This window comes from Micromonospora sp. NPDC048894, from assembly GCF_040649765.1.
Classification (GTDB): Bacteria; Actinomycetota; Actinomycetes; order Mycobacteriales; family Micromonosporaceae; genus Micromonospora; species Micromonospora antibiotica.
Genome location: NZ_JBEZFY010000007.1, coordinates 113341 through 226040, shown reverse-complemented (window position 1 = coordinate 226040; position 112700 = coordinate 113341). Strand labels below are relative to the sequence as shown.

General features: G+C 73.3%; 111 protein-coding genes and 1 pseudogene (2 of these 112 only partly in view). 70 read left to right on the top strand and 42 right to left on the bottom strand.

Annotation, left to right across the window (positions count from 1 at the left end; genetic code table 11):
• A protein-coding gene (locus AB0C22_RS17930; protein ID WP_357535945.1) for a phospholipase D-like domain-containing protein crosses the window boundary here: on the bottom strand, positions 1–861 show its 5' portion. Its footprint begins 729 nt before the window's first position; 861 of the gene's 1590 nt are visible here — the first part of the coding sequence; its start codon is at positions 859–861; the stop codon falls past the left edge of the window.
• 135 nt (positions 862–996) lie between these two features.
• On the opposite strand from AB0C22_RS17930, the gene AB0C22_RS17925 reads away from it, so the two are divergent.
• Complete coding sequence (locus AB0C22_RS17925) at positions 997–1125, top strand: hypothetical protein (protein ID WP_255597954.1); 129 nt, start codon at positions 997–999, stop codon at positions 1123–1125.
• A 181-nt stretch (positions 1126–1306) separates the two neighbouring features.
• On the opposite strand, the gene AB0C22_RS17920 is transcribed toward AB0C22_RS17925, so the two are convergent.
• Positions 1307–2293 carry a pirin family protein gene (locus tag AB0C22_RS17920; RefSeq protein ID WP_357025267.1) on the bottom strand — a complete coding sequence of 329 codons (987 nt, stop codon included), beginning with the start codon at positions 2291–2293 and terminating at the stop codon, positions 1307–1309.
• Between the two features lie 11 nt (positions 2294–2304).
• Entirely contained in the window at positions 2305–2787 is a 483-nt protein-coding gene (locus AB0C22_RS17915; protein ID WP_219469446.1) for a MarR family transcriptional regulator, read from the bottom strand.
• 114 nt (positions 2788–2901) lie between these two features.
• Here AB0C22_RS17915 and AB0C22_RS17910 point away from each other — a divergent pair, with 114 nt between their 5' ends.
• Complete coding sequence (locus AB0C22_RS17910; protein ID WP_357535943.1) at positions 2902–3450, top strand: GNAT family N-acetyltransferase; 549 nt, start codon at positions 2902–2904, stop codon at positions 3448–3450.
• Between the two features lie 416 nt (positions 3451–3866).
• Entirely contained in the window at positions 3867–4463 is a 597-nt protein-coding gene (locus tag AB0C22_RS17905; protein WP_219469451.1) for a DUF1684 domain-containing protein, read from the top strand.
• A 50-nt stretch (positions 4464–4513) separates the two neighbouring features.
• Here the strand turns inward: AB0C22_RS17905 and AB0C22_RS17900 are convergent, their stop codons facing one another.
• From AB0C22_RS17900 to AB0C22_RS17890, 3 genes are read right to left on the bottom strand one after another with little or no spacing between them, the layout of a single operon-like run.
• Complete coding sequence (locus AB0C22_RS17900; protein WP_357535941.1) at positions 4514–4768, bottom strand: flavin reductase; 255 nt, start codon at positions 4766–4768, stop codon at positions 4514–4516.
• Positions 4765–5046 (bottom strand): hypothetical protein, encoded by a 282-nt coding sequence (locus AB0C22_RS17895; RefSeq protein WP_357535939.1) that lies wholly within the window; start codon positions 5044–5046, stop codon positions 4765–4767. Before AB0C22_RS17895 ends, AB0C22_RS17900 begins: the two co-directional genes overlap by 4 nt.
• Positions 5043–5279, bottom strand: coding sequence for a hypothetical protein (locus AB0C22_RS17890; protein WP_357535937.1), 237 nt, complete (start codon positions 5277–5279; stop codon positions 5043–5045). The genes AB0C22_RS17895 and AB0C22_RS17890 overlap by 4 nt, the downstream gene beginning before the upstream one ends.
• 215 nt (positions 5280–5494) lie before the next feature.
• On the opposite strand from AB0C22_RS17890, the gene AB0C22_RS17885 reads away from it, so the two are divergent.
• Positions 5495–6262 (top strand): DUF5753 domain-containing protein, encoded by a 768-nt coding sequence (locus AB0C22_RS17885; protein WP_219469454.1) that lies wholly within the window; start codon positions 5495–5497, stop codon positions 6260–6262.
• Positions 6253–6444, top strand: coding sequence for a DUF397 domain-containing protein (locus AB0C22_RS17880; RefSeq protein WP_219469457.1), 192 nt, complete (start codon positions 6253–6255; stop codon positions 6442–6444). Before AB0C22_RS17885 ends, AB0C22_RS17880 begins: the two co-directional genes overlap by 10 nt.
• 263 nt (positions 6445–6707) lie before the next feature.
• Here AB0C22_RS17880 and AB0C22_RS17875 read toward each other — a convergent pair whose 3' ends face one another.
• Entirely contained in the window at positions 6708–7295 is a 588-nt protein-coding gene (locus AB0C22_RS17875; protein WP_219469462.1) for a general stress protein, read from the bottom strand.
• A gap of 277 nt (positions 7296–7572) precedes the next feature.
• Here AB0C22_RS17875 and AB0C22_RS17870 point away from each other — a divergent pair, with 277 nt between their 5' ends.
• Genes AB0C22_RS17870 through AB0C22_RS17860 form a run of 3 tightly spaced genes read left to right on the top strand, consistent with a single transcriptional unit; the run spans position 7573 to position 10784 of the window.
• Positions 7573–9420 carry a glycoside hydrolase family 15 protein gene (locus AB0C22_RS17870; protein WP_357535934.1) on the top strand — a complete coding sequence of 616 codons (1848 nt, stop codon included), beginning with the start codon at positions 7573–7575 and terminating at the stop codon, positions 9418–9420.
• 41 nt (positions 9421–9461) lie between these two features.
• Complete coding sequence (locus tag AB0C22_RS17865) at positions 9462–10241, top strand: SDR family oxidoreductase (RefSeq protein WP_219469468.1); 780 nt, start codon at positions 9462–9464, stop codon at positions 10239–10241.
• Positions 10242–10283: 42 nt separating this feature from the next.
• A complete protein-coding gene (locus tag AB0C22_RS17860; protein WP_219469471.1) occupies positions 10284–10784 on the top strand; it encodes a metallophosphoesterase in 501 nt (166 codons plus the stop codon).
• A gap of 2 nt (positions 10785–10786) precedes the next feature.
• Here AB0C22_RS17860 and AB0C22_RS17855 read toward each other — a convergent pair whose 3' ends face one another.
• The gene (locus AB0C22_RS17855; protein WP_208569384.1) at positions 10787–11002 is read right to left on the bottom strand and encodes a DUF3072 domain-containing protein; all 216 of its coding nucleotides are present in this window, start codon (positions 11000–11002) and stop codon (positions 10787–10789) included.
• A gap of 94 nt (positions 11003–11096) precedes the next feature.
• Between AB0C22_RS17855 and AB0C22_RS17850 the strand changes: the two genes are divergently transcribed.
• Positions 11097–12035 (top strand): FAD-dependent oxidoreductase, encoded by a 939-nt coding sequence (locus AB0C22_RS17850; protein ID WP_357536111.1) that lies wholly within the window; start codon positions 11097–11099, stop codon positions 12033–12035.
• A 19-nt stretch (positions 12036–12054) separates the two neighbouring features.
• Here the strand turns inward: AB0C22_RS17850 and AB0C22_RS17845 are convergent, their stop codons facing one another.
• Together AB0C22_RS17845 and AB0C22_RS17840 are read right to left on the bottom strand one after the other, a co-directional pair.
• Complete coding sequence (locus AB0C22_RS17845) at positions 12055–13350, bottom strand: cation:proton antiporter (RefSeq protein WP_219469474.1); 1296 nt, start codon at positions 13348–13350, stop codon at positions 12055–12057.
• A 233-nt stretch (positions 13351–13583) separates the two neighbouring features.
• Entirely contained in the window at positions 13584–15704 is a 2121-nt protein-coding gene (locus AB0C22_RS17840; RefSeq protein ID WP_357535931.1) for a SpoIIE family protein phosphatase, read from the bottom strand.
• Positions 15705–15902: 198 nt separating this feature from the next.
• Between AB0C22_RS17840 and AB0C22_RS17835 the strand changes: the two genes are divergently transcribed.
• A complete protein-coding gene (locus AB0C22_RS17835) occupies positions 15903–16778 on the top strand; it encodes a hypothetical protein (protein WP_208569387.1) in 876 nt (291 codons plus the stop codon).
• 85 nt (positions 16779–16863) lie between these two features.
• Here AB0C22_RS17835 and AB0C22_RS17830 read toward each other — a convergent pair whose 3' ends face one another.
• A complete protein-coding gene (locus AB0C22_RS17830; RefSeq protein ID WP_357535929.1) occupies positions 16864–17229 on the bottom strand; it encodes a DUF6401 family natural product biosynthesis protein in 366 nt (121 codons plus the stop codon).
• 277 nt (positions 17230–17506) lie between these two features.
• A complete protein-coding gene (locus AB0C22_RS17825; RefSeq protein ID WP_357535927.1) occupies positions 17507–18454 on the bottom strand; it encodes a hypothetical protein in 948 nt (315 codons plus the stop codon).
• A 270-nt stretch (positions 18455–18724) separates the two neighbouring features.
• Between AB0C22_RS17825 and AB0C22_RS17820 the strand changes: the two genes are divergently transcribed.
• Positions 18725–19558, top strand: a complete 834-nt coding sequence (locus AB0C22_RS17820) for a hypothetical protein (protein ID WP_219469485.1) — start codon at positions 18725–18727, stop codon at positions 19556–19558.
• 23 nt (positions 19559–19581) lie between these two features.
• Here AB0C22_RS17820 and AB0C22_RS17815 read toward each other — a convergent pair whose 3' ends face one another.
• A complete protein-coding gene (locus AB0C22_RS17815) occupies positions 19582–19794 on the bottom strand; it encodes a hypothetical protein (RefSeq protein WP_219469489.1) in 213 nt (70 codons plus the stop codon).
• Positions 19795–19955: 161 nt separating this feature from the next.
• On the opposite strand from AB0C22_RS17815, the gene AB0C22_RS17810 reads away from it, so the two are divergent.
• Complete coding sequence (locus AB0C22_RS17810) at positions 19956–21272, top strand: MFS transporter (protein ID WP_357535924.1); 1317 nt, start codon at positions 19956–19958, stop codon at positions 21270–21272.
• A 13-nt stretch (positions 21273–21285) separates the two neighbouring features.
• Here AB0C22_RS17810 and AB0C22_RS17805 read toward each other — a convergent pair whose 3' ends face one another.
• From AB0C22_RS17805 to AB0C22_RS17790, 4 genes are all read right to left on the bottom strand, one after another.
• On the bottom strand, positions 21286–21549 hold the full coding sequence (locus AB0C22_RS17805) for a hypothetical protein (RefSeq protein WP_219469496.1): 264 nt from the start codon (positions 21547–21549) through the stop codon (positions 21286–21288).
• A 136-nt stretch (positions 21550–21685) separates the two neighbouring features.
• Positions 21686–22147 carry an SRPBCC family protein gene (locus AB0C22_RS17800; RefSeq protein WP_219469499.1) on the bottom strand — a complete coding sequence of 154 codons (462 nt, stop codon included), beginning with the start codon at positions 22145–22147 and terminating at the stop codon, positions 21686–21688.
• Between the two features lie 52 nt (positions 22148–22199).
• Positions 22200–22616, bottom strand: a complete 417-nt coding sequence (locus tag AB0C22_RS17795) for a DUF2795 domain-containing protein (RefSeq protein WP_219469502.1) — start codon at positions 22614–22616, stop codon at positions 22200–22202.
• 63 nt (positions 22617–22679) lie between these two features.
• Positions 22680–23663, bottom strand: a complete 984-nt coding sequence (locus AB0C22_RS17790; RefSeq protein ID WP_219469504.1) for a YihY/virulence factor BrkB family protein — start codon at positions 23661–23663, stop codon at positions 22680–22682.
• 164 nt (positions 23664–23827) lie between these two features.
• Between AB0C22_RS17790 and AB0C22_RS17785 the strand changes: the two genes are divergently transcribed.
• Positions 23828–24229: a ChaB family protein gene (locus AB0C22_RS17785; protein ID WP_208569397.1), complete on the top strand. Its 402-nt coding sequence runs from the start codon at positions 23828–23830 to the stop codon at positions 24227–24229.
• 51 nt (positions 24230–24280) lie between these two features.
• Here AB0C22_RS17785 and AB0C22_RS17780 read toward each other — a convergent pair whose 3' ends face one another.
• Positions 24281–25714 carry an aldehyde dehydrogenase family protein gene (locus tag AB0C22_RS17780; RefSeq protein ID WP_357535921.1) on the bottom strand — a complete coding sequence of 478 codons (1434 nt, stop codon included), beginning with the start codon at positions 25712–25714 and terminating at the stop codon, positions 24281–24283.
• 70 nt (positions 25715–25784) lie between these two features.
• On the opposite strand from AB0C22_RS17780, the gene AB0C22_RS17775 reads away from it, so the two are divergent.
• Entirely contained in the window at positions 25785–27398 is a 1614-nt protein-coding gene (locus AB0C22_RS17775) for an NAD(P)/FAD-dependent oxidoreductase (protein ID WP_219469510.1), read from the top strand.
• 57 nt (positions 27399–27455) lie between these two features.
• Here AB0C22_RS17775 and AB0C22_RS17770 read toward each other — a convergent pair whose 3' ends face one another.
• Both AB0C22_RS17770 and AB0C22_RS17765 read right to left on the bottom strand, forming a co-directional pair.
• The gene (locus AB0C22_RS17770; protein WP_208569400.1) at positions 27456–28223 is read right to left on the bottom strand and encodes a polyprenol monophosphomannose synthase; all 768 of its coding nucleotides are present in this window, start codon (positions 28221–28223) and stop codon (positions 27456–27458) included.
• 90 nt (positions 28224–28313) lie between these two features.
• Positions 28314–28772, bottom strand: a complete 459-nt coding sequence (locus tag AB0C22_RS17765) for an SRPBCC family protein (RefSeq protein WP_208569401.1) — start codon at positions 28770–28772, stop codon at positions 28314–28316.
• Between the two features lie 140 nt (positions 28773–28912).
• Between AB0C22_RS17765 and AB0C22_RS17760 the strand changes: the two genes are divergently transcribed.
• The 8 genes and pseudogenes from AB0C22_RS17760 (at position 28913) to AB0C22_RS17725 (ending at position 38030) form a co-directional block, all read left to right on the top strand.
• Positions 28913–30685 carry an HAD-IIIA family hydrolase gene (locus AB0C22_RS17760; RefSeq protein ID WP_357535918.1) on the top strand — a complete coding sequence of 591 codons (1773 nt, stop codon included), beginning with the start codon at positions 28913–28915 and terminating at the stop codon, positions 30683–30685.
• Entirely contained in the window at positions 30682–31656 is a 975-nt protein-coding gene (locus tag AB0C22_RS17755; protein WP_357535916.1) for a glycosyltransferase, read from the top strand. The genes AB0C22_RS17760 and AB0C22_RS17755 overlap by 4 nt, the downstream gene beginning before the upstream one ends.
• Positions 31641–32858: a glycosyltransferase gene (locus AB0C22_RS17750; RefSeq protein ID WP_208569404.1), complete on the top strand. Its 1218-nt coding sequence runs from the start codon at positions 31641–31643 to the stop codon at positions 32856–32858. Before AB0C22_RS17755 ends, AB0C22_RS17750 begins: the two co-directional genes overlap by 16 nt.
• Positions 32859–32926: 68 nt before the next feature.
• Positions 32927–33466, top strand: a pseudogene (locus AB0C22_RS17745) (SIS domain-containing protein); the annotation flags it as partial.
• Between the two features lie 362 nt (positions 33467–33828).
• On the top strand, positions 33829–35337 hold the full coding sequence (locus AB0C22_RS17740) for a PfkB family carbohydrate kinase (RefSeq protein ID WP_357535914.1): 1509 nt from the start codon (positions 33829–33831) through the stop codon (positions 35335–35337).
• The gene (locus tag AB0C22_RS17735) at positions 35334–36035 is read left to right on the top strand and encodes an SDR family oxidoreductase (RefSeq protein ID WP_219469516.1); all 702 of its coding nucleotides are present in this window, start codon (positions 35334–35336) and stop codon (positions 36033–36035) included. Before AB0C22_RS17740 ends, AB0C22_RS17735 begins: the two co-directional genes overlap by 4 nt.
• Positions 36032–37045: a glycosyltransferase family 9 protein gene (locus AB0C22_RS17730; RefSeq protein WP_219469518.1), complete on the top strand. Its 1014-nt coding sequence runs from the start codon at positions 36032–36034 to the stop codon at positions 37043–37045. Before AB0C22_RS17735 ends, AB0C22_RS17730 begins: the two co-directional genes overlap by 4 nt.
• Before the next feature lies 1 nt (position 37046).
• Complete coding sequence (locus AB0C22_RS17725) at positions 37047–38030, top strand: DNA topoisomerase IB (protein ID WP_357535911.1); 984 nt, start codon at positions 37047–37049, stop codon at positions 38028–38030.
• A gap of 193 nt (positions 38031–38223) precedes the next feature.
• Here AB0C22_RS17725 and AB0C22_RS17720 read toward each other — a convergent pair whose 3' ends face one another.
• The 5 genes from AB0C22_RS17720 to AB0C22_RS17700 all read right to left on the bottom strand — a co-directional run bounded on the left by AB0C22_RS17720 (position 38224) and on the right by AB0C22_RS17700 (position 43061).
• Positions 38224–39258 (bottom strand): helix-turn-helix domain-containing protein, encoded by a 1035-nt coding sequence (locus AB0C22_RS17720; RefSeq protein WP_357535909.1) that lies wholly within the window; start codon positions 39256–39258, stop codon positions 38224–38226.
• A gap of 261 nt (positions 39259–39519) precedes the next feature.
• Complete coding sequence (locus AB0C22_RS17715) at positions 39520–40023, bottom strand: hypothetical protein (RefSeq protein ID WP_357535907.1); 504 nt, start codon at positions 40021–40023, stop codon at positions 39520–39522.
• Between the two features lie 63 nt (positions 40024–40086).
• Entirely contained in the window at positions 40087–41718 is a 1632-nt protein-coding gene (locus tag AB0C22_RS17710; protein ID WP_357535905.1) for an ATP-dependent DNA helicase RecQ, read from the bottom strand.
• A 188-nt stretch (positions 41719–41906) separates the two neighbouring features.
• Entirely contained in the window at positions 41907–42857 is a 951-nt protein-coding gene (locus AB0C22_RS17705; protein WP_219469544.1) for a TIGR03557 family F420-dependent LLM class oxidoreductase, read from the bottom strand.
• Positions 42858–42935: 78 nt separating this feature from the next.
• A complete protein-coding gene (locus AB0C22_RS17700) occupies positions 42936–43061 on the bottom strand; it encodes a hypothetical protein (RefSeq protein WP_255470159.1) in 126 nt (41 codons plus the stop codon).
• Positions 43062–43200: 139 nt separating this feature from the next.
• Here AB0C22_RS17700 and AB0C22_RS17695 point away from each other — a divergent pair, with 139 nt between their 5' ends.
• Positions 43201–44688 (top strand): glycoside hydrolase family 3 protein, encoded by a 1488-nt coding sequence (locus AB0C22_RS17695; RefSeq protein ID WP_357535902.1) that lies wholly within the window; start codon positions 43201–43203, stop codon positions 44686–44688.
• A gap of 173 nt (positions 44689–44861) precedes the next feature.
• Here AB0C22_RS17695 and AB0C22_RS17690 read toward each other — a convergent pair whose 3' ends face one another.
• Complete coding sequence (locus AB0C22_RS17690; protein WP_357535900.1) at positions 44862–46088, bottom strand: cysteine desulfurase-like protein; 1227 nt, start codon at positions 46086–46088, stop codon at positions 44862–44864.
• 81 nt (positions 46089–46169) lie between these two features.
• On the opposite strand from AB0C22_RS17690, the gene AB0C22_RS17685 reads away from it, so the two are divergent.
• The 7 genes from AB0C22_RS17685 to AB0C22_RS17655 all read left to right on the top strand — a co-directional run bounded on the left by AB0C22_RS17685 (position 46170) and on the right by AB0C22_RS17655 (position 50629).
• A complete protein-coding gene (locus tag AB0C22_RS17685; protein WP_208569415.1) occupies positions 46170–46532 on the top strand; it encodes a hypothetical protein in 363 nt (120 codons plus the stop codon).
• Between the two features lie 59 nt (positions 46533–46591).
• Entirely contained in the window at positions 46592–47413 is an 822-nt protein-coding gene (locus AB0C22_RS17680) for a DUF1206 domain-containing protein (RefSeq protein WP_208569416.1), read from the top strand.
• Positions 47414–47493: 80 nt separating this feature from the next.
• Entirely contained in the window at positions 47494–48732 is a 1239-nt protein-coding gene (locus AB0C22_RS17675) for a mechanosensitive ion channel domain-containing protein (RefSeq protein ID WP_219469554.1), read from the top strand.
• A gap of 272 nt (positions 48733–49004) precedes the next feature.
• Positions 49005–49439, top strand: a complete 435-nt coding sequence (locus AB0C22_RS17670) for a phage holin family protein (protein ID WP_208569418.1) — start codon at positions 49005–49007, stop codon at positions 49437–49439.
• Positions 49436–49795 carry a DUF3618 domain-containing protein gene (locus tag AB0C22_RS17665; protein WP_219469557.1) on the top strand — a complete coding sequence of 120 codons (360 nt, stop codon included), beginning with the start codon at positions 49436–49438 and terminating at the stop codon, positions 49793–49795. Before AB0C22_RS17670 ends, AB0C22_RS17665 begins: the two co-directional genes overlap by 4 nt.
• Complete coding sequence (locus tag AB0C22_RS17660; RefSeq protein ID WP_208569420.1) at positions 49792–50064, top strand: DUF4235 domain-containing protein; 273 nt, start codon at positions 49792–49794, stop codon at positions 50062–50064. The genes AB0C22_RS17665 and AB0C22_RS17660 overlap by 4 nt, the downstream gene beginning before the upstream one ends.
• 361 nt (positions 50065–50425) lie before the next feature.
• Positions 50426–50629 carry a cold-shock protein gene (locus AB0C22_RS17655; protein ID WP_067306996.1) on the top strand — a complete coding sequence of 68 codons (204 nt, stop codon included), beginning with the start codon at positions 50426–50428 and terminating at the stop codon, positions 50627–50629.
• Positions 50630–50739: 110 nt separating this feature from the next.
• On the opposite strand, the gene AB0C22_RS17650 is transcribed toward AB0C22_RS17655, so the two are convergent.
• Both AB0C22_RS17650 and AB0C22_RS17645 read right to left on the bottom strand, forming a co-directional pair.
• On the bottom strand, positions 50740–50934 hold the full coding sequence (locus tag AB0C22_RS17650) for a hypothetical protein (protein WP_219469560.1): 195 nt from the start codon (positions 50932–50934) through the stop codon (positions 50740–50742).
• Positions 50935–51019: 85 nt separating this feature from the next.
• Entirely contained in the window at positions 51020–52003 is a 984-nt protein-coding gene (locus tag AB0C22_RS17645) for an aldo/keto reductase (RefSeq protein ID WP_219469563.1), read from the bottom strand.
• 85 nt (positions 52004–52088) lie between these two features.
• On the opposite strand from AB0C22_RS17645, the gene AB0C22_RS17640 reads away from it, so the two are divergent.
• Both AB0C22_RS17640 and AB0C22_RS17635 read left to right on the top strand, forming a co-directional pair.
• Complete coding sequence (locus AB0C22_RS17640) at positions 52089–52883, top strand: trans-aconitate 2-methyltransferase (RefSeq protein WP_219469566.1); 795 nt, start codon at positions 52089–52091, stop codon at positions 52881–52883.
• Positions 52880–53899, top strand: a complete 1020-nt coding sequence (locus AB0C22_RS17635) for an adenosine deaminase (RefSeq protein ID WP_219469569.1) — start codon at positions 52880–52882, stop codon at positions 53897–53899. The genes AB0C22_RS17640 and AB0C22_RS17635 overlap by 4 nt, the downstream gene beginning before the upstream one ends.
• 243 nt (positions 53900–54142) lie before the next feature.
• Here the strand turns inward: AB0C22_RS17635 and AB0C22_RS17630 are convergent, their stop codons facing one another.
• Both AB0C22_RS17630 and AB0C22_RS17625 read right to left on the bottom strand, forming a co-directional pair.
• Positions 54143–55543, bottom strand: coding sequence for a HAMP domain-containing sensor histidine kinase (locus tag AB0C22_RS17630; RefSeq protein ID WP_208569425.1), 1401 nt, complete (start codon positions 55541–55543; stop codon positions 54143–54145).
• Between the two features lie 29 nt (positions 55544–55572).
• Positions 55573–56262, bottom strand: coding sequence for a response regulator transcription factor (locus AB0C22_RS17625; RefSeq protein ID WP_204961325.1), 690 nt, complete (start codon positions 56260–56262; stop codon positions 55573–55575).
• 73 nt (positions 56263–56335) lie between these two features.
• Between AB0C22_RS17625 and AB0C22_RS17620 the strand changes: the two genes are divergently transcribed.
• Positions 56336–57259 (top strand): ADP-ribosylglycohydrolase family protein, encoded by a 924-nt coding sequence (locus AB0C22_RS17620; RefSeq protein ID WP_357535897.1) that lies wholly within the window; start codon positions 56336–56338, stop codon positions 57257–57259.
• A 134-nt stretch (positions 57260–57393) separates the two neighbouring features.
• Here the strand turns inward: AB0C22_RS17620 and AB0C22_RS17615 are convergent, their stop codons facing one another.
• Positions 57394–58317 (bottom strand): DUF1775 domain-containing protein, encoded by a 924-nt coding sequence (locus AB0C22_RS17615; protein ID WP_219469575.1) that lies wholly within the window; start codon positions 58315–58317, stop codon positions 57394–57396.
• Positions 58318–58528: 211 nt separating this feature from the next.
• Between AB0C22_RS17615 and thrS the strand changes: the two genes are divergently transcribed.
• From thrS to AB0C22_RS17595, 4 genes are all read left to right on the top strand, one after another.
• Complete coding sequence (thrS, locus tag AB0C22_RS17610) at positions 58529–60532, top strand: threonine--tRNA ligase (RefSeq protein WP_219469577.1); 2004 nt, start codon at positions 58529–58531, stop codon at positions 60530–60532.
• Between the two features lie 130 nt (positions 60533–60662).
• Positions 60663–61175 (top strand): HIT domain-containing protein, encoded by a 513-nt coding sequence (locus tag AB0C22_RS17605; RefSeq protein WP_357536109.1) that lies wholly within the window; start codon positions 60663–60665, stop codon positions 61173–61175.
• A 206-nt stretch (positions 61176–61381) separates the two neighbouring features.
• Entirely contained in the window at positions 61382–62020 is a 639-nt protein-coding gene (locus AB0C22_RS17600; RefSeq protein ID WP_357535894.1) for a hypothetical protein, read from the top strand.
• A gap of 290 nt (positions 62021–62310) precedes the next feature.
• The gene (locus tag AB0C22_RS17595) at positions 62311–63369 is read left to right on the top strand and encodes an aldo/keto reductase (RefSeq protein WP_357535892.1); all 1059 of its coding nucleotides are present in this window, start codon (positions 62311–62313) and stop codon (positions 63367–63369) included.
• Between the two features lie 195 nt (positions 63370–63564).
• On the opposite strand, the gene AB0C22_RS17590 is transcribed toward AB0C22_RS17595, so the two are convergent.
• Complete coding sequence (locus AB0C22_RS17590) at positions 63565–65691, bottom strand: elongation factor G-like protein EF-G2 (RefSeq protein ID WP_219469586.1); 2127 nt, start codon at positions 65689–65691, stop codon at positions 63565–63567.
• 250 nt (positions 65692–65941) lie between these two features.
• On the opposite strand from AB0C22_RS17590, the gene pgsA reads away from it, so the two are divergent.
• The 8 genes from pgsA (at position 65942) to AB0C22_RS17550 (ending at position 72612) form a co-directional block, all read left to right on the top strand.
• Entirely contained in the window at positions 65942–66562 is a 621-nt protein-coding gene (pgsA, locus tag AB0C22_RS17585) for a phosphatidylinositol phosphate synthase (RefSeq protein WP_219469589.1), read from the top strand.
• Positions 66559–67500: a phosphatidylinositol mannoside acyltransferase gene (locus AB0C22_RS17580; protein ID WP_357535889.1), complete on the top strand. Its 942-nt coding sequence runs from the start codon at positions 66559–66561 to the stop codon at positions 67498–67500. Before pgsA ends, AB0C22_RS17580 begins: the two co-directional genes overlap by 4 nt.
• 15 nt (positions 67501–67515) lie before the next feature.
• Complete coding sequence (locus AB0C22_RS17575; RefSeq protein ID WP_208569434.1) at positions 67516–68685, top strand: glycosyltransferase family 4 protein; 1170 nt, start codon at positions 67516–67518, stop codon at positions 68683–68685.
• 8 nt (positions 68686–68693) lie between these two features.
• The gene (locus AB0C22_RS17570) at positions 68694–69197 is read left to right on the top strand and encodes a hypothetical protein (protein WP_208569492.1); all 504 of its coding nucleotides are present in this window, start codon (positions 68694–68696) and stop codon (positions 69195–69197) included.
• Between the two features lie 268 nt (positions 69198–69465).
• Positions 69466–70383: a pyridoxal 5'-phosphate synthase lyase subunit PdxS gene (pdxS, locus tag AB0C22_RS17565; protein WP_208569435.1), complete on the top strand. Its 918-nt coding sequence runs from the start codon at positions 69466–69468 to the stop codon at positions 70381–70383.
• Positions 70384–70426: 43 nt separating this feature from the next.
• On the top strand, positions 70427–71032 hold the full coding sequence (gene pdxT / locus AB0C22_RS17560) for a pyridoxal 5'-phosphate synthase glutaminase subunit PdxT (RefSeq protein ID WP_357535887.1): 606 nt from the start codon (positions 70427–70429) through the stop codon (positions 71030–71032).
• A gap of 207 nt (positions 71033–71239) precedes the next feature.
• Positions 71240–71992 (top strand): YebC/PmpR family DNA-binding transcriptional regulator, encoded by a 753-nt coding sequence (locus AB0C22_RS17555; protein WP_208569437.1) that lies wholly within the window; start codon positions 71240–71242, stop codon positions 71990–71992.
• Positions 71993–71997: 5 nt separating this feature from the next.
• Complete coding sequence (locus AB0C22_RS17550; protein ID WP_307799648.1) at positions 71998–72612, top strand: DUF402 domain-containing protein; 615 nt, start codon at positions 71998–72000, stop codon at positions 72610–72612.
• Positions 72613–72700: 88 nt separating this feature from the next.
• Here AB0C22_RS17550 and AB0C22_RS17545 read toward each other — a convergent pair whose 3' ends face one another.
• The 3 genes from AB0C22_RS17545 to AB0C22_RS17535 all read right to left on the bottom strand — a co-directional run bounded on the left by AB0C22_RS17545 (position 72701) and on the right by AB0C22_RS17535 (position 74695).
• Entirely contained in the window at positions 72701–73648 is a 948-nt protein-coding gene (locus tag AB0C22_RS17545; protein ID WP_219469598.1) for a permease prefix domain 1-containing protein, read from the bottom strand.
• Entirely contained in the window at positions 73645–73986 is a 342-nt protein-coding gene (locus AB0C22_RS17540; protein ID WP_219469601.1) for a PadR family transcriptional regulator, read from the bottom strand. The genes AB0C22_RS17545 and AB0C22_RS17540 overlap by 4 nt, the downstream gene beginning before the upstream one ends.
• Positions 73987–74104: 118 nt before the next feature.
• On the bottom strand, positions 74105–74695 hold the full coding sequence (locus tag AB0C22_RS17535; protein ID WP_357535884.1) for a hypothetical protein: 591 nt from the start codon (positions 74693–74695) through the stop codon (positions 74105–74107).
• Positions 74696–74839: 144 nt separating this feature from the next.
• Here AB0C22_RS17535 and AB0C22_RS17530 point away from each other — a divergent pair, with 144 nt between their 5' ends.
• Entirely contained in the window at positions 74840–76354 is a 1515-nt protein-coding gene (locus tag AB0C22_RS17530; RefSeq protein ID WP_357535882.1) for a protein kinase, read from the top strand.
• On the opposite strand, the gene AB0C22_RS17525 is transcribed toward AB0C22_RS17530, so the two are convergent.
• Both AB0C22_RS17525 and AB0C22_RS17520 read right to left on the bottom strand, forming a co-directional pair.
• Complete coding sequence (locus AB0C22_RS17525; protein ID WP_357535880.1) at positions 76351–76899, bottom strand: hypothetical protein; 549 nt, start codon at positions 76897–76899, stop codon at positions 76351–76353. The two genes, AB0C22_RS17530 and AB0C22_RS17525, sit on opposite strands and share 4 nt — an antisense overlap.
• Positions 76892–77431: an RNA polymerase sigma factor gene (locus AB0C22_RS17520; protein ID WP_208569443.1), complete on the bottom strand. Its 540-nt coding sequence runs from the start codon at positions 77429–77431 to the stop codon at positions 76892–76894. Before AB0C22_RS17520 ends, AB0C22_RS17525 begins: the two co-directional genes overlap by 8 nt.
• Before the next feature lie 199 nt (positions 77432–77630).
• On the opposite strand from AB0C22_RS17520, the gene AB0C22_RS17515 reads away from it, so the two are divergent.
• The 4 genes from AB0C22_RS17515 (at position 77631) to dnaE (ending at position 85186) form a co-directional block, all read left to right on the top strand.
• On the top strand, positions 77631–78284 hold the full coding sequence (locus tag AB0C22_RS17515) for a TetR family transcriptional regulator (RefSeq protein WP_357535878.1): 654 nt from the start codon (positions 77631–77633) through the stop codon (positions 78282–78284).
• An 11-nt stretch (positions 78285–78295) separates the two neighbouring features.
• On the top strand, positions 78296–79879 hold the full coding sequence (locus AB0C22_RS17510) for an MDR family MFS transporter (RefSeq protein ID WP_357535876.1): 1584 nt from the start codon (positions 78296–78298) through the stop codon (positions 79877–79879).
• 259 nt (positions 79880–80138) lie between these two features.
• Entirely contained in the window at positions 80139–81413 is a 1275-nt protein-coding gene (locus tag AB0C22_RS17505) for a hypothetical protein (RefSeq protein WP_357535874.1), read from the top strand.
• Positions 81414–81655: 242 nt separating this feature from the next.
• Positions 81656–85186, top strand: coding sequence for a DNA polymerase III subunit alpha (dnaE, locus tag AB0C22_RS17500; protein WP_219469609.1), 3531 nt, complete (start codon positions 81656–81658; stop codon positions 85184–85186).
• A gap of 161 nt (positions 85187–85347) precedes the next feature.
• Here the strand turns inward: dnaE and AB0C22_RS17495 are convergent, their stop codons facing one another.
• Entirely contained in the window at positions 85348–86208 is an 861-nt protein-coding gene (locus tag AB0C22_RS17495; protein WP_219469612.1) for an SPFH domain-containing protein, read from the bottom strand.
• A 56-nt stretch (positions 86209–86264) separates the two neighbouring features.
• A complete protein-coding gene (locus tag AB0C22_RS17490; protein ID WP_357535872.1) occupies positions 86265–86432 on the bottom strand; it encodes a hypothetical protein in 168 nt (55 codons plus the stop codon).
• A gap of 54 nt (positions 86433–86486) precedes the next feature.
• Between AB0C22_RS17490 and AB0C22_RS17485 the strand changes: the two genes are divergently transcribed.
• The 12 genes from AB0C22_RS17485 to AB0C22_RS17430 all read left to right on the top strand — a co-directional run bounded on the left by AB0C22_RS17485 (position 86487) and on the right by AB0C22_RS17430 (position 100119).
• On the top strand, positions 86487–87524 hold the full coding sequence (locus tag AB0C22_RS17485) for an aminotransferase class V-fold PLP-dependent enzyme (protein WP_219469616.1): 1038 nt from the start codon (positions 86487–86489) through the stop codon (positions 87522–87524).
• A 90-nt stretch (positions 87525–87614) separates the two neighbouring features.
• On the top strand, positions 87615–88238 hold the full coding sequence (locus tag AB0C22_RS17480) for a transcriptional regulator (RefSeq protein ID WP_308291082.1): 624 nt from the start codon (positions 87615–87617) through the stop codon (positions 88236–88238).
• A 155-nt stretch (positions 88239–88393) separates the two neighbouring features.
• Positions 88394–89959, top strand: coding sequence for an MFS transporter (locus AB0C22_RS17475; protein WP_208569451.1), 1566 nt, complete (start codon positions 88394–88396; stop codon positions 89957–89959).
• A gap of 11 nt (positions 89960–89970) precedes the next feature.
• Positions 89971–90579, top strand: a complete 609-nt coding sequence (locus AB0C22_RS17470) for a TetR/AcrR family transcriptional regulator (protein ID WP_219469622.1) — start codon at positions 89971–89973, stop codon at positions 90577–90579.
• A gap of 97 nt (positions 90580–90676) precedes the next feature.
• Positions 90677–91204 carry a crossover junction endodeoxyribonuclease RuvC gene (gene ruvC / locus AB0C22_RS17465; RefSeq protein ID WP_218108214.1) on the top strand — a complete coding sequence of 176 codons (528 nt, stop codon included), beginning with the start codon at positions 90677–90679 and terminating at the stop codon, positions 91202–91204.
• Positions 91201–91803, top strand: coding sequence for a Holliday junction branch migration protein RuvA (ruvA, locus tag AB0C22_RS17460; protein WP_208569454.1), 603 nt, complete (start codon positions 91201–91203; stop codon positions 91801–91803). Before ruvC ends, ruvA begins: the two co-directional genes overlap by 4 nt.
• A 34-nt stretch (positions 91804–91837) precedes the next feature.
• On the top strand, positions 91838–92902 hold the full coding sequence (ruvB, locus tag AB0C22_RS17455) for a Holliday junction branch migration DNA helicase RuvB (protein WP_219469625.1): 1065 nt from the start codon (positions 91838–91840) through the stop codon (positions 92900–92902).
• A 138-nt stretch (positions 92903–93040) separates the two neighbouring features.
• Positions 93041–93388: a preprotein translocase subunit YajC gene (gene yajC, locus AB0C22_RS17450; RefSeq protein WP_208569456.1), complete on the top strand. Its 348-nt coding sequence runs from the start codon at positions 93041–93043 to the stop codon at positions 93386–93388.
• Positions 93389–93614: 226 nt separating this feature from the next.
• Positions 93615–95543 carry a protein translocase subunit SecD gene (gene secD, locus AB0C22_RS17445; RefSeq protein WP_219469627.1) on the top strand — a complete coding sequence of 643 codons (1929 nt, stop codon included), beginning with the start codon at positions 93615–93617 and terminating at the stop codon, positions 95541–95543.
• 1 nt (position 95544) lies between these two features.
• On the top strand, positions 95545–96744 hold the full coding sequence (gene secF, locus AB0C22_RS17440; protein ID WP_219469630.1) for a protein translocase subunit SecF: 1200 nt from the start codon (positions 95545–95547) through the stop codon (positions 96742–96744).
• Between the two features lie 99 nt (positions 96745–96843).
• A complete protein-coding gene (locus AB0C22_RS17435; protein ID WP_208569459.1) occupies positions 96844–97410 on the top strand; it encodes an adenine phosphoribosyltransferase in 567 nt (188 codons plus the stop codon).
• 276 nt (positions 97411–97686) lie between these two features.
• Positions 97687–100119, top strand: a complete 2433-nt coding sequence (locus AB0C22_RS17430; RefSeq protein ID WP_219470869.1) for a bifunctional (p)ppGpp synthetase/guanosine-3',5'-bis(diphosphate) 3'-pyrophosphohydrolase — start codon at positions 97687–97689, stop codon at positions 100117–100119.
• 141 nt (positions 100120–100260) lie between these two features.
• On the opposite strand, the gene AB0C22_RS17425 is transcribed toward AB0C22_RS17430, so the two are convergent.
• Entirely contained in the window at positions 100261–101103 is an 843-nt protein-coding gene (locus tag AB0C22_RS17425; protein ID WP_219469632.1) for a peptidylprolyl isomerase, read from the bottom strand.
• 61 nt (positions 101104–101164) lie between these two features.
• The gene (locus AB0C22_RS17420; RefSeq protein ID WP_208569461.1) at positions 101165–102049 is read right to left on the bottom strand and encodes a peptidylprolyl isomerase; all 885 of its coding nucleotides are present in this window, start codon (positions 102047–102049) and stop codon (positions 101165–101167) included.
• Positions 102050–102308: 259 nt separating this feature from the next.
• Between AB0C22_RS17420 and AB0C22_RS17415 the strand changes: the two genes are divergently transcribed.
• From AB0C22_RS17415 to AB0C22_RS17380, 8 genes are all read left to right on the top strand, one after another.
• Positions 102309–103028 (top strand): MBL fold metallo-hydrolase, encoded by a 720-nt coding sequence (locus tag AB0C22_RS17415; protein WP_208569462.1) that lies wholly within the window; start codon positions 102309–102311, stop codon positions 103026–103028.
• 70 nt (positions 103029–103098) lie between these two features.
• Positions 103099–104421 carry a histidine--tRNA ligase gene (gene hisS / locus AB0C22_RS17410; RefSeq protein ID WP_357535866.1) on the top strand — a complete coding sequence of 441 codons (1323 nt, stop codon included), beginning with the start codon at positions 103099–103101 and terminating at the stop codon, positions 104419–104421.
• A gap of 73 nt (positions 104422–104494) precedes the next feature.
• Positions 104495–105430 carry an acyl-ACP desaturase gene (locus AB0C22_RS17405; RefSeq protein WP_208569464.1) on the top strand — a complete coding sequence of 312 codons (936 nt, stop codon included), beginning with the start codon at positions 104495–104497 and terminating at the stop codon, positions 105428–105430.
• A gap of 1034 nt (positions 105431–106464) precedes the next feature.
• Positions 106465–107517 (top strand): S1 family peptidase, encoded by a 1053-nt coding sequence (locus AB0C22_RS17400; RefSeq protein WP_219469638.1) that lies wholly within the window; start codon positions 106465–106467, stop codon positions 107515–107517.
• 193 nt (positions 107518–107710) lie between these two features.
• The gene (gene aspS, locus AB0C22_RS17395) at positions 107711–109513 is read left to right on the top strand and encodes an aspartate--tRNA ligase (protein WP_219469641.1); all 1803 of its coding nucleotides are present in this window, start codon (positions 107711–107713) and stop codon (positions 109511–109513) included.
• A gap of 129 nt (positions 109514–109642) precedes the next feature.
• Positions 109643–110455 (top strand): sugar nucleotide-binding protein, encoded by an 813-nt coding sequence (locus tag AB0C22_RS17390; RefSeq protein ID WP_357535863.1) that lies wholly within the window; start codon positions 109643–109645, stop codon positions 110453–110455.
• A 103-nt stretch (positions 110456–110558) separates the two neighbouring features.
• Positions 110559–111155, top strand: a complete 597-nt coding sequence (locus tag AB0C22_RS17385; RefSeq protein ID WP_219469647.1) for a helix-turn-helix domain-containing protein — start codon at positions 110559–110561, stop codon at positions 111153–111155.
• The gene (locus AB0C22_RS17380; RefSeq protein ID WP_357535861.1) at positions 111155–112588 is read left to right on the top strand and encodes an MFS transporter; all 1434 of its coding nucleotides are present in this window, start codon (positions 111155–111157) and stop codon (positions 112586–112588) included. Before AB0C22_RS17385 ends, AB0C22_RS17380 begins: the two co-directional genes overlap by 1 nt.
• Here AB0C22_RS17380 and AB0C22_RS17375 read toward each other — a convergent pair.
• A protein-coding gene (locus AB0C22_RS17375; RefSeq protein WP_357535859.1) for a GNAT family N-acetyltransferase crosses the window boundary here: on the bottom strand, positions 112559–112700 show its 3' portion. The gene runs 602 nt beyond the window's last position; 142 of the gene's 744 nt are visible here — the last part of the coding sequence; its start codon lies beyond the right edge, outside the window; its stop codon occupies positions 112559–112561. The two genes, AB0C22_RS17380 and AB0C22_RS17375, sit on opposite strands and share 30 nt — an antisense overlap.

Sequence of the window (112700 nt, the reverse complement as noted above, 5' to 3'; positions counted from 1 at the left end):
GCGTACCGCCTTGGTGTAGCCGCGGGCCACCGTGCGCTCGCCGTCCGGCGCGAACGCGTAGCGGGGGCGGACCGCAGGATAGGTACGCAGCACCTGGATGCGGTGCGGCCCGCAGGGCGGCTGGTCGGCCGGCTGGGCGGGCAACGGATCGGGGCGGAGGTCGGAGCCGCGCAGCCGGTCCCGCAGGTAGGCCAGCGGGTTCTCCGAGTCCAACGGCATCGGATCGGTCCACCGCTCGCGGAACGTGGTGTCCAACGCACCGACCACCGGCCCCCGGACGGCGAGCTGCACGTCGTGCCAGGGCGGGCGCGGGCCGTACCGGGGTGACATGGCCAACGGCTGCGGGTCGCCGTGGTGGTCGGCGTCGTCGCGGCGGCTGTGGCACAGGTCGATCCCGCCGGCGAAGGCGACGTCCCGTTCCGGCGCGTCGGGGTGGCGCAGCACCACCAGCTTCTGGTGGTGCGACCCGCCCCGCCTCACCCGCTGGTCGAGCAGCACCTCACCGCCGGCGGCGTTGACCGTCTCGCTCAGGTTCCGGTTCTCCGCCTCGCTGTAGGACAGCGCGTCGAGGTGGGAGCGCCAGAGCAGCCCCTTGACCACCACGCCACGTTGGGCGGCCTGCGCGAAGAGTTGGGCCACCGTCGGGCCGTCCGGGCGCATCCGTTCGTCCGGGTCGCCCCGCCAGTCGGTGAAGAAGAGGTGGTCACCCGCGCCGAGGGCCTCCACCGCGCTGACCAGGTGGTCGAAGTACGCCGCACCGTGAATCAGTGGCTCGGCGAGGTTTCCGGTCGTCCAGACGGGTATCCCCGACACCGGGTTGGCGCGTTCCTCAGCGGTCAGGAACCAGTCCTCGATCGCCACGCTCCACCTCCCGAGGTCGACGACGTCCTCACGGTAGGACCCCCGCCGCGAATGCGCATTCCGGGTAGCACGACAGACGCCCGGACGGTGGCCTACCGCACCCCGTAGAGCCGCGAACGCCGAGGAGGCACCGCAATGCCCGCCGAGACGACGAATTCCGCGACCGAGGACCGTACGCAGGCGGTCGAGAGCGAACGCGGCGCGATCCTGGCGGTGCTGCTCATGGTGATTCTCGGGGTGGCCGGGATCTTCGCGGTCTCCTGACGGCCGCCACCCACCTGCCACCACCGCCCGCCCCGGTCCACCGGAACGGACACCGGGAAAAGGACACCTCGGCGCACGAGGGCCTCCCCTTCGCGCCGGTCACCGCGCCCGAAACGGGCGTCCCGGGATGTCCCGGGACGCCCGTGGACGGGTCACCGGCTTCAGACCGGCGTACGCCCGGTCAGGGGCGGTCGCCCTGGCCGCCGGTGTGCGGCAGCCGCTGGGCGGGCACGACGCCCAGCTTGCCGGCCTGGAAGTCCTCGAAGGCCTGCATCAGCTCGGCGCGGGTGTTCATCACGAACGGCCCGTAGTGCGCCACCGGCTCCCGGATGGGCTTTCCGCCCATGATGTAGAGGTCCAGGCCCGGGGTGTTGCCGTCCTGCTTGCCGGCGGCGGTCACCCGCAGCGCGTCGCCCGGACCGTGCACGGCCAACTGGCCGCCCTGCAACGGTCGCCGGTCGGTGCCGACCGTGCCGCGACCGGAGAGCGCGTAGACCAGCGCGTTGAAGTCGGCCCGCCAGGGCAGGTCCAACTCGGCACCGGGCTCCAGCGTGACGTGGGCGATGGTGATCGGCGTGTGGGTCGACCCCGGCCCCTGGTGCCCGGCGATCTCACCGGCGATGATCCGGATCAGCGCGCCGCCGTCCGGCGTGGTCAGCAGGGCCGCCTCCCGACCCCGGATGTCCTGGTAGCGCGGCGGCATCATCTTGGCCACCCGGGGCAGGTTGACCCAGAGCTGGAGGCCGTGGAAGAGGCCACCGCTGGCGACCAGGTGCTCCGGTGGGGCCTCGATGTGGAGCAGGCCGCTGCCGGCGGTCATCCACTGGGTGTCGCCGTCGGTGATGGTGCCGCCGCCACCCTGCGAGTCCTGGTGGTCCATGATCCCGTCGATCATGTAGGTGACCGTCTCGAAGCCCCGGTGCGGGTGCCACGGGGTGCCCTTCGGCTCGCCCGGCGCGTAGTCCACCTCGCCCATCTGGTCGAGGTGGATGAACGGGTCGAGATCCTGCATCGGCACCCCGGCGAAGGCCCGGCGGACCGGGAAACCCTCACCCTCGTAGCCGCTCGGGGCGGTGGTCAGCCGGCGGACCGGCCGGTAGCTGGTGGTCTCGTCGAGCCGGGGCAGGCGGGGCAGGACGAGGACGTCGTCGACGGTGATCGCGGGCATCTCGGCTCTCCTCAGGTGTCGCGGTGGGTGGACGACGCGTCCCGGTCGGCGCGCAGCCGCCGGCCGAGCCGATCGAAGACCCGGGTCAGGGTGGTGACCTCGGCGTCGTCGAGGTCGTCCATCAAATGCCGGCGGACCGAGGCGAGGTGCCCCGGCGCGGCCTCGCGCAGGGTCAGCAACCCGGCGGCGGTGAGCACCGCCTCACTGCCCCGACGGTCCCCGGGGCAGGACTGCCTGGAGACCAGGCCCCGCCGCTGCATGGTGGAGATCTGGTAGGTGAGCCGGCTGGGGGAGAAGACCAGCCGGCCGGCCAGCTCACCCATCCGGAGCCGCTGGCCCGGCGCCTCGGAGAGCAGGACCAGCACGTGGTAGTCGGCGAAGCTCAGCTCCCCGTCGGCACGCAGGTCGTCCTCCAGCTGGGTGAACAGCCGCTGGCTGGCCTCGATGTAGGCACGCCAGCAAGCCATCCGCTCGCTGTCCAGGCTCTCCGTCATGCCCGAACAGTAGCACTCCTTCAAATTTAAACAAGCTCTCTAATGTGCCTGTGAGCAGCGAGACACTTCTCCTTGACGGGAGGAAATTCAGGATTTGAAAGGAAAGGGTGGCCGGTGAGCTGGCAGACTGCCCCGGTGGAACCCGTACAGATCACCGCACCCGGCCTGGTGCTGCGTCCCTGGCGGGCGGCGGACGCGCCGGCCGTGTTGGCCGCCCTCGTCGACCCCGACATCGTCCGGTGGAACGGGCAGGGGGTGACCGACCTGGCGCAGGCCGCCGCGTGGATCACCCGGCGGTCCGACCGCAGCGACGGCAGCCACGTCTCCGTCGCGGTCACCGACGCCACCGACGGGACGCTGCTCGGCGCGGTCTCCGTGCACCAGATCCGGGACGGCAACGCCGCCGTCGGCTACTGGACCGCCGGGCCGGCGCGCGGACGCGGGGTCGCCTCCGGCGCGCTGCGGGCGCTCACCGGCTGGGCCTTCACCCACCTCGACCTGCACCGGATCGAACTGTGCCACGCGGTCGACAACCCCGCCTCCTGCCGGGTCGCCACCCGTGCCGGCTACCGCTGGGAGGGCACGCTGCGTGAGTCGCACCGCTACGGCGACGGCCACCGGCACGACGAACACCTGCACGCCCGCCTCGCCACCGACGACTGACCCGCTCCGCTCCCGCTCACCCGTCGCGGCCCTGCCCTGTCCCGGGTGATCAAGAGCTTTGCGTCACCGTTGAGCCCGATTTCCGCCTCAAACTTCTTGATCACCGCCGCTCGGCGTGGTGTCCCGGTGGAGCGTCCCGTGATCAAGAGGTTTGCGTCATCGATGAGCTCGATTTCCGCCTCAAACTTCTTGATCACCGCCCCTTCGGCGCGGTGTCCCGGCGGTGTCCCCGGTGATCAAGAGGTTTGCGTCATCGTTCAGCCCGATACTGACGCGAACCTCTTGATCACCGGGGACGGCGGCTCGGGGGAGGGCGCGGGGGTTCGGGGGAGAGCGGCTCAGGGTGGGGGAGGGGAGAGCGGCTGGGGTGGCGGGAGAGGGGTGGGTCGGGTTCGGCGGGTGGTTAGGGTCGGTGGGTGGACGATCTCGACGTGCTCGACTGGCGGGAACGCACCGCCGCGCTCTACCTGTCCGACACCGACCTGGCCGGCTTCCGGGCCGCCCGGGACGAGTTGTTCCGCAGCCACCCGGCCAGCCCGCTGCCGGCCGCCGACCGGGCCGCTTTCCCCGGGCTGGGCTGGTTCCCGGCGGATCCGGCGGCGGTGGTCGAGGCCCCGCTGCGTCCCGCCTCCGGCACCGAGACCATCGACACCGGTGGCCCCGACGGGGTGGTGCGCTACCGGCGGGTGGCGGTCGCCGAGACCCCGTGGGGGCCGCTGACCCTGTGGTGGATCGAGGCGTACGGCGGTGGGCTGTTCGTGCCGGTCCGCGACGGCACCAGCGGCCGGGAGACGTACGGCGGCGGTCGGTACCTCACCGACACGGTCAAGGGCACCTTCGGGCGGGGACTCACCGTGCTCCCCGGGCACCGGGTCCGCCTCGACGCCAACTATCTCTACAACCCCAGCTGCGCGTACGACGACACCTGGGCCTGCCCGCTGGCACCCCCGGAGAACCGGGTCAAGGTGCCGATTCGGGCCGGTGAACTGGTCTATCCTCGCCGCGACCGCTGACCCTGCCACGTCCCCGCCCCACCCACCTCGCCGCTCGGAGAGAGGTGAGGTCAGCGGCCGGCCTGGTATGTCCAGGTCAGGAAGCGGTCGGTGGCGTCCACGGGCCTGCCGCCGTCGAGCTGCGTGAGATGGTCTTCGGCTTCCTCCTTGAGCGTCGACAGCAGGGTCAGCAGGCCCGGCCGGTCGTCGGCGTACGCCGCGAGGAGCGCGAGTTTCGCTTCCCCGCAGGGCCACGGGTGGGCGTCGATCCGGCAGAGCCAGGTGGGTGGTAGCGGCGTGTGCCGGCCGGGAAGCAGCTCGGTCACGCCACCACGACCTTTCCCGGGATCGGCCTGCGCGGAGCCGGTCGACGGGGGCCGGGCTCCAGACGTGTCGCTCCGGCCGGCATCAGGAACAGGGTCCGCCGCCGGACCGCGTCGCCGGCTGCGTCCAGCTCGTAGGCGTCTATCCACAACCAACAGTCGTACGTGTGCCGGTCGGTGAGCACCCGGATGACCCGTACCGTGATCGGCCGGATGAACTGCACGCTCGCGGCGCGCGTCAGGTGGAGCACGTCACCGGGGCGGATCGTGTGCGGGGTCACCGGGCCAGCTCCCGTTCCAGCCGGGGGGCCCGGCGGTGGCAGTGGGCCCGGCGGTGGCAGTGGGCCCGGCGGTGGCAGGGGGCGGCGTTCCCCAGCCGGCCGGGGCCCCGCCACGGTGGGATGAACGGCCCGATCGGGCCGGGCACCGACGGGCGTGCCGGTGGTGGGTCGTCGTCAGGCTTGCGGTGCGGCTCGGGCGGCGGTGGGCTGTCGGGCTCCGGCGTGTCCGGCACGGTGTTCCCCCTTGGTAGCGGTGGATGGAACGGGGGCCGCCTCCTGCCCCTCCACAGGAGACGGCCCCCGCAGCAGGCGCGGCCGGCGGATCTCCCCTCCGACCGGCGGCGCCGCTCTGGGCTCCACCTTGCCGAGGGTTGTGGCGCGAACACACCGCGTAGCAATATGGAGGCAGACGTTCAGAACGTTCGGTCGGAACGGGGGAGGGAGCGGGATGAATCTGGCAGTCAAGGAGGCCATGGCGCAGACCGGGGAGACCGCCGAGAGCCTGGCAGCTCAGGTCGGGGTCGACCCGAAAACCGCAGCCAGGTGGGCACGCCACGGCAGCATCCCGCAGACCCGGCATCGCGCCAAGGTCGCGGCGGTCCTGGGCCGCGACGTCCTGGACCTCTGGCCGGACGCGCTGAAGCGCCACGAGCCGGTCTGGTTCCGACGATGGGCGGACATCGAGCGCGAAGCGGTCGAGCTGCGATGGTTCGAACTCGCGTGGGTGCCGGGGCTCCTGCAAACGGAGGCGTACGCGCGGGCGACGCTGGCGCTGGCTACACCCACCCCCGAAGAGGTCGACGAACTGGTGACGGCACGGATGCAGCGGCAGGCGATCCTCCACCGGCCGCAGCCTCCGCTCGTCGTCGCGGTGATCGATGAAGCGGTCCTCCGGCGGCGCGCAGGCCGCGACGGCAAGCTGATGCGCGAGCAGTGCGAACACCTCGCGGCCTGCGCCGAACTGCCGTGCGTGCAGGTGCACGTCGTACCGCTCGACACGCCCATCTACCTGGGCATGGGCGGTCCGTTCATCCTGGCCGAGCTGCCGGACGGTGCGCGGATGGCGCACCAGGACGGTCCGGCCAGCGCACACGTCACCGACGACGCGGCAGAGATCGCTAGCCTTGAACGTAGGTGGGCTCGCATAGTCGGCGAGGCCCTACCCCGGTCGCAGTCTCTCGACCTCATCAGGAAAGCGGTGGCAGCATGGACCTGACCGGCGCGCGGTGGCGCAAGAGCACGAAGAGCGGGGACAACGGCGGCGCGTGCGTCGAGGTCGCCGACAACCTGCCCGGCGTCGTCCTGGTGCGGGACACGAAGGACCGTGACGGCGGGACGCTGGCGTTCGCGCCGGGCGCGTGGCGGGGGTTCGTGGACTTCGCGAGGACGTCCCGCTAGTCAGACAACATTCAAGGCCCCGATCGGCCGGGGCCTTTTCGTCCTGATCGTCACCTCCGGTTCGCCGTCGCCGTCGCCGTGGCCGTGGCCGTGGCCGTCGCCGTGGCCGTGGCCGTGGCCGTGGCCGTGGCCGTGGCCGTCGACCGGAGCGGCGGGTGCTCCCCGGGCCTGTCGTGGTCGGGCCGCCCGCCCCGGTCAGGGGCCGACGACGCGACCGCCGCCCCGGCGCTGGGCGCGTCGGGGCGGCGGCTGGGTCGGACGGGTCAGCGGGCGGTGGCCCCGGTCGGGGTCAGGTGCATCCGGCCGAGCATCTGCCGCGCCTGGTCGGCCAAGCCGGCGTCCACGGTCACCGCGTACTGGCCGGCGCGCAGCGAACTGGCCGAGGTGAAGTCGCGCTGGCCGCCGGACATGGCGTGCGCCACCGCGCCGAACACGGCACCCCAGATCGCGCCGATCACCAGGCCGACCAGGATCACCGCGAGCCAGTTGCCGACCGTGAAGATGCCGAACAACAGGCCGATGAACAGCCCGAACCACGCGCCGGTGCCGGCACCCAGCAGGGCGGCGCGTCCCGTGGTGAGCCGGCCGAGCACCGTCTCCACCAGGGTGAGGTTGGTCCCTACGATCGCGCTGTGCTCCACCGGGAACCGGTTGTCCGCCAGGTAGTCCACCACCCGTTGCGCGGACGGATAGTCCGGGTACGCGCCGATCGTCACCGCCGGCGCTCCGGCTTGCGGGCCGTGCCCGTCCCCCGGGGGCGTCGCCGGCCGGCCGGCCGGACCGGACGGGAGGTTGTCGCCGCCCGGCATCCCGGGTCGCCAAGTGGCGGTCGGGTTCGCTGCTCTGGTCATGGCATCCTCCTTCGTCAACGACCGGCGTTCCCGCCGGCCCGCCGAGGTAACGCCGGCAGCTCCGGCAATCCGGGCCCGCCGGGCGGCGTCGGTCGGTCCGGCGAGCCGGGCCACCGGGGTGACGCCGGCAGACCGGGGCAGCCAGGGCTGCCGGGCTGCCGGGGTGCGGGGCTGCCGGGGCTGGCGGGGTGCGGGGCTGCCGGGGCGACGTCCACGGGTCGGACAGAAGACGGTGTGGTCGAGGAATGCGCTCCGGGGTGCCCGGGTAACCCGGCCCGTGGACAGCGGACGGATCAGCGAGCACGGGTTCCTTGCCGACGGTCGCAGCGCCGCGCTGGTGGACCGGCACGGCTCGGTCAACTGGTGGTGCCCTGCCCGGTTCGACAGCCCGTCGGTCTTCGGGCGGCTCCTCGACGACCGGGCCGGGCACTGGTCGATCGCCCCGGAGGGCGACGACGTGCGGGTGTCGCGCTCCTATCTGGACGACTCGCTGGTGCTGCGTACCGTATTCCACACCGGCACCGGGTCGGTGGCCGTCACCGACGCGTTGGCGCTGGAACCGGACGCACGCGGGCACGACATCGGCCTGCGCTCGCCCCGGGTGCTCGCCCGGCTGGTCGAGGGGATCTCCGGCGAGGTGCCGGTACGCGTCGAGTTCGCTCCCCGGTTCGAGTACGGCCGGGTCACCGCGTACCTGACCCACGCCGCCGGGGTGATCGACGCGCGGGCCGGCGCGTGCCGGCTCAGCCTGCGCTCCGACGTGCCGTTGGCCTGCCGCCGTGGCGACGCCGTCGGCCGGGCGACCGTCCGGGCCGGGGACACCCTGCGGTTCACCCTCGGGTACGCCCCGACCTACGGCGGCGGCGAGCCGGCCCTGCCCGCCGCCGACCGGGTGGTGGCCGACGCGGTGGCCGGCTGGCGCTCCTGGGCCGACCTGCACGACTACCAGGGTCTCTACCGCGACCAGGTACGCCTCAGCGCGATGGTGGTGCAGGGCATGACCTACCAGCCCAGTGGCGCGATCGTCGCGGCGGCCACCACCTCGCTGCCCGAACAGCTGGGTGGCGACCGCAACTACGACTACCGCTACGTCTGGGTCCGCGACTTCAGCCTCACCCTCCAGGCGCTGTGGCGGTCGGCCTGCCCCGACGAGGCCGACCGGCAGTTCTCCTGGGTGGCGCGGGCGATGGGTCGCATCGACGACGGCCGGGTGCCGATCATGTACGGCGTGGAGGGCGAGCGGGACCTCACCGAACACTCCCTCGACCACCTGCGCGGCTACGCCGACAGCCGGCCGGTGCTCGTCGGCAACGACGCGTGGAAGCAACGGCAGAACGACGTGCTCGGCGAGATCCTCGACGCCGCCTGGCTGATGCGGCACTACCTGGACCCGATGTCGCCGGACGTACGGCACCTGCTGCGGGCCCTGGCCGACCAGGCGGTCCGGGCCTGGCACCTGCCGGACTCCGGCATGTGGGAGTCCCGCGACGCCGAACGGCACTACGTGTCGTCGAAGGTCCAGTGCTGGACGGCGTTGGACCGGGCGGTGCGCTTCGGTCCTCGCCTCGGCGACCCGGCCGACATCGGGCGGTGGGCGCGGGCCCGCGACGAGGTCCGCGCGGCGGTGCTGCGGCGGGGGTGGAACGACCGGCTCGGCGCGTACACCGGGGCCTTCGACTCCGACCGGTTGGACGCCTCGGTGCTGCTCATGCCGCTTGTCGGGTTCCTGCCCGCCGCCGACCCGAGGATGCGCTCCACCATCGACGTGGTGGAGCGGCGGCTGTCGCGCAACGGGCTGCTGCGCCGCTGGGACGGCGACCCGGCCGGTTTCGTCATCTGCTCGTTCTGGCTGGCCGGTTGCCTGGCCCTGGCCGGCGAGCAGGAGCGGGCCACCCGGCTGTTCGAGCAACTCGCCGGCCGGGTCAACGACCTCGGCCTCTACGCCGAGCAGATCGACCAGGCCACCGGCGAGCAGGTGGGCAACTTCCCGCAGGCCTTCTCGCACATCGGCCTGATCAACGCGGCCGGCTTGCTCACCGACGTCGCCGAACGACGACGCGACCTCGCCACGGACCGGCCGCATTTCGTGACGACCGGCACCGACATCGTGCCGACGTCGACCTGAGCCGTGCCGACCGGTACGGGACCGACGGAGGGAACACGCTGATGAGTGGACGACTGACCGGCCGCACCGCCCTGATCACCGGCTCGGACTCGGGCATCGGGCAGGCCACCGCGATCGAGTTCGGTCGGGAGGGCGCCGACGTGGTGGTGCACTACCTGCACGACCACGCCGGCGCGGACCACACCCGGGCCGAGATCGAGAAGGCCGGCCGGCGGGCGGTGGTCGTGCAGGGCGACATCAGCGTCGAGCACCAGGTCGAGGCGATGTTCGACGAGGCGCTGACGGCGTTCGGCACGGTGGACGTGCTGATGAACGACGCCGGGGTGGACGCCTCCGGCATCGGCGTGGCCGACCTGGACACCGAAACCTGGGACCGGTGCATCCGTACCAACCTGTACGGGATGTTCTTCTGCTGCCGGCGGTTCGTCCGGCACCGCCGCGACCAGGGCGGCGGCGGGAAGATCATCAACATCACCTCGATCCACCAGGAGGTCGCCCGGGCCGGCGGGGCGGACTACGACGCCAGCAAGGGCGGCATGCTCGAACTGGCCAAGAGCCTCGCCCTGGAGGTCGCCCCGATGCGGATGAACGTCAACAACATCGGACCCGGGATGGTGCTCACCCCGTTCAACCAGGAGGCCATCGACGACCCGAAGTACCTGGCGGAGCAGGTGCAGAGCATCCCGTGGAAGCGGGCCGCCGAGCCGGTCGAGATCGCCCGGCTGGCCGTCTTCCTCGCCAGCGACGACGCCGACTACGTGACCGGGTCGACGTACTTCATGGACGGCGGCCTGATGCAGAATCAGGGCCAGGGCGCCTGAGCCGGCCGGCCGCGCCCGGCCCCCGCCCGGAAGGTCCGCCTGATGCGGCTGCTCATGATCGCCGACACCCACCTGCCCCGCCGCGCCCGGGACCTGCCCGACGAGGTCTGGGCGGCGGTGGACGCCGCCGACGTGGTGCTGCACGCCGGGGACTGGGTCGAGGTGGGACTGCTCGACCGGCTGGTCGGCCGGGCCCGTCGGCTGGTCGGCGTGTACGGCAACAACGACGGCCCCGACCTGCGGGCCCGGCTGCCCGAGGTGGCCGAGGTGGAGCTGGCCGGGCTGCGGGTGGCCGTGGTGCACGAGACCGGGCCGAAGACCGGCCGGGAACAGCGATGCGCGGCCCGGTTCCCCGATCGGGACCTGCTCGTCTTCGGCCACTCGCACATCCCGTGGGACAGCGTCGCACCGGGCGGCCTGCGGTTGCTCAACCCCGGCTCGCCCACCGACCGGCGGTCCCAGCCGTACGCCACGTACCTGACCGCCGAGGTGGTGGCGGGGCAACTCGACCGGGTCGTGCTGCACCGCCTGCCACCCCGTTGAGGTCACCGGCCCCGGCCGGTCTCCTCCTGCAACTCGTCGATCCGCTGGGACGCCTCCGCCTTCGTCAGGTCGTCCGGCACCTCCTCGCCGGCCTCCCGGGCCAGGGTGTGCAGGTACGACTCCTGGGCGGCGGTCGGCGGTTCGTCGCCGGTCACCCACTCCTGCGGATCCTTGATCGCCCCACGCGGGTCGGGCTGCTGGTCGTTGCGGTCGGTCATCAGGTTCACCTCTCCTCGAACAGCCGTGCCAATACCCCGCCGGTCGCCCGGTCATGCCGGTCGCGGCGCATACGATCACCGGGTGGACGCGGATGTGATCGTGGTGGGTGCCGGCATCTCCGGGGTGGCGTGCGCCGCAGAACTGGTGCGGGCGGGCGTGCCGGTGCAGATCCGGGAACGCGGTCGGGTGGCCGGGGGCCGGATGGCCAGCCGACGCTTCGACGGCCGCCCCGCCGACCTGGGTGCGGCGTACCTGACCGCCGACGACCCGGACTTCGTCGAGGTGGTCGGGCGCTGGCAGGCCGCCGGGCTGGTGCGGGAGTGGACCGACACCTTCGTCGCGTACGGCCCGGACGGCCGGCGGGAGGTGCCCGGACCGGTCCGCTGGGCCGCCCCGCGCGGCCTGCGTTCCCTGGTCGAGGAGCTGGCCCGGGAGTTGCCGGTGACCGTGGACCGGTTCGTGTCGGGCGTCGCACCGGGCCCGGTGGTGGACGGGGAGTCCGCCGCCGCCGTGGCGCTGTGCACCCCGGGTCCGCAGGCCGCCCTGCTGCTCGACCCGGCGCTGACCGGGGTCACCGGGGCCGCCGTACGGCAGGGGTGGTCGCCGGTGCTCGCGGCGGTGCTGCGCTTCCCCGGCCGGCGGTGGGCCGACTTCCGGGGCGCGTTCGTCAACGGGCACCCGGTGCTCGCCCTGGTCTGCGACGACGGCGACCGGCGCGGCGACGCCGCCCCGGTGCTGGTCGCCCACACCACGCCGGAGTTCGCCGCCGGGCGCCTGGCCCAGCCCGGGGCGGCCGGCCCGGCGATCGAGGAGGCCGTCCGCGACCTGCTCGGCCTGCCGGACCCGGCCGAACTGGTCCACGTGCACCGCTGGACGTATGCCCGGCCGGTCGAGCCGGACCCCGACGGGACGTTCTTCCTGGACGACGACCTGGTCGGGCTGGCCGGGGACGCTTTCGGCAAGCCCCGGGTGCAGAGCGCCTGGCGCTCCGGCCGGGACCTGGGCCGGGAGTTGGCCCGCCGACTGACCTGACCGGCCACCCGGCCACCGGTCAACCCCGCGCGCCGTCCAGGGCCGGCTCGTCGCGTCGACCCTGCTCCGACGGGTCGCCGGTGCGTTCACCGGCCCGGTCCAGCAACTGCATGACCGGGGTCGCGGCCATCCCGTGCACCACCACCGACACGACCACCACCAGGCCGACCGTCGCCCAGATCAGGTCCGCCTGGGCGAAGTCCGCCTTGGTGGTGGCGTACGCCAGGTAGTAGAACGAGCCGACGCCCCGGATGCCGAACGACGAGATCACCCAGTGCTCGGCCGGCCGACCCGGTGCGCCGCGCAGCGACAGCCACCCCACCAGCGGCCTGATGACGAACACCAGGGCCAGCCCGACCGTCGCCGCCTGCCAGGTGAGCGGGGCGAGCAGACCGGTGATCACCGCGCCACCGAAGAGCAGCAGCAGCAGGACGGTCAACAGCCGCTCGGTCTGCTCGGCGAAGTCGTGCAGCACGGCGTGGAACTCGTGGGTCCGCTCGGCGGCCCGGATCGCCCGCGCGGCGACGAAGACGGCCAGGAACCCGTACCCGCCGACCACCTCCACCAGCCCGTACGCCAGGAAGGTGGCGGCCAGCGCGAGGAACCCCTCGGCGTGCCGGGCCAGCCGCAACTCGCTCGGGGCGCGGAAGAAGAGCTTGCCGAGCAGCCAGCCGATCAGCAGGCCACCGCCGACGCCGACGGCCAGCTTGTAGAGCACGTCGACGGCGAACCACTCGGCGAACCAGCCCGACGGGGCCAGCCCGACGCTGGCGATCGCGATGGCCGCGTAGACGAACGGGAACGCCAGGCCGTCGTTGAGGCCCGCCTCGGAGGTCAGCGCGAAGCGCACCTCGTCCTCGGAGTCCTCGGCGTCGGTGGGTTCGCCGACCTGGACGTCCGAGGCGAGCACCGGGTCGGTCGGGGCCAGGGCCGCACCGAGCAGCAGCGCGGCGGCCGGCACCAGACCCGCCCACCACCAGCCGAGCAGCGCCACCGCCGCGATGCAGATCGGCATCGCGATCGCCAGCAACCGCCAGGTCGACGACCAGCGTTTCCAGCTCAACGGTCGGTCGATCTTCAACCCGGCGCCCATCAGCGCCACGATCACGCCGATCTCGGTCAGGTGGGTGGCGACCTGCGGGTAGCGCAGCGGGTCCGGGGAGGGCAGGCCGATGGGCAGCGCGAAAACCAGCATCCCGAGGCCGAGGAACGCTATCGGCATGGACAGCGGGCGGCGCTCCAGCAGTCGGGGGAGCACCCCGGCCAGCAGGGCTCCCGCGCCCACCAGCGCGAACTCGACATCGACCAGTTCCACCCCGACCACCTCTCACCCCCGGCCACGGATGTGGGCGGGGGTGGGACTGTGCCCCGTCGATGGCCGGGCTAAGCCTGGGTGTCCGGCTTGTCTCCGGACCCGTACCCAGGTAGGCAAGATCGCGCTATTTCCAGGTTGTAGTGGTCTACGACCGCTTGAAACCGCCCCGTGGCGAGGCCACTACAACATGGTTCGAGCGCGACCTTGAAGCGTGGCCCCGGCGGGACTCCCGGTCAGGTCGGGGGCAGGAGGATCTCGAACCAGACGGTCGAGCCCCGCACCGTCGGGTCGGTGCCCCAGGCGTCGGAGAGCTGTTCGATCAACCCGAGGCCCCGGCCCCGGCTGCTCAGCGTGTCGGTCTGGGCCCGGGTCACCGTGCCTCGGGTGCCCGAGTCGGCCACCGACACCAGCAGGCGCTCGGGGCTGAGGTCGATCTCCACCCGGGCGGCGGTGCCGGCGTGCAGCAACGCGTTGGTGGTCAGCTCGCTGGTGCACAGCACCGCCGCGCCGATCACCGCGTCGGGCACCTGCCACTCGCCCAGTTGTGCCGTCATCCAGTGGCGTACCCGGCTGGGTGCGGTCGGCTCGGCGGGCATCTCCATCCCGGCGGAGCGGCTCGGCTTGAGCGCGTGCTCCACCGCGAGCACCGCCACGTCGTCCTCGGTGGCGCCGGGGACCGCGCCGGTGGCGACGGCGCAGAGCGCCCGGGGGTCACCGCTGGCCGCCCCGGCCACCGCCGCCGCCAACCCGGCCAGGCCGGCGGTGAGGCTCTGCCGTCGCCGCTCGACCACCCCGTCGCTGTAGAGCAGCAGGGTGTCGCCGGGGGCGAGCGGCACGGTGGCGGTCGGGGGTCGGCAGCCCAACCCGAGGGGTGCGCCGGTCGGCAGTTCGACGAAGGTGGCGGTGGCGACGCCGTCCGGCCCGCCGCGCCGGATCAGCGGCGGGGGGTGCCCGGCGCTGGCCAGGGTGATCTCACTCCGGTCGGCGTCGACCACCCCGAAGACCACGGTGACGAAGAGTTCGTGGGTGCCCGTCTCGGTGCCCAGGCTCGCCACCAGCCGGTCCAGCCCGGCCAGGACAGCGTCCGGTCGCGGGTCGGTCAGCGCCAGCGCCCGCAGCGCCGCCCGGACCTGCCCCATCCGGGCCGCCGCTTGCACGTCGTGCCCGGCGACGTCGCCGAGCACCACACCCAGGTCGCCGGAGGGCAGCAGGAACGCGTCGTAGAAGTCACCACCGGCGGCGTTGCCGTCGACACCCGGGTCGTAGCGGGCGGCGATGCGCAGCCGGGGCAGGGCCGGTAACTGCTCCGGGAGCATGCTGCGTTGCAGCAGTTGCGCCGTGCCGTGCTGGGTCTCGAACCGGCGGGCCCGCTCCGCCGCCTGGCCGACCAGCTCGGCCGAGGCGGCCAGCAGTGCCCGTTCCGCCGCCGACCAGCCGTGCGGGGTCTGGTAGCCCACGGCGATCCCGCCCCGGATCACCGACGAGCGCAGCGGCAGTGCGGCCAGCGAGCGAATCTTCTGGTCGTGCCGGTCGACGGCGGTGTCCCGCAGCGGCTGGCCGTCCCCGGCGAAGAAGGGCACCCCGCTGTGTGCACCGACCACCACCGGCGCGGTGGTGTCGGCCGGGACCGGCCGCCACAGCGGGGGCAGCCGCTCGTCGGCCTCGTCGAGCAGTTCGCCCCGGATCCGGCGGACCAGCCGCCAGGCCGGGCCGTCGTCGACCGCGAAGGAGACCTGGTCGGCGTCGAAGGAGTGCAGCGCGTAGCGCAACGTCACCCGGGCCACGTCGTCCAGGGTGAGGGTGCCCGACAGTGCCGCGGCGAAGTCGGACAGGCTCTGCAACTGCTGGGTGAGCTGGCTGGTCTGGGCGGCGACGGTGAGCACGCCGACGATCCGTCCGGTGCTGTCGCGCACCGGGGAGTGCCCCCGGGTGAAGACCGCGTGTTCGCCGGTGGCGTGCTGGTGGACCGGGAGCACCGACTCCTTCTGCAGGAACGACTCCCCGTGCCGGTAGGCCCGCTCGATCACCTCACCGACGCCGGGGGCGTGCCACAGGTCGGCGTACACCTCGGGGGCCGGCCGGCCCAGCGCGCCGGGGTGCCGGTCGCCGATCACCTCGGCGTACGCCTGGTTGTAGAGCAGCACGAAGTCGTCGCCGTAGTGCAGCGCCATCGGTACGGGGGAGGACAGGATCACGTCGACCAGCACGCGGACCGTCACGTCCCAGCCCTGTTGCGGGCCCAGCGGGGTGTCGGCCCACGGGTGGGCCCGCACGGCAGCCACCGCCGGTGAGACCCCGTCCGGTCCCGGTACGGGGGCTGGTGACGTCGGGACCCGCCCGACCGTGCCTGGCATGTCCGCAGCCTATCCGGCGGCGTCCCGGGGCGAACCGATCGTGCCCCGTGCCGCCTGCCCGACGCCGCTGCCGGAGATGTTCGTGCAGGTCAGGGGCCTTTCTAAAGACATGTCGGAAAAATCCGTACGGATTCTGCGGCGTGCTGGTGCGACGGACGGGTAACCGGGCGGCGCAGTCCATTGGACAGGAGGGACATCATGCCGGAAACCCTTGCGGTCAGGCAGGTCGACATCGGTAGCGCCTTGACCGACATGTGGCGGTCGGTGCTGCTCTTTGTGCCGAGGGCCATCGCGTTCATCGTCATCCTCGTGGTGGGCTGGCTCATCGCCCGCGCGGTACTCAAGATCGTGGACGCGGCGCTGGAACGGGTGGGCTTCGACCGGGCGGTCGAACGGGGCGGGATCAGACGGGCGCTGGAACGCACCAAGTACGACGCCAGTGACATCCTGGCCCGACTGGCGTACTACGCGGTGCTGCTGTTCACCCTGCAGTTCGCCTTCGGGGTGTGGGGGCCCAACGCGATCAGCGACCTCATCCGGGGGGTGGTGGCCTGGCTGCCACGGGCGTTCATCGCGATCGTCATCGTGGTGGTGGCCGCCGCTATCGCCAACGCCGTCCGGGACCTGGTCTCCGGTGCGCTCGGCGGCCTGTCGTACGGCAAGGTGCTCGCCGACCTGGTGGCGGTCTTCATCCTGGCGCTGGGCGTCATCGCCGCGCTGAACCAGGTCGGTATCGCCACCACGGTCACCACGCCGGTCCTGATCGCGGTGCTCGCCACCGTGGCCGGCATCCTGATCGTCGGCGTCGGCGGTGGTCTGGTGAAGCCGATGCAGTCCCGCTGGGACGGCTGGCTGGACCGGGCGGCCGAGGAGTCGCGGGCGGTCCAGGAGCACCGGCGGGCCCGCGCGGCCGGGCAGGGCGACATGAGCCGGCAGATGGCCGACCGGGGCGGCGAGCGGACGCAGACCATGCCGCGCGTCGACGAGGCCCGGACGATGGCCGGTGGCCGGGGCACCTACCAGTCGGGTCAGTCCGGCGACGAGACCCAGCAGTTCGGTCGTCCGGGCAGCTGAGTCGGCACGTACCACCGGGAGGGTGTCCGCGCGACGCGGACGCCCTCCCGTTCGCGCTGCGCCGGGCCGTCCCCGCCGCGGTCGGTCAGGCCGGGTCGAGGTGCCGGGGGTCGAGGGTGCGGGCCAGGGCGCAGACCGCGAGCAGCCGGGTCAGCACCCAGTCCGGCGCGGCGAAGTCGGCCGCGCCGACGGGCAGCAGGCCGTGCGCGCCGGCGGTGTCCCGGATCCCCTCGGCATAGCCGGCCAGGGCCGCCGGGGTGAGCGGCCGGCGGTCACCGTCGAGGCTGTCCCGGACGGCTGCGGCGTGCTGGTCGACCAGCGCCAGCAGGCCCGGCCGGGCCCGCGCGGCGGCGAGGCCGGGAGCACCGACCGAGGCGGTGAGCAGGGCCAGCCGGGAGCGTGCCGCGCGCACGGCGGTCCCGGTCGCTCCCTGGGGGTACGGCACTCGCATGAGGACCGAGGTTAGCCACCGGCTGACCGGGGCGGGGTCGGCCGCCCGGCCGGTCCCGGCGCACCCTTGCGGCCGGCCGGCCTCCGCCACGCGGACCGACCCGGTCCCCGGCGGGCAGAGGGAACACCGCGCTCACCGGCCACCTGCGCGGCCGGGACGGGCGGCAACGGGACGACCCGGACACCCGATCCGGGTCCCCCGGCCCGTCCCAGGGCTGGCCCGGGGCGTGTCCCAGGGCTGGCCCCGGGCCCGTCCCAGGCTGGCCCGGGGCCGCGCCTCAGGGGGTCAGCGAGCCGAGCAGGACGGTGCCGGCGCAGGGCAGTTGCCCGACGTTGCCGACGGTCAGGAGGTACTGCCGTTGGCTGGTGCCGTCCGGGTTGATCCGCTGCGCGTACCGGCTCCGGGTCACCTCCAACTGGCAGGCGGTGCCGCCGCCGGCACCCGTCGGGGACGCCCCGGGCAGGTAGACCGCGCTCAGCGGGTTGGCGTTGGTCCAGGTCCAGCTGGCCGAGGCGCCGACGGCCAGGGTGCCGGTCGACCAGGAGGCCGCCGGGCTGGTCTGGGCGAGCTGGAACTGCCCGGAGCAGGTGATCGTGCCGATGTTGCGCAGCACGAAGTAGAACTTCCGGACCCCGTCGGGCTCCTGCCGGTACCAGGTGCGGGTGATCTCCAGCTGGCAGGCGGCCGTCGCGGTCGCCCCGGTCGGCGTCAGCCCCAGCAGGTACGACACCGTCGGCGCGATCTGCTCCACCCAGCCGTAGTTGCCGCTCGCCCCGGGGGCCAACGCCCCGGTCGACCAGTCGTGGGTCGGGGTCAGCCAGGACAGCAGGACGGTGGCCCCACAGCTGGTCGTACCGCTGTTGCGGATCACGAAGTGGAAGCGCCGCTCGCCGCTGGGCTGCCGGGAGTACCAGCTGCGGGTCACCTCGAACTCGCACGGGGTCGTGGAGTTCGCCCCGGTCGGGGAGAAGCCCACCTGGTAGGCGGCGTTGAGCGGGTTGGCGTTGTTCCACACCCAGCCCTGGGTGGCGCCGGCGGCGACCGGGCCGGTGGACCACGACGCCTGCTGCGCGGCGCTGCGGGTGGTGGCCCGGTCGCGGGCGTCCCGTTCAGCGCCGGCCGGGGCGGCCGGGGCGGCCGGGGCGGCCGGGGCGGGCGTCGGGGCGAGCAGCACGGCTGCCAGCAGGCTCAGCAACCAGGTCCACACCGTCGGTCGTCTCGTCACGGTCGGTGCTCCTCAGCGGTCGGGTCGGCGGTGGTCCGGGTGCCGCCGGTGGGCGCACGGTGGTCCGGTTGCCCGGGAGCGGCAGTCGACCTGCGTCGGTCGCTGCCCGGGGCGGCAGCCGACGTGGCTGGTCGTGGTGCCGGGTGCGGCTGGGGACAAGGTCGCACAGGGACGGCCGGCGCGGTGGGGCCGATATCCGACAGCGCGGTAGCGCCCCGTGGCGCCCCGACGTCGCTACAGTCCAGATCCCGCCTGGAAGGAATCCCACCGATGGCAATGTCCCGAACCGGCCGCCGGTGGTGCGGCGCGCACCTCGCCGCCCTCCTCGCGGTGACCCTCGTCGCACCGCTGCCGTACCCCGGCGCGGCGGTCGCCGGCACCGGACTCGGCGACGGCGACGTGCTGGTCGCCCGCACCGCGCAGGACTACGTCTACCGCACCTACCAGCGGCGCTGGTCGGTGGTCGCCGTCCAGCCCGGCGCGACCGCCGACTGGGACCTGACCCTGCGCGACGCCGCCGGCACCACCCTGGCCACCAGCTGGTACGGCGTCGGGCGCACCGACTTCGTGGTGGTCGACTCCACGGCCGGGCACCGGCCGTTCGGCGCGTACACGGCCGCCGTGAGCGCGTACACGGCCGGCCCGTACTGGGTGCAGCAGCGCACGGACACCACCACGATCACCCTGCCGCCGGTGACCCACTCCGGCACCACCGGAGCGGCCGACCCCGACCTGACCTTCTCCAGCCTGGTCGACCACGACGTGATCACCGTCGCCGACCTCTACCTGACGGCGGGGGAGTCGTTCTGGGCGAACACCACGACCGCCGCGTCGTCGCTGCTGCTGGCGGAGAGCGACCCGGCCGACCCGGCGACCTTCGCCCAGGGCCGGGCCACCGTGGCCGCCCGGCAGCACACCCAGGTCCTCGACGGCTGCACGCTCTATACCGCCCAGCGCACCGGCTGGCACGCCCTGGTCCAGCTCGGCGACCGGGCACCCAGCACGCACGTCCCGACCCAGGGGACCGGGTACGCCCTGCACCGGGTCGACCCGGCCCGTCCGCTCAGCTGCCCGCAGCGGGAGTTCCCCGGCCCGACCCCCTGATCAGCGGTACGGCCGGGCGGGTGTCATTCCGCGGGGGTGGCGTCGGCCGGGCGACGACGGCCGGCGTCGTCGGCGATGATCACGGTGGCCACCATCAGCGCGACGCAGAGGCTGAACAGCCACGAGTCGTCGGAGGAGAATTTGGCGGAGACCGGAGCCTGGAGCGCGGCGAGCAGGAAGCCGAGCCAGGCCAGGCGACGCTGACGAGGGGTGAGGAAACCGGAGCCCTGTTGCATCCCGAAAGTCTTGCGCGCCCCCTGCGGATTACCGTCAGCCGAACGGTGGATTCTGGACTACCTGTCCGCTTTCCTGCCCGTCCGGGCGTTCCAAACCACCGGTTCGGGGGAGGCGACAATCACGTCGACCCGTTCTCGATGATGCGGCAGGATGAGCCTCCGTGCCCGTCGCCCCGCCCCGTACCTCCCTGCTCCTGCTCGCCTACCTCGCCTTCGTCAGCCTCGGCCTGCCCGACGGCCTGCTCGGCGTCGGCTGGCCCTCGATCAGCACCGAGTTCGGCGTACCCACCGCAGCGGTCGGCCTGGTGCTCACCGCCGGCACGATCGGCTACCTCACCTCCAGCGTCCTGGCCGGGTTCACCCTCGCCCGGCTCGGCGTGGGCCGGCTGCTCGCCGGCAGCACCCTGCTGGCCAGCCTGGCGCTGACCGGGTACGCCAGCGCACCCGGGCTGACCGTGCTGATCTGCTGTGCGCTGGTGCTCGGCCTCGGCTCCGGAGCCATCGACTCCGGCCTCAACGCGTACGCGGCCGGGGCGTTCGGCCCCCGGCACATGAACTGGATGCACGCCTTCTTCGGCCTCGGCGTGGCGATCGGCCCCCTGGTGATGACCGCCATGCTGAGCACCGGCGCGGGCTGGCGCTGGGGATACGCGGTCACCGCCGCCGCCCAGCTCGCGCTGGCCACCGCGTTCGCGCTCACCGTCGGCGCGTGGCGGGACCGGGCGGGCGGCCCGGGGTCGCCGAAGCGCGCCGGGCCGGCCGGGGAGACCGCCGCCAGTGCACCGGTCGACGCCGTCGCCGCCGCGCCGGTCGGGCCCCCGCAGCGTGGTCCGGTCGACGACGTTGTGCTGGGCGGGGTGGCGACGCCGGGCGGGGCGGCGGAGCCGGCCGTGGTGCGGATCGCCGAGACCCTGCGGCTGCCCGCCGTCTGGTTCGGCGCGCTCGCCTTCGCCATCTACGTGGCCATCGAGGTGTCCGCCGGGCTCTACGCGTTCCTGCTGCTCACCGAGGGGCGAGGGCTGTCCGCCGCGGTCGCCGGGCTGAGCGTCTCCGCCTACTGGGGGAGCCTGTTCGTCGGCCGGGTGGTGCAGGGGCTGGTCGCCGAACGGCTCGGCACCGCCCGGGTGCTGCGGGGCAGCCTGCTGGGGATGGCCGTCGGGGCGGTGCTGATCGCGCTGCCGGCCCCGGGCTGGGTGACGGTGGCCGGCCTGGTCGTGCTCGGTTTCGCCGCCGCGCCGGTGTTCCCGCTGCTCACCCTGAGCACGGCGGAGCGGGTCGGTCGGCAGCACGCGGACCGGGTGATCGGCGTGCAGATTGGCGCAGCCGGGATCGGGGCCGCCCTCATCCCGGCCGGGCTCGGGGTGCTGCTCGGTGACACGTCGGTGCGGTTGCTCGGCCCGGTGCTGACGGTGCTGGCGGTTGCCCTGCTGGTGGCGCACGCGGCAGCCGCCCGCCGCACCGCCGCACCGGCCGACTGAGCGGGCCGTTGGATCACATGGTGTCCGGGCCGGTACGTCCCGTCGTGGAGGGGCGGTAGGCACGCTCGGTGTCGGTCATCTCCCGACGCTCGGCGGCCGGGCCGGCACCCCGGTCCACCGGTTCGGGGCCGTGCCCGAAGGCCGCCTCCTCACCCGCGTCGTTGCCGGTCGGATCGTCGGCCTGCCCGTCGATGGTGGACCGCGCGATCGCCCGGTCCAACTCCTCCAGCGGTGTCTTCTCCTCGTCCCGCCAGACCCTGCCGTCGTTGTCCGTCATCCCTTCGCGGTACCCCGACCAGATGATCGCAAACGGCCAACCCGGGGGCGGACCGCAACACCCCGGCACCGCGGACGGCCGCCGGGGGAGCCGGCGGCCGTCGGTGGAGCGCCTGACGTACGTGCGTGGGTGTGGATCAGGGCTGCGGGCGGTCGACCGACCCGCGCCACGCGCCGGTCTCCTGACCGCGACGCTCGATGAACTGCTTGAACCGCTCCAGGTCACCCTTGGTGCGCCGGTCCACCACGCCGAGCTTGTCGCCGGCCTGCTCGACCACGCCGTGCGGCTCGAAGTCCATCTGCAGGGTCACCCGGGTGTTGTCCTCGTCGAGGCGGTGGAACGTCACCACGCCGGCCTGCTGGGTGCCGCCTGTCGACTTCCAGGCCACCCGCTCGTCGGGCAGCTGCTCGGTGATCTCGGCGTCGAACTCGCGCTTGACCCCGGCGATCTCCACCGTCCAGTGGGTCATCGTGTCCGACAGCTGCCGGACCTCCTGCACCCCCTCCATGAAGTGGGGGAACTCCTCGAACTGGGTCCACTGGTCGTAGGCGGTCCGTACCGGTACGGACACGTCCACATGTTCGATAACGCCGCTCATTGGAAGTCCTCCTCTGCCCGCTGGTGGTCGTCCGGATCGTGGGCCGATCCGGTCACCAGCGCGTCGTCTCGTTTCGGTGCCCGAGGGCGGCCCACACCTCGGAAATCGTCTGGTAACGGGTGCCCTCCGGCAGCCGCTCCAGGGCGGCCACGAGGTCGTCGGGCGCCTGGTTCTCCCGCGCGTTGGCGATCAGGGCCAGGCGGTCCCCCGGCAGGGCCGCCATCGTGATGAACCGGCCCAACCGGCTGCGCGCCTCCACGTCCTCCGAGGTCATCCCCTGGGGGGTGCCGGTCCGCAGGTCGCCCGCCGGGGCCGTGGTGGCGCCCGGCTGGTCCTCGCCGGCCGGCTCCGCCTCGCGGAACTCCTCGACCCGCGAGCCCGCGGTGCCCGGCCCCTGGACGAGGCCGCTGACCTCCTGGCTCATCTGGTCGTCGACCCTCGGTGCGTGCTTGCTGCTGCCACGTTCCATGTCTGGTGTGCTACCCGCAGTCGGTGCGGGGAAACGCCGGGCCGGACACGGGTACCCGACCGGTCACGAACCGGCGGTGGCCTTCGGCGGCAACGCCGGCTCAGCCGCGGCGTCCCGGCCCGCCTGCAACCGGCGTCCCCGCTGCAACTCGGCGTTGATCTGCACCCCGAACATCAGCGCCGAGTTCGACAGGTACAGCCACACCAGGAAGGCGATGACCGCGCCCAGGCTGCCGTAGGTGACGTCGTACGAGCCGAAGTTGGCCACGTAGAGGCCGAAACCGAAGGAGACGACGATCCAGGACAGCAGGGCCACCGCCCCGCCCGGGGTGAGCCAGCGGAACCGGGGCTGCCGGACGTTCGGTGCTATCCAGAACATCAGCGACAAAAGTGTCATCATCACCATGGCCAGCACCGGCCACTTCGCGACGCTCCACACCGTGCGGGCCAGTCCACCCGCCCCCACCAGGTCGCCCACCGCGTCGGTCACCGGCCCGCTGACGATCAGGCCCAGCGCCACCACCGCGAGCAGCACCAGCGACAACGCGGCCATCGCGATCTGCAACGGGCGCAGCCGGTAGAACGGGCGGCCCTCCTCGACCCCGTAGATCGCGTTGGAGGCCCGGGTGAACGCGCCGATGAACCCGGACGCCGACCACAACGCGCCCGCCAACCCGAAGCTGAGCAGCACCTTCGTGCCGCTCTGCTGGTCGACCACCGTGCGGACCACCGAGACGAAACCCTCGTTGCCGACCACCGAGCCGGCCCCGATGTCGCGGGCCAGATCCAACACCGTGTCCACGGTGCGCTCGCCGTCGGAGACCAGACCGACCAGGGCGACCACCACGACCGTGGACGGAAAGAGGGCGAGCACCCCGTAGTAGGTCAACGCCGCCGCCCAGTCGGCGCAGTTGTCCTTCACGAAACCCTGCCCGCTGCGGATCAGCACCCCCCGCCAGGTGGACCAGCTCAACTGGCGCATCCGCCGGGGAATCCGCAGCTGCGGTCCGTCCTCGGCGACCGCGGTCGGCTCCGTCGTCGCTGCCATGCTCGGCTCCTCGTCGCCCGGCGACCCGCGGACCCGACGTCCGGTGCGCGCCTGGGCCGGGCGGTACCCGACGGCGGAAATCGACAAACCCGACGCCCGTGTTTGCCGGTGCGGGCGCAGGGAACCGTGCAGACAGCCAGACAGTCGACGCGGAGGAGGACGAGATGCCCGGGCGCGAGGTACTGCCCAGCACGCTGCGACGCTCCCCGGACAAGGCGCAACGCACCTGGGAGAAGACACACGACTCGGCGGTGCAGACCTACGGCGAGGGGGAACGGGCGCACCGCGCCGCCTTCGCCGCCGTCAAGCACAGCTTCGAGAAGGTCGGCGACCACTGGGAACCCAAGGGACGCAAGGGACCCAGCGACCGGCAGGCCGCAGGCGGTGGCCCCGCCCGCCGGGCACCCACCGCCGGTGGAGTGGACGCCAACGCCACCAAGGACCACCTGATGCAGGTGGCGAAGAAACTCGACGTGCCCGGCCGCAGTCGGATGACCAAGCCGGAACTGGTCAAGGCCATCGAGAAGGCCAACGACCGGGCCACCCGCAAGGCCCGGGGCGACTGACCGCCGGATCCGGTGAGGTACGCGGGCCGCTCCGGTTCGGGGCGGCCCGGCTCACCAGTGCCCGCCGGCCGGCGGTTCCAGGTGGACCGCCTTGACCGCGCTGAACTCGTCCAGCAGTTCCGGGCCGTACCCGAAGCCGTGGCCGCTGCCCCGGCGTGGCTGCGCGGCACCACCCGGAGCGCCCCCGAACACCGCGTTGACCTTCACGGTGCCCACCGGCAGCTCCCGCCAGGCCCGCTGGGCGTGGCTCATCGACCCGGTCAGCACCGTCGCCGCCAGCCCGTACGGCGAGTCGGCGGCACACCGCAGCGCCTCGCTGAACGAGTCCACCGTCACCACCGCCGCCACCGGCCCGAACGTCTCCTCCCGGACCAGCGTCATCTCGTGCCGGCAGTCGGTGACCACCGTCGCCGGATAGAACGCCCCCGGCCCGTCCGGCAGCACCCCACCGGCGCGTAGCGTCGCCCCCTGCGCCACCGCCGCCGTGACCTGCCCGTGCACCTGGTCGCGGTGCCGCCGGTCGACAAGCGGGCCCAGCTCGGTGGCCGGGTCGCGCCCCGGCCCGACGACCAGCGCCCCGGCCCGCTGCACCAGCGCGTCGACGAAGTCCTCCGCGACGTCCCGGTGCGCGTAGATCCGCTCCACCGCCACGCAGAGCTGCCCGGCGTTGGCTAACGCCCCGAGGGCCGCCTGTTCGGCCGCCCAGCCCGGGTCCACCCCGGCGTCGACCACCAGCGGGTCGCTGCCGCCGTTCTCCAGCAGGGCCTTGGCCCCGGTCCGGGCGCAGGCCGCCGCGATCGCCCGGCCGGTCGTGGTGGCACCGACGTGCGCCACCACGTCCACCGGCTGCGCGGCCAACGCCGCACCCACCTCCGCGCCCCCGGTCAGCAGGGACAGCACCCCCGCCGGGAACACCCCGTCGAGCAGCCGGGCCAGCAGCCAACCGGTCACCGGGGTCCGTTCGCTGGGCTTGAACAGCACCACGTTGCCGGTGACCAGGGCGGCACCGAGCAGGCCGCAGGAGACCGCCACCGGGTCGTTCCACGGGGTGATCGCGGCGACCACCCCCCGAGGCTGCGGCGTCATGAAGTCGATCGCGTCGACGCCGCCGTGCAGCGTCCGGCCGCCCCGCAGCGGGCCCAGTTCGGCGTACTGGCGCAGGGTGCCCACGCCGGCCGCCACCCCGCCCCGGGCGTCACCCAGCGGCTTGCCCATCTCCGCCGTGGTCGCCGCGGCCAACTCCTCCGCGTCCGCCGCCACCGCGTCCGCTGCCTGGAGCAGCAGCTCCGCACGCTGCGCCGTCGCGGTGGCCGCCCACTCGGCGGCCACCTCCCGGGCCGCCTCGACCGCCTTGGCCACCTCGTCCGCCGTCGCCACCGGCACGGTGCCGACGGGGGAGCCGTCGGCCGGATCGTGGACCGTCAGCTCACCACCCTCGCCGCCCGCGCCCCACACCCCGCCGATCAGCTGCTCCACCCGGTACATGCGGCGGGATGCCCCGCTCCCGGCGAAGCAAACGCGTTTCGCCCGGTTGCCGGCCGGGTAGCCGGATCTGATGACCGCGACCGGCACGGACAGCGCGGACGCCGTCGTCATCGGCGCCGGACACAACGGCCTGGTGGCCGCCAACCTGCTCGCCGACGCCGGCTGGGACGTCCTGGTGCTCGAGGCGACCGACGCGCCCGGTGGGGCGGTGCGCTCCGCCGAGGTCACCGCCCCCGGCTACCTCAGTGACCTCTACAGCTCCTTCTACCCCCTCGGGTACGCCTCCCCGGTGCTGGCCGGCCTCGACCTGCCCCGCTACGGGCTGACCTGGACGCACGCCCCCGACGTGCTGGCCCATCTGCTGCCCGACGGGCGGGCCGCCGTGATCAACCGGGACCTGGACACCACGGCCGCCTCGCTGGAGACGTTCGCCCCCGGCGACGGGGACCGCTGGCGGCACGCGTACGCCGACTGGGCGCAGGTGTCCGGGCCGATGCTCGACGCCATCACCACCCCCTTCCCCCCGGTACGCGGCGGGCTGGGTCTGCTACGCCAACTGCGGGTCGGCGGCGCGCTGCGCCTGGCCCGCCGGCTGGTCCTGCCGGTACGCAAACTCGGCGGTGAACTGTTCACCGGCGAGGGCGGCCCCGCGCTGCTGGCCGGCTGCGCCCTGCACACCGACCTGTCCCCCGAGGAGGCCGGCTCCGGCGTGTACGGCTGGCTGCTGGCCATGCTGGGTCAGCAGGTCGGCTGGCCGGTGCCGGTGGGCGGCGCGCAGCGGATCACCGACGCGCTGGTCGCCCGGCTCACCGAACGCGGCGGCCGGATCTCCTACCGGGCGCAGGTCGACCGGGTGCTCACCGCCCGGGGCCGGGCGATGGGGGTGCGCACCGTCGGCGGGGCCACCTTTCGGGCCCGCCGGGCGGTGCTCGCCGACGTGCCCGCTCCCGCCCTCTACCTGGACCTGGTGGGTGCCGCTCTGCTGCCACCCCGGCTGGTGGAGGACCTGGCCCACTTCCGCTGGGACGGCTCCACCCTCAAGGTCGACTGGGCGTTGTCCGCCCCGCTGCCGTGGACCAACCCGGCGGTGGCCGGCGCCGGCACCGTGCACCTGGGCGCCGATCTCGACGGGCTCACCACGTACTCCGCCGAACTGGCCCGGGGCGAGATCCCGGCGCAGCCGTTTCTGCTGGTGGGGCAGATGAGCACCGCCGACCCGACGCACTCGCCGGCCGGCACCGAGTCGCTCTGGGCATACACCCACCTGCCGTTCCGGCGGCACTGGCGGGCCGAGGACATCGCCCGGCAGGTGGACCGGATGGAGGACGTGCTGGAGGCCGCCGCCCCCGGGTTTCGCAGCCGGATCGTCGGCCGGCACGTCGCCGGTCCGGCCGAGCTGGAGCAGGGCGACCCGAGCCTGGTCGGCGGGGCGCTGGGCGGTGGCACCGCGGCGGCGTACCAGCAGCTGTTCCTGCGCCCGATCCCCGGCCTGGGCCGGGCCGACACCCCCATCGACCGGCTCTACCTGGCCAGCGCGTCGGCGCACCCCGGCGGCGGGGTGCACGGCGCACCCGGCGCGAACGCCGCCCGCGCCGCGCTGGCCCGCGACCGTGCCGTCACCGGCGGCCTGTACGCCGGGATGATCGACGCCGCGCACCGGACGCTCTACCGCGCCGACCACTGAACCGGGCGGAACCGGCCCTGCGGCGGGCACCGGCGACCCCGGTCACCGGCGCCCGCGTCAGGAGTCCAGGTTGCGGTGCCGGGTACGCAGCTTGAACGGCATCAGCGCGCTCTCCACCTTGGTCGCGGTCGTCATCTTGGACAGGCCGTCGCGACGCTCCTCGAACCGGATCGGCACCTCCAGGATGGTGTGCCCCAGCTTGGTGGCCAGGTAGTGCATCTCCACCTGGAAGCTGTAACCGTTCGACTGCACCCGGTGCAGGCCGATGTCGCGCAACGCGTCGGCCCGCCAGATCTTGAAGCCGGCGGTCAGGTCACGGATGCGCACCCGCAGCAGCGTGTGCACGTACAGGTTGGCCCAGCCGCTGAGCGCCCGCCGGTAGAGCGGCCACGCCTCGTCGAGCTGGCCGCCGGGCACGTACCGGGACCCGATCACCACGCCGGCCTGGGTGGACAGCAACGCCCCCAGCATCCCGGGCAGCGCCTCCGGCGGGTGCGACAGGTCGGCGTCCATCTGCGCCACGTACTCCGCGCCGCCGTCCAGGGCCCGGCCGATGCCGTCGACGTACGCCCGGCCCAGGCCCTCCTTGCCGGCCCGGTGCACCACCTGCACCTTGTCCGGGTGCTCGATGGCCAGCTTGTCGGCCACCTCGCCGGTGCCGTCCGGCGAGTTGTCGTCGGCGACGAGCACCTTCAACCCCGGCAGCGGAAGGGCCAGCAGCCGGTCGACCAACACCGGGAGGTTGCCCGCCTCGTTGTAGGTGGGGACCACGACGGTCAGGCGTGCGTCCCGCCACGGTGACGGCAGCTCCACGGGTTCGATCATGTCGGACATCCTCAGTCGGCGGACGGCATTCCCCCACAGGGTAGCCAAAAGCCCGGCGGGACCCCGCCGAGGCTCCCCGCGACCGCCCGGTCACCGATCGGCGTGCGTGTCGGCCTTCTGCCGTACGGCGATGTCGGAGAGCCGACGCAGGGTCTCCTTGTTGCGCTGGTGCAGCACCAGGTCGTTGAGCTTGGTGCGGAACCAGCGCAACGGGCCGGCGGCGAAGTCCTCGCCGATGCGGACCCGGGTCGCACCGTCACCGGTCGGGGTCAGGGTGAACACCACGATCGCCTCCCCGGCCGGCCACAGGCCGGCCCGCAGCACCAGCCGGTGCGGTGGGTCGCAGGCCAGCACCGTCGAGGCGTCCTCCAGCGAGAACGGCCACGGCCCGGCCCGGTGGTGCAGCCGGGTGCCCACCCGGGGCCACTGCGCGTCGACGTCGCGCACGTGCACCGTGCCGACCACCCAGTCGCTGTACGTCCACCCGTCGGCCAGCACGTCGAAGACCTGCTGCGGGGGTGCATCGACCACTCTCTCCACGATCGCCATCGCTGCCCTGTACCCGGGTCGTCCCGGCCTAACCCGGCGCGTTAGCTTCTCCGGGCCGACGGGTAACGCTGCACCGGCGACCCGACCCACCTGCCGACAGGGTCAGGTTTACTCCCCGGGGCCTCGGGAACCCGCCGCCCGTGCCACGGGACGCGGAGCCATATCAGTGCAGGCCAGGCCGGGTTGACCCGGGCGTTGGCCGGGGCCGTCCCGCGCTGTACGACGCGGTGCTGCTCGACCGGGACGGCACCCTGATCGAGGACGTCCCCTACAACGGCGACCCGGACAAGGTCCGGCCGGTGCCGGGGGCCCGGGCGGCACTGGACCGGCTGCGCGCCGCGGGCCTGCGCCTCGGGGTGGTCACCAACCAGTCGGGGCTGGCCCGGGGGCTGTTCACCGCCGCACAGCTGCGCGCCGTCAACGCCCGGGTGGAGGAACTGCTCGGCCCGTTCGACACCTGGCAGCACTGCCCGCACGACGAGCGCGCCGGCTGCGGCTGCCGCAAGCCCGCCCCCGGCATGGTGCACGCCGCCGCGCGGGCGCTCGGCACCACCGCGGACCGTTGCGTGCTGGTCGGGGACATCGACGCCGACCAGGCCGCCGCCGCTGCGGCCGGTGCCGCCGCGATCCTGGTGCCCACCCCCACCACCCGGGCCGCCGAGGTGGCCGCCGCCGGACACGTCGCCGCCGACCTGCCCGCCGCCGTGGACCTGATCCTGCGCCGGGCCGCCCTGGTCGCCGCCCCGTCCCCGCGCCGCACCGGCACCGTGCTGGTGGTCCGCAGCGACTCCGCCGGGGACGTCCTGGTCACCGGTCCCGCCATCCGCGCCGTCGCCGGTCACGCCGGGCGCGTCGTGCTGCTCTGCGGCCCCCGGGGCCGGGACGCCGCCGCCCTGCTGCCCGGTGTCGACGAGATCGTCGAGTGGCCGCTGCCCTGGATCGACGGCGCACCCGCCCCGGTCGACCCGCAGGACATCGACCGGCTCACCGCCCGGCTGCGGGCGGTACGCGCCGACGAGGCGGTCGTCTTCACCTCCTTCCACCAGTCACCGCTGCCGCTGGCCCTGCTGCTGCGGATGGCCGGTGTCCCGAGGGTCAGCGCGATCAGTGACGACTACCCCGGCTCCCTGCTCGACGTCCGGCACCGGGTCCCCGCCGGGCTGCCCGAGCCGGAACGGGCGTTGTCGCTGGCCGTCGCCGCCGGCTTCGCCCTGCCCGACGGCGACGACCTGCGGCTGCGGGTGCGCACCGACCGGCTGCCGCCCACACCGGCCGGGCTCGGCGGCCCCGGCTACCTGGTGCTGCATCCCGGTTCGGCGGTGCCGAGCCGGGCCGTGCCACCCGACCTGGCCGCCCGGATCGTCCGGGTGCTCACCGCCGCCGGGCACCGGGTGGCGGTCACCGGTGGACCCGACGAGGCCGCGCTGACCGCCCGGGTGGCCGGCGACACCGGCATCGACCTGGGCGGCCGGACCGGGCTGGCCGAGCTGGCCGGGGTGCTCGCCGACGCCGGTGCGCTGGTGGTGGGCAACACCGGGCCGGCGCACCTGGCCGCCGCGCTGGGCGTGCCGGTGGTCAGCCTGTTCGCCCCGACCGTCCCCTACGGACAGTGGGGTCCGTACCGGGTGCCGACGGTCCGGCTGGGCGACGCCGCCGCGCCCTGCCGGGACACCCGGGCCACGGTCTGCCCGGTGCCCGGCCACCCCTGCCTGGCCGCCGTCGAGCCGGGCCGGGTCCTCGACGCGGTACGCCTGCTGGGCGTTCCCGCCGACGCCCCGACCGGCCCGGTCGGCGTGCCGCTCCTCGGCCCCGCCGGACCGTCGCCGGCCGGACCGTCGCCGGCCGAGTCACCGGCCGGACCCTCGCCGGCCGGGGCGTCGCCGGTGACCGTGGGGCGGGGGAGTCACCGATGAACATCCTGCTCTGGCACGTACACGGGTCGTGGACCACGTCCTTCGTGCACGGCAAGCACCGCTACCTGGTGCCGGTCACCCCCGACCGGGGCGCGTACGGGCTGGGCCGGGCGCGCACCTACCCGTGGCCGGACAGCGCCGTCGAGGTGACCCCGCAGCAGTTGCGCCACGCCGACGTCGACGTGGTGCTGCTGCAACGCCCCGAGGAGTACGACCTGGCCGGCGAGTGGCTCGGCCGGCCGGTGGGCCGGGCGGTGCCGGCGGTCTACGTCGAACACAACACCCCGAAGGGCGACGTGCCGAACACCCGGCACCCGATGGCCGACCGGGACGACCTGCTGCTCACCCACGTCACCCACTTCAACGAGCTGTTCTGGGACAACGGGAGCACCCGCACCGCAGTCGTCGAGCACGGGGTGGTGCCCCCCGCCGTCACCTGGACCGGCGAGCTGGACCGGCTCGCCGTCGTGATCAACGAGCCCCTACGCCGGGGCCGGATCACCGGCACCGACCTGCTCGCCCGGTTCGCCGAGATCGCCCCGCTGGACGTCTTCGGGATGAAGGTCGCCGGGCTCGCCGACCACCTCGGACTGCCGGCCGACCGGCTGACCAGCCACGACGACGTCCCGCAGCACCGGATGCACGCCGAGTTGGCCCGGCGGCGGGCCTACCTGCACCTGTGCCGGTGGACCTCGCTGGGGCTGAGCCTGATCGAGGCGATGACCATCGGCATGCCCGTGGTCGCGCTGGCCACCACCGAGGCCGTACAGGCGGTGCCACCGGGGGCGGGGGCGCTGTCCACCCGGGTCGACACCCTGCTCGCCGCCGCCGCCGGGTTCGTCGCCGACCCCGCCGAGGCCCGCCGGGTGGGTGCGCAGGCGCGTACCGCCGCGCTGGGCCGTTACGGCCTCGACCGTTTCCTCGCCGACTGGGACCGCCTGCTGGAGGAGGAAGTATGCGCATCGCGATGATCTCCGAGCACGCCAGCCCGCTCGCCGTGCTGGGCGGTGAGGACGCCGGTGGGCAGAACACGCATGTCGCGGAACTCTCCGCCGCGCTGGTGGCGGCCGGCCACGACGTCCGGGTCTACACCCGGCGCGACGCCGTCGACCTGCCGGTCACCGTCCGGGCCCCGGACGGGTACGAGGTGGTGCACGTGCCCGCCGGTCCGGCCGAGCCGGTCGCCAAGGACGCCCTGCTGCCGCACATGAAGGAGTTCAGCCACTGGCTCACCGCCCGGTGGCGGGGCGGGGACTGGACACCCGAGGTGGTGCACGCGCACTTCTGGATGAGCGGGCTGGCCGCGCTCGCCGCCAGCCGGCAGACCGGGGTGCCGGTGGTGCAGACCTACCACGCGTTGGGCACCGTCAAGAAGCGCTACCAGGGGGTGCAGGACACCAGCCCGGCCCGGCGGATCGGCTACGAACGGGAGCTGGGCCGCGCCGTCGACCGGGTCGTCGCCCAGTGCCGCGACGAGGTCGGGGAGCTGGTCCGCCTCGGTGTCCCCCGGTCCCGGATGACCGTCGTGCCGTCCGGGGTGAACCTGGACACCTTCGCCCCGCTCGGCCCGGCCGTCGAGCGGGAACCCGACCGTCCCCGGGTGCTCACCGTGGGCCGGCTGGTCGAGCGTAAGGGCTTCCAGACGGTGATCCGGGCGATGGCACTGGTGCCCGACGCCGAGTGCCTGGTGGTCGGGGGGCCGCCCGCCGGGCTGCTGGAGACCGACCCGTACGCCCGGCGGCTGCGGGCGCTCGCCGGCACCTGCGGGGTCGCCGACCGGGTCCGGCTGGTCGGGGCGGTGCCCCGGGAGGAGATGGGCCGCTGGTACCGGTCGGCCGACGTGCTGGTCGCCGCGCCCTGGTACGAACCGTTCGGGCTGACCCCGCTGGAGGCGATGGCCTGCGGGGTGCCCGTCGTCGGTACCGCGGTCGGCGGCATCCGCGACACCGTGGTCGACGGGGTGACCGGCGACCTGGTCCCGGCCCGTGACCCGCAGGCGTTGGCCGCCGCGCTGGGCAGCCTGCTCGGCGACCGGATCCGCCGCTTCGGGTACGCCACCGCCGCGTTGCAGCGGGCCCGCCACAGCTACTCCTGGGCGACCGCCGCCGACCGGCTGGCCGAGGTGTACGCCGAGGTCGCCGCCGTGCACCGGCCGAGCCGGGTGGTCGCCTGATGACGACGTCGACCCGGGCGGCGCGGGCCGGCCTGCTGGACGCGCACCTCGACCTGCTGGTCGAGGCGATGCTGCCGTACCGCGCGGCGGAGCCGTTGCTGGCCCGCTGGGGCACCGAGCTGGCCGGCATCCTGGCCGGCGGCGGGCGGTTGCTGGTCGCCGGCAACGGGGGCAGCGCCGCCGAGGCCCAGCACCTCACCGCCGAGCTGGTCGGCCGGCTGCGTGACGACCGGCAGCCGCTGTCGGCGATCGCCCTGCACGCCGAGACCTCGGCGTTGACCGCGATCGGCAACGACTACGGCTACGACGAGGTCTTCGCCCGCCAGGTGCGGGCCCACGGCCGGCCGGGTGACGTGCTGCTGCTGATGTCGACCAGCGGGGCCAGCGGCAACCTGCTCGCCGCCGTCGACGCCGCCCGGGAGACCGGGTTGCGCTGCTGGGCGTTCACCGGCCCCGCGCCGAACCCGCTCGCCGGGGCCTGCCACGAGGCGCTGACCGTCGCCTCCCCGGACAGCCAGGTGGTGCAGGAGCTGCACCTGGTCTCCACCCACGTGCTCTGCGAGTACGTCGACCGGGCGCTGCCCACGGCGCTGGCGGCCCTGGCCGGGCAGTCGGCCGCCGTGGCCGCCGACCGTGGCGTCGCCCCGACCGGGCCGCCGCCCGCCCCCCCGGTCGGCGTCCCGGACCTGCCGGTCGACGGCCCGCCGGCCGACGAACTGCCCGATCCGCTGGTGGACGCCGTGCCCGACCCGTCGGTGGACGCCGTGCCCGACCCGTCGGTGGACGCCCTGCCCGACCCGTCGGTGGACGCCCTGCCCGACCCGTCGGTGGACGGTCCGTTGGTGGATGGTCCGGCGGGGGATCGTCGGCCCGTGCCGCCGCTGGCGGATCCCGGTCCGGTGCGGGCCGGGGTGGAGGTGGTCGTCGACGGGATCGACCCGGCGGCCGACGGGCACCGGGAGGATCCGGCGTGAGGGGCCCACTGGTGGTGGTCGGGGACACCCTGCTCGACCGGGACGTCGAGGGGGTGGTGAACCGGCTCTGCCCCGACTCACCCGTGCCGGTGCTGGACGAGACGGCGTACGCCGACCGGCCCGGCGGGGCGGGCCTGGCCGCCGTCTTCGCCGCCGCCGCAGGTGCCGAGGTGGCGTTGGTGACCGCCCTCGCCGACGACGCCGGGGCGGCCCGGCTCAGTTGCCTGCTGACCGCCGCCGGGGTGCAGGTGTACGGCCTGCCGCTGGCCGGGACCACGCCGGAGAAGATCCGGCTGCGGGCCCGGGGCCGGGTGCTGCTGCGCCACGACCGGGGCGGCGCGGCGGGCGAACCGGGGCCACCCTCCGAGGCGGTCCTCCGGCTGCTCGCGGGGGCGTCCGCAGTGCTGGTCAGCGACTACGGCCGGGGGGTGGCCCGGCAGCCGGCGCTGCGGGCGGCGCTGGCCGCGACCCGGGCCCCGGTGGTGTGGGACCCGCATCCGCGTGGCCCGGTCGCCGTGCCCGGGGTGCAGTTGGTCACGCCGAACGAGGCGGAGGCCCGGGACCTGGCCAAGGTGCCGCCGGGCGGGTCACGGCTGGCGGTCGCGGCCCGTGCCGGGCAGGGGCTGCGGGACCGGTGGCGGGCCGGGGCGGTGGTGGTCACCCTCGGCGGTGACGGCGCGCTGCTCTGCTCTGCCGGGTCGACCCCGCTGATGGTCTCCGCGCCGCTGTCCGCGGAGGGGGACACCTGCGGGGCGGGGGACCGGTTCGCCGCGGCGGCCGGGCTGGCGCTGGCCCAGGGTGCGCTGGTCTCCGAGGCGGTCCAGGCGGCGGTCGGCGCGGCGTCGGCGTACGTGGCGGACGGGGGAGTGGCCACCGCGCTGCCCGCACCGGTGCGGGCCTGCCCGCCGGTGCTGGTCGGCGGCGGGGAGCGGATCGGGGCCGCCGCCGCCGGTGCGGTGGTGGCCGAGGTCCGGGCGGCCGGCGGGACGGTGGTGGCCACCGGCGGTTGCTTCGACCTGCTGCACGCCGGGCACGTGGCGACCCTCCAGGCCGCCCGGCAGCTCGGCGACTGCCTGGTGGTGTGCGTGAACTCCGACGCCAGCGTCACCGCGCTCAAGGGCCCGGACCGGCCGGTGATCCCGCAGGGGGACCGGGCCCGGCTGCTCGCCGCGCTGGGCTGCGTCGACGCGGTGGTGGTCTTCGACGAGACCACCCCGCACGCGGCGCTGGGCTGGCTGCGGCCCGACATCTGGGTCAAGGGCGGGGACTACGCCACCGGCGTCGGTGACGGACCGGCCCTGCCGGAGGCCGAGCTGTTGCGCCGGTGGGGTGGGGACAGCGTGGTGGTGCCGTACCTCGCCGGGCGTTCCACCACCGAGATGATCGCGGCGGCCCGCGGTGGACGCCGGACCGCCGCCCCGCAGCCGGGGCCGGCGGGTACCCCGGCCGGCCCGGCGCCTTCGACGGCGGGCCCGGCACGTACGACAGCGGAGGGAGCACGATGAGCAGCAGTCCACCCGGTGCCGGTCCGGCCGTCCTGGTCACCGGCGGGTCGAGCGGGCTCGGCGCGGCGGTGGTCGCCGCCGTGGCCGGCTCCGGCGGACGACCACTCGTGCTGGACCGACGCCGCCCCGGCGACGGGGTGCCGTGGGTCGAGTGCGACCTGGCCGACACCCGGGCCGCCGAGGAGGCCACCCGGGAGCTGGCCGAGCAGGCCGGCGGGTTGGACGCGGTGGTGACCGCCGCCGGGATGGACGTGCCGGGCCGGCTGGCCGACGTCCCCCGCGACACCTGGGAGCGGATCGTCGTGGTGGACCTGCTCGCCACGGTGGCGGTGATCCGGGCCGCGCTGCCCTACCTGGCGGAGTCCCGGGGCAACGTCGTCACGGTCGCCTCCACCCTGGGCGTCAAGGCGGTCGGGGACGCCACCGCGTACTGCGCGGCGAAGTTCGGGGTGGTCGGGTTCACCCGGTCGCTCGCCGCCGAGCTGGCCGGCAGCGTCGGGGTGACCCTGGTGATCCCGGGCGGGATGCGGACCGCCTTCTTCGACGACCGCGACCCGCAGTACCGACCGGGGCCGGACGCGAAGCTCAACGACCCGGCCGACACCGCCGCCGCGATCATGTTCGCGCTGTCCCAACCACCCGGCTGTGCCGTGCGGGAACTGGTGGTCTGCGCCGAACAGGAGACCTCGTACCCGTGATCCTGGTGCTGCGGGCGCTCGGCGTCGGTGACCTGGCCACCGCGGTGCCCGCGCTGCGGGCGCTGCGGGCCGGATACCCGGACGAGGAGCTGGTGCTGGCCGCGCCGGCCTGGCTGGGCCCGCTGGTCGACCTGGTCGGCGGGATCGACCGGTTACTGCCCACCGACGACCTCGGCCGGCCACCCTGGCCCGATACGACCGGGTGGCCCGACCGGTCGTCCGGTGGTGCGCCGCCCTGGCTCGGGTCGTCGCCGTCGGGTGCGCCGGGGTGGTCCGGGCCGCCGCCGGAGGTGGCGGTCAACCTGCACGGGCGGGGACCGGGCTCGCACCGGATGCTGGCCGGGGCGGGCCGGCTGTGGGCCTTCCGGTGTCCGCCGGCCGGGCACTGCGCCGGCCCCGGCTGGCGCGACGACGAACACGAGGTGGACCGGTGGTGCCGGTTGCTCGCCTGGTACGGCGTCACGGCCGACCGCACCGACCTGGCGTTGCGGCGGCCGGCAGCGGGGCGGATGCCGACCGGGGCGACAGTCGTGCATCCCGGCAGCAAGGTCGAGGCGAAGCGGTGGCCGGCGGACCGGTTCGCCGCGCTGGCCCGGCAGCTGACCGACCGGGGGCACCGGGTGGTGGTGACCGGTTCGGCCGGCGAGCGGGAGCTGGCCGGCCTGGTGGCGGCCGAGGCGGGCCTGCCGGGGTCGGCGGTGCTGGCCGGCCGGACCGACCTGGGCGAGTTGGCCGCGTTGGTGGCCGCCGCCCGGCTGGTGGTCAGCGGGGACACCGGGGTCGGCCACCTCGCGACCGCCTACCGGGTGCCGTCGGTGCTGCTGTTCGGCCCGGTGCCTCCGGCCCGGTGGGGGCCGCCGCCGGACCGGCCGTGGCACCGGGTGCTCTGGGCGTCGGGCGAGGATTGCGACGGTTCGTCCGGGGTACCACCGGCGTCGAGATGGGCGGCGCTCCCGGTCGACCGGGTGCTGGCCGCCGTGGACGAGGCCGAGGAAACGGTACGGGTCTGAGGTGCGACTGCGGCGTAGTGATCCGGGTCGGGCGGGGTACGGGCGTCGCCGACGCGGCAAGGGCTGGACCTTCCTGGACCGGCACGGTGACCGGGTCCGGGACCCCGACACCCTGGCCTGGCTGGGCGACCTGGTGATCCCACCGGCCTGGTCGGACGTGTGGATCGCGCCGTACCCCAACGGGCACATCCTGGCCACCGGCACCGACGCCGCCGGGCGCCGGCAGTACCTCTACCACCCCGAGTGGCGGCGTAAGCGGGACGAGGCGAAGTTCGACCACGTGCTGGAGGTGGCCCGGCGGCTGCCGAGCCTGCGGGAGCGTATCGCCGGTGACCTGGCCGGCCGGGGGCTGAACCGGGACCGGGTGCTCGCCACCGTCGCCCGCCTGCTCGACATGGGCACCTTCCGGGTCGGCAACGAGCAGTACGCCGTCGGGGAGGACGCCACCTTCGGCGTGTCCACCCTGCGCCCGGAGCACGCCCGGTCCCGGGGCGGCTGCGTGGTCTTCGAGTTCCCGGCCAAGGGCGGCATCGAACAGGTCCGCCGGATCGAGGACCCGCAACTGTGCCGGGTGCTGACCCACCTGCGTCGGCGGCGGCGGACCGAGGAACGGCTCTTCGGCTACTGGGACGGGCGGACCTGGCGGGACGTGCGCAGCGACGAGGTCAACGGCTACCTGCGCGACGCCAGTGGCGGCGAGATGACCGCCAAGGACTTCCGCACCTGGCACGCCACCGTGCGGGCGGCCACGGAACTGGCGACCGTGGGGGCGCAGCGTTCCGTGACGGCCCGTCGCCGGGCGGTGGCCGGGGTGATGCGGGAGGTCGCCGAACTGCTCGGCAACACCCCCACGGTGGCCCGTACGTCGTACGTGGACCCCCGGGTGGTCGACCTCTACCACGACGGGGTGGTGCTGCCCGTGGCCGCAGGCTCCCCGCAGGAGCAGGTCGAGCGGCTGGTGCTGGAGTTGCTGGAGGAGGCCTGACCGGCCCCGCCGCGAGTCCTGGGGGGAAGGGCGACGGGGCCGGGGTCGGTGCGGCCGGGGAGCCCACCGCGTGATGTCGGTCGCGCCGGGTGGATGCGGCACCGGGGCGGTCGTCCGTGACCGTGGGTCACGGACGCCACCGCGGTCCCCCGTTACCGTCGGGCCGCACGGTCGGGTGACCGTCGGCCCACGGTCAGTATGTCGGCCCCGGGTTGACTTCGGACGCCGGGCTGTTGACTATCCGTGCCTGTTGCAGGTGGAGCGTCCGGTACGCCTGGGGGGTCAGCTGATGGGCGGCCCGGAAGGCGCGACTGAAGTGCGCCTTGTCCCGGAAACCCCAGCGGGCGGCGATGGCCTGGACCGGCCGGTGCGCCAGCGCGGGATCGGCCAGGTCCCGCCGGCAGCGCTCCAACCGCAGCTCCCGGATGTACGCCGCCACCGTGGTCTGTTCCGCCTCGAAGAGCCGGTGCAGGCTCCGTACGGAGACGTGGTGCGCCTCGGCGATGGTGGCGGGGGTCAGCCCGGCGTCGCCCAGCCGACGTTGGGCGTACGCCCGCACCTGGGCGAGCAGCGCCTGACGGCGTACCTCGCGGGGCAGCTCGTCCTCGGCGACCAGGTACCGGCCCAACATGGTGGAGACCAGGTCCAGCGCCACCCCGCCCAGCCGTTCGGCGTCGGCCTGCCGGTACTGCTCGGGGTACGAGGTGATCCGGGTCAGGTACTGGGCGACCAGCGCGCCGATCCCCTCGCTGGCCGACATCCGGCCGGCCAGCAGCGGCGTGAGCCGATCCGGGGTCAGCGGGATCGACCCGTACGGGATCAGGGCGACGATCGAGGCGGCGTGCTCCGCGCCGTTGCCGTCGCCGAGGTGGCTCACCTCGTGCGGCCGGGAGCCGTCGTAGAAGGTGAACTCGCCCGCGCCCAGGCGGCTCTCCCGCCCGGCCTGCCCGGCGATGCCGGTGCCGTTGGTGGTGAGGGCGAGCATGTGGAAGTCCACCTCGGTGCGGCGGACCAGCTTCGCGGTGCGGACCGCCTCCAACGACGGGTAGCGGTACCGCACCAACTGGAGCGGACCCAGTTCGACGAACTCGGCGCGGGCCCGGAAGTCGTGCTGGTGCGCGGAGCGGATCCGCAGCGGCGCGGCGGTCCGGGCGACCAGGTCCAGCCACATCCCGAACCGTTCCGTCGGTGGCAGTTGTTCGGTGTCGATCACTGTGCGGTGCACCATGTCCGGCCTCCCCGTCGGCGGGCATCACCCCACTATTGTGGACGAAGAGGCCACCCCGCGTGCACCCAGCAAGATCATGCTGCTTCCTGGTTGTAGTGGCCTCCGGACGTGGCGAGGCCGCTACAACCATGTTCGAGCGTGACCTTGAGGCAGGAACCCGCGTACGCGCGGTGCGGTCGGCACGGGTCGACGACGCTGACGACAGCGCGGGCCGGGCCAGCCTGACGGCGGCCCGGCCCGTAGCCGTGCGCGGTGCGGTGTTCAGTCGTTGAGGACCTGGGAGAGACGGTCGCGGAACCTGCGCTCCGAGTCGCTGACCTGGTCGCCGCCGATGCCGAGCAGCCCTCCGCTGGACGCCGCCCCGACCACCTGCTCGGCGATCTCCACCAGCCAGTGCCGGTAGGCCCCGCCCTCGCCCTCGTCGACCTTGGCGGCCAGCAGGGCGGCCGCCTCCCCGGCCCGGACCAGCACGTCGTCGATGAGCGCCTGCGGGTCGGCCGGCGAGATCACCGGCAACTCCTCGCCGGCCTCCGGGTCGCCCACCCGGGACACGATCTCCCCGGCGACGGCGGCGACCAGCGGGCTGGCCGACTCCCGACCGGTGGCGATGGTCTCCAACCCGGCCGCGTTCTCGGCCCGGGTCCGCCGGGCGCCGTCCGACTCGGCGGCGCTCGCCGCGGTCAGGACCGACTGCGGCAGGCCGACCAGCAGCCCCCACTCCTCGTCGGAGAACCCGAACCCGGTGTACGCCGGCTGTTCGATCACGACTGAGCCCCTCTCGGTTCGTTTCACTGCGGGCACCGCACCCGGGCGGTCGCCCGGGTCAGGCTAGTCCAGCGTCAGCAGACCCTGTTCGGACACCACGCGCACGGAGAGCGTCTTGTAGCCCACCTCGTCGAAGAGCACCGTCATCCGGTCGTCCTCGTAGTTGAGGACCAGGCCGGGGCCCCACTCGGGGTGCCGGACCTGGCTGTGCACCGGGAAGGGGCCGACCGCGCCGTCGTTGGCGACGCTGGTGCCGGCGTGGCAGTTGTCGCAGTGCCCGCAGATGTGCGACATCTGCTCACCGAAGTACGCCAGCAGCACCTGCCCCCGGCAGCCGGTGGTCTCGGCGAACGCCCGCATCATGTCGGTACGGGACCGGGTCACGGTCTGCTGCCGTTCCGCCTCGGCCAGGGCCGCCGCGCCGGCCTCCGCCGCGGTGGGGGCGTAGCGCGGGGCACCGATCTTCTGCCCGGCCCGGGGCTCGGCCGCGCCGATCTGCTCCAGCAGGGCCAGGTACTGGCCGAGCTTGCGCGGCCCGAGGCCGGTCGACTCGCGTAGCGCCTTCTTGGTGGCCGGTCGACGACGCAGCAGCGCGGCGAGGTCCCGCAGTTCGGTCTCGTCGGGCAGGCCGCCGGAGAAGTAGCGTTGCAGGCCGACGTCCTCGGCCCGCCACAGCAGCAGCACCCGGGCCGGCGCACCGTCGCGCCCGGCCCGGCCGATCTCCTGGAAGTAGCTGTCCGGCGAGTCGGGCAGCGCCATGTGCACCACCCAGGCGATGTTGGGCTTGTCGATGCCCATGCCGAACGCCGAGGTCGCCACCATGATCGGCACCTGGTCGGCGAGGAACGCCTCGTGCAGCCGGTGCCGGGCGGCGGTGGGCATCCCGCCGTGGTAGTACTCCGCCGGGAATCCGGCGGTGGTCAGTCGCTCGGCCAACTCCTCGGCGGCCCGCCGGGTCGGCACGTAGATGATGCCGGGCCGTACGTCGTCGCGCAGCAGTGCGATCAGCCGTCGCCAGCGGTAGTCGTCGGTCGGGCAGTGGGCGACCTCGACGAACAGGTTCGGCCGGTCCAGCCCGGAGACCACCACCTCGGGGTCACGCAGCCGCAGCCGGGCGATGATGTCGTCGCGTACCGGCGGGGAGGCGGTGGCGGTCAACGCCACCACCGGCGGGCGGCCGAGACCGTCGATCAGGTGGCCCAACGCCAGGTAGTCGGGGCGGAAGTCGTGCCCCCACGCCGAGATGCAGTGCGCCTCGTCGATCGCCACCAGGGCCGGCTCCAGCGACCGCACCTCGGCCATCCGGTCGGGGTTGGCCAGCGCCTCTGGGGTGATGAAGAGGAACTCCGCCCGCCCCTGCCGGATCTCGGTGATCGCCTCGGCCTGCTGGGCCGCGCTCTCGTCGGAGCTGATCCGCACCGCGCGCAGCTCGGGCCGCTGGCGTTCGTTGAGCGCGGCGATCTGGTCCTGCTGGAGGGCCAGCAGGGGGGAGATCACCACCGTCGGCCCGGGGATCAGGCTGGCCGGGATCTGGTAGATCGCCGACTTGCCGGCTCCGGTGGGGAGTACCACCAGGGCGTCGCGTCGTTTCATCACCGCGCGCATGGCGGCGAGCTGGTTGGGCCGCAGCGCTTTCCAGCCGAACAGGCTGCGCGCCGCGCGGCGCAACGTCGTCGAGTGCATGGACAGCTTCATCGAGGGCCGGAGGTACCCGGGGGCATCGATGCCGAAACCGCTCCCACCGGATCGGACCCACCGCCCACGGGGGCCGGTACGTCGCAGGTCAGGCGTCGTGACCGGGCGCGCACACGCGATCGACCACGGGTCACCGACGGCGGTGTGCGTCGGTGACCCGTGGTCGATCGTGGTCGGTGGGGGAGGGGTCAGCGGAGGTGGGGGAGCACCTCACGCTGGTAGAGGTCGAACAGGCCCTGCCAGTGCGGGCCGGCGTTGCCCACGTAGACCTCGTCGAAGCCGGCCTTGGCGTACCGGTCGATCATCTCGAGGTGGGCGTCGGCGCTGTTGCCGCAGACGAAGCCCTGCCGCACCTGCTCCGGGGTGACCAGTTGGGCCGCCTGCTCGAAGTGCCGTGGGGAGGGCAGCACCTGGGACAACTCGCCCGGCACCCCGGCGTTGGGCCACGTCTCGTACGCGATCCGGGCGCCCTCGTCCTCGGTGTCGGCGTACGCGGCCTTGAAACCGGCCTGGCACGGCTTGTCGCCGCCGCCGTTGTCCCGGAACCGGCTGACCAGGTCGCCGTCGGGCATCATGCTCACGTAGCCGTCGCCGATCCGGGCGGCCAGGTCGACGGCCTTGGGTCCGAAGCCGGAGACGTACACCGGCGGGGGTGTGTCGGGCAGCGTGTAGATGCGGGCGTGCTCCACCGTGTAGTGCCGGCCGTGGTGGTTGACGAAGTCGCCCCGCCACAGCTCCCGCAGCACCGCGACGGCCTCCTCCAGCATCTCCAGCCGGACGTCGGTCTGCGGCCAGGCGTCGCCGAGGATGTGCTCGTTGAGCGCCTCGCCGGTGCCGACGCCGAGGACGAACCGGCCGGAGTGCATGACGGCGCTGGTCGCCGCGGCCTGCGCCAGCACCGCCGGGTGGATGCGGACCGTGGGGCAGGTCACCGCCGTGCTCACCGGTAACGAGGTGACCTGGCTCAGCGCTCCGATGACGGACCAGACGAAGGGGCTCTGCCCCTGGGCGTCCGTCCACGGGTGGTAGTGGTCGGAGATCCACAGTGCCTGGAAACCGGCCCGCTCGGCACCCCGGGCCTGCTCCAGCAGTTGCGCCGGGGTGAACTCCTCACTGGACAGGAAGTAACCGATCTTCATGGTGTCCCCTCGCCGGGACGCCGCCGGGTGCGGCGTGACCTCCGCTAGCGGTACCCCGGGTGGTGGGGGATCAGTCGGTCAGCGGCGGCCGAACATGGCGCGGATCGCGGCCAGCAGCAGCAACCCGCCGACCACCAGGCCGAGCAGGCGTACGCCGGGGATGTCGGCCGGGGAGGTGGCGTCGGCGAGCGGCGGCAGGTCCATCCCCGCACTGTCGCACGCCTCCCCGACCGACGCCAGACAGTAACAGTAAGGTTTATTGACTATTACGTCGCCCGGTGTGACCATGGCAGCACCGCGACGGCACCGGGCCGTCGACACGCGACGGGGGTACCGGGGCCGGATGAACGAGCGCAACCTGGCGGGGCTGGCCGCCACCGTCCTGCAACCCGGCTTCGTCGGCACCACCCCGCCCGACTGGGTCTGCCGGTGGCTCGCCGACGGGCTCGGCGCGGTGGTGCTGTTCGCCCGCAACGTCGTCGACCCCGAGCAGGTGGCCGCGCTCACCGCGACGCTGCGCGCCGAGCGCCCCGACGTGCTGGTGGCCATCGACGAGGAGGCCGGCGACGTCACCCGGATCGAGTCCGGCCGGGGCAGCTCCCGACCCGGCAACCTCGCCCTCGGCGCCGTCGACGACCCCGCCCTCACCGAGGAGGTGGCCCGCGACCTCGGCGTCGAACTCGCCGACCTCGGCATCACCCTCAACTACGCGCCGGACGCCGACGTCAACATCAACCCGGCCAACCCGGTGATCGGGGTGCGTTCCTTCGGCGCCGACCCGCAGCTGGTGGCCCGGCACACCGCCGCCTGGGTACGCGGCCTCCAGTCCGCCGCGGTGGCTGCCTGCGCCAAGCACTTCCCCGGCCACGGCGACACCCGGGTCGACTCCCACCACGACCTGCCCCGGATCGCCGCCAGCCGGGCCCGGCTCGACGCCGGCGAGCTGGTCCCCTTCCGGGCCGCCGTCGCCGCCGGGGTGCAGGCGGTGATGACCGGGCACCTGCTGGTCCCCGCCCTCGACCCCGACCTGCCGGCCACCCTCAGCCCCCGCATCCTCGGTGACCTGCTCCGCGAGGAGCTGGGCTTCTCCGGCGTGGTGGTCACCGACGCGGTGGAGATGCGCGCCGTCGCCGACCGGTACGGCTTCGCCGGCACCGCCGTACGGGCCCTCGCCGCCGGGGCGGACGCGATCTGCGTCGGCGGCGAACGCGCCGACGAGGCCACCGCCCGCTACCTGCGCGACGCGATCGTGGCCGCGGTCCTCGCCGGTGAGCTGCCCGAGGAGCGCCTCGCCGAGGCCGCCAAGCGGGTCGGTCAGCTCGCCGAGTGGAGCACCGCCGCCCGCGCCGGCCGGCCCGCCCACGCCCCCCGCCCCGCTGACGGCTCACCGGTCGGCCTGACCGCCGCCCGGCGGGCGGTACGGGTCAGCGGCGACGCGGTCGGCCGGCTGCCGTTGACCGCCGCCGCGCACGTGGTCGAGTTCGCCGCGCCACACAACATCGCGATCGGCGCGGAGACCCCGTGGGGGCTCGGGGCACCCCTGGCCGACCTGATTCCCGGCACCACCACCGTCCGGCTCACCGAGGCCGACCTGCCCGCCGACCCGACCGCCGCGGCGGCCGGCCGACCGCTGGTGCTGGTGGTACGGGACCTGCACCGGCACCCCTGGATGCGGGCCGCGGTCGACCGGGCGTTGGACACCCGGCCGGACGCCGTCGTGGTCGAACTGGGCCTGCCCGAGCTGGTCACCGGCGGGCTGCACCTGGCCACCCACGGCGCGACCCGGGCCGCCGCCCGGGCCGCCGCCGAACTGCTCACCGGAGCCCGCTGACCCGGCCCCGCCGGCCAGCCCCGCCCCGCCGGCCCGCCCCGCTGACCCGCTCCGCCGAACCACCCGGCCGAACCGCCGGTTCAGCGGCCAGGCCGGTCGGCCCCCGGCGGTTCAGCGGCCAGGCCGGTCGGCCCCCGGCGGTTCAGCGGCCAGGCCGGTCGGCCCCCGGCGGTTCAGCGGGCCGCCGGTTCCCCCTGGTCGGTGAGCCGGTCCAGCTCGGCCAGCAACCGGTCCACCTCGTCGAGGGTGTTGTAGTGGTAGACGCTCGCCCGGACGGCACCGCCGCTGTCGCGCCACCCGAGCGCCTGGAAGTACTCGTAGGCGTAGTAGTCGCCGCTGGACAGGCAGAGCCCGGCGGCGCCGAGTGCGGCGGCCAGCCCGGCCGGCGTCCACCCGGCCAGCCGGAACGACACGGTCGGGCAGCGGCGTGCCCCGGCCGGCAGGACGGTCACCGCCGGGCGGGCGGCCAGCCCGGCGGCCAGTCGGGCGAAGACCGACCCCTCGTGCGCCTGGGCGGCGGCCAGGCCGGCCCGGATCCGCGACCGGCGGTCCCCGGTCGCCGTCGGGTCCAGCCCGGCCAGGTGGTCGACGGCGGCGGCCACCCCGGCGAGCAGCGGGAAGCTCGGGGTGCCGGCCTCGAACCGGTCGGGCACCGCGTCGGAGGAGGGGATCAGCTTGGCCGGGTGCAGCCCCGCCCAGCGGGCCGGGTCGGCCACCATAGCCCCCAGGTGCGGCCCGGACCACTTGTAGGCGCTGGTGACCAGGAAGTCGGCACCCGAGGCGGCCAGGTCGGTCGGACCGTGCGGCACCGAGTGCACCCCGTCCACACAGACCAGCGCGCCGACCGCGTGTGCCGCCGCGGCGATCGCCGCCACGTCCGGCATCGTGCCGGTGGCGTTGCTGCCGGCGGTCACCGCGACCAGCCGGGTCCGCTCGCCGACCAGGTCGGCGAACTGCCCGGCGGGCAGTTCACCGGTGCCCGGGTCGAACTCCGCCCAGCGGACGGTCGCCCCCGCCGCCTCGGCCGCCTGCACCCAGGGCCGCACGTTGGCGTCGTGGTCGAGCCGGGAGACCACCACCTCGTCCCCGGGGCCCCAGTCCGCACCCAGCGTCCGGGCCAGGGTGTACGTCAGCGTGGTCGCGCTCGACCCCAGCACCACCCCCTCCGGTGCGCCGCCGAGCAGATCGGCCACCGCCGTGCGGGCCTGCGTCACCAGCTCCAGCGAACGCCGGCCGGGCACGGAGGCGGTGCTGCGGTTGCCCACCGCGAGGCGCATGGCGTCGGCCACCGCGTCGATCACCGGTTGCGGGGTCTGGGTGCCACCGGCACCGTCGAAGTGGGCGAAGCCCTCGGCGAGCGCGGGGTACGCGGCCCGGGTCCGGGTGATGTCGATCGGCATGCCGGGACCCTAGCCCGCCCGCCACCAGGCCGGAGATCCACCCGGGTGGTGGGCTGGGCAACGTCTCGTACCCTTGGTGGGGTGACGAAGCGAAGCGCCACCGCCCCCACCCCCCTCCGTCGGACCGCCGGCCTGCTGGCCGGCCTGGCGCTCGGCGTGGCCGTGCTGGCCGGATGCAGCTCGGACGGCGCCGACACCGACTGCGGGCTGGACGCCTGCACGGTCACCTTCGACCGGGGTGTCGACGCCCGCGCCTCCATCCTCGGGGTCGAGGCGAAGCTGATCGGCGCGCAGGGTGACCAGGTCACCGTCGAGGTGGCCGGCGAGCAGCTCTCGTTGACCATCGGCCAGCAGGCCACCGAGGTGGGCGGTTTCGCGGTCACCCTGGACAGCGTCACCGACCAGCAGGTGCAGATCCGGGTGTCGCGCAACGCCGGCAGCTGACCTGCCCCGGGCCGGCGGCACCACGTTTGGGGATCTTCCCGAACGGAGATTGTGGGCCCATGTCTCTCACCCGGAACGCACAAGCCACCGCTAGCCGCACCGCGGACAGCCGCTGGCTGGAACTCCTCGCCCGGGCCGGTTTCATCGGCTACGGGATCGTCCACCTGCTCTTCGCCTGGGTCATCCTCCAGATCGCCTTCGCCGGCTCCGGCGAGGAGGGCAACCAGAACGGGGCGCTGCGCGCCCTGGGCGCCCAGCCGATGGGCAAGTTCCTGCTGATCGCGATCGCCGTCGGCCTGATCGCGATGGCCATCTGGCAGGCCCTGGAGGCGGCCGTCGGCCACCACGCCAAGCGCGGCAAGGAACGCCTCTTCGAGCGGATCGCCTCGGTCGTGCGTACCGTCGTCTTCCTCTGGCTCGCCTGGACCTCGATCAAGGTGGTGCAGGACGCCAGCTCCAACAGCGCCGACCAGCAGGAGCAGTTCAGCGAGAAGCTGATGGCCTCCAGCGGCGGCCGTGGTCTGGTCGGGTTCGCCGGCCTGGTGCTCGCCGCCGTCGGCATCGGCATGGTGATCTACGGCTACAAGAAGAAGTTCGAGCGGAACCTCAAGACCAACGAGATGAACGGCAAGACCCGGCAGACGGTCCGCCGGCTGGGCATGGCCGGTTACATCGCCCGGGGTGCGGTGTTCGCCGTCGCCGGCCTGCTGATCGTGGTCGCGGCGATCAACTACGACCCGGAGAAGGCCCGTGGCCTGGACGCCGCGCTGCGCACCCTGCGGGACCAGCCGTACGGGCCGTTCATCCTGGCGCTGATGGCGCTCGGCATCGCCGCCTTCGGGGTCTACTGCTTCTTCCAGTCCCGGTTCCGCAAGATCTGAGCCTGGTCGATACCGGAAACGCCGGGCACCATTGGGCCTTTGCCCGATTGCGATCAGCCCGGCCGGAGGGAGACAACCACGTGCAGGACTACCTCGAGACGATCGCCGCCGCGGCCACCGCGGCGGCGATCGCGCTGTTGCTCGTCGAGGTGGTACACCGGGTGATCCGGCGGCTGGGCCGCCGGTCCCACCTGATGACCGAGTTGACCGCACACGTGCACCGGCCGTTGCAGGTCGCCGGCACGGTGGTGGCCGTCCAGTTCGCGGTCCGCTGGACCACCGGCTACGCGGTGGGCACCGGGTGGCGGCAGGCCGTGCTGCACATCCTGGTGCTGGGGGTGGTCGCCGCGGTGGCCTGGCTGGTCGCCTCGTTGCTGGTGGTGGCGGAGGACACCGCGTTGGCCCGGTTCCTGCGGGTCGACGTGCCCGACAACCGGCACGTCCGGCGGGTACGCACCCAGGTGGTGCTGCTGCGCCGGTTGACGATCGTGGTGATCGTCGTGCTCGCCGTCGGTGTGATGCTGATGACCTTCCCCGCGGTACGGGGCATCGGCGCGGGCGTGCTCACCAGCGCCGGCCTGGTCGGTGTGGTCGCCGCGCTGGCCGCGCAGAGCCTGCTCGGCAACGTCATCGCCGGCCTCCAGCTCGCCTTCAGCGACGCGGTCCGCCTCGACGACGTGGTGGTGGTCGAGGGGGAGTGGGGCCGGATCGAGGAGTTGACGCTCAGCTACGTGGTGGTCCAGATCTGGGACGACCGGCGGCTGATCCTGCCCACCTCCTACTTCACCAGCACCCCGTTCCAGAACTGGACCCGGACCGAGGCGGCGGTGCTCGGCACCGCCGAGTTCCACCTCGACTGGTCGGTGCCGGTGCAGTCGATGCGGGAGGAGCTGCGTCGGCTGGTGGAGAGCACCGACCTGTGGGACGGCCGGGTCTGCGTGCTCCAGGTCACCGACGCCACCGGCGGCGCGATCAAGGTGCGCGCCCTGGTCAGCGCCGCCGACGCCGGCAGCCTGTGGGACCTGCGCTGCCTGGTGCGCGAGCACCTGGTCGGCTGGGTCCGCGACCACCGCCCCACCGCGCTGCCCCGGACCCGTACCGAGCTGGGGGACTCCTCGGGCAGCCTGCCCTGGCAGTGGGTGCAGCCGCGCCGGCCGGTCCGCCGCCGGTCCGAGGGCGAGGTGCCCGACGACGCCCGGGTCTTCGGTGGCAGCGACGACGGCGACGCCCGCAGCGAGGCGTTCGTGGGTCCCGACGGCGACGCCCGTGGCGACGGCGTCGCCGTCGGTGCCGACCATGGTGTCGACGGCCGGCGCTGAGCCGATCCGCCGTCCGGCGCTGAGCCGATCCGCCGTCCGGCGCTGAGCCGATCCGCCGGCCGGCGCCGGGCCGGGTGGAAGTGCCGCCGGCCGCCGCCGGGTCGTCACACAGCCCTCGTGACACTTGGTCTCGGGGGCTGTGTCGGTCCCGCTTCCGCGTTTCGCCGGACGATCCGGGCCGACCTGGGGTCAGATGTGGTTGGTCACCGTGTGCAGGATTGACGGACGGCGGCTCCGGGCATACAGCGCGGTGATGACGAAAGGAGGACAGCATGGCTGACGTCGCGAACCACCGTACGTCCCGGACCGGGAGCGAGCCGTCCACTGCCGAACTGGTGCAGCGGGCTACCGAGCAGGTCTCCCGACTGGTCCGGGACGAGCTGGCCCTGGCCCGGGCGGAGCTGACCCAGAAGGGCAGGCACGCCGGGATCGGGATCGGCCTCTTCGGCGGGGGCGGGGCGCTGGCCCTGTACGGGCTCGGCGCACTGGTCGCCGCCGCGATCCTGCTGCTGGCTCTGGTGCTACCCGCCTGGGCGGCGGCGTTGATCGTGGCGGTGGTGCTCTTCCTCATCGCCGGGGTGCTCGCCCTGGTCGGGAAGAAGCAGGTCAGCCAGGCGGTCCCCCCGATGCCGGAGGCGACCGTGCGTAGCGTCCGCGCGGACGTGGACACCGTCACCGCCGCGGTGAAGGACAGGGGACGGGCATGACCGGCACGACAGGAAGCAACGGCAACGGGACCGGAGACACCGAGGCGCTGCGCGAGGAGATCCGGCGGACCCGGGTGGAGTTGGGCGAGACGATGGAGATGCTGGCCGCCAAGGCCGACGTCAAGGCCCGGTTGAAGGACTCGGCGGAGCAGGCGAAGGAGCGGGTGCGTGAGCAGGCCGCGCTGACCGTGGCCCGGGTACGGGGCCAGGCGGCGCAGGGTGTCGACCTCGCGCGGGCCCAGGCGTACGACACGTCGGTGGCGGTGCGGCGCGATCCGGTGCCGTGGGCGACGATAGCGGCCGGTGCGGTGGCCGCGGTGGTGGTGTTGTTGATCATTCGGGGGAGGCGCAGGTGAGCAAGGGCATCAGCAGGACCGCGTACAAGCCGGTCGGGGTGTTGCTGGGACTGGCGGCCGGCGCGCTGGCCGGAACGATCTTCCGGCAGGTGTGGAAGGCGACCGCCGGGGACGGTGAGGCGCCCGACCCGACCGACGAGGACCGCCGCTGGGGCGAGATCCTCGCGGCGGCGGCGTTGCAGGGGGCGATCTTTTCCGTCGTCCGGGCGGCGGTGGACCGGGGCGGCGCGGTCGGCGTACGACGGTTGACCGGGCGCTGGCCCGACTGACCCGTCCCGGCGCGCGCCACCGGGGCCGGCGCGGCGACCGCGCCGGCCACGACGGCGGCCCTCCGGTCCGGTGACGACGACCTGTGGCCCCCCGACCCATCGATGGGCGGGGGGCCCTTTTGCCTGGCTTTGCCGAGCCGGTCAGCAATCGTCGGGCATCCGTCAGGTCACATGTCGAAGAATTTCGTCGATTAGGCTGTGCAGAGTTTTTGGGTACGTGGTTTGCTGATCCCCGCTGTTGCGAGACGGCGTCGGCACGGAGCGGTCTTCCCCTCGTGGGCGGCTGCCCGGGTCACCGCTGCTCGAAACGGCCAATCGGCCGCACGGCGTGCTCGGCCGCCAGTTTTAGAAGGAGATACACATGGCGCAGGGAACCGTGAAGTGGTTCAACGCTGACAAGGGCTTCGGCTTCATCACCGTCGATGGCGGGGGTGCTGACGTGTTCGTCCACTTCTCGGCGATCCAGTCCAGCGGCTACCGCTCGCTGGAGGAGAACCAGCGGGTGGAGTTCGAGATCGCCCAGGGTCAGAAGGGTCCGCAGGCCGAGCAGGTCCGCCCCCTCTGAGCGAAGCCGGTCGGCTAACGCCAGCCCGGGTGATCCGGCCAGCCGGATCAACGAGAAGCCCCGTGTCCACCTCAGGACGCGGGGCTTTCCGCATCGCGCGGCTGCCCGGATCAGGGCAGCCGGCGGGCGCGCAGGCCGCGCCGCAGCAGCACCAGCCCGGCCAGCACCAGCAGCACTCCGGCGACGGCCCAGAACCGTTGGTCGCTCATCAGGCTGCCGTCGAGATAGCCGAGGCCCTGGACGGTCCAGACGGCACCGACCACCACGGCCAGCAGGCCCAGGGTGAGCGTGAGCCACCCTCTCACCGGTCCTCCCTCCCCGGGTCGGAGCCGACCCGGTCACCAGGATGCGGGCCGGGCCGGGCCGATGCGACGACCCGGCCGGCGTGGCTCACCACCGGTCGTGCACCCGGGGGCGGACCAGCTCGTCGTAGACCGACCGGACGGTGTCGAGTTCGGTCGCCGTCAGCGCGGGGGCGCCGGCCGCGGCGGCGTTGCCGCGGGCCTGCTCCGGGTTGCGGGCACCGGGGATGACCACGGTCACCCCGGGCTGGTCGATGATCCAGCGCAGGGCGAACTGGGCCATCGTGCGTCCGTCGCCGACCAGCGGGGCGAGCCGACGCACCACGGTCAGGCCGAGGTCGAAGTCGACCCCGGAGAAGGTCTCGCCGACGTCGAAGCTCTCCCCGTGCCGGTTGTAGGTGCGGTGGTCGTCGGCGGCGAAGGTGGTGTGCTCGTCGTAGCGGCCGGAGAGCAGGCCGCTGGCCAGTGGCACCCGGGCGATGATCCCGACGCCGGCCGCGGCGGCGGCCGGCAGCACCTCGTCGAGGGGCTTGAGCCGGACCGCGTTCAGGATGATCTGGACGCTGGCCACCCCCGGCCGGGCGATCGCGGTGAGCGCCTGGTCGCAGGTCTCGACGCTGACGCCGTACCCGGCGATGCGCTTCTCGGCGACCAGGGTGTCGAGACCGTCGAAGACCCGGTCGTCGGCGAAGACCTCGGTCGGCGGGCAGTGCAGCTGCACCAGGTCGAGGGTGTCCACGTCGAGGTTGGCCCGGGACCGGTCGGTCCAGGCCCGGAAGTTGTCCAGGGTGTACGCCTGCGGCGTCTGCTCGACCCGGCGGCCCATCTTGGTGGCGACGGTCAGCCCGTGCCCGGGGTTGTCCCGCAGGAACCGCCCGATCAGCTGTTCGCTGCGGCCGTCGCCGTAGACGTCGGCGGTGTCGAGGAAGGTGACGCCGGACTCCACGGCGGCGTCGAGGACGGCCAGGGCGTCGCTCTCGCTGACCTGTCCCCAGTCCGCGCCGAGCTGCCAGGCCCCGAGACCGACCACACCCACCTGCCGGCCGAGCCGGTCGAAGCTGCGCTGTTCCATGTGGTGAAGCCTAGTGACCAGGTTGCCGGGGCGCAGCGTGGGCCGTACCGTCGCAACAAAACGTACGTACGGTATGGGGGTAGTCATGTGGGACCCGACCAGCTATCTACGCTACGGCGACGAACGGTCCCGGCCGTTCCACGACCTGCTCGCCCGGGTCGGGGCGGAGCACCCACGGGCCGTCGTCGACCTCGGGTGCGGGCCGGGCACCCTGACCGCGACCCTCGCCCGCCGCTGGCCGGCCGCCCGGATCGCCGGCCTCGACTCGTCCCCCGAGATGATCGACCGGGCCCGCACGCTCGACACCACCGTCGACTTCACCGTCGGTGACGTCGCCGACTGGCGGCCCGCCCCCGACGTGGACGTGCTGGTCGCCAACGCGGTGCTCCAGTGGGTGCCCGACCACCCGGCCCTGCTACGCCGCTGGGCCGGCGCACTGCCGCCCGGTGGGTGGCTCGCCGTCCAGGTCCCCGGCAACTTCGCCGGTCCCGCACACCGGGCGCTGCGGGAGGTCGCCGCAGACCCCCGCTGGGCGGCCACCGTCCGGCCGTTGCTGCGCGAGGACCCCGTCGACGACCCGATCGGGTACGCCGCCGCGCTGACCGCCGCCGGCTGCGCCGTCGACGCCTGGGAAACCACCTACCTGCACCTGCTGCCCGCCGGTGCCGACGCCGAACACCCCGTGCTGAGCTGGCTGGACGGCACCGCCCTGCGCCCCGTGCGGGCGGTGCTCGACGACACCGCCCTGGCCGACTTCCGCGCCACGCTGGCAGCCCGGTTGGCCCACGCGTACCCGGTACGGCAGGGTCAGGTGTACTTCCCGTTCCGTCGGATCTTCGTGGTCGCCCGTACGGGTGCCCGTCAAGAGGAGCAGCAGTGACCGACCTGTCCGCCTTCATCGCCGAACTGCCCAAGGTGGAGCTGCACGTGCACCACGTGGGCTCCGCGTCCCCCCGGATCGTCGCCGAACTGGCCGCCCGGCACGAGGGACGCAGCCCCGTCCCGGCGGACCCGGACGCCCTCGCCGACTACTTCGCGTTCCGCGACTTCGCCCACTTCATCGAGGTCTACCTCAGCGTCGTCGACCTCATCCGCGACCCCGACGACGTCTGGCTGCTCACCCACGAGGTGGCCCGCGAGCTGGCCCGCCAGCAGGTCCGTTACGCCGAGCTGACCGTCACCCCCTACTCGCACGTGCGCCGGGGCATCCCCGCACCGGCGTTCTGCGAGGCCATCGAGGACGCCCGCCGCCGCGCCGAGGCCGACTTCGGCATCGCGCTGCGCTGGTGCTTCGACATCCCCGGCGAGGCCGGCCTACCGGCAGCCGAGGAGACCCTGCGGATCAGCCTCGACGAGCGCCCCGACGGGCTGGTCGCCTTCGGCCTCGGCGGCCCCGAGATCGGCGTACCCCGGCCGCAGTTCAAGCCGTACTTCGACCAGGCGCGGGCGGTCGGGCTGCACTCGGTCCCGCACGCCGGGGAGACCACCGGCCCGCAGACCGTCTGGGACGCCCTGCGCGAGTTGGGTGCCGAGCGGATCGGCCACGGCATCTCCGCCGCGCAGGACCCGGAGCTGCTCGCCCACCTGGCCGAGCGGCGCATCCCGCTGGAGGTCTGCCCGACCTCCAACGTGCGCACCCGGGCCGTCGCCCGGATCGAGGAGCACCCGTTGCGGCAACTGGTCGACGCGGGGGTGCGGGTCACCATCAACTCCGACGACCCGCCGATGTTCGGCACCACCCTCAACGACGAGTACGCGGTCGCCGCCCGACTGCTCGACACCGGCCCCGACGGGCTCGCCGCGCTGGCCCGCCAGGCGGTGTCCGCCTCGTTCCTCGACCCGGCCGGCCAAGCCCGCATCATCGCCGAGATCGACGCCTTCGTGGCGGCCCACTGACCCACCACGGGGTCGGGAGAAGTGGTGTACACGCGGCGGGAGCTGGTGTGGGGGACCGTGCCCCCGCCGCGCGTACCGATCCACCGGCCGGTGGGTGTCAGGGGCGACAGGCCGGTGGAACTGATGGGTTCGGACAGATCCTGTCAGCCGGCACGTCCCGCGTCGCCGTCGTTAATCCGGATCTAAGGAAACCTTGCGCCGCAGCACAGTCACGGCCGGCGCGACCCGGCCCGCAGGCGGCGCTCAGTCGTCGGTCGGACGCGGCCGGGGCCAGCGGCGGCCACCCTTCTGCTCGCGTGCCTCGCGTGCCATCCGGCCCACCAGACCGAACCGGTTGACCTGCCGGGGCGTCGCCTGCGGATCGGCCAGCAGCATCACCACACTCGCCCCGCCCAGCCGGGCCCGGTCGAGGCTCACCGAGCCGTTGGCCTGCAACGCCACCCGCCGGGCGATGTCCAGCCCCAGCCCGGTCGAGCCCTGGCCGCTGGCACCACGCCGCAACGCCCGGTCCGGGTTGGCGATGCCCGGCCCCGCGTCGTCGATCCGGATCGCCACGTAACCGTCCCGACGGGAGACGGCCACCTCGAACGCGGTGCCCTGCGGGGTGTAGCGGAAGACGTTGCCGATCACCGCGTCCAGGGCGGCGGCCAGCTCGGCCCGGGGCACCAGCACCGGAATCCGGAACTGGGCGCCGCTGACCCGGTGCGGGCGGTTCTGGTCGCCGGCCAGCGCCGCCCAGAACACCATCCGGTCCCGGACCACCTCGCTGACGTCACACTCGGCCGGCCCGGCCTCGTGCGCGACGGACTTACGGGTCGTCTTGATCAGGACGTCGATCTCGCCCTCCAGGGTGACGATCGCCTGCCGGATACGCCGGATCGTGCGCCGCCGGTCCAGCTCCGCCGGGCTGAACGAGCCGACACTGGTGTCGTCGGAGTCCAGCCCCTCGGCGTCCAACCGCAACACCGTCAACGGGGTACGCAGCCGGTGCGACAGGTCCGCCACCAGTTCCCGCTCGTCGGTGCGGGCCGCCACCAGCCGGTCGGCCATCCGGTTGAACGCGTACCCGGCCTCGGCCAGCTCACGGGGACCGCTCGGCTCGACCCGTACCCCCAGGTCACCGTCGCCGACGGCGAGCGCGGCGCGGACCAGCCCCCTGGTGGAGTCGACGGCGCGCGCGGCGACCCGGTCCACCACGACCACCGCCGCGCCGACCAGTGCCACGGCCACCCCGGTGAGCAGCAGCCAGGTGCCACCCGCCCCCTCGTCGAGGACGGCGGCGGGCACGAAGACCTCGACCACGGCGACCCGGCCGTCGAGCACCACCGGGTCGAGCCGCACCAGCCCACCGTCGACGTCGACGACCCGCGACTGCTCCCCGGCGCGGGCCCGCTCCACATCCTCGGCGGAGGCCCGGCCGGCGGGCTGCTCCCCGGCCAGGCCGTGCACCACCGGGCGGGTCGCCGGGTCGTCACCGGTGGCCTCGACCGCGCGGCGGACCGTCGCCGGGGCGGTGCTGACGGCGAGCGCGCCCGTGACCATCGCGCCGCGTCGCGCCGCGTCGGCCAGCGCCTCCTCCCGGACCTCACCGCGCAGGGTCAGCCCGAGCGGAACGAGGAACGCCGACGCGACCAGCGCGCACATGCCGGCCGTCAGGGCGGCCAGCGCCGTCCTCAGTCGGGGGCCACCAGCCGGAACCCCACCCCCCGCACGGTGCGCAGGTAGCGCGGCTTCGCCGCGGACTCGCCCATCTTTCGCCGCAGCCAGTACAGGTGCACGTCGATGGTCTGGTCCTCGCCGACCGACGGCTGGCGCCATACCTCCTCCAAGAGCTCCCGCCGGGACACCACCCGGCCAGGTCGTGCGGCCAGGTACGCCAGCAGGTCGAATTCCTTGCGGGTGAGCGCCAGTGGCTCCCCGTCGAGCACCGCACTGCGTTCGCCCACGTCCACCCGCAGGCCGCTGACGGTGTGCACGGCCGGGGCCACCGTCCGGCTGGCCCGGCCGACCCGGCGCAGCACGGTGGTGATCCGGGCGTCCAGGTGGGCGCCGGTGAACGGCTTGACCATGTAGTCGTCCGCGCCGGCCCGCAGCAACCGGACCACCGACTGCTCGTCGTCGCGGGCGGTGGCGATGATGATCGGTACGTCGGTGATGCCGCGCAGCATCCGCAACGCGTCCGAACCGTCCAGATCGGGCAGGCCCAGGTCGAGCACGACCAGATCGGGGGTCTCGGCGGCGACCCGGCGCAACGCGTCCAGGGCTGTCCCGACCGCGTGCACCGCGTGCCCCCGTTCGCTGAGCGAGCGCAGCATCGCGCCGCGGACGACGTGGTCGTCTTCGACCAGGAGCACGGTGGCCACGTCAGCACCGTACTGCCCGTGGCAAGTCGGGTGCGTTGCGACGGACCCGTGAACCGGGCAAACTGGTACGACGATGCCGTTCACCCTCTTTCCCGACGCACGGCTGGCGCTGGCCCGGGACAGCCTGGCCGGGCTGTCCGTCGGCGACGCCCTCGGTTCCCAGTTCTTCGTCCCGGGCCGGCGGCCCGACGACCTCGCGGCCGGCCGGTTGCCCCCGCCGCCCTGGCAGTGGACCGACGACACCGAGATGGCCTGTTCGGTACTTGCCGAACTCGCCACCCACGGCGACGTCGACCCCGACCGGTTGGCGCTGGCCTTCGCCACCCGGGCCGAGCCCTACCGGGGCTACGGCCCGGGTGCGGTGACGATCCTGCGGTTGATCCGCACCGGCACCCCGTGGCCGGTGGCCGCCGCGTCGGCCTTCGACGGTCAGGGTTCCTGCGGCAACGGCGCCGCGATGCGGGTCGCCCCGCTCGGCGCGTGGTACGCCGACTCGACCACCCGGGCGGCGACCCGGGCCCGCGCCAGCGCCGAGGTCACCCACGCCCATCCGGAGGGGGTCGCGGGAGCGGTGGCGGTGGCCGTCGCCGCCTCACTCGCCGCCCGGACCCGGCTTGAGGGGGAGCACCGTCCCGACGTCACCCGGCTGCTCGCCACCGTCGCCGGGGCCCTCGACCCGAGTACCGAGGTGCACCGGGGGACACGCCGGGCGGCCGGTCTGCTCGGCCGCCCCCTCGACGAAGCGGTCGCGGCCCTGGGTAACGGCTCCCGGGTCACCGCCCAGGACACCGTCGCCTTCACCCTCTGGGTGGTCGCCACCCACCTGGCCGACTACCCGGCCGCCATCCGTGCCTGCGTCGAGGCGGGCGGGGACGTCGACACCACCGCAGCGATCGTCGGCGGGATCATCGGCGGCCACACCGGGGTCGGCACGCCCGGCGGGGTGCCGACCGACTGGGTGGCCGCCCGGGAGGCGCTCCCCACCTGGCTGGACTGAGACCGCCCGCTCCGCGTTCGGCCTGCGGCGGGTCCCTCGGCTCTCCGCGTGCTGCCACCCGGTCGGTGCTCAGCGTGCCGCCAGCTGCTGCCACCAGCTCGGCGCTGGCATCTGCTCGGCGTGCTGGCATCTGCTCAGCGCGCTGCCACCTGCTCGGCGTCGGTGTCGGCGTGGTCGGTCGGGACGTGCTCGTCGAGCCGCCAGCCCTGGTCGGAAGGGGTGCGCCCGACCGGGGCGCGGTCGGTGTCCGACGTCGGGTCGTCGGCCCCGGCGGGCTCCGTGTCCCCGGCGGGCTCCGTGTCCCCGGTGGGCTCCGTGTCGGCGGCGGCCCGACGGCGGGAGCGGCTCGCCACCCAGCCGATCGCCGCGCCGCCGCCCAACCCGACCAGCAGGCCACCGCCGAGCAGCAGGTCGGCGCTGGGGCCGCCGTCGCCCTCCGTCGGTGCGGCGGCGTCCGGGGCGGACTGGGCGTCCGTCGCGTCGGCCGCCCCGCCGTGGTGCCCGGGGGCGGCACCGGGGGCGGGTGGCACCAGTGCCAGCGTCGGGGCGGGATGCCCACCCCCCACCGGGTCGGCCCAGCGCACCACCGTGCCGTCGGAGTAGGTCTGCACCACCTCGAAGGTCATCCGGTCGAGCTGCGGCAGCGGGCCCATGGCCACCGAGAGTCGCGCCGGACCCGACACCGCCGGTCCGGCACCCCGGGTCCAGACCACCGCCGAGGTCACCGTGCTGACCGACGGGGCGTGGATCCCGGCGACCGGCGCGTCCAGGTCGCGGGAGGTGATCAGTGGTGCCCAGCCGTCCACCGACAGCGGGTAGACCTCGCCGATCGGGGCATCCGGCGGGAGCCTGAACTCGATCTTCTCGGTGCGCGCGCCAGGCCGCTCCTCGGGCACCACGAAGGTCAACTCCACCGCGTCGCCCTGCACCGCCTGACCCGGGCTGGACGTCACCCCGTCCGCCGACGCCGCGGTCGGGGCGCCGAACACCCCGGCCGCCACCGCCGCCAGCACCAGTACGGTCCGACGCCGCCGGGCGCCACCACGGGTCGTCGCCATCTTCCGCCCCCATCCGTCTCGCCGCGGCCGACACCGGCTCCGGCCACACCTGGTAGTTCGGACGGCGGGCCGGAAAGGTTCAACGCCGGTGCGGGTCGATACCGCGACCGGGCTTCCTTTCCCGGCGACCGGGGGCGACGGCGGGACCGATAGCATCGAAGCAGCCGGCGCGTCCGGCCCATCCGTGCCGCCTGCCGTTGAGGAGTTCACCGTGTCCGCACCCCGTACCCCCGTCGTGGCCGACCCCGTCGTCGTGGCCGCCGGGACGACGGCGGCCGACGCGGTGGCCGCGGCCGGGCTGCCCGCCGCCGGCCCGAAGGCGGTCGTGGTGGTCCGCGACCCGCAGGGCCAGCTGCGTGACCTGGACTGGGCACCCGCCGAGGAGACCACCGTCGAGCCGGTCAGCCTCGACTCGCCGGACGGCCTGAACGTGCTGCGGCACTCCACCGCCCACGTGCTCGCCCAGGCCGTGCAGGACGTCTTCCCCGAGGCCAAGCTGGGCATCGGCCCGCCGATCGAGAACGGCTTCTACTACGACTTCGCGGTCGACAAGCCGTTCCAGCCCGACGACCTGGCCAAGCTGGAAAAGCGGATGCAGGAGATCGTCAAGTCCGGCCAGCGGTTCCGCCGCCGCCGCTTCGACAGCCTGGACGAGGCCCGCACCGAGCTGGCCGCTGAGCCGTTCAAGCTCGAACTGATCGAGGTCAAGGGCGAGGGGCTGGACACCAGCGAGGTGATGGAGGTGGGCGGCGGCGAGCTGACCATCTACGACAACCTCGCCGCCGGTGAGGACAAGGTCTGCTGGTCGGACCTGTGCCGGGGCCCGCACCTGCCGAACACCCGGCTGATCGGCGCGTTCAAGCTGATGCGTTCGGCCGCCGCGTACTGGCGGGGGTCGGAGAAGAACCCGCAGCTCCAGCGGGTGTACGGCACCGCCTGGCCGACCCGCGACGAGCTGAAGGCGTACCTGAAGCTGCTGGAGGAGGCCGCCCGGCGCGACCACCGCAAGCTCGGCGTCGACCTCGACCTGTTCAGCTTCCCCGACGAGCTGGGCTCCGGCCTGGCGGTCTTCCACCCCAAGGGCGGCATCATCCGCCGGGAGATGGAGAACTACTCCCGGATCAAGCACGAGCAGGCCGGCTACTCGTTCGTCAACACCCCGCACATCACCAAGGGCCACCTGTACGAGGTCTCCGGGCACCTCGACTGGTACGCCGACGGGATGTTCCCCCCCATGGAGGTCGAGGGGGCGAACTACTACCTCAAGCCGATGAACTGCCCGATGCACGACCTGATCTTCCGGTCCCGGGGCCGCTCCTACCGGGAGTTGCCGCTGCGGATGTTCGAGTTCGGCACGGTCTACCGGTACGAGAAGTCCGGCGTGGTGCACGGCCTGACCCGGGTCCGGGGCATGACCCAGGACGACGCGCACATCTTCTGCACCGAGGAGCAGATGGCCGGCGAGCTGAAGTCGCTGCTCGCCTTCGTCCTGGAGCTGCTGCGCGACTACGGCCTGGACGACTTCTACCTCGAACTGTCCACCCGTAACCCGGACAAGTCGGTCGGCACCGACGAGAACTGGGTGCGGGCCACCGAGGCGCTGCGCTCGGCCGCCGAGGAATCCGGCCTCACCCTGGTGCCCGACCCGGGCGGCGCGGCGTTCTACGGCCCCAAGATCTCCGTCCAGGCCAAGGACGCCATCGGCCGGACCTGGCAGATGTCCACCATCCAGGTCGACTTCAACCTGCCCGAGCGGTTCGGCCTGGAATACCAGGCGGCCGACGGCAGCCGGCAGCGGCCGGTGATGATCCACCGGGCCCTGTTCGGGTCGATCGAACGGTTCTTCGGGGTGCTCACCGAGCACTACGCCGGAGCCTTCCCGGCCTGGCTGGCGCCGGTGCAGGTGGTCGGCATCCCGATCCGCGAAGACCACACCGAGTACCTGCACGGCTTCGTCGCGGCGCTGCGCGCCGAAGGCATCCGGGCCCAGGTCGACGCGGGTGACGACCGGATGCAGAAGAAGATCCGCACCGCCCAGCAGCAGAAGATCCCGTTCATGGTGATCGCCGGGGACGACGACGTGGCCGCCGGCACCGTGTCGTTCCGCTACCGCGACGGTTCGCAGCGCAACGGGGTGCCGGTCGCCGAGGCGGTCGCCCACGTGCTCGACGTGGTCTCCTCGCGTACCAACTCGGGGCCGTCCGCCGGCAGCTGACCCCGGCCCGCCACCGGCCGCGTACCCACGGCCGGTGGCGGTCGGCGCGGGAGATCGTAGGATCGGCGGTGTGACTGGGGCGGAGCGGCACCTCGACGGCGACACGGACCACGGCCCGGCGGACGACGGACTGGCGGACGGGCTCGACCGGCTCTGGACGCCGCACCGGATGACCTACATCTCGGGGGAGGACCGGCCGGAGGGCGGCTACGAGAAGCCCGCCGGCTGCCCGTTCTGCCTGGCCCCCGGCCTGCCGCCGGAGCGGAGCCTGGTGGTGGCCCGGGGTGAGCACGTCTTCGCGGTGCTCAACCTCTACCCGTACAACCCGGGGCACCTGCTGGTCTGCCCCTACCGGCACGTGGCCGACTACACCGCCCTCGACCAGGCCGAGACGGTGGAGCTGGCGGCGTTCACCCAGACCGCGATGCGGGTGGTCCGGCAGGTCAGCAGCGCGCACGGGTTCAACCTGGGGATGAACCAGGGCGGGGTGGCCGGCGCCGGCATCGCCGCCCACCTGCACCAGCACGTGGTGCCCCGGTGGGGTGGGGACATCAACTTCATGCCGGTGATCGGCCGGACGAAGGTGCTCCCGCAACTGCTCTCCGACACCCGCGAGTTGCTCGCCCGCGCCTGGCCGTCCTGAGCGGCGGCCCGGGCTGTCCGCGAGTTGCTCGCCCGCGCCTGGCCGTCCCGGCCGGCGGCCCGGGCCACCCGCCACGGCACCCCCGGGTCCGGCGCGGGCCGGTGTGCCGGGGCCGCGTGACGGCACGTCCGGGTCGGGCGCGGGTCGGTGGGCCGGGCCTGCGTGACGGGTGCGGCGGTCGGTGTGGCGACTCCTAGGATGTGATCATGGCGTTGTTGCACCAGGCGGAGATCCGCCCCACGAAACTCGAACTCCTGGCCGGTTGGCTGCCGGGCCGGCGCTGGTATTCCGGGCCGGCGGCCGGCGAGCCGGTCCGGGTGGCCGCCTACCGGTTCGACGACCCCGCCGGTGCCGTCGGTATCGAGACGATCCTGGTACGGGTCGACGCCGGCCCGGTCTACCAGGTCCCGCTGACCTACCGGGACGCGCCGTTGGCCGACGCCGACGAGTGGCTGGTCGGCACCACCCACCACTCGGTGCTCGGCCCCCGCTGGGTCTACGACGGGTGCGGCGACCCGGTCTACGCCGCCGTCCTGGCCGCCGCCATCCTCACCGGCACCGGTCAGGCGCAGGAGTACTTCGAGATCGACGGAGTGCGGGAAGTCCGCGAGCCGTCCATGACGGTGGCCGGCACCGGCAACGTCGGGGCCCCCGTCGTCGGCGCGGTACGCCAGGTGGGCGACGACGACCCGACCAGCATCGGCACCGACACCGTCGACCTGCTCGTCGCCCGCCGGCTGCCCGGTGCCGGACTGCCCGAAGACGGGCCGGCCGCCGCCACCCTTACCGGCCGTTGGCCTGGGCAGTCGACCCCGGTGCCGCTGGCCCGAGCCCTGCCCCGCTGATCACCCGGCGGGCCCCGGCACCACCGGGCGGGCCGCCGTCGTCCGTGCCGCCACCGGGTGGGTCGCCGTCGTCCGGTGTCCGCGTCGCCACCGGTGGGCCGGGTGGGTCGCCGTCGTCCGGTGCCACCCTGCCCGCCTTCACCGCCCGCGACGGCGTGTGCCGACCGGCGGGGTCGGCGAAGTCCGCGCCGCCATCCGCCGTGCCGTGCCGGCGGTGTCGCTTGTGGTCGATCGGGCACGATGCGTCAGCTTCGTCTCCCCACGCGTCCCGAAGGTGACACGATGCGGCGATGGCAGTGACGACACGGATGTTGGGTCGCAGCGGCATCGAGGTCAGCGCCCTCGGCATGGGCTGCTGGGCGATCGGCGGCCCCTGGGCCGAGGGCACCCAACCGCTGGGCTGGGGCGCGGTCGACGACGAGGAGTCGGTGCGGGCCGTCCGCCGCGCGCTCGACCTCGGGGTGACCTTCTTCGACACCGCCGACACGTACGGCGCGGGGCACAGTGAGCGGGTCCTCGGCCGGGCGCTGGCCGGCCGCCGCGACGAGGCGGTGATCGCCACCAAATGGGGGTACACCTTCGACGAACGGTCCCGGCAGGCCACCGGCGAGGACGCCTCCCCGGTGTACCTGCGGCGGGCGGTCGTCGACTCGCTGCGCCGCCTCGACACCGACCGGATCGACCTCTACCAGCTGCACCTGGGTGACCTCCCGCTGCCGCGGGTGGAGGCGCTGGTCGGCACCTGCGAGGAACTGGTCGCCGACGGACTCGTCCGGGCGTACGGCTGGAGCACCGACCGGGCCGACCGGGCCGCCGGGTTCGCCCAGGCGGCTCCGCACGCCACCGCCATCCAGCACAGCCTGTCGGTGCTGCGCGACGCCCCGGTGATGCTGGCCGCCTGCGACAAGCACGACCTGGCCAGCGTCAACCGGGGGCCGCTCGCGATGGGGTTGCTCACCGGCAAGTACACCAACGGCTCCACGCTGCCCCGCGACGACGTGCGGGGAGTGGCGCCGGGTTGGCTGGAGTGGTTCCGCAGCGGTCGACCCGCACCGGAGTGGCTGCGTCGGGTCACCGCCGTGCGGGGCGCGCTCACCGCCGACGGGCGGACCCTGGTCCAGGGCGCGCTGGGTTGGCTCTGGGCGCGCAGCGACCGGACGGTGCCGATCCCCGGTTGCCGTACCGTCGCCCAGGTCGAGGAGAACGCCGCCGCGTTGCGCCTCGGCCCGCTCACCCCGGACCACTTCGCCGAGGTGGAACGGCAACTCGCCGCCCTGCGTACAGCCGCCCTCCGGGACGCCGACCGCCCCCACTGGCCACTACCCCCCGTCCCCGCCGCCCGCCCCTGACCCCCGCCCACCCGTCCCCCACCCCCGCCACCTCCCACCCCCGTCGATCATGGAGTTGTGGGGCCCCGCGTAAGCGACATATGGGGCTCAACACCCACCACAACTCCATGATCGACGCGGTGGGGTGGTGGGGCGGTGGGGGTGGTGGGGCGGTGGGGGTGGTGGGGTGGGGTGGGTGGTAAGGGTGGGGTTGGGTTATTTCGGGGTGGGGGTGGGGGTGTAGTGGGCGAAGGTGCGGCGGAAGGTGCCGGTGCCGGCGGTCAGGGCCCGCAACTGCACGGCGTAGCGCAGCAGTTCCTGGGCGGGGACCTCGGCCCGGACCAGGGTGCGGCCCTCGACGTCCGGGTCGACCTCGGTGCCGAGCACCCGGCCCCGCCGGCCGGACAGGTCACCCAGCACCGCACCGACCGAGGAGTCGGCGACCCGGACCACCACCTCGTCGACCGGCTCCAACAGGGTCGGAGCGCCCCGCTCGGCGGCGTCGCGCAGGGCGAGCGCGCCGGCCGCCTGGAACGCGGCATCGGAGGAGTCGACGCTGTGCGCCTTGCCGTCGACCAGGGTCACCCGCACGTCCACCACCGGATGCCCGGCGACCACCCCGCGGGCCAGCTGCGCCCGGACACCCTTCTCCACCGCCGGTACGTAGTGGTGCGGCACCGCCCCGCCGACCACCCGGTCGACGAACTCGACACCCGCCCCCCGGGGCAGCGGCTCCACCTCGATGTCGCAGACGGCGTACTGACCGTGCCCGCCGGACTGCTTGACGTGCCGGCCGTGTCCGGTGGCGGCGGCCGTGAACGTCTCCCGCAACGGCACCCGCACCGGCTCGGTGTCCAGCTCCACCCCGCCGGCCCGGAGCCGGTCGAGCACCACGTCGGCGTGTGCCTCGCCCATGCACCAGAGCACCAGTTGGTGGGTGTCCGGGTTGCGCTCCAGCCGTAGCGTCGGGTCGCCGACGATCAACCGGCCCAGGTTGCGGGCCAGGGCGTCCTCGTCGGTCCGGCTCCGGGCGGCCACCGCCACCGGCAGCAGCGGCTCCGGCATCTCCCAGGGCGCGATCAGCAGCGGCTCCCCCTTCGCCGAGACGGTGTCGCCGGTCTCCGCGCTGCCCGCCTTGGTGATCGCGCAGATGTCGCCCGCGACGCACGCGTCCACCTCGCGCAGGGCCGCCCCGAGCGGGCGGTAGACGTGCCCGACCCGCTCGTCGGCGTCGTGGTCGGGGTGGCCGCGCTCGACCAGCCCGTGCCCCGACACGTGCACCGTCTGGTCGGGGCGCAGCGTGCCGGAGAAGACCCGGACCAGGCAGACCCGGCCGACGTGCCGGTCGACGGTGGTCCGGACCACCTCGGCGACCAACGGGCCGTCCGGGTCGCAGTCCAGCGGCGGGCGGGGGGAGCCGTCCACCCCGGTCACCGCCGGGACCTCGCGTTCCAGCGGCGACGGGAAGGCCGACACCAGGGCGTCGAGCAGCACGTCCAGCCCGACGCCGGTGGCCGCGCAGACCGGCGTCACCGGGTGGAAGTGGCCCCGGGCGACCGCCCGCTCCAGGTCGGTGACCAGCACGTCGGTGTCGATCTCCTCGCCGTCGAGGTAGCGGTCCATCAGGGTCTCGTCCTCGCTCTCGGCGATGATCCCCTCGATCAGCTCACCCCGGGACTCGGTGATCGCCGGCAGGTGCTGCGGGTCCGGCTCCCGGACGTCGGCGGGCAGCCCGGCCGAGTAGTCGTGCACCCGCCGGGTGATCAACGCGAGCAGCCCGACGACCGCCTCGCCGTCGTCGCCGAGCATCGGCAGGTGCAGCGGGAGCACGTTGTCTCCGAAGACCCGCTGGCACAGCGCCACCGCCTCGTCGAAGTCGGCGCGCGGGTGGTCCAGCCGGGTGACCGCCACGGCGCGCGGCAGGTCCACGGCGGCGCACTCCTCCCAGAGGGCGGCGGTGGCGGCGTCCATCCCGTCGACGGCGGACACCACGAACAGCGCCGCGTCGGCGGCCCGCAGCCCGGCCCGCAGCTCGCCGACGAAGTCGCCGTACCCGGGGGTGTCCAAGAGGTTGACCGTCACCCCGGCGTGCACCAGCGGGGCGCAGGCGAGGCTTACCGAGCGCTGCTGGCGTACCGCGGCGGGGTCGTGGTCGCAGACGGTGGTGCCGGCGGCGACGGTGCCGGCCCGGTCGATCGTGCCGGTGGCCGCGAGCAGCGCCTCGACCAGGGTCGTCTTGCCGGCGCCGGAGTGTCCGACGAGCACCACGTTGCGTACCCGGTCGGGCGTGGTCACCACCGGCGTGTCACCGGTGGCGCCCTGGTCCTGGTTCTTCTGCGCCATCGCGGCGCACCTCCCTGAGCCGGTGGTGGGTGGCGACCGCCGCGCACGACGGGGAGCGGCCCGGTCGGGTGCCGCGGCGATATCCTCCGGTGGCCCGGCGACCGGCGAACGGTCAACGGGCGAGGTGGTGAGCTGGCTCACCTTCCGCCCCGATCCCACACCCGTCGACGGACCCCGCACAAGTCTCGTCGGGCGGGTCGGGCGACCGGCCGTATCGCGCGGCACTGCCGGCCGTTATCGTGGGACCGCCATGGCGAAGATCTTCCAAGTGACGGCCCGCGCGGGGATGACCCGCGTCGTGGAGCCGGTCGCGCGCGGTCTGCTCCGCGCCGGTGTGTCCCCCAACGCGGTCACCGTGGCCGGCACCGTCGGCGTGCTCGTCGGCGCGCTCGGGTTCGGTGCCCGCGGCCAGCTGGTGGCCGGAGCGCTGATCGTGACCTTCTTCGCGCTGACCGACATGCTCGACGGGACGATGGCCCGGATGAGCGGCGGCTCGACCCGGTTCGGCGCGTTCCTCGACTCGTCGATGGACCGGGTCTCCGACAGTGCGGTGTTCGGCGCGGTCGCCTACTGGCTGGCCACCGAGGGCAACCACTCCGGAGTGGCCGCCGCGTTGATCTGCCTGGCCGCCGGAGGGCTGGTCTCCTATGTCAAGGCCCGCGCCGAGGGGTTGGGGATGAGCGGGAACGTGGGCGTCGCGGAACGCACCGAACGGCTGCTGATCGTCGGGGTCGGTGGGCTGCTCACCGGCCTCGGGGTCGGCCCGGCCCTGGAGATCTCGCTCTGGCTGCTCGCCGCCGTGTCGATCTTCACGGTCGGCCAGCGGGTGGCCCACGTTTACCGGCAGGCGCAACTGGCCGGCCCCGAGTGAACCTCACCGAACTCGGCTACGTAGCCGGCTGGCGGCTGGCCCGCGCGCTGCCCCGGCCCATGGTCGCCGCAGCCTTCCAGGTGGGCGCCGACCGCGCCCACCGCGCCTGGGGCAAGGGCGCCACCCGACTGCGCGCCAACCTGCGCCGGGTGGTCGGCCCCGATCTGCCCGAGGCGGAGCTGGACGCACTGGTCAAGCAGGGTCTGCGGTCGTACGCCAGGTACTGGATGGAGGCGTTCCGGCTGCCCTCGCTGAGCCGCCAGCAGATCCTCGACGGGTTCGACCTCGGCGGGTCGGAGCTGCTCGTCGCCGACGTGGCGGCCGGCCGGGGCGCGGTGGTGGCGTTGCCGCACGCCGGCAACTGGGACGCCGCCGGCGCCTGGGTGGCCGCCGCCGGCCTGCCGATCACCACGGTCGCCGAGCGGCTCAAGCCGGAGGGCGTCTACAGGCGCTTCCTCGCCTTCCGCGAGGGTCTCGGCATGGAGATCCTGCCCACCCACGGCGGTGCCCGGCCCGCCTTCGACGTGCTGGTGGACCGGCTCGGCGCGGGCACCGTGGTGCCGCTGCTGGCCGACCGGGACCTGTCCGCCCGGGGCATCGAGGTGGACTTCTTCGGCGGCCGTACCCGGATGCCGGCCGGGCCCGCCCTGCTGACCATCCGCACCGGCGCCCCGCTCTACGTGGCGTCGCTGTGGTACGAACCGGAGATGCCGCGCGCGCAGTTGGAGGGCCCGCTGCCGGTGCCCGACCCGGACAGCGCACCGTTGGACGAGCGGGTCCGGGTGCTGACCCAGCGGATTGCCGACTGTCTGGCGGCGGGCATCGCCCGTCATCCGCAAGACTGGCACATGTTGCAGCGGATGTGGCTGGACCAGCGGGGCTCCACCGACGGCGGGTCCACCGCGGCGCCGCCCCCGGCCAGCGCCGGTTCGGTCTGAGGGGAGGGGGCGCCAGTGCGGATCGGCATCGTGTGCCCGTACTCCTTCGACGTCCCGGGCGGGGTGCAGAACCACGTCATGGACCTGGCCGAGGCGCTGCTCGGACTGGGGCACGAGGTGAGTGTCCTGGCCCCCGCCGACGAGGAGTCGACGCTGCCGCCGTACGTGGTCTCCGCCGGGCGGGCGGTGCCGCTGCCGTACAACGGTTCGGTGGCCCGGATCGCGTTCGGGCCGGTCTCCACCGCCCGGGTGCGGCGCTGGCTCACCCGGGGCGAGTTCGACGTGCTGCACGTGCACGAGCCGCTCACCCCGAGCCTGTCGATGCTGGCGGTGCTCTCCGCCCGGGGGCCGGTGGTGGCGACCTTCCACACCGCGATGACCCGGTCCCGGGTGCTCGCCGCCGCCCAGGGGGTGCTCCAGATCCTGCTGGAGCGGATCACCGCCCGGATCGCGGTCAGCGCGTTGGCCCGCAAGGTGCAGGTCGAGCACATGGACGGCGGGGCGGTGGAGATCCCCAACGGGGTGGCGGTGGCGAAGTTCGCCGGGGTCGAGCCGTTGCCCGGTTGGCCGGGGGAGTGCGCCACCGGCAGCGGCGGGACGCTGGGTTTCCTCGGCCGGTTCACCGAGGCCCGCAAGGGTTTCCCGATCCTGCGCGACGCCTTCGTCGCGTTGGCCGCGCACCGGCCGGGGCTGCGCCTGCTGGTGGCCGGACCGGGTGACCCGGACGACCTGTTCGGGCGGTTCCCGGCGGAGCTACGCGACCGGGTGACGTTCCTCGGTCTGGTCTCCGAGGTCGACAAGGCCCGGATGCTGCGCAGCGTCGACCTCTACGTCGCCCCGAACACCGGCGGCGAATCGTTCGGCATGATCCTCACCGAGGCGCTGGCGGCCGGCGCGACCGTGGTCGCCAGCGACCTGGACGCGTTCCGGCGGGTGCTCGACGGCGGGCGGGCCGGTCGCCTCTTCCCGACCGGTGACCCGGCCGGCCTGCGGACCGTCCTGGCGGAGCTGCTCGACGACCCGGCGCAGCGGGCCGCGTTGAGCGCCTGCGGCGATCAGGTGGTGGCCCACTACGACTGGCCGGTGGTGGCCCGTCGGGTGGTGGAGGTCTACGCGGCGGCCATCGAGGCCACCGACGGTCGGGTCATCGACCAGGAGTGGGCGGGGCTGGGTGGTCCGCGGTGACCCCGACGGTGCCGCAGCTGTGGGCGGTGTCGGTCGCCGTGGTCGTCGTCGCCCTGGTCGTGGTCTACCTGGTCTGGACGGCGGGCCGGGTCGAGCGGTTGCAGACCCGGGCGGAGTCGGCGGCCCGCGCGCTCGACGCCCATCTGCTGCGCCGGGCCGCCGCCGCCGCGGTGCTGGCCGAGCAGCGCCACGGCGTGGAGCTGTACGCGGCGGCGCGGATCGCCCTGGACGCCGTCCCCGAGGAGCGGGAGGCGGCGGAGAACGACCTCACCCGGCAACTGCGGGCGGCCCGGCTGGACCCGGCCGATCCCTCCTGCGGGGCGGTGATCGCGGCGAGCCGGCGGCTGGCGCTGTCCCGGCAGGTGCACACCGACCTGGTGCGGGACGCGCGTAGCGCGCGGAGCCGACCGCTGGTGCGGGTGTGCCGGATGGGCCGCCGCCACCCCTGGCCGCGGTATTTCGACATCGACGACCCCACCCTGGCCCTGCCCGCCGACGTCCCGGCGGGCTGACCGGGGCTGCCGACCGGTTGCTGCCCGACGGTGCGGCCCCTTTCGCGGTGGCGGCCCCGGGTCGCGGTGGCGGCTCGGGTCGCGGTGGCGGCTCGGGTCGCGGTGGCGGGCGGGTCGCCGGGGCGGGCGGCACCGGCCCGGGTCGAGCCGGGGTGACGGGGGCCACAGGGCAGGCCACCGTGGGGCCGATTGGCTGTCGGAGCGGCGTCCGGGGCGTCATAGCATCAGCCGGAGCCAGCCCCCGAGCACGTCCGAGGAGTGATGGACCATGTCCGAAACGACGTCCCCGAGCGCCGATGCCCCCCAGGTCCGGGGCACCGCCCGCGTCAAGCGCGGCATGGCCGAGATGCTCAAGGGCGGCGTGATCATGGATGTGGTCACCGCCGAGCAGGCCAGGATCGCCGAGGACGCCGGTGCGGTCGCCGTCATGGCGCTGGAGCGGGTGCCGGCCGACATCCGCGCCCAGGGTGGCGTGTCCCGGATGAGCGACCCGGACATGATCGACGGCATCATCGCGGCCGTGTCCATCCCGGTGATGGCCAAGGCCCGGATCGGTCACTTCGTCGAGGCGCAGGTCCTGCAGTCCCTCGGCGTCGACTACGTCGACGAGTCCGAGGTGCTCACCCCGGCCGACTACGCCAACCACATCGACAAGTGGGCGTTCACCGTCCCGTTCGTGTGCGGCGCGACCAACCTGGGTGAGGCGTTGCGCCGGATCACCGAGGGCGCGGCCATGATCCGCTCCAAGGGCGAGGCGGGCACCGGGGACGTCTCCAACGCCACCATGCACATGCGGAGGATCCGGCAGGAGATCGCCCGGCTCAGCTCCCTGCCGGCCGACGAGCTGTTCGTCGCGGCCAAGGAGTTGCAGGCCCCGTACGACCTGGTCAAGGAGGTCGCCGAGACGGGCAAGCTGCCGGTGGTGCTGTTCACCGCCGGGGGCATCGCCACCCCGGCCGACGCCGCGATGATGATGCAGCTCGGCGCGGAGGGCGTCTTCGTCGGCTCCGGCATCTTCAAGTCCGGCAACCCGGCGCAGCGGGCCGCCGCGATCGTCAAGGCGACCACCTTCCACGACGACCCGGACGTGCTGGCGAAGGTGTCCCGGGGCCTGGGTGAGGCGATGGTCGGCATCAACGTCGACGAGATCCCCCAGCCGCACCGGTTGGCCGAGCGCGGTTGGTGAGGCTTGGGTCGGGGCTGCTGCCGGTGGCGCGGGAGGAGGGGACGTGGGTGGACCGGTGATCGGGGTGCTCGCCCTCCAGGGTGACGTCCGTGAGCATGTTTCCGCCCTCGCCGGGGTCGGCGCGGACGCCCGTGCGGTGCGCCGGCCAGCCGAGCTGGACGCGGTCGACGGGCTGGTGATCCCGGGTGGGGAGTCCACCACCATGAGCCGGCTGGTGGACATCTTCGGGCTGCGCGCGCCGATCGACGAGCGGATCGCCGCCGGGATGCCGGTCTACGGGTCCTGCGCCGGGATGATCATGTTGGCCACCGAGGTGCTGGACGGCCGTCCCGACCAGCGGGGCTTCGCCGGCATCGCGATGACGGTGCGACGCAACGCGTTCGGTCGGCAGGTCGACTCGTTCGAGGCGCCGGTGGAGATCACCGGGATCGACGGCGGGCCGTTCCACGCCGTGTTCATCCGCGCCCCCTGGGTCGAGCGGGTCGATGCCGACGTCGAGGTGCTGGGCCGGGTCACCGGGGGTCCGGCCGTCGACCGCATCGTCGCCGTCCGCCGGGGCAACCTGGTGGCGACGTCGTTCCATCCAGAGTTGACCGGGGACCTGCGTCTGCACCGTTACTTCGCCGACCTGGTCGGGGCCGCCCACTGAGCCGCCCATCTCCCGGCGAAAGGGGCAATTCCGCGCGGGTTGGTGGCGGTGCCGCGCCGGGTGTGACGGCGGGGTGGGTGCTCTCGGTAGGATTGCCGCGGTTCGGCGCGGGCACTGCCCGTCGCAGCCCTCCAACGCGGCCGGTGCTGGCCCGGAGTCGGCGCGGCCAGCCGACGCGAGGCGTGAGTCAACAGACGGAGGTACGAGATGTCCGGCCACTCTAAATGGGCGACCACCAAGCACAAGAAGGCCGTCATCGACGCCAAGCGCGGCAAGATGTTCGCCAAGCTGATCAAGAACGTCGAGGTGGCGGCCCGCACCGGCGGCGGTGACCCGGCCGGTAACCCCACCCTCTTCGACGCCATCCAGAAGGCCAAGAAGAGTTCGGTCCCGAACGACAACATCGACCGCGCGGTCAAGCGCGGCTCCGGCCTGGAGGCCGGTGGCGCCGACTGGCAGACCATCATGTACGAGGGGTACGGCCCGAGCGGCGTGGCCATGCTGATCGAGTGCCTGACCGACAACCGCAACCGGGCCGCCACCGAGGTCCGCACGGCGTTGACCCGTAACGGTGGTTCGCTCGCCGACGCCGGCTCGGTGTCGTACATGTTCTCCCGCAAGGGCGTGGTGATCGTCCCCAAGGCCGACACCACCGAGGACGACGTGATGATGGCGGTCCTCGACGCCGGGGCCGAGGAGGTCAACGACCTCGGTGAGGCGTACGAGGTGGTCTCCGAGCCGACCGATCTGATCGCGGTCCGCACCGCCCTGCAGGAGTCCGGGATCGAGTACGAGTCGGCCGAGTCCGCCCTGATCCCCAGCGTCAACGTGCCGTTGGACGAGGACGGCGCACGCAAGATCTTCAAGCTGATCGACGTGCTGGAGGACTGCGACGACGTGCAGAACGTCTACGCCAACTTCGACGTCTCGGACGACGTGATGGCGGCGGTGGACGCCTGACGGTCGTGCCGGCACACCGGTTCCCGCCGGGCGACGTGGTCGTCCGGCGGGAGATCCTGCGTGGTGAGGTCTGGTTCGGCTGCCCCACCATCTGCGTGGCGGACACCGACGACCTGTTGGCGCTCTATCTGCCGCCGGGTGCCGAGTTCGGCTTCCCGGAGCACGGCGAATTCCCCTGCGGCCGGCACCCGTGGCAGACGGCGGGGCACACCGCGTGGTCCGGGCACGGCAAGCTGATGCTGCACCGCCCGGGCGAGGCGCACTCGGTCGACGTCTTCTGGACCGGGCCGGACCGCACCTTCGCCGGCTGGTACTTCAACCTCCAGGACCCGCTGCGGCGTACCCCGATCGGGGTGGACACCCTCGACCACGAGCTGGACCTGTGGTGGGCGGCGGACGCCGACCGGTACGTCTTCAAGGACGTGGAGCTGTTCGCCCAGCGCCTCGTCGAGGGGCGTTACCCGGGCATGGCACAGGCGATCCGGGCCGAGGGGGACCGGATCGCCGCGCTGCTCGACGCGGGGCAGCGGTGGTGGGACGAGGGCTGGGCGCACTGGCGGCCGGAGCCGTCCTGGCCGGTGCCGCAGCTGCCGCCCGGCTGGGCTGCCGTGCCGTGTTGACCTGACCCGCCCCCGCGCGGGCCGGGGGTTCCCGGACCGTGCGACGGGCCCGGCGTGGGTACGCCGGGCCCGTCGGGTGCTGGTTCTTTCAGCGCGTCTGGCGGCGTGTCTTCACGGCGCTGTCGATCAGCCCCCAGACCACCACCCCGGCGGCGCTCAGCGCGATGACGACTCCGAGGGTGTCCCGGTTGTCCTGGTCGGCGAGCCAGCTCAGCCGGTCGGCCAGGGCCGGGTTGAGCAGCCGGTCGGAGAGCGCCAGCCAGGCCACCGGCACCGCGAACGCCACGTCGAGCAGGCCCTTCACCCCGAACAGCGGCCAGGTCCAGCGTCCGGTCCGGTACTTGACGATCTCGAACCCGATGCTGGCGGCCAGCACCACGATCAGCGCCGGCAGCCAGAACGACCACAGCGCCGGGTCGAGGATCGGGATGTTGCCGCCGTCGGTGTCGTGCACCCACGACTGGTAGTGCTGGAAGGGCAGGTATCCGATGGTCAGCGCCAGCATGGCCACCGAGGCGACGGTGTCGGCGAGGGAGACGTCCCGGTGGGTGGGTACGTCGGGGAGCTGGTCGACGGTCCAGCCGGGCATCGTGGTGCCCGGCTGGCAGCGTTCGATGAGGGCGAACGTCAGGGTGAGCCAGAAGGTGATCTGCACGCCCACCTGCATGGCGACGACGATCCCCCGGCCGATGGCGCCGAAGCCGTTGCCCTGTGCCACCTCGACGACCACGACGACCGTGCCGACGATCGCCGGGATGAAGCTGAGCAGCAGTTTGAGCAGCCGGAGCCAGACGAGGTAGTAGGTCGGGCCGATGAGCTGGAGCCGGCGGTCGGCGTACCGGGAGGCCAGCAGGTCCGGGTTGCCCAGCTCGGTGAGCACCTCCCGCTCGGCGGTGGCGGTGTGCTGGCCGCCGCCGCTCCGGTCCTCGATCATGTCCTCGATCGAGGCGCGCAACTCGGTGGCGATCTCGTCCCGACGCTCGGCGGGCACCGAGCGGAGCGTCGCCGCGAGGTAGCGGTCGGTCAGGGTGTTCATCGGTCGGCTCCTTCGATCAGCCCGGTCACGGAGGTCTGTACGGCGGCGAGGTCGTCGAGCAGGCGGGCCAGGACCGTCTCTCCGTCGGCGCTGGTGCGGTAGAACTTGCGCGGTCGGCTCTCCTGGGTGTTCCACTCGCTGGTCAGCAGCCCCTGCTCCTCGAGTCGTCGGAGCAGGGGATAGAGGGTGTTGGCGTCGACCGGGAAGCCGTGCCGGGTGAGGCGTTGCAGCAGCGCGTAGCCGTAGCCGGGTTGGCGCAGGGCCAGCAGGCTGGCCACCACCACCGTGCCGCGACGCAGCTCCTGGAGATGGGTCCGCAGGACCTCCTCGCTAATCATGTGTCACACCATACTGTGTGACACACACTAATGTCGAGGACGACAGCAATGTTGGCGATGCCACCATGCGAACCGGGGCGTCGGGGAGAACCCCCGACGCCCCGGCCCGGACCGGCGGTCAGCAGGAGTGGCCCTGGCGGAAGGCCCGCTCGACGTGATCCGCCAGCCCGACCTGGAAGTAGCCGACACCCGGCCGGATCGGGTGCCCGGTGAACAGCTCGACCCGGTTGCCGAACCGCACCAGGTAGGCCGTGGCGTCCCCGGCGTCGTTGTGGATCAGCGCGCCCCGCGGACCGTAGATCTGCTCCAGTTCGGCCCAGGACATGCCCACGCTCGCCCCGGCCGGCGAGCGGGGCGGTGCGGTGGCGGTGCCCACCTCGACCAGCCGCCCGTTGCGGAAGGCCACCATGATCACACCTGCCCACTCACCGGTGACGCCGGCCGTGACCACGCCCTCGCAGTCGAGGGCCGTCCAGTCGATCAGTCCGGCCGAGGTGAGCCGGGTCAGTGACGCGCCGATCCGGAACGGTCCCGCCCCCCGGACGCTGAGCAGGTCGGTGCTGCCGGCCGGGCGGTCCGGCGAGAGGGCCACGGTGGCGCCGGGCCGGACCCCGGGGCCCGGCCCGGCGGCCCCGGCCGGCCCGGCCGGGACGACGGCGGCGGCCACGGCCAGCACGCCGGTGAGCAGGATGGTGGGAAGACGACGCATGACGGCACTCCTTCGCAGGTACGGGTCTGTCGTGCTGTTGGTCTCCGCCCGGCCGGATTCCGTTCGTCGGTTTCCTGACAGGTCCCGGATGCCCCGGACGCCGACAGCGGTCGATGCCGGCTACCGTGCGGTGGGGGTGGGGCGATGAGCACTCCGGCGTGGATCGGCTCCTACCGGATCGAGCGGCTGCTCGGCGCGGGCTCCTTCGCGACCGTCTGGCTCGGCCACGACCCGGTCCTCGACTCCCGGGTGGCGATCAAGGTGCTCGCCGAGAACTGGAGCCACGACCTGCGGGTACGGGAACGATTCCGGGACGAGGCCCGGCTGCTGCGGCGACTCGACCACCCCCGGCTGGCGCGGGTGCACGCGGTCGGTGAACTGCCCGACGGCCGACCGTACGCGGTGCTGGCCCTGGCCGACGGCGGCAGTCTGCGGGACCGGCTGGCCGCCGGACCGCTGCCGGTGCCGGTGGCCCTGGCCCTGCTCGACGAGATCGCCGCCGGGGTCGCCGTGCTGCACCGCCAGCGGGTGGTGCACCGCGACCTCACCCCGGGCAACGTGCTCTTCACCTCGACCGCCGACGGCGAGCGGGTGGTCATCGCCGATCTGGGGCTGGCCAAGGCGCTCGCCGCCGCCTCCGGGCTGACCGCCCGCGCCGGCACCCCCGGCTACATGGCGCCCGAGCAGGACGATCCCCTCGCCGTGGTGGACACCCGCAGCGACGTGTTCGGGCTGGGCCGGCTCGGCCTGCGGCTGCTCGGCGGCCCCGACCAGCGCGTGGCCGGGGTGCCCGCGCCGGTGGCGGCGGTGCTGCGGCGGGCCACCGCACCCCGCCCCGCCGACCGTCACTGCGACGCGGACGCCTTCCGGGCGGCGCTGCGCCAAGCCATCCGCCGGCCCGGCGACCCGGGCCCGGTGAGAGCACTGCCACCGGGGACCGGGTCCGCCGCCGACGCTCCCCGCCCCGCCCCGGCCGGCCGCGCTCTCCACCGTGACCGCGCCGACCGCACCGACCGCACCGACCGCGCGGGTCGTGCCGACCACGCCGACCACGCGGGTCGGGCGGATCGGGTGGTGGCGGGGCCGTCGGGGTTCCGGCGGGGAGCGGCCCACCGGCTCCGCCTGGTCGGGGCCGCTGCCCTGGTGCTCGTCGCGGTGGGGGTGACCGCCGGCGACGCAGGCGCCCCCGCGCCGGACGCCGGGCGGGGTCGCAGCGGCCCGGTGAGCGTCACCCTGCCGGCCGGCTGGCGGGCCGCCGGGACGGGCTGGGCCGGCCGGTACGACGAGCGGGGGCGGCTCGAACCGGCGCTGGTCGTCTCGCCCGACCCCGGCCGGTGGGCGACCGACCCGACGGTGCCCGGGGCCTTCGTCGGGCTCTCCGCCGGCCTGGCCCGGCAGACCACCCCGGCGGACTTCGTCGCGCAACGCCCGCACGCCGACTGCGTGGCCGGGCCCGTGCGGCGCACCCGGCGGGGCGGCGTGGAGTGGGTGGTCGCCGGGTTCAGCTGCCCGGCGGGGCGTCCGGTGCTGGTCGAGGCGGCGGCCCGCGCCGGCCGCGACGGCCTGCTCTATGCGCAGATCGTCCCGCCCCCGGGCGGCGGGCCGGAGTTCGTCGACACGCTGCTGGCCGGGGTACGGGTCCGCCCGGCCGACGGTTAGACCACCACCACCGTGACCGGATATGTCTTGCCGCCCTGCGGGATGGTCACCTGCACCGTGCCGGAGTGGACGAAGCGGATGTCCACCACCCCGGCCTCGTAGTGGCTGGAGACCAGGTCCTCCCGGTCCACCTCGACCTCGCCGGGCCCGATCCCCTGGATGCGGAGCACCCCACCGACGCTCAGGCAGAGCGACTTCAACAGGGCCAACTCGGTGTCGGAGACCACCAGGTCGTAGCGGACCGGGCCGAGGCAGGCCTGCGGCCGGGGGCTCGTCGACGGCGGGCGGGTGCCGGCGGTCGGGGTCCGGCGTGGCGGCGAGGGGGTGTGCCGGGCCGACGGCGCGCTGACGGCGCTGACGACCGGGCCGGCCGAGGTGGGTACCGCCGTGGCCGGGGCGGTCGGGGCGGTCGGGGTCGCGGGGGCGGCCGTCGGGGTCGGCGACCGGACCGGCAGCGGCGCGACCGGGGTCGGTCCGCAGGCCGTCACGGGTACGAGCGCCAGCAGGGTGATCAGCAGCCGGCCCGGCCAGGGGCGCTCACTCACCGGTCAGCCGTTGCCGGACCTGCCGGCGGGCCAGGTGGACCCGGGACTTCACGGTGCCCTCCGGCACGTCGAGCAGGGTGGCGATCTCCCGGTAGGGCAGGCCGAGCACGTCGCGCAGGGTCAGGGCCTCGGCGACCTCGGGGCGGACCGCGTCCAACGCGTCGAGCAGGTCGAGCCGGGTGCCGGCGACCACGCTGGTGCGCCGGGGGTCGGGTGGGTCGGGCAGCGGCACCCCATCGGCCTCGACCTGCCAGCGTCGACGCAGTGCCCGGTAGGTGGAGCGGGCCCGGTTGGCGGTGAGCTGGTAGAGCCAGGTGTGGAACGACGACCGGCCCTCGAACCGGTCGATGCCCCGGGCCACCGCGAGCAGGGCGTCCTGGCAGGCCTCCTCGGCGTCCTCCCGGTGCGGCAGCAGCCGGCCGCAGAGCCGCAGCACCTCGGGGCGCACCGCTGTCAGCAGCGCGTCGAGGGCACCCGGCTCGCCCCGGGCGGCGGCGCCGGCCAGGTCGTCTATGTCGTTCGCGAGGAGCATTCCGGTCCCTGTCCGCCGTGATGTGGTGCCGTAGAGGCTATGTCGCGGCACCGGCCCGGCGGGTTCCCGAGTCGGCCAGCCGACCGATGCGGCCGACCGCCGGACCGCCGGACGGGGAAGCTCACCTGCGGCCGGCCGAGTTTCATGTCACACCATGCAAGTTTGCAGTGGCTGCATCTTTGTTCCTAGGCTCCAGCACATGACCATCGACGAAGGGCTCGGGCGGCGGGACCGCAAGAAGCGTCAGACCCGCGCCGCGTTGGCCGCCGCCGCGCTGCGCCTGGTCGCCGAGCGGGGGCTCGACCAGGTCACGGTCGAGGAGATCAGCGAGGCGGCGGACGTCTCCGCCCGGACCTTCTTCAACTACTTCGCCACCAAGGACGACGCGCTGGTCGGCGACACCGAGGGGGACCGGGAACGGGTGCTGCGGGCGCTGGCCACCGTACCGGCGCAGGTGCCGGCGCTGACGGCGATCCGGTCGGCCCTGTCCGGCGTGATCGACGAGGTGGAGGGTGACGCCGCGTTGTGGCTGCTGCGGATGCAGGTGGTGATGCAGCACCCGGTGCTGCTGGCCCGGCTGGTCTCCGGCAACGCGGCAACCGAGCAGGCCATGGTCGAGGCGCTCGCGGCGCGCACCGGCCATTCGCCGGACGACGGCTATCCCGCCCTGGTGGTGGCGGTCACCGGAGCCGCGTTGCGGACCGCGATGGTCCGCTGGGCCACCGGCGGCGGGTCCCGCTCCCTGGCCGAACTGCTCGACGAGGCGTTCGCCGCCGTCGCCGCCGGGCTGCCCGACCCCCGTACCACCGACCAGCCCGGCGCGACCGCGCCGGGCGTGCACCGCACCCCGTGAGGAAACGTGTCATGACCGCAACTGCCGAGCCGATCCCGCCGACCGGGGCGGGTGCCGGCCGGATGTCCCGCCGGGAGATCCTCCAGGCACTCTCCGGCCTGATGGTGGGCATGTTCGTGGCGATCCTCGCCTCGACGGTGGTGGCGAACGCGCTGCCACGCATCATCGCCGAACTCCACGGCAGCCAGACCGTCTACACCTGGATCGTCACCACCGAGCTGCTGGCGATGACCGCCACCGTGCCGCTGTGGGGCAAGATGGCCGACCTCTACAGCAAGAAGCTGCTCATCCAGCTGTCGCTCGGCCTGTTCGTGCTCGGCTCGCTGATCGCCGGGCTCGCCCGCAACGTGGAGACCCTGCTCGCCAGCCGGATCGTGCAGGGCGTCGGCGCCGGCGGGATGACCGCCCTGGCGCTGATCGTGATGGCCGCCATGATCCCGCCCCGCGAGCTGGGCCGGTACGCCGGCATCTTCGGCGCCGTGTTCGGCGTCGGCACGATCGCCGGCCCGCTGATCGGCGGCGTCATGGTCGACACCTCCTGGCTGGGCTGGCGGTGGTGCTTCCTGATCGGCGTGCCGTTCAGCCTCATCTCGATCGTCCTGCTGCAACGCACCCTGCACCTGCCGGTGGTCCGCCGCAAGGCGCGCATCGACTGGTGGGGCGCCCTGCTGATCACCTCGGGCGTGTCCACCCTGCTGGTCTGGTCGTCGCTGGCCGGGCACCGGTTCGCCTGGGCCTCCGGCTGGACCGCGCTGATGGTCGTCGGTGGGCTGGTGCTGCTGGCCCTGGCGGTCTGGGTCGAGTCGAGGGTGCCCGAGCCGATCATCCCGCTGCGCATCTTCCGCAGCCGTACCGTCACGTTGACCACGGTCGCCAGCGTGCTGGTCGGGGTGGCCCTCTTCGGCGGCACGGTCTTCCTGTCGCAGTACTTCCAGACCTCGCTGGGCAAGTCGCCTACCGTCGCCGGCCTGATGAGCCTGCCGATGATCCTCGGCCTGCTGGTCTCCTCCACCGTCGCCGGTCAGCTCATCACCCGGTTCGGCCGCTGGAAGGTCTACCTGGTGGTCGGGGCGGCCGTGATGACCGTCGGGATGCTGCTGCTGAGCACCATCGACGCCGACACCGGCGTACCGCTGCTCTCGCTCTACATGGCGGTGCTCGGCACCGGCGTGGGCATGCTCATGCAGAACCTGGTCCTCGCCGCGCAGAACGACGTGCCCGCCCACGAGCTGGGTGCGGCCACCTCGGTGCTGACCTTCTTCCGCAGCATGGGCGGGGCGATCGGGGTCAGCGCCCTGGGCGCGGTGCTGGCCAACCGGGTCACCGGCCTGATGACCGAGCGGCTCGGCCCGGCCGCCGGCGCCACCGGCGGTGGCACCACCGAGGTGCCCGACCTGTCCGCGTTGCCCGCCCCGGTCCTGGCGATCGTGCGGGACGCGTACGCCACCGCCACCTCGGAGTTGTTCCTCATCGGTGCCCCGATCGCCCTGCTCGCCCTGATCGCGGTCCTGTTCATCCGGGAGAAGCCGCTGCACGAGGTCAGTGGCGACGAACGGGCCGAGCAGGAGGCGGCGGCCCTGACCGCGATGCACTGACGTCGTCGACGACGGTCCCGGGCCCAGTCTCCGGCCCGGGACCGTCGTCGACGACCAGCGGGGGACCATCGGGTCCGGGGAGCCACCCGTAGTCGATCGTGACCGAACTCGGCGGCCCCGTGCTGCGGTGTCGTCGGGAGTGGATCTCCGGCGCAGGGGACTAGGTGGTTTCTGCCGATGCGAGCCGGCTGAGCACCTTGGCAGGATCGGCTCCATGAGCGAACCAGCGAACGACAGGAAGTCCGGTAGGAGGAGGTGGGTGTCGCTGAGTGTTCGAGCCAGGGCGGCCCTCGCGGTGCTGGTGGCCGGCGTGCTGCTCGCCCCGGCGGTGCCGGCGACGGCAGCGCCACCGGCCGAAGGGCCGCCGTCAGCAGGGGCGGCGGCGGGGCCCGCCCGGTCGACACTGGTCAGCCCCTGCCAGTTGCCCACGCCGGTGACCGGGTGGCAGCACGAGGGGCCGACCAACTACACCACCTGGCTGCCGCCGACCGGCACCGTCCGGGGCATCGTGCTGTTCGTGGACTTCATCAACGCGGCCCCGGTCAGCGGGGAGCGGGCCGGCCGGACCAGCATGTTCGGCGCCGCCCCGAACGTGTTCACCCAGTCCTCGTACGGTGCGCTGAACCTCCAGTTGACCTTCGACACCACGTGGCGGCACATCCCGCAGACCCACGGCAGCTTCGCCGGCTACAAATCGAACTTCTCCATCCAGCGGTCGTACCTGGCCGCCGCGGTGGCCGCCGCGGACTCCGCGATCGACTTCAGCCTCTACCAGATCGTCTACGTGGTGCCGCCGAAGTCCGCGACGACCTTCGACATATCGCCGGCCTGGGTCGCGGCCCCCGGTGACGGAGTGACCGCCGACGGGGTCGAACTGCGCCATGCCGTCACCTTCGGTCAGGACGTCGACTACTGGGGCTACAAGATCCTCAACCACGAGACCGGGCACCTCTTCGGGCTGCCGGACCTCTACTCGTACAACTCGGCCGACAGCATCCACCGGGCGGTGGGCGGCTGGGACCTGATGGGCCTCATCTCCGCCCGGGCTCCCGACCTGTTCGCCTGGCACAAGTGGAAGGCGGGCTGGCTCACCGACTCCCAGATCGACTGCCGGACCACGACGGGGAGCGCGTCGGCGGTCCTGACCCCCCTGGGTACGACCGGTGGCACCAAGGCGGTGGTCGTCCACACCGGCGGGAACACCGCCGTGGTGGTGGAGAACCGGCAGATCAGCGCGCTCGACGTGTCGTCGGGTTGCTTCCAGCCCGGAGTGCTGGTCTACCGGGTGACCACCTCGGTGTTCAGCGGGGGTGCCTCGCCCGGCGGGAGCGTTCCCCCCATCGGCGGGCCCTTCCCGGTCGAGGTGGTCGACCGCACCCCGGGCTCGGATGTCACCAGTTGTGGCACGGACGAGAAGGCGCTGGTCAACGCCACCCTCACCGCGATCGGCCACACCGTCACCTACGGCGGGGTGACCGTGCAACTGACCGCCACCCCCGGGAACAACCGTCAGGTCTCCGTCACCGTCGTCTGATCCGCGGGTGACGCCGGTGGGCGTCGTGGGGGTGCCCCCGCCCGACCGGGCGGGGGCAGCCCTGTCCGCGTCGGCGTCGGGCTTTGCGGGGCCGCGCGGTGACTGTCGGTGTACGGCGTGCGGGACCGCACGACCTCCGCGCGGAGGTCTCCGCGCGGCGGGTTCAGTGGCTTCTCCGGGCGGCGCTATCGTGGACCGGCCTGATCTCGTGACCCATGATCCGATCCGGGGGGATTCCACGCATGGGCGATTCGTTCGCGCATCTGCACGTGCACACCGAGTACTCGATGCTCGACGGGGCGGCCCGGTTGAAGGACCTCTTCGCCGAGGCCAACCGGCTGGGGATGCCGGCGGTGGCGATCACCGACCACGGCAACATGCACGGCGCGAACGACTTCTACAAGCAGGCCATGGCGGCCGGGATCACCCCCATCCTGGGCGTCGAGGCGTACGTGGCGCCGGAGTCGCGCTATCACAAGGCGCGGGTCAAGTGGGGCCGGCCGGAGCAGAAGAGCGACGACATCTCCGGTAACGGCGCGATCACCCACAAGACCATGTGGGCGCGCAACGCGCAGGGCCTGAAGAACCTGTTCACCCTCAACTCCCGGGCCTCCATGGAGGGCCACTACGTCAAGTGGCCCCGGATGGACATGGAGCTGATCGCCGAGCACGCCGAGGGGATCATGGCGACCACCGGCTGCCCGTCCGGCGCGGTGCAGACCCGGCTGCGGCTCGGCCAGTTCGACGAGGCGCTCAAGGTCGCCGCCGCCTACCAGGACATCTTCGGCAAGGAGAACTACTTCCTGGAGATCATGGACCACGGGCTCTCCATCGAGCAGCGGGTCCGTGAGGATCTGATCACCATCGCCCGCAAGCTGGACATCCCGCCGGTGGTCACCAACGACTCGCACTACACCCACGAGGCGCAGGCCGAGGCGCACGACGTGCTGCTCTGCGTGCAGACCGGCAGCAACGTCGCCGACCCCAACCGGTTCCGGTTCGAGGGCGGCGGCTACTTCGTCAAGTCCGCCGACCAGATGCGCGCGGTCGACTCCTCGGAGTTCTGGCAGCAGGGCTGCCGCAACACCCTGCTGGTGGCCGAGAAGGTCGACCCGAGCGGGATGTTCGAGTTCCACAACCTGATGCCGCGCTTCCCGGTGCCCGAGGGGGAGACCGAGGAGTCCTGGTTCCGCAAGGAGACGTTCAAGGGGTTGGCCCGCCGCTACCCCGGGGGCATCCCCGAGGGCCACGTGGTGCAGGCCGAGTACGAGCTGGGCGTCATCAACCAGATGGGCTTCCCGTCGTACTTCCTGGTGGTCGCCGACTTCATCCAGTGGGCCAAGAACCAGGGCATCGCGGTCGGCCCGGGGCGTGGCTCGGCAGCCGGTTCGCTGGTCGCGTACGCGTTGGGCATCACCGACCTGGACCCGATCCCGCACGGCCTGATCTTCGAGCGGTTCCTCAACCCCGAGCGGGTCTCGATGCCGGACGTCGACATCGACTTCGACGAGCGTCGGCGCGGCGAGGTGATCAAGTACGTCACCGACAAGTGGGGCGAGGACAAGGTCGCGCAGATCGCCACCTTCGGCACGATCAAAGCGAAGGCCGCGATCAAGGACTCGGCCCGGGTCCTCGGCTTCCCCTACGCGGTCGGCGACCGGATCACCAAGGCGATGCCCCCGGCGGTGATGGGCAAGGACATCCCGCTCACCGGCATCTTCGACCCCAAGCACCCCCGGTACGCCGAGGCCGGCGAGATCCGGGGCCTCTACGAGTCCGACCCGGACGTCCGCAAGGTGATCGACACCGCCAAGGGCATCGAGGGGCTGATCCGGCAGACCGGGGTGCACGCCGCCGGGGTGATCATGTCGGCCGAGCCGATCATCGAGCACATCCCGCTGACCCGCCGGGACGCCGACGGGGCGATCATCACCCAGTTCGACTACCCGACCTGCGAGTCGCTCGGGTTGTTGAAGATGGACTTCCTCGGCCTGCGCAACCTGACGATCATCGACGACGCGGTCAAGAACATCCAGCTCAACCACGGTCGGGAACTCGACCTGCTGGGCCTGGAGCTGGACGACAAGCCCGCCTACGAGCTGCTCGCCCGGGGCGACACCCTGGGCGTGTTCCAGCTCGACGGCGGGCCGATGCGTTCGCTGCTGCGGCTGATGAAGCCGGACAACTTCGAGGACATCTCCGCCGTGCTGGCGCTCTACCGGCCGGGCCCGATGGGTGTCGACTCGCACACCAACTACGCGCTGCGCAAGAACGGCCTCCAGGAGATCACCCCGATCCACCCGGAGCTGGAGGAGCCGCTGCGGGAGATCCTGGCGCCCACCCACGGCCTGATCGTCTACCAGGAGCAGGTGCAGCGCGCCGCGCAGATCCTCGCCGGCTACACCCTCGGCCAGGCGGACCTGCTGCGCCGGGCGATGGGCAAGAAAAAGAAGGAGATCCTCGACAAGGAGTTCATCCCGTTCCGGGACGGCTGCCGCGAACGCGGCTACTCCGACCAGGCCATCCAGGCGGTCTGGGACGTCCTGGTGCCGTTCGCCGGGTACGCCTTCAACAAGGCGCACTCCGCGGCGTACGGCCTGGTGTCGTACTGGACGGCGTACCTCAAGGCGCACTACCCGGCCGAGTACATGGCGGCGCTGCTGACCTCAGTCGGTGACGACAAGGACAAGATGGCGCTCTACCTGTCGGAGTGCCGCCGGATGCGCATCCAGGTGCTGCCGCCGGACGTGAACACCTCGGCCGGCCCGTTCACCCCGGTCGGCAAGGACATCCGCTTCGGCCTGGCCGCGGTCCGCAACGTCGGGGCGAACGTGGTCGCGGCGATCATGCGATGCCGCGAGGAGAAGGGCGAGTACGCCGACTTCTACGACTTCCTGTCCAAGGTCGACGCGGTGGTCTGCAACAAGAAGACCATCGAATCACTGATCAAGGCGGGTGCGTTCGACTCGCTGGGGCACACCCGCAAGGGCCTGCTCGCCGTGCACGCCGACGCCATCGACGCCTTCGCCGACGTCAAGCGCAAGGAGGCCGTCGGCCAGTACGACCTGTTCGGGGCGGGCTTCGGTGACGCCGACACCGGCAGCACCACCGTGATGCCGACCATCGGCGACGCGGAGTGGGACAAGCGGGACAAGCTCGCCTTCGAACGCGAGATGCTCGGCCTCTACGTCTCCGACCATCCGCTGTTCGGGCTGGAACACGTCCTCGGCGCGGCGGCCGACACCACCATCGCCGCGCTGTCGGAGGAGGGCACCGTCCCGGACGGGGCGGTGGTCACCCTGGCGGGCATCCTCTCCGGCGTGCAGCGCCGGGTCACCAAGCAGGGGCGGGCCTGGGCGTCGGCGGCCCTGGAGGACCTGGCCGGCGGGGTGGAGACGCTGTTCTTCCCGAACACCTACGAGGTGATCGGCCAGTACATCGCCGAGGACGCGATCGTGGTGGTCAAGGGCCGGGTGGACCGGCGTGACGACACCCCCCGGATCATGGCGATGGACATGTCCATGCCGGACGTCAGCAGCACCCCCGGCAGTAAACCGGTGACGCTGACCATCCCGGTGCACCGCTGCACGCCACCGCTGGTGGAACGGCTCAAGGAGACCCTGGTGCTGCACCCGGGCGACACCGAGGTGCACGTCAAGCTGCTCAACGGCGGCAAGGTGACCACCCTGCGGCTCGGACCGTTCCGGGTGGCCGCCACCACCGCGCTGATGGGCGACCTCAAGAGCGTCCTCGGCCCCGCCAACGTCAGCTGACCCGCTGGCAGGTCAGCTCCACGTCGGTCGGCGGCAAGATCGTGCTCGATCCTTGTTCCGGTGGTTTCCCCCTGCGCGGATGCCACTACAACAAGGATCGAGCGGCCAGCGCGTCGTCCCCGCACGACAGCGCGGCGCTCGTCGCACAGACCGGCCGGTCGTCACTTGCCGCCGGTGACGATGCCCGGGTTGATGCACAGCCCGGGGGTGGAGCCGTTCTTCTCGGCGATCTCCAGGCAGCGGGACACCTTGTCGACCTTGGCGTTGGTCTCGGTGATCTGTTTCTGGATCTCGGCGTTCTTGCGGTCCTGTTCGAGGTTGCGGGTCTGGGCGAGCTTGTCCTGGAAGGCCTTGATGTTGCCCTCGGTCTTGTCGTCGTGGTTGACCCGGGTGATGGTGACGGACAGGATGTCGACGTCGCCGGAGAGCCGGCCCTCGGCGTTGCCCCGGATGCCCTCGGCGAACGGCTTCAGGTCGACGTTCAGGTTGCCCGTCCGGGCGTCGATCTTCTCCAGCGGGTTGTAGGTGGCGAAGGCGTCGTTGACCGCGCTGTCCAGCTGCACCCCCACCCGCTGGCCCCGGAAGCTCTCGAAGTCGCCCTTGTAGTCCATGAACTGCTTCGGCGCGTTCTCGGGCTTGACCTGCCACTCGATCAGCACTTCCACGCAGGCGTCGGCGAGGGTGCCGGTGCGGACCCGGACACACTGGTCGCCGCCGATGTGGTCGTACTTCTGCCGGCCGGCGTCCCACTCGCCGACCTTCTGCCAGGGGGCGACCCACTTCAGACCGGAGCCGGTGACCTCGCCGGTCGGCTTGTTGAAGCTGGTGACGATGCCGACCGAGCGGATCGGCACGGAGTGCGCGCTCGCTCCCACGCCGAAGAGCACTGTTCCGGCCAGGCAGCCGAGCGCGACCAGCGCGGCGATGCGCTTGACGCCCGGGTTGCGGGCGATGAGCAGCACCGCACCGGCGATCGCCAGCCCGATGGCGAGAATGACGGCGAACGTGAAGCCGACCGGCATGGAGGATCACCCTTCCGGGTTGGTCACAATGTTGATCTTCAACCTAGGGCACCCTGTCAAGCCCGGACCAGCACTGTGGCCTGCCGAGGCTCCCGCCACTGCCGTCCCGCCCGACCCAGGACCACGGCCAGGACCAGCGCCCGACCCAGGACCACGGCCAGGAGCAGGGCCCGACCCAGGGCCAGGGCGGACCAGGACCAGGACCAGGGCCCGGTCCGGGCCACCCGGCCCGGATTGGCGCTGACGCGCGGGCGGGGGGAGTGGCTAGCGTCGGTGGCATGGAGCTGGAACAGGCACGCGAGCTGTGGCAGCCGGAGCCGGGCTGGTTGAACACCGCCAGCTACGGGCTCCCACCCGAGCCGGTCTGGACGGCGGTGCAGGGCGCGCTGGCCGACTGGCGGGTGGGGCGTACCTCGTGGGAGGGGTGGGGAGAGGCGACCGGGCGGTCCCGGGAGGCCTTCGCCGGGCTGATCGGGGTGCCGGTGGCGGACGTCGCGGTGGCCAGCACCGTGTCGCAACTGCTCGCGCCGATCGCCGCCGCCCTGCCCGCCGGTGCCACCGTGGTCGTCCCGGAGGTCGAGTTCACCTCCAACCTGTTCCCCTGGCTGGTGCAGCAGGAGCGCGGGGTGCGGGTGCGTACCGTGCCGTTGGCTGGTCTGCGGGACGCGATCGACGCCGGCACCGACCTGGTGGCGTTCAGTCTGGTGCAGTCCGCCGACGGGGCCGTCGCCCCGTACGCCGAGATCGTGGCCGCCGCCCGCGTGCACGACGCGTTGGTGGTGGTGGACGCCACCCAGGCGTGCGGGTGGCTGCCGTTCGACGGGTCGCTGGCCGACGCGGTCGCGGTGGGGACGTACAAGTGGCTGATGTCGCCGCGCGGCTCGGCGTTGGCCTATCTGGCTCCGGCGCTGCGGGAGCGGATGCGGCCGGACGCCGCCGGCTGGTATGCGGGTAAGGACCCGCACTCCACCTACTACGGTCCGCCGCTGCGGTTGGCCGACGACGCCCGCCGGTTCGACATCTCCCCGGCCTGGTTCAGCTGGGTGGGCACCGCGCCGGCCCTGGAACTGGTCGCCGCGCTCGGCCCGGCGGTGATCGGCGCGTACGACGTGGGGTTGGCTAACCGCTTCCTGGCCGGGCTGGGTAGACCACCGGGGCGCAGCGCGATCGTCGCGGTGGAGGTGCCCGACGCGCGGCAGCGGCTGGCGCGGGCCGGGGTCCGGGCGGCGGTGCGCGCCGGGCAGGTCCGGGTCGCGTTCCACCTCTACACCACAGAGGCGGACGTGGACCTGGCGTTGACGGCGTTGACGGACTGAGCCGCCGCAGATAATCCACCGACGGCGCATCCAGACCGTGCCGTCCGGGCGAATCCCCTGGTAATGGTGAGCTACCCGGGGGTGCGTCTGGTGTTGACAGATCCGATGCCGGTGGAGGCCGTCGAGACGACCCGCAGGCGGCTCGCGGCAGCCGCCGAGGACCTCGACGCCAACCTGGTCGCCGCGCTGGTGCTGGAGTTCGCCGCCGACGCCGGGGTGGGGGCGGCCTGGGAACGGCTCTGCGTGCCGATGCTGGCCGGGCTGCGGGGGCGCGACGCCGCCGAGATCGCCGTCGAGCACGCCCTGTCCGAGGGCATCCGGATCGGGCTGGACGTGCACCGCCGTGCTCCCGTCCGGCGGTTGCGCGCCGACGGTGTGCTGCTCGCCGGTGCCGAGCACGAGGCGCACTGCCTGGGCCTGCACGCGGTGGCCGCCGCGCTGCGCGAGCAGGGTCGGGGCTGCCTGCACCTGGGGCCGGACCTGCCCTGGGCGGCGCTGCGTTCCGCCGTGCTGCGGGCCCGTCCGCGGGTCGTGGTGGTCTGGTCGCAGACGCCGGTCACCGGCCGCGCGTACCGTCTGGTCCGCTTCGGCCGCGATGTCCCGGGGGTACGCGTGTACGCCGCCGGGCCGGGCTGGATCGGGCCCCTGCCGCCCCCGGCGACCCGGTTGACCAGCTTCTCCGCTGCCCTGGCCGCGTGCGGTGTGCCGGCCTGAGTCGCGCTTCGACCGTCCAGGGTGGCGTGACCCGCACCACATCCGATACGAACCGGTGCCGTATCGAAACATCCCCCTCGTAAGGTGAGTGTCGTTACGAGTCTGCCCCGTATCGTATTGCCGGTACGGGTAAACCGGGGGGAGCACCGGAGCGTATGCAACCGCACGAGAACACCGGACATCCGAGACGATGGGCGATCCTCGGCGTGCTGGTGGTCAGCCTGCTCGTCGTCGTCCTCGACAACACCATCCTCAACGTCGCGCTGCGTACCCTGGCCGACCCGGTGCACGGTCTCGGGGCCAGCCAGGGCGAGCTGGAATGGGCGATCAACTCCTACACCCTCGTCTTCGCCGGCCTGCTGTTCACCTTCGGGGTGCTCGGGGACCGGGCCGGCCGCCGCCGGTTCCTGCTCATCGGCCTGGTCCTGTTCGGCCTGTCGTCCCTGCTGTCGGCGTACGCGCAGAGCCCCGGCCAGCTGATCGCGGCCCGCGCCCTGATGGGCATCGGTGGCGCGGCGATCATGCCGGTCACCCTGTCGATCATCTCCAACGTGTTCGACCCCAGGGAACGGGGCCGCGCGATCGGCGTCTGGGCCGGCGCGGTCGGCCTGGCGGTGGCGATCGGCCCGATCCTCGGCGGCGCGCTGCTGGAGCACTTCTGGTGGGGCTCGGTCTTCCTGATCAACGTGCCGGTGGTGGTACTCGGCGTGCTGCTGGTCGCCCTGCTGGTGCCCGAGTCCCGCGACCCCCGGCCCGGCCGGGTCGACATCCTCGGCGTGCTGCTGTCGGTCGTCGGACTGGTCGCGCTGACCTACGGCATCATCGACGGCGGCGAGCACGGCTTCGGCCGGCCCACGGTCTGGGCCGCCATCCTGGGCGGAGTGGCGGTGCTGGCCTGGTTCGTCGAGCACGAGCGGCGCAGCGACCACCCGTCGCTGGACGTCCGGCTGTTCCGGGTGCCCCGGTTCGCCGCGCCGGTGGCGATCGTCGGCCTGGTCTTCTTCGCCGCGATGGGCGTGATGTTCTTCAGCTCGTTCTACATGCAGCTGGTCCGGGGCTACAGCCCGTTGGAGACCGGCCTGTTCTTCCTGCCGTTCGCCGGGGCCCAGTTGGTCTTCGCGCCGCGCAGCGCCGCGATGGTGCGCCGGTACGGCGGCCGGGCGGTCGCCACGGTCGGCCTCGTGCTGACCGCCGTGGCGCTGGCCGCCTTCGCCTTCATCGACGCCACCACGCCGATCTGGGTGGTGCTAGTGGCCTTCTTCCTCCAGGGCGTCGGGATGGCGAACATCATGCCCCCGGCCACCGAGTCGATCATGTCGGCGCTGCCCCGGGAGAAGGCCGGCGTCGGCTCGGCGGTCAGCAACACCGTCCGCCAGGTCGCCGGCGCGCTGGGCGTCGCGGTCCTCGGCTCGGTGCTGTCCGCCGTCTACCGGCAGGACATCGCCGCGACCGTCGACAGCCTGCCCGCCCCCGCCCGGGAGGCGGCCACCGAGTCGGTCTCCGGGGCGTACGCGGCGGCGGCGCAGGTCGGCCCGGCGGCACCGAAGCTGATCGCGGCGGCCAACGACGCGTTCGTCTCGGCCATGCACTGGGCGGCGGCGATCTCCGCGGTGGTGGCCGCCCTCGGCATCCTCATCGTGCTGCGCTGGATGCCAGGCCGCACCGCCACGGCCACCGACGCGACGCCGGTGGCGGAGCGGGAACTGGCCGCAACCACATAGGGCCGGGAACAATGTCTGACATGAACCCCACCGCCGATGCTCCGCGGTCGCCCGGGCGACCGCGGAGCGTCCGCGCGGACGAGGCCATCATCGAGGCCACCCTGGACCTGCTCGCCGAGGGCAGCACCCTCGAGGCACTGTCGATCGAGGCGATCGCGGCCCGCGCCGGGGTGGGCAAGGCCACCATCTACCGCCGCTGGCCCGGCAAGGACGCCCTGCTGCTCGACGCCCTGCGCCGGCTCAAGGGGGTGGTCCCCCAGCCGGCCGGGCACTCCGTGCGCGACGACCTGGTGCTGCTGGTCGGTGCGGTCGGGCACAACATCGACCCCCGGGCCGAGCGGATCATGCCGTGCCTGGTGCCCGAGGTGAACCGCAGCCCGGACCACTTCCAGCTCTACCAGAACATCATCGAGCCCCGCCGCAAGATCATGCGGGAGGTGCTCCGCCGGGGCGTGGCCACCGGCGAACTGCGCGCCGATCTCGACATCGAGGTGGCCATGGCGCTGCTCACCGGGCCGATGCTGGTCCAGCGGCTGCTGCGCTGGCATCCGGAGCTGGACGACCGGTTGCTCCCCGAACGGGTCGTCGACGGCGTGCTCGACGGCCTGCGTACCCGCTGAGACCCACCGGCGGGCGGCGTGTCCGCCCACCGGCGTGTCGGGGTGGACCAGTAGGGTGTCGAACACCCGTACTGTCGAGGGGCCTGGAGGAGACGGCGTGCGTGTGCTGGGCGTCGACCCGGGGCTGACCCGGTGCGGGGTCGGCGTGGTCGAGGGCGTGCCGGGCCGCCCCTGCTCGCTGGTCGCCTACTACGTCGTCTACACCGATCCCGCCGACGACCTGTCGCTGCGCCTGCTGCACCTGGACCGGTCGTTGACCGACCTGGTGGCCGAGCACCGGCCCGACGCGGTCGCCGTGGAGCGGGTGTTCAGCCAGCACAACGTGCGCACCGTGATGGGCACCGCCCAGGCCAGCGGGATCGCCGTGCTGGCCGGGGCGCGGGCCGGGCTGCCGGTGCAGACCTACACGCCGAGCGAGGTCAAGGCCGCGGTGACCGGGTCCGGTCAGGCCGACAAGAAGCAGATGACCGCCATGGTCACCCGGCTGCTGCGGCTGGCCGAGCCGCCCAAGCCGGCCGACGCGGCGGACGCCCTGGCCCTGGCCATCTGCCACGTGTGGCGGGGCGGCACCCGGTCCAAGCTGGCCGAGGCCGCCGACCGGGTACGACGAGGAGGAGCACGATGATCGCCAGCGTGCGCGGCACGGTGACCGCGACCGGTCCGGACCATGCCGTGGTGGAGGTCGGGGGGATCGGCCTGGCGGTGCAGTGCGCCCCCGGCACCCTGGCCGAGCTGCGGGTCGGCCAGCCGGCCCGGCTCGCCACCAGCCTGGTGGTCCGGGAGGACTCGCTCACCCTCTACGGCTTCGCCGACGACGACGCCAAGCAGCTGTTCGAGCTGCTCCAGACGGCCAGCGGGGTCGGCCCGCGGCTGGCCCAGGCGGTGCTGGCCGTGCACACCCCGGACGCGGTGCGCAAGGCCATCGCCAACGCCGACACCGCCGCCCTGACCCGGGTCCCGGGGATCGGCAAGAAGGGCGCCGAGCGGCTGGTCCTGGAGCTGCGTGACCGGATCGGTCCGGTGCCGGTGGGGCCCGACGGCGCGGCCGGGGTGACCGCCGGGGCCTGGCCGGACCAGGTCCGCCAGGCGCTGGTCGGGCTCGGCTGGACGGCCGGGCAGGCCGACCAGGCGGTGGCCGCCGTGGCGGAGACCGTCGACGGCCCCACCCCGCCGGTGCCGGTCCTGCTCAAGCAGGCCATCCGACTGCTCGGCCGGACCCGATGACCGCCGTGGCGCGGTCGCGGCCGGGGCGGCCGGCATGACCGGCGACGGCCTCGTCTCGGCGTACGCCGACGACGCGGAGCGCGACGCCGAGGTCAGCGTCCGGCCGAAGCGGCTCGACGAGTTCATCGCCCAGCACCGGGTCCGCGACCAGCTCGACCTGCTGTTGCAGGGCGCGATGCGGCGCGGCGCCCCACCCGACCACATCCTCCTGTCGGGGCCTCCTGGCCTCGGGAAAACGACGTTGGCCAACATCGTGGCCGCCGAGCTGGGTTCCGGTATCCGGGTGACCAGCGGGCCGGTGATCGAGCGCTCCGGCGACCTGGCCGCCATCCTGACCAGCCTCGCCGAGGGCGACGTGCTGTTCATCGACGAGATCCACCGGATCGCCAAGCCGGCGGAGGAGCTGCTCTACAGCGCGATGGAGGACTTCCGGGTCGACGTGATCGTCGGCAAGGGGCCGGGGGCCACCGCGATCCCGCTGGACGTGGAGCCGTTCACCCTGGTCGGTGCCACCACCCGGTCCGGCCTGCTGACCGGTCCGATGCGGGACCGGTTCGGTTTCGTCGCGCACCTCGACTTCTACTCCCCGGCCGACCTGGAGGCGTTGCTGCACCGGTCGGCGCGCATCCTGGGCGTGCCGATCACCCCGGAGGGGGCGGTGGAGATCTCCGGCCGGTCCCGGGGCACGCCCCGGATCGCCAACCGGCTGCTGCGCCGGGTGCGCGACTACGCCGAGGTCCGGGCCGAGGGGGTGGTCACCCTGGAGACCGCGCGCGCTGCCCTGACCGTCTACGACGTGGACGCCCTGGGGCTGGACCGGCTGGACCGGGCGGTGCTGACCGCGCTGGTCGACTCGTTCCGGGGCGGGCCGGTGGGCCTGTCCACCCTGGCGGTGGCGGTGGGGGAGCAGCCGGACACGGTGGAGGAGGTCTGCGAGCCGTTCCTCGTCCGCGCTGGACTGCTGGCCCGTACGCCCCGGGGGCGGGTGGCCACCGAGGCGGCCTGGCGGCACCTCGGCCGGACACCACCAAATGGTACATTTGGCATGGAAGCCCCCGCTGTGCCTGATCTGTTCTCGAACGCGCCCGATCCACCGTGATCTGAACGTGATCTGCGCCGCATTCGGCGTTCCCAGGTGCAGGGATTAGACTCGCCGCGGTCTGTACAGGATGTGAATATCCGCCTCCGCTCCGGCGCGCACCGCGCCGAACGGGGGCCAATGGGAAGGTCGCACACCGTGCTTTACGCAGCACAGTCCGGCGGAGGCGCCGGCAGTCTGACGCCGATCATCATGATCGCCCTGCTCTTCGGGGTCATGTACTTCATGATGATCCGGCCGCAGCAGAAGCGCCGCCGCGAGGCCGAGGCCATGCAGTCCGCGCTCGGCCCCGGTGACGAGGTCGTCACCATCGGCGGGCTCTACGGCACGGTCGTGGGCGTCGAGGACGACACCGTGCTGCTGGAGGTGGCCCCCGGCGTGCAGTCCCGTTACGCCCGGCCGGCCATCGCCCGGGTGGTCACCCGGGCGGAGCGTCCGGAGGCCGACGAGCCGGTCATCGAGGACGCGGAAGCCGTCAAGGAGTGAGTGTCCGCCCGCCCCGCCGGGGTGGGCGTGACAGGACAACTGGATAGGTGGGCCGGTCCCCGGGGCCGGCACGCGCGCCCCGCCGTCCGACGCCCCCACGTCGGCGGTGGTACGCCGTGCCGCACGGTCGGGAGCGGTCCGCGCAGAGCACGTCGGGGCGGGAACCCCGCTCCGACCTCGTCGCCGCTGCGCCGGCGGCGCGACCGTTACAGGGAGACAGACAGCCGTGGCACCACCTCAGGGACAGATGCGCCCCGGGCGGCAGCTCGCCGTGCTCGGGATCATCTTCGTCGTCCTCTATTCCTTGGTGTTCTTCTCGGGCGGCGCCAGCGGTAGCTGGAAGGACCGGTTGGAGCCACGGCTCGGCCTGGACCTCATCGGTGGCACCCGGCTGACGCTGGAGGCGACCAACAGCATCGACGGCAAGCCCCCGACGTCGGCCAACCTGGAGGAGGCCCGGCAGATCATCGAGAGCCGGGTCAACGCCTACGGGGTGGCCGAGGCCGAGGTGGTCACCGAGGGCAACCGGAACATCGTCATCTCCCTGCCCGGTGAGAACCGGGAGCTGACCGACGTCGGCAGCGCCGCGGAGCTGCGCTTCCGCAAGGTGCTCAAGGCCGCCGACGGCAGCGGTACGGTCGCCGCTCCGGCTCCGTCCGGCAGTGCGTCGCCGGCCCCGTCGGGTAGCGCCTCCCCGGCTCCGTCGGGCAGCGCGTCGCCGAAGGCCTCCGGCAGTGCGGCGCCGAAGGTGACCGGTTCGCCGAGCGCCGGTGGGCAGGGTGGTGGCGCCCCCGCGCCGAGCGCCAGCCCGAGCGCCTCCCCGTCCGGGTCGGCCTCGCCGAGCGCCCCGGCCGCCTCGCCCAGCGCCACCGAGGCGCCGGTGTCGCAGAGCATCGAGGAGCAGCGCAAGGCCGTCGAGAAGAAGGTCGGTGCACCGGCCTGGGCCGCCGCGAGCGGGCTCCAGGCTCCGGCCGACCTGGCCACCAACCCGGCCCTGGCGGAGACGCTCAAGCCGTTCGGCACGCTCTCCCCGCAGGAGATCGCGGTGCTGAGCCCGCAGATGCAGTTCAACGTGCCGACCATCACCTGCGCCCAGCTCGACAAGCGGCCCCCCGCGTCGATCAAGGACGAGAAGCAGCAGGCGGTCGCCTGTGAGGGTGGTGCGGCGAAGTACCTGCTCGACCAGGCCAAGGTGCTCGGCACCGACGTCAAGGACGCCAACGCCGTCCTCGACCAGGCCAGCACCTGGGTGGTCAGCCTGAACTTCACCGGCGACGGCCAGTCCAAGTGGACCGAGCTGACCCGGGAGGCGTTCAACAACACCGGCGGCGGCTGCGACCAGACGGCTCTGGGCCAGGACGGCAAGTGCCGGGTGGCCGTGGTGCTGGACAACGAGATCGTCTCCTCGCCCGAGATCCAGGGCGTGCTGACCGGCGACTCGCAGATCACCGGCAGCTTCGACAACACGTCGGCCAACGCGCTGGCCAGCCAGCTGCGCTACGGCGCGCTGCCGGTCACCTTCGTGCCGCAGGAGCAGCAGAACGTCACCGCGACGCTGGGCGACAGCCACCTGCGGGCCGGTCTGCTGGCCGCCGGCATCGGCATGCTGCTGGTCATCATCTACTCGTTCTTCTACTACCGGCTGCTCGGCTCGGTCATCTTCCTGAGCCTGGTGCTCTCCGCGTTGCTGGTCTTCGGCGCGCTGGTGGTGCTCGGCCGGTCGATCGGCTTCACCCTCACCCTCGCCGGCATCGCCGGCATGATCGTCTCGCTCGGTGTGGCGGCGGACTCGTTCGTCATCTACTTCGAGCGGCTCAAGGACGAGATCCGGGAGGGGCGCAGCCCGCGTAGCGCGGTGGGCCGGGCCTGGATCCGGGCCCGCCGGACGATCATCTCGGCCAACGCGATCACCCTGATGTCCGCCGTGGTCCTCTACATCGTCTCGGTCGGCACGGTGAAGGGCTTCGCCTTCGCCCTCGGCCTGGCGACCGTCCTCGACCTGGTGGTCGTCTTCCTCTTCCGGCACCCGATCATGACGATGTTCGCCCGGACCCCGGCGTTCCTGTCGCCCCGGGTCAGCGGCCTCGGTCGGGCCCTGCCAGCCCGTTCGGCCGACCCGGCCACCGCCCGCAACTCGCGCGTCAAGGAGGCCTGAGATGGCTAAGAGTGGTCTGGCGTCCCGGCTCTACCGGGGCGAGGCCGGTCTCAACATCGTCGGCCGGCGCAAGTTGTGGTTCACCGTCGCCGGCGTGCTGGTGCTGATCGCCGTGCTCAGCTTCGCGGTGCGCGGCTTCAGCCTGGGCATCGAGTTCGCCGGCGGCAACTCGTTCCAGGTGCCGGCCAGCGTCGGCACCCTAGACCAGGCCGAGGGCAAGGTCAACGACGCGCTGGCGGCCGAGGGCGGCGGCGCCGAGGTGGTGACCGCGCAGAAGGTCGGCAGCACCAGCGGCGAGTACTACGAGCTGCGCACCTCGCAGCTCAGCGCCGACCAGGCCAACGCGGTCAAGGCCGAGATGGCGCAGGAGTTCGGCATCAACGCCGACCAGATCAGCGGCAGCCAGGTCAGCGAGGCCTGGGGCAGCCAGGTGACCTCCCGGGCGCTGCTCGGCCTGATCATCTTCGTCCTGGTGGTGGCGGCCTACCTGGTGCTGCGCTTCGAGTGGCGGATGGCGGTCGCGGCGATCATCTCGCTGTTCATGAACCTGATCCTCACCGCCGGCATCTACTCGCTGGTCGGCTTCGAGGTGACCCCGTCGACGATCATCGGGTTCCTCACCATTCTGGGCTTCGCGCTCTACGACGTGGTGGTGGTCTTCGACAAGGTCCAGGAGAACACCCGGGGCATCACGGCCAACAACAACCAGACCTACGGCGAGGCGGCCAACCTGGCGCTCAACCAGAGCCTGATGCGGTCGTTGAACACCTCGGTGGTCGCCCTGCTCCCGGTCGGCGGTCTGCTCTTCATCGGTGCCGGCCTGCTCGGCGCGGGCACCCTGAAGGACCTGGGCCTGGTGCTCTTCGTCGGTATGGCGATGGCGTTCCTGACCTCGATCCTGCTGTCCACCCCGTTGCTGGTGCTGCTCAAGAACTATGACCCGCGCATCGAGGCGCACACCAAGCGGGTGCTGGCCCGGCGGGGCGCGATCGCCCGGGGCGAGGTCGTCCCGCGTGGCGCGGCCCGGCAGGCGGCCGGCGACGACGCTGCCGACGAGCCGATCGACCCCGAGGCGGCGGCCCTGGCCGGCAGCGCGCCGAAGGTCGGTTCCCGGCCGGCGGCCAAGCGGGCGACCGGTGCCCGGGGTGGTCGTCCCAGCGGCGGCGGGGGCAACCGCCCCGGTGGCGCGAAGCGGCGCTGACCGACGGGCGACCCGCCACACGTCGAGTCGACGGCGTCCGCCATGCTGTGCGAGCAGCATGGCGGACGCCGTCGTCGTAGCGAAGGAGAATCGACCATCGTGACGGAGACCCACAGCACCGCGGTACGGGGAGACAGCGGCCCGCAGGTCGCCCGGCTGGTCGCCAGCCGGGTGCTGGACGTGCCGGACTTCCCCAAGCCCGGTGTCCTGTTCAAGGACCTGATGCCGTTGTTCGCCGACGGCGACGTGTTCCGCGAGGTGATCGACGGCATCATCGACCACCACGGGCGGGACAGCTTCGACATCGTGGTCGGCATCGAGGCCCGGGGCTTCGTGATCGCCGCCGCGATCGCGTACGCGACCGGGATGGGGGTGGTGCCGGTGCGCAAGGCGGGCAAGCTGCCCCGGCCGGCGTACTCGGCCTCCTATGCCCTGGAGTACGGCGAGGCGACGCTCGAGGTGCACCAGGACGCCTTCACCGCCGGGCACCGGGTGCTGGTGGTCGACGACGTGCTGGCCACCGGTGGCACCGCCGAGGCGACCCTCGATCTGGTCGAGCGGGCCGGTGGCACGGTGGCCGGGTTCACCGTACTGCTGGAGTTGGGTTTCCTGGGTGGGCGGGAGCGGCTCGCCGGGCGTCCGGTCCATGCCCTGCTGACCGTGTGACGCCCGGTCGTCCCGCCGACCTGGGACGGACCGTCCGGCGGAGCGGCACGGCACCTACCGTGCGGGTAGCATTGCCCATTGCTGACCGGGCGATCACCCGTCCGGGCGGCGGGCAGGGCGTCGGCCGGGGGCCGGCGGGTAACGCCATCGGCCCCGACGGCGGCCGATGGGAACATGCCGGCGCGACGGCCGGTTGGAAGACAGGCGTCGGCCGCACGGCCGGCGTGGTCCCGGCGATCGGTGAGGAGGCCGGTGTCCCACGATGTCGTCCCTCCGGTGGAGGGCACGGTGCACCCGACAGGCGACGCTGACGGCGCGGTGACCGCTCGGAAGAACGACCCACCGGTCGGCCCGGCGGGGGTCGGCGACGACGTCGGTGCCACGCTCGACGGCATGGCAGCCGGGGCGGCGCTCGACGACGACCCGTCCCCGAGCGCCGGTTTCGCGTTGTCCAACGCGCCGACCGGGCGTCGGGTGCGGGCGCGGCTGGCCCGGTTCAACGCCCCCTGGCAGAGTTCCCAGGTCAGCGAGGTGCTCGAACCGCTGATCGCCAGCCACCGGGAAAACCACCCCAAGGCGGATGCCCGGCTGCTCCAGCGTGCCTTCGACACCGCCGCGCGGTGGCACTCCGGTCAGTACCGCAAGTCCGGTGACCCGTACATCACCCACCCGCTGGCGGTGGCGACCATCCTGGGCAACCTGGGAATGGACACCACCACGCTGGTGGCGGCGCTGCTGCACGACACGATCGAGGACACCGAGTACACCCTCGACCAGATGCGCACCGACTTCGGTCCCGAGGTCACCCTGCTCGTCGACGGCGTGACGAAGCTGGACAAGGTCAAGCTGGGCGACGCGGCCAAGGCGGAGACGATCCGCAAGATGGTCGTGGCGATGGCGAAGGACCCCCGGGTCCTGGTGATCAAGCTGGCCGACCGGCTGCACAACATGCGGACGCTGTCCTTCCTGCCGGCGCCCAAGCGGGAGCAGAAGGCCAAGGAGACGCTGGAGATCCTGGCTCCGCTGGCCCACCGCCTCGGTATGAACACGATCAAGTGGGAGCTGGAGGACCTGGCCTTCGGCACCCTGTTCCCCAAGCGCTACGAGGAGATCCTCCGGCTGATCGGGGAGCACCAGCCGCAGCGGGAGTCGCTGCTCAAGCAGGTCACCCAGAAGGTCGGCACCGACCTCAAGGCCGCGAAGATCAAGGCGGAGACGACCGGCCGGCCGAAGCACCTCTACTCGATCTACCAGAAGATGATCGTGCGGGGGCGGGACTTCAACGACATCTACGACCTGGTCGGGGTGCGCATCCTGGTCGACACGGTGCGGGACTGCTACGCGGCGTTGGGGGTCATCCACGCCAACTGGCAGCCGGTGCCGGGCCGGTTCAAGGACTACATCGCGATGCCCAAGTTCAACATGTACCAGTCGTTGCACACGACGGTCATCGGGCCCACCGGCAAGCCGGTGGAGATGCAGATCCGCACCTACGCGATGCACCGCACCGCCGAGTTCGGTATCGCCGCGCACTGGAAGTACAAGGAGCACAAGGGCACCCAGATCGTCGGCCCGCCCGCGCACATCGACGAGATGACCTGGCTGCGGCAGCTGCTGGACTGGCAGCGGGAGGCCGCCGACCCGTCGGAGTTCCTCGACGCGTTGCGCTTCGACCTGTCCAGCCAGGAGGTGTACGTCTTCACCCCCAAGGGGGACGTCATCCCGCTGCCGACCGGGTCGACGCCTGTGGACTTCGCGTACGCGGTGCACACCGAGGTCGGGCACAAGTGCATCGGGGCACGGGTCAACGGCAAGCTGGTGCCGTTGGAGTCGGCGCTGTCCAACGGCGACGTGATCGAGATCTTCACCTCGAAGTCCGACACGGCCGGTCCGACGCAGGACTGGCTGAGCTTCGTCAAGAGCCCCCGGGCGCGTACCAAGATCCGCCAGTATTTCAACAAGGAGCGGCGTGAGGAGGCGATCGAGGCCGGTAAGGACTCGATCGTCAAGGCGATGCGCAAGCAGGGCATGCCGTTGCAGCGGATGCTCACCTCCGACGCGTTGATGGCGATCGCCCGGGACCTGCACCTCGCCGACGTCGCGTCGCTCTACGCGGCGGTCGGCGACAGCCAGGTGTCGGCGCAGTCGGTGGTGCAGAAGCTGATGGCCGCGTACGGCGGCGAGGAGGGCGCGGCGGAGGACATCGCCGAGACCGCCGTCGCCACCCGTCCGCCGCACAGCCGGCAGAACAGCAGCGATCCCGGGGTGGTGGTGCGGGGCGTCAGCGACGTCTGGATCAAGCTGGCCCGGTGCTGCACGCCGGTGCCCCCGGATTCGGTCTTCGGGTTCGTCACCCGTTCCGGCGGGGTCAGCGTGCACCGCGACGACTGCGCCAACGCCGAGGACCTGCGGGCCCAGGCCGAGCGGGTGGTCGAGGTCAGCTGGAAGCTCACCTCCGCCTCCACGTTCCTGGTGGCCATCCAGGTGGAGGCACTCGACCGGCACAAGCTGCTGGCCGACGTCACCCGGGTGCTCTCCGAGGAGCGGGTCAACATCCTGTCGGCGACGGTCACCACCACCCGGGACCGGGTGGCGGTGAGCCGGTTCAGCTTCGAGATGGCCGACCCGAAGCACCTGGGGCACCTGCTGGCCGCCGTCCGCAAGGTCGACGGGGTCTTCGACGCCTACCGGGTCACCTCCGGCGCCTGACGGGCCTGGGACCCCACCGGGCGGACCACCCGACCGCCTCCGGATCCGTGGGTCCGTAGGGTCCCCGGGAGTGTTGCGGACACCGAGGTAACGAAAGCGCCCGCCGGCTCAGCCGGCGGGCGCTTCGTCGTACCCGAGGGGTCAGCCCTCGATGTCGCTCATGGTCAGCTTGGTGATGGTGACCTCCTTCTTGGGGTGGCCACCCCCGGCCTGCTGCGCGTACGCCTTGTCGTCACCGGCCGCCCCGACCTGCTTGACCAGGTCCATGCCGGAGGTGACGGTGCCCAGCACTGTGTATTTCGCATCGAGCTGCGAGTCGCCGTAGACGATGAAGAACTGACTGCCGGTGCTGCCCGGCTGCCCGGAGTTGGCCATCGCGATGACGCCCTCCGGGTAGGGGGGCCGCTTGTCGGTCGGCAGGTTCTCCTCGGCGAGGCCGTAGCTCGGCCCGCCGGTGCCGTCGGTCTGCCGCCAGCCGGCGCCGGTCGCGCTCGGGTCACCGCACTGGAGCACCTTGATGCCCTCGGTCACCAGCCGGTGGCACTTGGTGTTGTCGAAGAAGCCCTTGCTGGCCAGGTGGGTGAAGCTGCCGGCGGTGCAGGGCACCTTCGTCCGGTCGAGCTTGGCGACGATCGGGCCCAGGTTGGTCTCCAGGGTCAACGTCTGGGTGCCCTTGTTGGCCTGCTGGTTGGGGGGCAGCCCGACATCCTTGATCTGGGCGGGCCGGCCCTCCTTGGGCGCCTCGGTATAGGTGCACTGCGAGAAGCCCTCGGTGCTGGCGGTCTGCTGCTTGTTGTCGTCGTCATCACCGCCGAGGCTGGTCGCCAACCAGACGGTGCCGGCGACCACGAGCACCAGGATCGCGGCGGCCCCGACGATCGCCTGCGTCTGCCGGCGCTTGCGGGCCTTGGCCGAACGTTCGGCCATCTCCCGCTCAAGTCGGGCCCGCGCCGCCGCGCGCTGCCGCTCTCTCGTGGACGTCACGGTCACTCCTCCTGGGCTTTCTCTGGCGCGGCGTGGCCGCAGGTACGGGTGGTGGGCCGGCTCAGCCGGCGCTGGGGCTGGCCGCCGGGGACGCGGCCGGGGAACCGGTCGCCGGAGCCGGCGCGGCCTGCGCCTCGCCGACGGTCAGCTTGCGGATCAGCACGTCGGTCTTGGGCTTGACCTTGGCGCCCGCCCCGTTGTCCACGGTCGGCTGGGCGCCGATCTTCTCGACCACGTCGAGGCCGCCGGTGATCCGGCCGATGATCGGGTACGCCGGCTGGGCCGGGCTGGAGTCCTTGAAGAAGAGCAGGAACTGGCTGCCGTTGGCGCCCGGCGGGTTGCTGATCATCGCGACCGTGCCCTTGGGGTAGGTCGGCGGCTGCCCGGGCGGTGGGCTGGCCGAGGGGCTCGCCTCGGGCGCGGTCGGCACGTTCTCGTTGTAGAACGAGTAGCTGGGGCCGCCCAGGCCGGTGCCGCTCGGGTCGCCGCAACGCAACGCACCCTCGGTGGTGATCTCGTGGCACTTGGTGTTGTCGTAGAACGACTTGCCGGCCAGGTGGGCGATGCTCGCCCCGGCGCACGGCGCCGCGGCGAGGTCAAGCTCGGCGGTGACCGGGCCGCCCTGGTCGGTGTCGATCGTCATGGTGCGTACCCCGGTGGTGGGCAGACCGGTGGTGGCCGGGGTGCCGACGTCCTTGAGGTTGGTGTTGGCGGCCGCGTCCTGCGGCGTCCAGAGGCAGACGTCCTCGGCGGCCTTCTGCTCGGGGTCGCTGTCGAAGGCACCCAGCCCCCAGGCCGCGCCGGCCACGATCAGCACCAGCACCACGGCCGCACCGACCCCGGCCTGGATCTGCCGACGCCGTCGGGCGGCGGCGGCCCGCCGGGCCAACTGCCGGTCGAGCTTCTCCCGCGCGAGCTTGCGCTGCCGGTCCCTGCTGGAAGCCACCCGTGCTCCCCTCCTCTACCCTGGTCGTCACCGGCGGTCGGGCCGTACGCGCCACGATGTCCGCAGGTGCGCCACGCCACACGCCCGCCAGAGTGTACGGGTACCCGCTGTGAAAGTGGTGTACGAGGGCCGGCCTGGGTTTATCAAAGTGCGTCACTGTGCCGTACGGGGCCCGTGGTGCGGGTGGGCGCGGATGTCGGCTCGCGCCGACGACTAGGCTGCCCAGGAGACGGACGACTCGAACGAAAGGGGAGCGGACGTGCTCGTGGCCGGCTTTCCCGCGGACGCCTTCGGCACCAACTGCTACGTGGTGGCGACCGCGCCGGGGGAGCAGTGCGTGGTGGTCGACCCCGGTATCGGGGTGCTCGACCGGCTCGACGCCGTGCTCGCCGAGCACCGCCTGCACCCGGCCGCCGTGCTGCTCACCCACGGCCATCTCGACCACACCTTCTCCGTCGCCCCGGTCTGCGGCGCGCGCGGCATCCCGGCGTACGTCCACCCGGAGGACCGGGAGCTGCTGGCCGACCCGACCAAGGCGCTGTCGATGGACCTCACCGCGCTGTTCGGCGGCCGGCTGCCGTACACCGAGCCGGACGACGTCGCGGAGCTGACCGACGGTGCGACGTTGGCGCTGGCCGGCCTGGAGATCACCGTCGACCACGCGCCGGGCCATACCGGCGGGTCGGTGCTGTTCCGGCTGCCCGGCACCGGCTCGCCCTGGGAGGCCGACCAGCTCTGCCTCTCCGGTGACGTGCTCTTCGCCGGCTCGATCGGTCGCACCGACCTGCCCGGCGGCAGCATGCCCCGGATGCTGGCCAGCCTGCGGGAGAAGGTCCTCCCGTTGGCCGACGACACGGTCGTGCTGCCCGGCCACGGCCCGAGGACCACCATCGGCCGCGAGCGGGTGCGCAACCCGTACCTGGTCGACGTGGCGGGCCCCGGTGGCGCACGTCCGGCCGCGCCCACCCGCGGCCTCTAGCTTCTCCTCCGCGCCGCGCGCGGACCTTTCGCTCTCACCGCGCCCGGCGCGGACCCGCAAGGAGTACGCCATGAGCAAGCCCACGCCCCTGTCCGGCTTCCCGGAGTGGACCACGTCGCAGCGGATGATCGAGCAGTTCGTCCTCGACCGGATCCGGCACACCTTCGAGCTGTACGGGTTCGCGCCGCTGGAGACCCGGTCGGTGGAGCCACTGGACCAGTTGCTGCGTAAGGGGGAGACCTCGAAGGAGGTCTACCTGCTGCGCCGGTTGCAGGCCGACGCGGATGGTCCGGCCGGTGACGATGCGCTCGGCCTGCACTTCGACCTGACCGTGCCGTTCGCCCGGTACGTGCTGGAGAACGCCGGCAAGCTCCAGTTCCCGTTCCGCCGCTACCAGATCCAGAAGGTGTGGCGGGGTGAGCGCCCGCAGGAGGGGCGCTACCGGGAGTTCCTCCAGGCCGACATCGACATCGTCGACCGGGACACCCTGCCGGCGCACTACGAGGCGGAGATGCCGCTGGTGATCGGGGACGCGCTGCGGTCGCTGCCGATCCCGCCGGTGCTGATCCAGGTGAACAACCGCAAGATCTGTGAGGGGTTCTACCGGGGCATCGGGCTGACCGACCCGGAGGCGGCGCTGCGCGCGGTCGACAAGCTCGACAAGATCGGCCCGGACAAGGTGGCCGACCTGCTGGCCGAGACGGCGGGAGCGAGCGCGGCCCAGGCGAAGGCGTGCCTGGCGCTGGCCGGGATCTCCGCCCCGGATGCCTCCTTCGCCGACGCGGTGCGCGCCCTCGGGGTGAGCGACCCGCTGCTCGACGAGGGCATCGCCGAGCTGGTCGCGGTGGTGGAGACCGCCGCCGCGCACGCGCCGGGGCTCTGCGTCGCCGACCTGCGCATCGCCCGGGGCCTGGACTACTACACCGGCACCGTCTACGAGACCCAGCTGCTCGGCTACGAGCGGTTCGGTTCGATCTGCTCCGGTGGCCGGTACGACAACCTGGCCAGCGCCGGTGCCGTGTCGTACCCGGGGGTCGGCATCTCGATCGGGGTGACCCGGCTGCTCGGTCTGCTCTTCGGCGCCGGGGCGCTGTCGGTCTCGCGCAGCGTGCCGACCTGTGTGCTGGTCGCGGTCGGTGCCGAGGAGGAGCGGGCGGGCAGCAACGCGGTCGCCGCGGTGCTGCGGTCGCGGGGGATCCCGACCGAGGTGTCGCCGAACGCGGCGAAGTTCGGCAAGCAGATCCGCTACGCCGAGCGGCGTGGTATCCCGTACGTGTGGTTCCGGGGTGCCGAGGGTGACCAGGTCAAGGACATCCGTTCGGGCGAGCAGGTGAACGCCGTGCCGGCCGAGTGGACGCCGCCCCACGCGGACCTGAAGCCGCTGGTCGGCTGAGTCTCAGTTACTGGCGCGTACGCCGACGGGGACCTACGGTGGCGTAAGTTACGCCACCGTAGGGAGGGGCCCTGTGACCGAGCTGAGCCAGACCGCGCTGCTGCACGAACTCGAACCCGTGGTCGCCAAGAACCTCGACCGTCACCTCTCGGTGGCCAAGGAGTGGTTTCCGCACGAGTACGTGCCGTGGAGCGAAGGGCGGACCTTCGACGGCCCGCTCGGCGGCGAGGCGTGGTCGGAGGGGGACTCTACCCTGCCCGAGGTGGCCCGGACGGCGTTGATCGTCAACCTGCTCACCGAGGACAACCTGCCGTCGTACCACCATCAGATCGCCACCCTGTTCGGTCCGGACGGGGCGTGGGGGACGTGGGTGGGTCGGTGGACCGCCGAGGAGGGTCGGCACGGTACCGCCATCCGGGACTACCTCACGGTGTCCCGGGCGGTCGACCCGGTGGCCCTGGAGCGGGCCCGGATGGTGCACATGACCGCCGGCTACAGCAACTCGCACGACACGTCGATGCTGCGCTCGCTGGCGTACGTGTCGTTCCAGGAGCTGGCGACCCGCATCTCGCACCGCAACACCGGCCGGATCACCGGTGACCCGGTCTGCGAGGCGTTGCTGGGTCGCGTCGCGGCCGACGAGAACCTGCACATGATCTTTTATCGCAATCTGCTCGGCGCGGCCCTCGAGGTGGACCCGAACCAGACCATGCGAGCCATCGACGAGGTGCTGGCAGACTTCCAGATGCCCGGGGTGGGTATCGAGGGGTTCGCCCGCAAGTCGGTGACGATCGCCCTCGCCGGCATCTACGACCTGCGTCAGCACCGCGACGACGTGGTGGCCCCGGTGCTGCGCCAGTGGGACGTGTTCAACGTCGTCGGTCTGGACGCCGAGGGCGAGGCCGCCCGCGACCGGATCGCCGCCCACCTGGACGGCCTGGAGCAGGCCGCGTCCCGGTTCGAGGAGAAGCGCGACGCGCGCGCCGCCAAGCTGGCCGCCCGCGCCTGACCTGACCGTCCCCTCCGGCGTTTCACCACCCCCGTGCCTGCCCGCAGGCACGGGGGTGTGCTGCAACCACGTCGCCACCCCCTGCGGCGGGCGCGTCGGGTGTGCCGTGCGGCGGGCGCGTCGGGTGTGCCGCGCGGGTGGGGACGGCTCTTCCGGCCCCGCCGCTTCGCCCGGGGTCGTGCCGACGTCATGCGTCACCCGGTTGCCCCGTCCGTCCCTCGAAGTCGGTGACTTTCGGTGACAGGTCGGCGGGTGTGACGCGCCGTGACAACGGCTCCTCCCTCGTGCTCCTACCCTTCCGCGCTTTGCTCTGCTGCCCTCGGAGCGCCACCGACCTGAGCTGCCCTTCCTTGCGGCGTGTGATTCGCTGGTCTTCTCATGCATGGCTACCTGAGGTAACTGTCGCGGTGAGGGCGGCAGAGCAAAGGGGACGACCGTCAGGCGGCGGGGTCGACTGATGATGACTCCCGGTGACGGGTGCCGAGTGTTGCCGTTCTCGCCGCCATCGGGCCTGCCGGCACGGGACGTCCTGGTCGGCGGCCCGGTCGTGTCGTGCCGTCCCGGCTGTGGCCGGACCACCCCGGTGCCACCGGTCTCGTCGGACGGTGCGGGGGGCGGGTCGGCTCCGGTCGGTGCGTCCACGGGATCGGCTGCGGTGCCTGCGGGATCGACTGTGGTGCCTGCGGGACCGGGTGCGGCGCGCAACCGGGCCGCCTGCGAACCACTCAACGCCGGGTCGGGACCGCGGCGTCGGACCCCCGGCGGGGGCCGCTTCGGGCTGTCGGCGGTGGCCGCTTCGGGCCCGGCCCGCTGTGGGGGCGGGGCAGGTTGGCGGAGGGTCTGACATGGATGTGTCCACGATGTTGCCTGACCGTCATAACCGCTGGTGGGGTGAATCCGGGCAAACGCATGTCTTGATAACGATCTTAAATATGTGAATACTTCAGTCTCTCGGCCGGTTTCCCCAGGTCGGCCGGTTGTCCCCGGGCGCGTCTTCATGACGCCGCCCGTCACCCCCTTCCGGAGGTTGTTGCATGCGACCCACGAGGTCCTCACTCCGACACGCCGCCGCCGTCGCCATGGCCGGAACCCTGGTCACCGGCGCGCTCATGGGTGCCCCCGCCCAGGCGGCCCCCGCCTCACCCGCATCCCCCGACGCCGCCGCCAGCCTGGCCGAGCGTCTCGGTGACCGCGCCGCCGGCACCTACGCCGACGCCGCCGGCAAGATGGTCGTCACCGTCACCGACACCGCCGCCGCCAAGCAGGTCCGCGCCGCCGGTGCCGTCCCGAAGCTGGTCACCCGGGGCGCGGCCCAGCTCCGCTCCGCCACCGCCGAGCTGGAGCGGTCGGCCAAGATCCCCGGCACCGCGTGGTGGACCGACACCGCCACCAACCAGGTCGTCGTGTCGGTCGACAGCACCGTCACCGGCGCCAAGCTGGAGCGGGTCAAGGCCGCCGCCGCGCGCACCGGTGGCACCGTCCGGGTCGAGGCCGAGACCGGCGTGCTCAGCACCAAGATCTCCGGCGGCCAGGCCATCTACACCGGCGGCGGTCGCTGCTCGCTCGGCTTCAACGTCCGCAACAGCGCCGGTCAGACCTTCTTCCTGACCGCCGGGCACTGCACCAACATCGGCTCGACCTGGTACTCGAACTCCGGCCAGACCAGCGTGCTCGGTACCCGTACCGGCACCAGCTTCCCGGGCAACGACTACGGCATCGTCCGGCACAGCAACGCCGCCAACGCGACCGGCAACGTCTCCCTCTACAACGGCAGCTTCCGGGACGTCACCGGTGCCGCCAACGCGTACGTCGGCCAGAGCGTGCAGCGCTCCGGCAGCACCACCGGCCTCAAGAGCGGCTCGGTGAGCGCCATCAACGCCACCGTGAACTACGCCGAGGGCTCGGTCTCCGGCCTGATCCGGACCAACGTCTGCGCCGAGCCGGGCGACAGCGGCGGTTCGCTGTTCAGCGGCAGCAGCGCGGTCGGCCTCACCTCCGGCGGCAGCGGCAACTGCACCCGCGGTGGCACCACCTACTTCCAGCCGGTCACCGAGCCGCTGAGCGTCTACGGCGTCAGCATCATCTGACCGATCTGCCGCATCCTCTGATGCACCACCGGATCCGCTGATCCACCTTGCGTGAACGGGCCGTCGGGAACACCGGCGGCCCGTTCCGCGCGTCCGGTGGGCGGGCCGGCCTTGCTCACCCCGCAACCGGGCGGACCGGGCGGCTGACACAATGCGGGGGAACAGCCGTACCGCAGATGAGGAGACGCAAGTCGTGATCCGTACCCATGACGCCGGCAGCCTGCGCGCGACGGACGCCGGCACCACGGTGACGCTCGCCGGGTGGGTGGCCCGCCGGCGCGACCACGGCGGTGTCATCTTCGTCGACCTGCGCGACGGCTCCGGCGTGGTCCAGGTGGTGTTCCGCGAAGAGGACGCGCACGCGCTGCGCAACGAGTTCTGCGTCAAGGTCACCGGCGAGGTGACCCGCCGCCCCGAGGGCAACGAGAACCCGGAGCTGCCCACCGGTGAGATCGAGGTGACCGCCAGCGCGCTGGAGGTGCTCTCCGAGGCCGCGCCGCTGCCGCTGCCGGTCGACGACCAGGTCGAGGCGGGCGACGACATCCGGCTGCGCTACCGCTACCTGGACCTGCGCCGCAGTGGCCCGGCCAACGCGATGCGGCTGCGCTCCCGGGCCAACCAGCTCGCCCGCACCGTGCTGCACGAGCGGGACTTCCTGGAGATCGAGACCCCGACGCTGACCCGGTCCACCCCCGAGGGCGCCCGCGACTTCCTGGTCCCGGTCCGGCTCCAGCCCGGCAGCTGGTACGCGCTGCCGCAGTCGCCGCAGCTGTTCAAGCAGCTGCTCATGGTCGGCGGCATGGAGCGGTACTACCAGATCGCCCGCTGCTACCGCGACGAGGACTTCCGCGCCGACCGGCAGCCGGAGTTCACCCAGCTCGACATCGAGATGTCCTTCGTCACCGAGGACGACGTGATCGACCTCGGCGAGGCGATCGTCGCGGCACTCTGGAAGGACCTGGCCGGGCACGAGATCTCCCGGCCGATCCCCCGGATCACCTGGCACGACGCGATGGCCCGGTACGGCTCCGACAAGCCCGACCTGCGTTACGGCCTGGAGCTGACCGAGCTGACCGAGTACCTGCGCGGCACCGAGTTCCGGGTGTTCGCCGGTGCGATCGACGCGGGCGGCTACGTCGGCGCGGTGGTCATGCCCGGCGGTGCGGCGCAGACCCGCAAGGAGCTGGACGGCTGGCAGGACTGGGCCAAGGCGCGTGGCGCGCGCGGCCTGGCGTACGTGGTGCTGGACGCCGAGACCGGCGAGGCGCGTGGGCCGGTGGCCAAGAACCTCTCCGCCGAGCACCTGGGTGGCCTGGCCGACGCGGTCGGGGCCAAGCCGGGCGACGCGGTCTTCTTCGCCGCCGGCACGAACACCCGGGAGGCGCAGGAACTGCTCGGCGCGGCCCGGATCGAGATCGCCAAGCGGGCCAAGCTGATCGACGAGAGCGCCTGGGCGTTCTGCTGGGTGGTCGACGCGCCGATGTTCGAGCGCACGGACGAGGGCGGCTGGACGGCCGTGCACCACCCGTTCACCTCGCCGAACGCCGACTGGGTCGGCCGGTTCGAGGAGGCCCCGGACCGGGCCCTGGCCTACGCGTACGACATCGTCTGCAACGGCAACGAGATCGGCGGCGGCTCGATCCGTATCCACCGGGGCGACGTGCAGCAGCGGGTCTTCGACCTGCTCGGCATCACCCCCGCCGAGGCGCAGGACAAGTTCGGCTTCCTGCTGGAGGCGTTCAAGTACGGCGCCCCGCCGCACGGCGGCATCGCGTTCGGCTGGGACCGGGTCTGCATGCTGCTGGCCGGGGCCGACTCGATCCGCGAGGTGATCGCCTTCCCCAAGACCCGGGGCGGCTTCGACCCGCTGACCGGCGCCCCGACCCCGATCACCACCCAGCAGCGCACCGAGGCCGGCATCGACGCCAAGCCCAAGCCCCCGGCCGCGTCCCCCGGCACCGCCGGCCCCGCCGCCCCGGTGGCCGACCCGGCCTAACCCCCACCCCACCCCACCCCGGCCGGCCCGCCCGGCCGCCCCACCCCGGATCGTTGATCAAGAGGTTTACGTCATCATCACGCCGTGAGGTGACGTGAACCTCTTGATCGCTGTAAGGGGAGTGGTGGGATGCGGGCGTTGGTGGTGGGGGGTAGTGGGTTTCTCGGGGGTGAGGTGTGTCGGCGGGGGGTTGCTGCCGGGTGGTCGGTGGTGGGGACGTGCTGGTCGGGTGCGGTCGGGGTGCCCGGGGTGGCGGCGCGGCGGCTCGACGTGACCGATCGGGAGGCGGTGCGCCAGCTGGTCGCCGAGGTACGCCCCGACGTCGTCGTCGCGACCGCGTACCGCACCGACGACTGGACGGTCACCGCCGACGGGGCGGCGCACGTCGCGTATGCGGCGGCCGAGGTCGGGGCGCGGTTGGTGCACCTGTCCAGTGACGCGCTGCACGCCGGCCGTCCGACCCCCTATCTCGACGACGACGTGCCGACCCCGGTGCATCCCTACGGTGCGGCGAAGGCGGCGGCGGAGACCGCCGTACGGGTGGTCGACCCGGGAGCGGTGCTGGTGCGGACCTCGCTGATCCTGGGGGAGGGCAGCAAGCAGATACAGCTCTGCCGGGATGCGTTGGCGGGTCGGGCCACCCTGTTCACCGACGAGTTGCGCTGCCCGGTCGACGTCGGCGACCTGGCCGACGCGGTGCTGGAACTGGCCGACTCGACAGTCGCCGGCCCGCTCAACGTGGCCGGCCCGGAGCCGGTCAGCCGGGCCGGGCTGGGACTGCTGGTGGCCCGTCGGCACGGGATCGATCCGGCCGGGATGACGACCGCCACGACCACGGCGGCCGGGCTGCGGCGCCCCACCGACGTGCGGCTGGACTCGTCCCGCGCCGTCACCCTGCTGCGGACCCGGCTGCGCGGCGTGACCGAGTTGCTCGCCGACTGACGGGAGACCGTCGGGTCGGCCGTGTCGGGCCCCACAGGAGATCTTGCACAGAATCTATGCACAAATATTGTGCATAGATTCTGTGCACAGTTATTGTGCATGCATGGAGAACGACGACACCGGCGGGCGACCCGCGACCAGCTCCGTCCGGATCGACCACCGGCAGGTCCGCGTCCTGGCCCACCCGCTGCGGCTGCGGCTGCTCGGCGCGCTGCGGGTGCAGGGACCGGCCACCGCCACCACCCTCGCCGGCCTGCTCGCCACCAACACCGGCGCCACCAGCTACCACCTGCGCCAGCTCGCCGACGTGGGGCTGGTGGTCGAGGACCCGGACCGCAGCGCCGGGCGGCAGCGCTGGTGGCGGGCCGCGCACGAGGTGACCGACTGGGAGCCGAGCGACTTCGACGACGACCCCGACGCCCGGGCCGCGATCGAGTGGATCCAGGGCGACCAGGTGCGCCTCCTGGCTGAGCGGGCCGAACGCTGGTTCGCCGTCCAGCAGGACTGGTCACCGGCCTGGCGGGACGCGTTCGGGATGAGCGACGCCTTCCTCAGCCTCCCCGCCGACCGGCTCCAGGCCCTGGAGGACGAGCTGTGGCAGGTGCTGGAGCGCTACCGCACCGAGGCGGACCCGGCGCAGCCGGACGCCGAGCGGGTGCACGTCTTCGTGGCCGCGTTCCCGATGATCGAGCAGCAGTGATGGCCGCGCTGACCGTACGCCAGGTCCGGTTCCGTTATCTCACCCTCTACGGCCTGCGGTGGCTGCCCACCGGCCTGACCATTCCGGTGCTGATCCTGCTGATGCAGGAACGCGGCCTGTCGCTGTCCCAGATCGGTCTGGTCGCCACCGCCCAGGGCCTGGTCGTGCTGGTGCTGGAGCTGCCGACCGGTGGCCTGGCCGACGCGCTCGGCAGCCGGGTGGTCCTGGTCACCGCCTGGTCGGTGAGCCTGCTGTCGCTCGGGCTGTTCGCGGTGGCGGACTCGTTCGCCCTGTTCTTCCTGGTCTGGGCCCTACAGGGGGTCTACCGGGCGCTCGACAGCGGCCCGCTCGACTCCTGGTACGTCGAGTCCACGCTCGCCGCCGACCGGGACGCCGACTACGAGCCCGGCCTCGGCTTCGCCGGCACCGTCGCGGGCGTCACCATCGCCGGCGGTGCGCTGCTCAGCGGCGGTCTCATCGCGCTCGGCCCGGTCGGGCCGGTGAGCGCCCTGACGGTGCCGGTGCTGGTCGCCGCCGCCCTCCAGGCCGTCGCCCTGGTCGTCCTGCTGATCCTGCTGGTCGAGACCGGCCCGGCCCGGGGCCCCGGCACGCTGCGTGCCTCGGTCGTGGCGGCACCCCGGATGGTGGGTCGGGCCGTCGGCCTGTTGCGCCGCTCCCGGGTGCTGCTCGCCCTGGTCTCGGTGGAGCTGTTCTGGGGTTTCGGCATGGTCACCTTCGAGTCGCTGCTGCCGATCCGGCTCGCCGACGTGGTCGGCGACCCCGAGCGGGCGGCGGCACTGCTCGGCCCGGCCAACTCGGCGGCCTGGCTGGTCTCGGCGGCCGGTGCGGCGGCCACCCCGCTGCTGCTGCGCTGGCTCGGTGCCGCCCCCGCCGCCGGGCTGCTGCGCATCCTCCAGGGTGTCACCGTGCTCGGTATGGGGCTGTTCGCCGGGCCGGTCGGGGTGCTGGTCGCCTACCTGGCCTGCTATGCGGTGCACGGCGCATCCAACCCGCTGCACCTGGGGCTGCTGCACCGGCAGGTCGACGGGCCCTACCGGACCAGCGTCATCTCGCTCAACTCGATGATGGGGCAACCGGGGTTCGCCCTCGGCGCGGTGCTGCTCACCGCGCTGGCCGACCGTAACGGGGTCGGCCCGGCGATGGTGGTCGGCGCGGTCGCGCTGGCGGTGGCCGCCCCGCTCTACCTGCCCGCCTGGTGGGCCGGCCGGCGGGCCGCCCCGGCCGCAGCCCCACCCGGCGATGTCCCGGTCGAAGCCGAGCCGGGGAACGTCCCGCTCGAAGCCGGACCCGGGAACGTTCCGGCCACACCGGCCGGGGCCGGACTTCCGGCTGTGCCCGCCGGGGCCGACCACCGGGGCGCCCAGTCGGCCGGGTCGGCGGCCTCAGCCGAGCCACACCGAACTGCGTCGTAGGGTGCCGGTGAAGCCGAGCCGGCGGTAGAGCCGCAGTGCGGCGAGGTTGTCGGCGTAGACGCCGAGCCCGACCTGGTCGTACCGGGTGAGCAGGGCCCGGGTCATCCCGACG

Coding starts and splice junctions, on each gene's coding strand:
- AB0C22_RS17640 (WP_219469566.1), top strand. CDS start 52,089: ATGTGGGACCCGACCAGCTATCTACGCTACGGCGACGAACGGTCCCGG.
- AB0C22_RS17390 (WP_357535863.1), top strand. CDS start 109,643: ATGCGGGCGTTGGTGGTGGGGGGTAGTGGGTTTCTCGGGGGTGAGGTG.
- AB0C22_RS17795 (WP_219469502.1), bottom strand. CDS start 22,616: ATGGAACGTGGCAGCAGCAAGCACGCACCGAGGGTCGACGACCAGATG.
- AB0C22_RS17885 (WP_219469454.1), top strand. CDS start 5,495: ATGAATCTGGCAGTCAAGGAGGCCATGGCGCAGACCGGGGAGACCGCC.
- AB0C22_RS17830 (WP_357535929.1), bottom strand. CDS start 17,229: ATGCGAGTGCCGTACCCCCAGGGAGCGACCGGGACCGCCGTGCGCGCG.
- AB0C22_RS17860 (WP_219469471.1), top strand. CDS start 10,284: ATGCGGCTGCTCATGATCGCCGACACCCACCTGCCCCGCCGCGCCCGG.
- AB0C22_RS17510 (WP_357535876.1), top strand. CDS start 78,296: ATGACCGCAACTGCCGAGCCGATCCCGCCGACCGGGGCGGGTGCCGGC.
- AB0C22_RS17470 (WP_219469622.1), top strand. CDS start 89,971: ATGTCTGACATGAACCCCACCGCCGATGCTCCGCGGTCGCCCGGGCGA.
- AB0C22_RS17805 (WP_219469496.1), bottom strand. CDS start 21,549: ATGACGGACAACGACGGCAGGGTCTGGCGGGACGAGGAGAAGACACCG.
- AB0C22_RS17880 (WP_219469457.1), top strand. CDS start 6,253: ATGGACCTGACCGGCGCGCGGTGGCGCAAGAGCACGAAGAGCGGGGAC.
- AB0C22_RS17520 (WP_208569443.1), bottom strand. CDS start 77,431: ATGCTCCTCGCGAACGACATAGACGACCTGGCCGGCGCCGCCGCCCGG.
- AB0C22_RS17920 (WP_357025267.1), bottom strand. CDS start 2,293: ATGCCCGCGATCACCGTCGACGACGTCCTCGTCCTGCCCCGCCTGCCC.
- hisS (WP_357535866.1), top strand. CDS start 103,099: ATGAGCAAGCCCACGCCCCTGTCCGGCTTCCCGGAGTGGACCACGTCG.
- AB0C22_RS17815 (WP_219469489.1), bottom strand. CDS start 19,794: ATGCAACAGGGCTCCGGTTTCCTCACCCCTCGTCAGCGTCGCCTGGCC.
- AB0C22_RS17595 (WP_357535892.1), top strand. CDS start 62,311: ATGGCAGTGACGACACGGATGTTGGGTCGCAGCGGCATCGAGGTCAGC.
- pgsA (WP_219469589.1), top strand. CDS start 65,942: ATGGCGAAGATCTTCCAAGTGACGGCCCGCGCGGGGATGACCCGCGTC.
- AB0C22_RS17400 (WP_219469638.1), top strand. CDS start 106,465: ATGCGACCCACGAGGTCCTCACTCCGACACGCCGCCGCCGTCGCCATG.
- AB0C22_RS17755 (WP_357535916.1), top strand. CDS start 30,682: ATGAACATCCTGCTCTGGCACGTACACGGGTCGTGGACCACGTCCTTC.
- ruvB (WP_219469625.1), top strand. CDS start 91,838: ATGACCGGCGACGGCCTCGTCTCGGCGTACGCCGACGACGCGGAGCGC.
- pdxS (WP_208569435.1), top strand. CDS start 69,466: ATGTCCGAAACGACGTCCCCGAGCGCCGATGCCCCCCAGGTCCGGGGC.
- AB0C22_RS17840 (WP_357535931.1), bottom strand. CDS start 15,704: ATGCCAGGCACGGTCGGGCGGGTCCCGACGTCACCAGCCCCCGTACCG.
- AB0C22_RS17925 (WP_255597954.1), top strand. CDS start 997: ATGCCCGCCGAGACGACGAATTCCGCGACCGAGGACCGTACGCAGGCG.
- AB0C22_RS17915 (WP_219469446.1), bottom strand. CDS start 2,787: ATGACGGAGAGCCTGGACAGCGAGCGGATGGCTTGCTGGCGTGCCTAC.
- AB0C22_RS17495 (WP_219469612.1), bottom strand. CDS start 86,208: ATGCCGGTCGGCTTCACGTTCGCCGTCATTCTCGCCATCGGGCTGGCG.
- ruvA (WP_208569454.1), top strand. CDS start 91,201: ATGATCGCCAGCGTGCGCGGCACGGTGACCGCGACCGGTCCGGACCAT.
- AB0C22_RS17535 (WP_357535884.1), bottom strand. CDS start 74,695: ATGCGTCGTCTTCCCACCATCCTGCTCACCGGCGTGCTGGCCGTGGCC.
- AB0C22_RS17475 (WP_208569451.1), top strand. CDS start 88,394: ATGCAACCGCACGAGAACACCGGACATCCGAGACGATGGGCGATCCTC.
- AB0C22_RS17720 (WP_357535909.1), bottom strand. CDS start 39,258: ATGGTGCACCGCACAGTGATCGACACCGAACAACTGCCACCGACGGAA.
- AB0C22_RS17645 (WP_219469563.1), bottom strand. CDS start 52,003: ATGGAACAGCGCAGCTTCGACCGGCTCGGCCGGCAGGTGGGTGTGGTC.
- AB0C22_RS17705 (WP_219469544.1), bottom strand. CDS start 42,857: ATGAAGATCGGTTACTTCCTGTCCAGTGAGGAGTTCACCCCGGCGCAA.
- AB0C22_RS17630 (WP_208569425.1), bottom strand. CDS start 55,543: ATGTGCGCGCTGGTCGCGTCGGCGTTCCTCGTTCCGCTCGGGCTGACC.
- AB0C22_RS17735 (WP_219469516.1), top strand. CDS start 35,334: ATGAGCAGCAGTCCACCCGGTGCCGGTCCGGCCGTCCTGGTCACCGGC.
- secF (WP_219469630.1), top strand. CDS start 95,545: ATGGCTAAGAGTGGTCTGGCGTCCCGGCTCTACCGGGGCGAGGCCGGT.
- AB0C22_RS17555 (WP_208569437.1), top strand. CDS start 71,240: ATGTCCGGCCACTCTAAATGGGCGACCACCAAGCACAAGAAGGCCGTC.
- AB0C22_RS17620 (WP_357535897.1), top strand. CDS start 56,336: ATGCCGTTCACCCTCTTTCCCGACGCACGGCTGGCGCTGGCCCGGGAC.
- AB0C22_RS17380 (WP_357535861.1), top strand. CDS start 111,155: ATGGCCGCGCTGACCGTACGCCAGGTCCGGTTCCGTTATCTCACCCTC.
- AB0C22_RS17530 (WP_357535882.1), top strand. CDS start 74,840: ATGAGCACTCCGGCGTGGATCGGCTCCTACCGGATCGAGCGGCTGCTC.
- AB0C22_RS17485 (WP_219469616.1), top strand. CDS start 86,487: ATGGAGCTGGAACAGGCACGCGAGCTGTGGCAGCCGGAGCCGGGCTGG.
- AB0C22_RS17855 (WP_208569384.1), bottom strand. CDS start 11,002: ATGACCGACCGCAACGACCAGCAGCCCGACCCGCGTGGGGCGATCAAG.
- AB0C22_RS17780 (WP_357535921.1), bottom strand. CDS start 25,714: ATGTACCGGGTGGAGCAGCTGATCGGCGGGGTGTGGGGCGCGGGCGGC.
- AB0C22_RS17765 (WP_208569401.1), bottom strand. CDS start 28,772: ATGGCGATCGTGGAGAGAGTGGTCGATGCACCCCCGCAGCAGGTCTTC.
- AB0C22_RS17690 (WP_357535900.1), bottom strand. CDS start 46,088: ATGCCGATCGACATCACCCGGACCCGGGCCGCGTACCCCGCGCTCGCC.
- AB0C22_RS17790 (WP_219469504.1), bottom strand. CDS start 23,663: ATGGCAGCGACGACGGAGCCGACCGCGGTCGCCGAGGACGGACCGCAG.
- AB0C22_RS17590 (WP_219469586.1), bottom strand. CDS start 65,691: ATGGCGCAGAAGAACCAGGACCAGGGCGCCACCGGTGACACGCCGGTG.
- AB0C22_RS17865 (WP_219469468.1), top strand. CDS start 9,462: ATGAGTGGACGACTGACCGGCCGCACCGCCCTGATCACCGGCTCGGAC.
- AB0C22_RS17710 (WP_357535905.1), bottom strand. CDS start 41,718: ATGAAGCTGTCCATGCACTCGACGACGTTGCGCCGCGCGGCGCGCAGC.
- AB0C22_RS17820 (WP_219469485.1), top strand. CDS start 18,725: ATGGCAATGTCCCGAACCGGCCGCCGGTGGTGCGGCGCGCACCTCGCC.
- AB0C22_RS17615 (WP_219469575.1), bottom strand. CDS start 58,317: ATGGCGACGACCCGTGGTGGCGCCCGGCGGCGTCGGACCGTACTGGTG.
- AB0C22_RS17515 (WP_357535878.1), top strand. CDS start 77,631: ATGACCATCGACGAAGGGCTCGGGCGGCGGGACCGCAAGAAGCGTCAG.
- AB0C22_RS17600 (WP_357535894.1), top strand. CDS start 61,382: ATGGCGTTGTTGCACCAGGCGGAGATCCGCCCCACGAAACTCGAACTC.
- AB0C22_RS17785 (WP_208569397.1), top strand. CDS start 23,828: ATGCCCGGGCGCGAGGTACTGCCCAGCACGCTGCGACGCTCCCCGGAC.
- AB0C22_RS17670 (WP_208569418.1), top strand. CDS start 49,005: ATGGCTGACGTCGCGAACCACCGTACGTCCCGGACCGGGAGCGAGCCG.
- AB0C22_RS17540 (WP_219469601.1), bottom strand. CDS start 73,986: ATGATTAGCGAGGAGGTCCTGCGGACCCATCTCCAGGAGCTGCGTCGC.
- AB0C22_RS17770 (WP_208569400.1), bottom strand. CDS start 28,223: ATGATCGAACCCGTGGAGCTGCCGTCACCGTGGCGGGACGCACGCCTG.
- AB0C22_RS17385 (WP_219469647.1), top strand. CDS start 110,559: ATGGAGAACGACGACACCGGCGGGCGACCCGCGACCAGCTCCGTCCGG.
- AB0C22_RS17680 (WP_208569416.1), top strand. CDS start 46,592: ATGTCTCTCACCCGGAACGCACAAGCCACCGCTAGCCGCACCGCGGAC.
- AB0C22_RS17835 (WP_208569387.1), top strand. CDS start 15,903: ATGCCGGAAACCCTTGCGGTCAGGCAGGTCGACATCGGTAGCGCCTTG.
- AB0C22_RS17775 (WP_219469510.1), top strand. CDS start 25,785: ATGACCGCGACCGGCACGGACAGCGCGGACGCCGTCGTCATCGGCGCC.
- AB0C22_RS17655 (WP_067306996.1), top strand. CDS start 50,426: ATGGCGCAGGGAACCGTGAAGTGGTTCAACGCTGACAAGGGCTTCGGC.
- AB0C22_RS17700 (WP_255470159.1), bottom strand. CDS start 43,061: ATGGACCTGCCGCCGCTCGCCGACGCCACCTCCCCGGCCGACATCCCC.
- AB0C22_RS17750 (WP_208569404.1), top strand. CDS start 31,641: ATGCGCATCGCGATGATCTCCGAGCACGCCAGCCCGCTCGCCGTGCTG.
- AB0C22_RS17665 (WP_219469557.1), top strand. CDS start 49,436: ATGACCGGCACGACAGGAAGCAACGGCAACGGGACCGGAGACACCGAG.
- AB0C22_RS17545 (WP_219469598.1), bottom strand. CDS start 73,648: ATGAACACCCTGACCGACCGCTACCTCGCGGCGACGCTCCGCTCGGTG.
- dnaE (WP_219469609.1), top strand. CDS start 81,656: ATGGGCGATTCGTTCGCGCATCTGCACGTGCACACCGAGTACTCGATG.
- AB0C22_RS17875 (WP_219469462.1), bottom strand. CDS start 7,295: ATGACCAGAGCAGCGAACCCGACCGCCACTTGGCGACCCGGGATGCCG.
- AB0C22_RS17695 (WP_357535902.1), top strand. CDS start 43,201: ATGAACGAGCGCAACCTGGCGGGGCTGGCCGCCACCGTCCTGCAACCC.
- AB0C22_RS17800 (WP_219469499.1), bottom strand. CDS start 22,147: ATGAGCGGCGTTATCGAACATGTGGACGTGTCCGTACCGGTACGGACC.